General features: G+C 71.9%; 103 protein-coding genes and 1 pseudogene (1 of these 104 only partly in view). 58 read left to right on the top strand and 46 right to left on the bottom strand.

Annotated elements, in window-relative coordinates; genetic code table 11:
* Positions 1-380, top strand: the end of a protein-coding gene (locus ASG96_RS21595; RefSeq protein WP_056751800.1) for an MFS transporter. The gene continues 862 nt to the left of window position 1, outside the view; only the last 380 of its 1,242 coding nucleotides appear in the window; its start codon lies beyond the left edge, outside the window; it ends in the stop codon at positions 378-380.
* 12 nt (positions 381-392) lie between these two features.
* Here the strand turns inward: ASG96_RS21595 and ASG96_RS21590 are convergent, their stop codons facing one another.
* From ASG96_RS21590 to ASG96_RS21575, 4 genes are read right to left on the bottom strand one after another with little or no spacing between them, the layout of a single operon-like run.
* Positions 393-1,625, bottom strand: a complete 1,233-nt coding sequence (locus tag ASG96_RS21590) for an ABC transporter permease (protein ID WP_082588459.1) — start codon at positions 1,623-1,625, stop codon at positions 393-395.
* Positions 1,622-2,548, bottom strand: a complete 927-nt coding sequence (locus tag ASG96_RS21585) for an ABC transporter ATP-binding protein (protein WP_057589365.1) — start codon at positions 2,546-2,548, stop codon at positions 1,622-1,624. Before ASG96_RS21585 ends, ASG96_RS21590 begins: the two co-directional genes overlap by 4 nt.
* A 36-nt stretch (positions 2,549-2,584) precedes the next feature.
* Positions 2,585-3,292 (bottom strand): response regulator transcription factor, encoded by a 708-nt coding sequence (locus ASG96_RS21580; RefSeq protein ID WP_057589364.1) that lies wholly within the window; start codon positions 3,290-3,292, stop codon positions 2,585-2,587.
* On the bottom strand, positions 3,289-4,653 hold the full coding sequence (locus tag ASG96_RS21575) for a sensor histidine kinase (protein WP_057589363.1): 1,365 nt from the start codon (positions 4,651-4,653) through the stop codon (positions 3,289-3,291). Before ASG96_RS21575 ends, ASG96_RS21580 begins: the two co-directional genes overlap by 4 nt.
* A 76-nt stretch (positions 4,654-4,729) precedes the next feature.
* Between ASG96_RS21575 and ASG96_RS21570 the strand changes: the two genes are divergently transcribed.
* On the top strand, positions 4,730-5,857 hold the full coding sequence (locus ASG96_RS21570) for a Xaa-Pro peptidase family protein (protein ID WP_057589362.1): 1,128 nt from the start codon (positions 4,730-4,732) through the stop codon (positions 5,855-5,857).
* A 21-nt stretch (positions 5,858-5,878) separates the two neighbouring features.
* Here the strand turns inward: ASG96_RS21570 and ASG96_RS21565 are convergent, their stop codons facing one another.
* Positions 5,879-7,291, bottom strand: a complete 1,413-nt coding sequence (locus tag ASG96_RS21565) for an FAD-binding oxidoreductase (RefSeq protein WP_057589361.1) — start codon at positions 7,289-7,291, stop codon at positions 5,879-5,881.
* A gap of 29 nt (positions 7,292-7,320) precedes the next feature.
* Here ASG96_RS21565 and ASG96_RS21560 point away from each other — a divergent pair, with 29 nt between their 5' ends.
* The 6 genes from ASG96_RS21560 to lysS all read left to right on the top strand — a co-directional run bounded on the left by ASG96_RS21560 (position 7,321) and on the right by lysS (position 13,773).
* Positions 7,321-8,163, top strand: coding sequence for a GNAT family N-acetyltransferase (locus ASG96_RS21560; protein ID WP_200962739.1), 843 nt, complete (start codon positions 7,321-7,323; stop codon positions 8,161-8,163).
* Positions 8,164-8,265: 102 nt separating this feature from the next.
* Complete coding sequence (gene fbaA / locus ASG96_RS21555) at positions 8,266-9,294, top strand: class II fructose-bisphosphate aldolase (protein WP_056751820.1); 1,029 nt, start codon at positions 8,266-8,268, stop codon at positions 9,292-9,294.
* On the top strand, positions 9,291-9,698 hold the full coding sequence (locus ASG96_RS21550) for a DUF3151 domain-containing protein (RefSeq protein WP_056751827.1): 408 nt from the start codon (positions 9,291-9,293) through the stop codon (positions 9,696-9,698). Before fbaA ends, ASG96_RS21550 begins: the two co-directional genes overlap by 4 nt.
* A 25-nt stretch (positions 9,699-9,723) precedes the next feature.
* Positions 9,724-10,527 carry a Cof-type HAD-IIB family hydrolase gene (locus tag ASG96_RS21545; protein WP_057589359.1) on the top strand — a complete coding sequence of 268 codons (804 nt, stop codon included), beginning with the start codon at positions 9,724-9,726 and terminating at the stop codon, positions 10,525-10,527.
* 88 nt (positions 10,528-10,615) lie between these two features.
* On the top strand, positions 10,616-11,926 hold the full coding sequence (locus ASG96_RS21540; RefSeq protein WP_057589358.1) for an adenylosuccinate synthase: 1,311 nt from the start codon (positions 10,616-10,618) through the stop codon (positions 11,924-11,926).
* A gap of 59 nt (positions 11,927-11,985) precedes the next feature.
* Positions 11,986-13,773, top strand: a complete 1,788-nt coding sequence (gene lysS, locus ASG96_RS21535) for a lysine--tRNA ligase (RefSeq protein WP_056751834.1) — start codon at positions 11,986-11,988, stop codon at positions 13,771-13,773.
* 101 nt (positions 13,774-13,874) lie between these two features.
* Here the strand turns inward: lysS and ASG96_RS21530 are convergent, their stop codons facing one another.
* Both ASG96_RS21530 and ASG96_RS21525 read right to left on the bottom strand, forming a co-directional pair.
* The gene (locus tag ASG96_RS21530; RefSeq protein WP_057589357.1) at positions 13,875-15,449 is read right to left on the bottom strand and encodes a M4 family metallopeptidase; all 1,575 of its coding nucleotides are present in this window, start codon (positions 15,447-15,449) and stop codon (positions 13,875-13,877) included.
* Positions 15,450-16,069: 620 nt separating this feature from the next.
* Positions 16,070-18,391 (bottom strand): ATP-binding domain-containing protein, encoded by a 2,322-nt coding sequence (locus tag ASG96_RS21525; protein WP_235509267.1) that lies wholly within the window; start codon positions 18,389-18,391, stop codon positions 16,070-16,072.
* A 59-nt stretch (positions 18,392-18,450) separates the two neighbouring features.
* Between ASG96_RS21525 and ASG96_RS21520 the strand changes: the two genes are divergently transcribed.
* Positions 18,451-19,074 (top strand): GNAT family N-acetyltransferase, encoded by a 624-nt coding sequence (locus tag ASG96_RS21520; RefSeq protein ID WP_057589355.1) that lies wholly within the window; start codon positions 18,451-18,453, stop codon positions 19,072-19,074.
* Between the two features lie 12 nt (positions 19,075-19,086).
* On the opposite strand, the gene ASG96_RS21515 is transcribed toward ASG96_RS21520, so the two are convergent.
* A complete protein-coding gene (locus tag ASG96_RS21515; RefSeq protein ID WP_057589354.1) occupies positions 19,087-19,305 on the bottom strand; it encodes a DUF664 domain-containing protein in 219 nt (72 codons plus the stop codon).
* Between the two features lie 125 nt (positions 19,306-19,430).
* Between ASG96_RS21515 and purD the strand changes: the two genes are divergently transcribed.
* The 4 genes from purD (at position 19,431) to ASG96_RS23900 (ending at position 22,842) form a co-directional block, all read left to right on the top strand.
* The gene (gene purD / locus ASG96_RS21510; protein WP_057589462.1) at positions 19,431-20,708 is read left to right on the top strand and encodes a phosphoribosylamine--glycine ligase; all 1,278 of its coding nucleotides are present in this window, start codon (positions 19,431-19,433) and stop codon (positions 20,706-20,708) included.
* A 36-nt stretch (positions 20,709-20,744) separates the two neighbouring features.
* Entirely contained in the window at positions 20,745-21,380 is a 636-nt protein-coding gene (locus tag ASG96_RS21505; protein WP_235509266.1) for an RNA polymerase sigma factor, read from the top strand.
* Positions 21,381-21,436: 56 nt separating this feature from the next.
* On the top strand, positions 21,437-22,342 hold the full coding sequence (locus tag ASG96_RS21500; RefSeq protein ID WP_057589461.1) for a phosphoribosylaminoimidazolesuccinocarboxamide synthase: 906 nt from the start codon (positions 21,437-21,439) through the stop codon (positions 22,340-22,342).
* 86 nt (positions 22,343-22,428) lie between these two features.
* Positions 22,429-22,842 (top strand): GNAT family N-acetyltransferase, encoded by a 414-nt coding sequence (locus ASG96_RS23900; protein ID WP_369813645.1) that lies wholly within the window; start codon positions 22,429-22,431, stop codon positions 22,840-22,842.
* Here the strand turns inward: ASG96_RS23900 and ASG96_RS21490 are convergent.
* The gene (locus ASG96_RS21490) at positions 22,832-24,478 is read right to left on the bottom strand and encodes an HNH endonuclease signature motif containing protein (RefSeq protein ID WP_057589352.1); all 1,647 of its coding nucleotides are present in this window, start codon (positions 24,476-24,478) and stop codon (positions 22,832-22,834) included. The two genes, ASG96_RS23900 and ASG96_RS21490, sit on opposite strands and share 11 nt — an antisense overlap.
* A gap of 119 nt (positions 24,479-24,597) precedes the next feature.
* Here ASG96_RS21490 and ASG96_RS21485 point away from each other — a divergent pair, with 119 nt between their 5' ends.
* A complete protein-coding gene (locus ASG96_RS21485) occupies positions 24,598-25,167 on the top strand; it encodes a GNAT family N-acetyltransferase (RefSeq protein ID WP_057589351.1) in 570 nt (189 codons plus the stop codon).
* 9 nt (positions 25,168-25,176) lie between these two features.
* Here the strand turns inward: ASG96_RS21485 and ASG96_RS23505 are convergent, their stop codons facing one another.
* Positions 25,177-26,451 carry a GNAT family N-acetyltransferase gene (locus ASG96_RS23505; RefSeq protein ID WP_200962737.1) on the bottom strand — a complete coding sequence of 425 codons (1,275 nt, stop codon included), beginning with the start codon at positions 26,449-26,451 and terminating at the stop codon, positions 25,177-25,179.
* A gap of 130 nt (positions 26,452-26,581) precedes the next feature.
* Between ASG96_RS23505 and ASG96_RS21470 the strand changes: the two genes are divergently transcribed.
* The 4 genes and pseudogenes from ASG96_RS21470 to purL all read left to right on the top strand — a co-directional run bounded on the left by ASG96_RS21470 (position 26,582) and on the right by purL (position 30,648).
* Positions 26,582-27,211 (top strand): hypothetical protein, encoded by a 630-nt coding sequence (locus ASG96_RS21470; protein ID WP_057589350.1) that lies wholly within the window; start codon positions 26,582-26,584, stop codon positions 27,209-27,211.
* Positions 27,212-27,305: 94 nt separating this feature from the next.
* Positions 27,306-27,554: pseudogene (gene purS / locus ASG96_RS21465) on the top strand (phosphoribosylformylglycinamidine synthase subunit PurS); the annotation flags it as partial.
* Positions 27,555-27,655: 101 nt separating this feature from the next.
* Complete coding sequence (purQ, locus tag ASG96_RS21460; protein ID WP_056751862.1) at positions 27,656-28,351, top strand: phosphoribosylformylglycinamidine synthase subunit PurQ; 696 nt, start codon at positions 27,656-27,658, stop codon at positions 28,349-28,351.
* Positions 28,348-30,648, top strand: coding sequence for a phosphoribosylformylglycinamidine synthase subunit PurL (gene purL, locus ASG96_RS21455; RefSeq protein WP_057589349.1), 2,301 nt, complete (start codon positions 28,348-28,350; stop codon positions 30,646-30,648). The genes purQ and purL overlap by 4 nt, the downstream gene beginning before the upstream one ends.
* A gap of 18 nt (positions 30,649-30,666) precedes the next feature.
* Here the strand turns inward: purL and ASG96_RS21450 are convergent, their stop codons facing one another.
* A complete protein-coding gene (locus ASG96_RS21450) occupies positions 30,667-31,413 on the bottom strand; it encodes a spermidine synthase (protein ID WP_057589458.1) in 747 nt (248 codons plus the stop codon).
* A 68-nt stretch (positions 31,414-31,481) separates the two neighbouring features.
* Positions 31,482-32,273 (bottom strand): GNAT family N-acetyltransferase, encoded by a 792-nt coding sequence (locus ASG96_RS21445; RefSeq protein ID WP_057589348.1) that lies wholly within the window; start codon positions 32,271-32,273, stop codon positions 31,482-31,484.
* Between the two features lie 22 nt (positions 32,274-32,295).
* Between ASG96_RS21445 and ASG96_RS21440 the strand changes: the two genes are divergently transcribed.
* The 6 genes from ASG96_RS21440 to purF are packed head-to-tail and all read left to right on the top strand — an operon-like array spanning position 32,296 to position 37,206.
* Positions 32,296-33,177, top strand: a complete 882-nt coding sequence (locus tag ASG96_RS21440) for an LLM class flavin-dependent oxidoreductase (protein WP_057589347.1) — start codon at positions 32,296-32,298, stop codon at positions 33,175-33,177.
* Positions 33,178-33,237: 60 nt separating this feature from the next.
* Complete coding sequence (locus tag ASG96_RS21435; RefSeq protein ID WP_057589346.1) at positions 33,238-33,618, top strand: sterol carrier family protein; 381 nt, start codon at positions 33,238-33,240, stop codon at positions 33,616-33,618.
* Positions 33,615-33,863, top strand: a complete 249-nt coding sequence (locus ASG96_RS21430) for a hypothetical protein (RefSeq protein WP_056751874.1) — start codon at positions 33,615-33,617, stop codon at positions 33,861-33,863. Before ASG96_RS21435 ends, ASG96_RS21430 begins: the two co-directional genes overlap by 4 nt.
* Complete coding sequence (locus ASG96_RS21425; protein ID WP_056751876.1) at positions 33,860-35,044, top strand: CaiB/BaiF CoA-transferase family protein; 1,185 nt, start codon at positions 33,860-33,862, stop codon at positions 35,042-35,044. The genes ASG96_RS21430 and ASG96_RS21425 overlap by 4 nt, the downstream gene beginning before the upstream one ends.
* Positions 35,041-35,601, top strand: coding sequence for an RNA 2',3'-cyclic phosphodiesterase (gene thpR / locus ASG96_RS21420; protein ID WP_057589345.1), 561 nt, complete (start codon positions 35,041-35,043; stop codon positions 35,599-35,601). The genes ASG96_RS21425 and thpR overlap by 4 nt, the downstream gene beginning before the upstream one ends.
* A gap of 42 nt (positions 35,602-35,643) precedes the next feature.
* Positions 35,644-37,206: an amidophosphoribosyltransferase gene (purF, locus tag ASG96_RS21415; RefSeq protein WP_056751882.1), complete on the top strand. Its 1,563-nt coding sequence runs from the start codon at positions 35,644-35,646 to the stop codon at positions 37,204-37,206.
* A gap of 24 nt (positions 37,207-37,230) precedes the next feature.
* Here the strand turns inward: purF and ASG96_RS21410 are convergent, their stop codons facing one another.
* Entirely contained in the window at positions 37,231-38,169 is a 939-nt protein-coding gene (locus tag ASG96_RS21410) for a hypothetical protein (RefSeq protein ID WP_057589344.1), read from the bottom strand.
* Between the two features lie 201 nt (positions 38,170-38,370).
* On the opposite strand from ASG96_RS21410, the gene purM reads away from it, so the two are divergent.
* Positions 38,371-39,501 carry a phosphoribosylformylglycinamidine cyclo-ligase gene (gene purM / locus ASG96_RS21405; protein WP_057589343.1) on the top strand — a complete coding sequence of 377 codons (1,131 nt, stop codon included), beginning with the start codon at positions 38,371-38,373 and terminating at the stop codon, positions 39,499-39,501.
* A 314-nt stretch (positions 39,502-39,815) separates the two neighbouring features.
* Here the strand turns inward: purM and ASG96_RS21400 are convergent, their stop codons facing one another.
* Positions 39,816-40,010: a DUF3073 domain-containing protein gene (locus ASG96_RS21400; protein ID WP_020142456.1), complete on the bottom strand. Its 195-nt coding sequence runs from the start codon at positions 40,008-40,010 to the stop codon at positions 39,816-39,818.
* Positions 40,011-40,395: 385 nt separating this feature from the next.
* Here ASG96_RS21400 and ASG96_RS22975 point away from each other — a divergent pair, with 385 nt between their 5' ends.
* On the top strand, positions 40,396-40,587 hold the full coding sequence (locus ASG96_RS22975; protein WP_045191048.1) for a BldC family transcriptional regulator: 192 nt from the start codon (positions 40,396-40,398) through the stop codon (positions 40,585-40,587).
* 101 nt (positions 40,588-40,688) lie between these two features.
* Here ASG96_RS22975 and ASG96_RS21395 read toward each other — a convergent pair whose 3' ends face one another.
* Positions 40,689-41,156 carry a hypothetical protein gene (locus ASG96_RS21395; protein ID WP_057589342.1) on the bottom strand — a complete coding sequence of 156 codons (468 nt, stop codon included), beginning with the start codon at positions 41,154-41,156 and terminating at the stop codon, positions 40,689-40,691.
* Between the two features lie 137 nt (positions 41,157-41,293).
* Between ASG96_RS21395 and ASG96_RS21390 the strand changes: the two genes are divergently transcribed.
* Complete coding sequence (locus ASG96_RS21390) at positions 41,294-41,737, top strand: VOC family protein (RefSeq protein ID WP_056751892.1); 444 nt, start codon at positions 41,294-41,296, stop codon at positions 41,735-41,737.
* On the opposite strand, the gene ASG96_RS21385 is transcribed toward ASG96_RS21390, so the two are convergent.
* Positions 41,734-42,402 (bottom strand): hypothetical protein, encoded by a 669-nt coding sequence (locus tag ASG96_RS21385; protein ID WP_057589341.1) that lies wholly within the window; start codon positions 42,400-42,402, stop codon positions 41,734-41,736. The genes ASG96_RS21390 and ASG96_RS21385 overlap by 4 nt on opposite strands.
* Positions 42,403-42,430: 28 nt before the next feature.
* Positions 42,431-44,065 carry a CdaR family transcriptional regulator gene (locus ASG96_RS21380; RefSeq protein ID WP_235509265.1) on the bottom strand — a complete coding sequence of 545 codons (1,635 nt, stop codon included), beginning with the start codon at positions 44,063-44,065 and terminating at the stop codon, positions 42,431-42,433.
* A gap of 143 nt (positions 44,066-44,208) precedes the next feature.
* Between ASG96_RS21380 and ASG96_RS21375 the strand changes: the two genes are divergently transcribed.
* Positions 44,209-45,477: an FAD-binding oxidoreductase gene (locus ASG96_RS21375; RefSeq protein ID WP_056751897.1), complete on the top strand. Its 1,269-nt coding sequence runs from the start codon at positions 44,209-44,211 to the stop codon at positions 45,475-45,477.
* A gap of 70 nt (positions 45,478-45,547) precedes the next feature.
* Here ASG96_RS21375 and ASG96_RS21370 read toward each other — a convergent pair whose 3' ends face one another.
* The 13 genes from ASG96_RS21370 to ASG96_RS21310 form a co-directional block, all read right to left on the bottom strand.
* The gene (locus ASG96_RS21370; protein WP_057589340.1) at positions 45,548-46,120 is read right to left on the bottom strand and encodes a DM13 domain-containing protein; all 573 of its coding nucleotides are present in this window, start codon (positions 46,118-46,120) and stop codon (positions 45,548-45,550) included.
* A 68-nt stretch (positions 46,121-46,188) separates the two neighbouring features.
* Complete coding sequence (locus ASG96_RS21365; protein ID WP_057589339.1) at positions 46,189-47,958, bottom strand: alpha-amylase family glycosyl hydrolase; 1,770 nt, start codon at positions 47,956-47,958, stop codon at positions 46,189-46,191.
* 97 nt (positions 47,959-48,055) lie between these two features.
* Positions 48,056-49,006 (bottom strand): N-acetylglucosamine kinase, encoded by a 951-nt coding sequence (locus ASG96_RS21360; RefSeq protein WP_057589338.1) that lies wholly within the window; start codon positions 49,004-49,006, stop codon positions 48,056-48,058.
* 13 nt (positions 49,007-49,019) lie between these two features.
* The gene (locus ASG96_RS21355; RefSeq protein ID WP_057589337.1) at positions 49,020-49,928 is read right to left on the bottom strand and encodes a carbohydrate ABC transporter permease; all 909 of its coding nucleotides are present in this window, start codon (positions 49,926-49,928) and stop codon (positions 49,020-49,022) included.
* Entirely contained in the window at positions 49,925-50,824 is a 900-nt protein-coding gene (locus ASG96_RS21350; RefSeq protein WP_056751909.1) for a carbohydrate ABC transporter permease, read from the bottom strand. The genes ASG96_RS21355 and ASG96_RS21350 overlap by 4 nt, the downstream gene beginning before the upstream one ends.
* A gap of 10 nt (positions 50,825-50,834) precedes the next feature.
* On the bottom strand, positions 50,835-52,154 hold the full coding sequence (locus tag ASG96_RS21345) for an extracellular solute-binding protein (protein ID WP_056751912.1): 1,320 nt from the start codon (positions 52,152-52,154) through the stop codon (positions 50,835-50,837).
* 68 nt (positions 52,155-52,222) lie between these two features.
* Complete coding sequence (locus tag ASG96_RS21340) at positions 52,223-53,182, bottom strand: N-acetylmuramic acid 6-phosphate etherase (protein WP_056751914.1); 960 nt, start codon at positions 53,180-53,182, stop codon at positions 52,223-52,225.
* 115 nt (positions 53,183-53,297) lie between these two features.
* Complete coding sequence (locus tag ASG96_RS21335) at positions 53,298-54,197, bottom strand: MurR/RpiR family transcriptional regulator (protein WP_057589336.1); 900 nt, start codon at positions 54,195-54,197, stop codon at positions 53,298-53,300.
* Positions 54,198-54,201: 4 nt separating this feature from the next.
* Entirely contained in the window at positions 54,202-55,944 is a 1,743-nt protein-coding gene (locus ASG96_RS21330; RefSeq protein WP_057589335.1) for a serine hydrolase, read from the bottom strand.
* 55 nt (positions 55,945-55,999) lie between these two features.
* Positions 56,000-57,322 (bottom strand): exo-beta-N-acetylmuramidase NamZ domain-containing protein, encoded by a 1,323-nt coding sequence (locus tag ASG96_RS21325; protein ID WP_057589334.1) that lies wholly within the window; start codon positions 57,320-57,322, stop codon positions 56,000-56,002.
* Positions 57,319-58,236, bottom strand: coding sequence for an endonuclease/exonuclease/phosphatase family protein (locus ASG96_RS21320; protein WP_056751926.1), 918 nt, complete (start codon positions 58,234-58,236; stop codon positions 57,319-57,321). Before ASG96_RS21320 ends, ASG96_RS21325 begins: the two co-directional genes overlap by 4 nt.
* A 1-nt stretch (position 58,237) precedes the next feature.
* A complete protein-coding gene (locus tag ASG96_RS21315; RefSeq protein ID WP_235509264.1) occupies positions 58,238-60,049 on the bottom strand; it encodes a glycoside hydrolase family 3 protein in 1,812 nt (603 codons plus the stop codon).
* 128 nt (positions 60,050-60,177) lie between these two features.
* A complete protein-coding gene (locus tag ASG96_RS21310) occupies positions 60,178-61,755 on the bottom strand; it encodes an ATP-dependent DNA ligase (RefSeq protein WP_057589333.1) in 1,578 nt (525 codons plus the stop codon).
* 84 nt (positions 61,756-61,839) lie between these two features.
* On the opposite strand from ASG96_RS21310, the gene ASG96_RS21305 reads away from it, so the two are divergent.
* From ASG96_RS21305 to ASG96_RS21265, 10 genes are all read left to right on the top strand, one after another.
* A complete protein-coding gene (locus ASG96_RS21305; RefSeq protein WP_082591951.1) occupies positions 61,840-62,850 on the top strand; it encodes an alpha/beta hydrolase in 1,011 nt (336 codons plus the stop codon).
* 97 nt (positions 62,851-62,947) lie between these two features.
* Positions 62,948-63,733, top strand: a complete 786-nt coding sequence (locus ASG96_RS21300) for an SDR family oxidoreductase (protein ID WP_056751932.1) — start codon at positions 62,948-62,950, stop codon at positions 63,731-63,733.
* Entirely contained in the window at positions 63,730-64,500 is a 771-nt protein-coding gene (gene fabG / locus ASG96_RS21295) for a 3-oxoacyl-ACP reductase FabG (RefSeq protein WP_056751936.1), read from the top strand. The genes ASG96_RS21300 and fabG overlap by 4 nt, the downstream gene beginning before the upstream one ends.
* 1 nt (position 64,501) lies before the next feature.
* A complete protein-coding gene (locus ASG96_RS21290; RefSeq protein ID WP_057589332.1) occupies positions 64,502-65,548 on the top strand; it encodes a phosphotransferase family protein in 1,047 nt (348 codons plus the stop codon).
* Positions 65,549-65,550: 2 nt separating this feature from the next.
* Entirely contained in the window at positions 65,551-66,771 is a 1,221-nt protein-coding gene (locus ASG96_RS21285; RefSeq protein WP_057589331.1) for an acyl-CoA dehydrogenase family protein, read from the top strand.
* A gap of 96 nt (positions 66,772-66,867) precedes the next feature.
* Positions 66,868-68,037, top strand: a complete 1,170-nt coding sequence (locus ASG96_RS21280) for an acyl-CoA dehydrogenase family protein (protein ID WP_057589330.1) — start codon at positions 66,868-66,870, stop codon at positions 68,035-68,037.
* 92 nt (positions 68,038-68,129) lie between these two features.
* On the top strand, positions 68,130-68,543 hold the full coding sequence (locus tag ASG96_RS21275) for a hypothetical protein (protein WP_057589329.1): 414 nt from the start codon (positions 68,130-68,132) through the stop codon (positions 68,541-68,543).
* A gap of 95 nt (positions 68,544-68,638) precedes the next feature.
* The gene (locus ASG96_RS21270) at positions 68,639-68,998 is read left to right on the top strand and encodes a HAMP domain-containing sensor histidine kinase (protein WP_057589328.1); all 360 of its coding nucleotides are present in this window, start codon (positions 68,639-68,641) and stop codon (positions 68,996-68,998) included.
* A complete protein-coding gene (locus ASG96_RS22970) occupies positions 68,995-69,087 on the top strand; it encodes a hypothetical protein (protein WP_235509263.1) in 93 nt (30 codons plus the stop codon). The genes ASG96_RS21270 and ASG96_RS22970 overlap by 4 nt, the downstream gene beginning before the upstream one ends.
* A 12-nt stretch (positions 69,088-69,099) precedes the next feature.
* Positions 69,100-71,502, top strand: coding sequence for a beta-glucosidase (locus ASG96_RS21265; RefSeq protein ID WP_057589327.1), 2,403 nt, complete (start codon positions 69,100-69,102; stop codon positions 71,500-71,502).
* Between the two features lie 27 nt (positions 71,503-71,529).
* Here the strand turns inward: ASG96_RS21265 and ASG96_RS21260 are convergent, their stop codons facing one another.
* The 4 genes from ASG96_RS21260 to ASG96_RS23500 all read right to left on the bottom strand — a co-directional run bounded on the left by ASG96_RS21260 (position 71,530) and on the right by ASG96_RS23500 (position 75,785).
* Positions 71,530-72,717: a hypothetical protein gene (locus tag ASG96_RS21260; RefSeq protein ID WP_057589326.1), complete on the bottom strand. Its 1,188-nt coding sequence runs from the start codon at positions 72,715-72,717 to the stop codon at positions 71,530-71,532.
* A 96-nt stretch (positions 72,718-72,813) separates the two neighbouring features.
* The gene (locus ASG96_RS21255; RefSeq protein WP_056751963.1) at positions 72,814-73,203 is read right to left on the bottom strand and encodes a hypothetical protein; all 390 of its coding nucleotides are present in this window, start codon (positions 73,201-73,203) and stop codon (positions 72,814-72,816) included.
* Between the two features lie 96 nt (positions 73,204-73,299).
* The gene (locus tag ASG96_RS22965; RefSeq protein WP_235509262.1) at positions 73,300-75,006 is read right to left on the bottom strand and encodes a CDP-alcohol phosphatidyltransferase; all 1,707 of its coding nucleotides are present in this window, start codon (positions 75,004-75,006) and stop codon (positions 73,300-73,302) included.
* The gene (locus ASG96_RS23500) at positions 75,003-75,785 is read right to left on the bottom strand and encodes a CDP-alcohol phosphatidyltransferase family protein (RefSeq protein ID WP_235506377.1); all 783 of its coding nucleotides are present in this window, start codon (positions 75,783-75,785) and stop codon (positions 75,003-75,005) included. The genes ASG96_RS22965 and ASG96_RS23500 overlap by 4 nt, the downstream gene beginning before the upstream one ends.
* Before the next feature lie 92 nt (positions 75,786-75,877).
* Between ASG96_RS23500 and ASG96_RS21240 the strand changes: the two genes are divergently transcribed.
* The 10 genes from ASG96_RS21240 to guaD all read left to right on the top strand — a co-directional run bounded on the left by ASG96_RS21240 (position 75,878) and on the right by guaD (position 86,943).
* Positions 75,878-76,870 (top strand): zinc-binding alcohol dehydrogenase, encoded by a 993-nt coding sequence (locus ASG96_RS21240; protein ID WP_057589325.1) that lies wholly within the window; start codon positions 75,878-75,880, stop codon positions 76,868-76,870.
* A 12-nt stretch (positions 76,871-76,882) separates the two neighbouring features.
* Positions 76,883-77,281 (top strand): 6-carboxytetrahydropterin synthase, encoded by a 399-nt coding sequence (locus tag ASG96_RS21235; RefSeq protein ID WP_057589324.1) that lies wholly within the window; start codon positions 76,883-76,885, stop codon positions 77,279-77,281.
* A 110-nt stretch (positions 77,282-77,391) separates the two neighbouring features.
* Entirely contained in the window at positions 77,392-78,330 is a 939-nt protein-coding gene (locus ASG96_RS21230; protein ID WP_235509261.1) for a glycosyltransferase family 4 protein, read from the top strand.
* A gap of 82 nt (positions 78,331-78,412) precedes the next feature.
* Complete coding sequence (locus ASG96_RS21225; RefSeq protein WP_057589323.1) at positions 78,413-79,423, top strand: lysylphosphatidylglycerol synthase transmembrane domain-containing protein; 1,011 nt, start codon at positions 78,413-78,415, stop codon at positions 79,421-79,423.
* Positions 79,416-80,111 carry a dihydrofolate reductase family protein gene (locus ASG96_RS21220; RefSeq protein WP_082588463.1) on the top strand — a complete coding sequence of 232 codons (696 nt, stop codon included), beginning with the start codon at positions 79,416-79,418 and terminating at the stop codon, positions 80,109-80,111. The genes ASG96_RS21225 and ASG96_RS21220 overlap by 8 nt, the downstream gene beginning before the upstream one ends.
* Entirely contained in the window at positions 80,108-80,800 is a 693-nt protein-coding gene (ribA, locus tag ASG96_RS21215; protein ID WP_057589322.1) for a GTP cyclohydrolase II, read from the top strand. Before ASG96_RS21220 ends, ribA begins: the two co-directional genes overlap by 4 nt.
* A gap of 54 nt (positions 80,801-80,854) precedes the next feature.
* Positions 80,855-82,321, top strand: a complete 1,467-nt coding sequence (locus tag ASG96_RS21210) for a xanthine dehydrogenase small subunit (protein WP_057589321.1) — start codon at positions 80,855-80,857, stop codon at positions 82,319-82,321.
* Positions 82,318-84,801, top strand: a complete 2,484-nt coding sequence (xdhB, locus tag ASG96_RS21205) for a xanthine dehydrogenase molybdopterin binding subunit (RefSeq protein WP_057589320.1) — start codon at positions 82,318-82,320, stop codon at positions 84,799-84,801. The genes ASG96_RS21210 and xdhB overlap by 4 nt, the downstream gene beginning before the upstream one ends.
* Position 84,802: 1 nt before the next feature.
* Positions 84,803-85,636: a xanthine dehydrogenase accessory protein XdhC gene (xdhC, locus tag ASG96_RS21200; protein WP_057589319.1), complete on the top strand. Its 834-nt coding sequence runs from the start codon at positions 84,803-84,805 to the stop codon at positions 85,634-85,636.
* Positions 85,633-86,943 carry a guanine deaminase gene (gene guaD / locus ASG96_RS21195; RefSeq protein ID WP_057589318.1) on the top strand — a complete coding sequence of 437 codons (1,311 nt, stop codon included), beginning with the start codon at positions 85,633-85,635 and terminating at the stop codon, positions 86,941-86,943. The genes xdhC and guaD overlap by 4 nt, the downstream gene beginning before the upstream one ends.
* A gap of 72 nt (positions 86,944-87,015) precedes the next feature.
* Here the strand turns inward: guaD and ASG96_RS21190 are convergent, their stop codons facing one another.
* The 3 genes from ASG96_RS21190 to ASG96_RS21180 form a co-directional block, all read right to left on the bottom strand.
* Entirely contained in the window at positions 87,016-88,356 is a 1,341-nt protein-coding gene (locus ASG96_RS21190) for a glycosyltransferase (RefSeq protein ID WP_057589317.1), read from the bottom strand.
* The gene (locus tag ASG96_RS21185) at positions 88,353-90,548 is read right to left on the bottom strand and encodes a glycosyltransferase (RefSeq protein WP_057589316.1); all 2,196 of its coding nucleotides are present in this window, start codon (positions 90,546-90,548) and stop codon (positions 88,353-88,355) included. Before ASG96_RS21185 ends, ASG96_RS21190 begins: the two co-directional genes overlap by 4 nt.
* Positions 90,549-90,629: 81 nt before the next feature.
* Positions 90,630-91,616, bottom strand: a complete 987-nt coding sequence (locus ASG96_RS21180) for a helix-turn-helix domain-containing protein (protein WP_056751997.1) — start codon at positions 91,614-91,616, stop codon at positions 90,630-90,632.
* 234 nt (positions 91,617-91,850) lie between these two features.
* Between ASG96_RS21180 and ASG96_RS21175 the strand changes: the two genes are divergently transcribed.
* Both ASG96_RS21175 and ASG96_RS21170 read left to right on the top strand, forming a co-directional pair.
* Positions 91,851-95,597: a S8 family serine peptidase gene (locus ASG96_RS21175; RefSeq protein ID WP_082591948.1), complete on the top strand. Its 3,747-nt coding sequence runs from the start codon at positions 91,851-91,853 to the stop codon at positions 95,595-95,597.
* A 234-nt stretch (positions 95,598-95,831) separates the two neighbouring features.
* Positions 95,832-96,467, top strand: coding sequence for a DUF1269 domain-containing protein (locus ASG96_RS21170; RefSeq protein ID WP_056752002.1), 636 nt, complete (start codon positions 95,832-95,834; stop codon positions 96,465-96,467).
* A 223-nt stretch (positions 96,468-96,690) separates the two neighbouring features.
* On the opposite strand, the gene ASG96_RS21165 is transcribed toward ASG96_RS21170, so the two are convergent.
* The 7 genes from ASG96_RS21165 to ASG96_RS21135 all read right to left on the bottom strand — a co-directional run bounded on the left by ASG96_RS21165 (position 96,691) and on the right by ASG96_RS21135 (position 103,253).
* Positions 96,691-97,626: a diacylglycerol kinase family protein gene (locus tag ASG96_RS21165; protein WP_082588466.1), complete on the bottom strand. Its 936-nt coding sequence runs from the start codon at positions 97,624-97,626 to the stop codon at positions 96,691-96,693.
* A 102-nt stretch (positions 97,627-97,728) separates the two neighbouring features.
* Positions 97,729-98,157, bottom strand: coding sequence for a DUF1003 domain-containing protein (locus ASG96_RS21160; protein ID WP_057589314.1), 429 nt, complete (start codon positions 98,155-98,157; stop codon positions 97,729-97,731).
* A 35-nt stretch (positions 98,158-98,192) separates the two neighbouring features.
* On the bottom strand, positions 98,193-98,789 hold the full coding sequence (locus ASG96_RS21155) for an HdeD family acid-resistance protein (RefSeq protein ID WP_057589313.1): 597 nt from the start codon (positions 98,787-98,789) through the stop codon (positions 98,193-98,195).
* A gap of 111 nt (positions 98,790-98,900) precedes the next feature.
* The gene (locus ASG96_RS21150) at positions 98,901-99,344 is read right to left on the bottom strand and encodes a hypothetical protein (RefSeq protein ID WP_057589312.1); all 444 of its coding nucleotides are present in this window, start codon (positions 99,342-99,344) and stop codon (positions 98,901-98,903) included.
* Positions 99,345-99,770: 426 nt separating this feature from the next.
* Positions 99,771-100,601 carry a poly(3-hydroxyalkanoate) depolymerase gene (phaZ, locus tag ASG96_RS21145; RefSeq protein WP_057589311.1) on the bottom strand — a complete coding sequence of 277 codons (831 nt, stop codon included), beginning with the start codon at positions 100,599-100,601 and terminating at the stop codon, positions 99,771-99,773.
* Positions 100,598-102,286 carry an alpha/beta hydrolase gene (locus ASG96_RS21140; RefSeq protein WP_057589310.1) on the bottom strand — a complete coding sequence of 563 codons (1,689 nt, stop codon included), beginning with the start codon at positions 102,284-102,286 and terminating at the stop codon, positions 100,598-100,600. The genes phaZ and ASG96_RS21140 overlap by 4 nt, the downstream gene beginning before the upstream one ends.
* A 301-nt stretch (positions 102,287-102,587) precedes the next feature.
* The gene (locus tag ASG96_RS21135) at positions 102,588-103,253 is read right to left on the bottom strand and encodes a TetR/AcrR family transcriptional regulator (RefSeq protein ID WP_235509260.1); all 666 of its coding nucleotides are present in this window, start codon (positions 103,251-103,253) and stop codon (positions 102,588-102,590) included.
* Between the two features lie 138 nt (positions 103,254-103,391).
* On the opposite strand from ASG96_RS21135, the gene ASG96_RS21130 reads away from it, so the two are divergent.
* The 6 genes from ASG96_RS21130 to ASG96_RS21105 all read left to right on the top strand — a co-directional run bounded on the left by ASG96_RS21130 (position 103,392) and on the right by ASG96_RS21105 (position 111,339).
* Entirely contained in the window at positions 103,392-104,525 is a 1,134-nt protein-coding gene (locus tag ASG96_RS21130) for a VOC family protein (RefSeq protein WP_057589308.1), read from the top strand.
* Entirely contained in the window at positions 104,522-105,460 is a 939-nt protein-coding gene (locus ASG96_RS21125) for a fumarylacetoacetate hydrolase family protein (protein ID WP_057589307.1), read from the top strand. Before ASG96_RS21130 ends, ASG96_RS21125 begins: the two co-directional genes overlap by 4 nt.
* Entirely contained in the window at positions 105,460-107,343 is a 1,884-nt protein-coding gene (locus ASG96_RS21120; protein ID WP_235509259.1) for an acyl-CoA synthetase, read from the top strand. Before ASG96_RS21125 ends, ASG96_RS21120 begins: the two co-directional genes overlap by 1 nt.
* Positions 107,340-107,693, top strand: a complete 354-nt coding sequence (locus ASG96_RS21115) for a DoxX family protein (RefSeq protein ID WP_057589305.1) — start codon at positions 107,340-107,342, stop codon at positions 107,691-107,693. Before ASG96_RS21120 ends, ASG96_RS21115 begins: the two co-directional genes overlap by 4 nt.
* Positions 107,690-109,273, top strand: coding sequence for a bifunctional 3-(3-hydroxy-phenyl)propionate/3-hydroxycinnamic acid hydroxylase (locus tag ASG96_RS21110; protein ID WP_057589304.1), 1,584 nt, complete (start codon positions 107,690-107,692; stop codon positions 109,271-109,273). The genes ASG96_RS21115 and ASG96_RS21110 overlap by 4 nt, the downstream gene beginning before the upstream one ends.
* A gap of 479 nt (positions 109,274-109,752) precedes the next feature.
* On the top strand, positions 109,753-111,339 hold the full coding sequence (locus ASG96_RS21105; RefSeq protein WP_056752029.1) for a ribonuclease J: 1,587 nt from the start codon (positions 109,753-109,755) through the stop codon (positions 111,337-111,339).
* A 315-nt stretch (positions 111,340-111,654) separates the two neighbouring features.
* Here the strand turns inward: ASG96_RS21105 and ASG96_RS21100 are convergent, their stop codons facing one another.
* Positions 111,655-112,767: a site-specific integrase gene (locus tag ASG96_RS21100; protein WP_057589303.1), complete on the bottom strand. Its 1,113-nt coding sequence runs from the start codon at positions 112,765-112,767 to the stop codon at positions 111,655-111,657.
* Positions 112,767-112,967, bottom strand: coding sequence for an excisionase family DNA-binding protein (locus ASG96_RS21095; RefSeq protein WP_057589302.1), 201 nt, complete (start codon positions 112,965-112,967; stop codon positions 112,767-112,769). The genes ASG96_RS21100 and ASG96_RS21095 overlap by 1 nt, the downstream gene beginning before the upstream one ends.
* Before the next feature lie 243 nt (positions 112,968-113,210).
* On the opposite strand from ASG96_RS21095, the gene ASG96_RS21090 reads away from it, so the two are divergent.
* Positions 113,211-113,537, top strand: a complete 327-nt coding sequence (locus tag ASG96_RS21090; RefSeq protein ID WP_057589301.1) for an Lsr2 family protein — start codon at positions 113,211-113,213, stop codon at positions 113,535-113,537.
* A gap of 461 nt (positions 113,538-113,998) precedes the next feature.
* A partial coding sequence (locus ASG96_RS23495) for a transposase (protein ID WP_157611117.1) occupies positions 113,999-114,538 on the top strand: 540 nt, incomplete at its 3' end.

The following is a 114,538-nucleotide window of genomic DNA, read 5'->3' as shown; positions in this document are numbered from 1 at the left end:
CGACCGAGTGGCTGAGCCCGGCGGCATACGCTCTCCTGCTCCTCGCCCGACCCGGGCCGTATGCCGTCGTGTGGCCCCTCCTCGCGAACGCGCTCTTCGGCCTGGCGATGGGGCTGCGGGACCCGCTCGACATGAGCTACCGCAACCTCGTGACGCCCGACCGGCTGCGGGGCCGGATGAACGGGACGATCCGGTCGCTCAACTGGGGCTCGATCGCCGTGGCCGCACCGATCAGCGGACTCGTCGCCGCGACGTGGGGCAACCGCGTCGCCATCGCGCTCGGAGTGGTGGGGCTCGCGGTGGCTGCCCTGATCCTGTGGTGCTCGCCCTACCGGCACGTGACGACCCCCGGGGAGCGAGCCGACCAGGGCCGCGACTGAGGGCAGGCCGGGTCAGTCCGCCGCGCGGAGAGCCTGCCTCCACGACACCCGACCGCCGGTCTGCATGAGCGAACGGCGGTAGATCTTCTCGCCGACGAGGACGGTCCCGGCGGAGAAGGCCGCCATGAGCAGCAGGGCCACGACCGGCTCCCACCAGGCGGCGTCGCCCGCGATGATGCGGCCGGGCATCGCCACGACCGACACGATCGGCACGAAGGACGCGACCTTGAGCGCCGTCCCGCTCAGGGCGAAGCTCGCGAAGTAGACGAGCATGAGCACGGTCGTCATCGGCGAGGTCGTCGACTGGAGGTCCTCGGTGCGCGAGGCGAGCGCTCCCGCCACGGCGAAGAGGCAGGCGAGCGCGAAGAAGCCGACGGCGAAGAAGAGGACGAACCACAGCACGGCCGTCGAGAGCGCCGGCAGCAGCGACGACCAGTCGGTGAACGAGACCGCGACGAGTCCGACCCCGGCGAAGAGCACGACCTGCGCCAGGGCGATGGTGGCGTTGCCGACCACCTTGCCGGCCAGCAGGGCGCGCAGGGGGATCGCCGTGGCGATGATCTCCACGAGTCGCGACTGCTTCTCCTCGACGACGCTCGCGGCGATCTGCTGCCCGAACATCAGCGCGCTCATGAGGAAGAGCAGCGCGAAGGCGAAGGTCGCGGCCTGGACGAAGCCCCGGTTCGTCGTCTGCCCGTCGAAGCGGTCCGCCGACAGGGTCGCACCGCGCTCGAGCGCCTCGACCGTCGTCCCGGCCGCGGCCGCGTTGCGGTCGAGAGCGGCGTCGCGGACGGCACCCTCGAGGGGGACCTGCAGCGACATCGACACGTCGTCGCCGGAGGTCAGGGTCCAGCCGCTCGGCGTCTCGTGCAGCCACGCGTCGACGTCGCCGCGGTCGACCGCGGCTCGGGCCGGCTCCTGCCCCGAGACGCTGGCCGCTGTGATGAGGACGGTGTCGCTGCTCGTCCTCGCGGCGGCGCCCGCCTGCTCGACGAGGCGCGTTCCCTCGGCCGACGAGACCGCCACGGTGTAGGTCGTGGTCTTGCCCGCCTGCCACGCCGAGAAGGCCGCGAAGCCGGCGATGATCACGAGCGTGAAGAGCGTCGAGTAGAGGAACGTGCGGTTCGTGACCCGCACGACGATCTCGCGCACGGCCACGATGACCCAGGGCCGCCCGACCTCGTCGTGGGTAGGGTCGGCGTCGGTCGTGATCGGCTCGACGGGGCGCTCGTGGGTGGTGGTCATGCGGTCACCTCGCGGTAGATCTGGGCCAGGCTGGGCCGCTGGGGGGAGAACTCGTGGACCTCGCCGCGTCGCAGGGCCTCTTCGAGGAGCGTCCGCTCGGCGCCGTGCTCGACGATCTCGAGCAGCGCCCTGCTCCCCTCGACGTCGACGGCGTGCACGCCCGCGATGCCGCGCACCCATCCCGCGTCACCGGACAGCACGAGCCGGTGGCGCGCGACCGACGTGGCCCGCAGGTCGTCCGGGGTGCCAGAGGCGACCACCCGGCCGCGGGCGAGCACGACGAGGCGCTCGCAGAGCCGCTCGACGAGGTCGAGCTGGTGGGAGGAGAAGAGGACGGGCACGCCCCGGGAGGTGTGCTCGCGCAGCAGGTCGGCCATGTTGTCGACGGCGGCCGGGTCGAGCCCGCTGAACGGCTCGTCGAGCACGAGCGCCCGGGGCCGACCCATGAGGGCCGCGATGATCTGCACCCGTTGCTGGTTGCCGAGCGACAGCTTCTCGACGTGGTCCCTGGCGCGGTCGGCGAGACCGAGGCGTTCGAGGTACGTCGTCACCGAGGCCTTCGCCGCCGCGGCGCCGAGTCCCCGCAGCCGACCGAGGTAGACGAGCTGGTCGAGGACGGCCTGCTTGGGGTAGAGACCGCGCTCCTCGGGCATGTAGCCGAAAGCCCGCCGGTCGAGCGACGTGATCGGTCGCTGGTCCCAGAGCACCTCCCCGCTGGTGGGGGAGAGGACGCCCATGAGCATCCGCATCGTCGTCGTCTTGCCGGCGCCGTTGCCGCCGACGAAGCCGGTCAGCTGGCCGGCGGCGACGGTGAAGCTGACGTCGTCGACGGCTCGGATCTCCCCGAACGTGCGGGTCAGGTGGCGCAGCTCGATGGCGGCTGTCGCGCGCGGTCTCGTGAGTCGGTCCCCGGGTTCGATCATGGCGTCCACGCTAGGGCGGTGTGGGCCGCCGGGGGATCAGCCGCCCGGCTGACCCTCGGGGTCCCCCGGGAGGATGAGGCCCGCCTCGTAGGCGAGCACCACGGCCTGGACCCGGTCGCGCAGGTGGAGCTTGGCGAAGACGTTGGACAGGTGGGTCTTGACCGTCGCCTCGCCGACGAAGAGCCGCGCGGCGACCTCGGCGTTCGACAGGCCGCGGCCGACGAGTCCGAGCACCTCGAGCTCTCGCGGCGTCAGCTCGTCCAGGCGCGGGTCGCGGGTCGGCGGCGCCGCCGTGCCGACGAGTGCCGTGCGGCCGGGTGCCTCGGTCATCTGCGCGATGACGCGGCGGGTCACCTCGGGGGCCAGCAGGGCGTGGCCGCCCGCGACGGCCCGCACCGCCTCGACGAGGTGCTCGGCGTCGGAGTTCTTGAGCAGGAAGCCGCTGGCGCCGGCGCCGAGCCCGGCGAACACGTAGTCGTCGCGGTCGAAGGTCGTGAGGATGACGACCTTGGACAGGTCGTCGGCCACGATCCGCCGGGTCGCCTCGATGCCGTCCATGACCGGCATCTGCACGTCCATGAGCACGACGTCAGGGCGCAGTTCCCGGGTGAGCCGCACCGCCTCGTCGCCGTCGCTCGCCTCGCCGACGACCTCGAGGTCGTCCTCCACCGACAGGATGAGCGAGAAGCCGGAGCGCACGAGCCGGTGGTCGTCGACGAGCAGGACGCGGGTGCGCGCGGTCACGACGCCTCCTCGGGCAGCGGCATGCGGACCCGGACGCGGTAGCCGCCGGTCACCCGGGGCCCGATCTCGCTGACCCCACCGTGGGCCGCCAGGCGCTCGCGGACGCCGAGCAGGCCGAGGCCGGTACCGGACGTGCCGGATCGCGGGCGCCCGTCGTCGAGCACCTCCACCTCGGCGTAGCCGTGGGCGAAGCCCGGCTCCGGCCGGCGGTCGACCCGGACGAAGACCGTTGCGGCAGAGGCGGTCGAGTGCCGACGGATGTTCGAGAGCGCCTCCTGCACGGTCCGGTAGAGCGAGAGTCCCACCGGGTCCGGCACGGCGACGACCGCGCCGGGGGAGTCCTCGACGAGGCGGCAGTCGACCCGCATGCCGGCGGTCGACACCTCCTCGACGAGCGCGGGCACGTCGGCGAGGCGCGGTTCGGGGGATCGCGTGCCGTCGGGCCGCTCGTCCTCACCCGACCGGAGGGTGCCGAGCAGCTCGCGCATCTGGGTGACGGCCTCGCGCGATGACGTCTCGACCGACCTCAAGGCGGTCTCGGCGGCGTCGGCGTCACGTCGCAGCACCCGACGGGCCGCGGCGGCCTGGATGCCGATGACCGAGACATGGTGGGCGACGACGTCGTGGAGCTCACGCGCGATCCGCAGCCGCTCCTCGACGACGGCCTGCCGCTGCAGGCTCGTGGCCTGGGCGTCGATGGTGCGGGCCTGCTCGGCGAGGCGGTCGCGCTGCAGGGCGGCGCGCCAGGCGGCCTGGCCCAGGGCGATCGCGCCCCCGAAGTAGAAGACGTTGATGAGGAGGCTGTAGGTGACGTAGGCCGATGCGGGACTGAACAGGCCCTGGCGCTCGGGGAGCCGGCCGTCGTGGCTCAGGGCCTCCTCGATGCCGGAGCCCACCGCGAACTGCCACGTGAGCCAGCCGAACATGAGCAGGACGATCGCGACGACGACCCCGATCATGAGGCGCCGGTCCCGCGCCCAGGCGACGCCGGTGAAGATGGCCACGAAGTAGACGACCTGCATCGGGACCGACGCGACGACGCCGGGCATCGTGAGGCCCACGACGAAGAAGTGCAGCGACAGGCCGGCTGCGACGGCCAGCGGCCAGCGTCGTCGCCAGACGAGGGGCAGCGTGCCGGCGAGCACCGCGACGTGCGGCCACACCCACGAGTCCTGGAACGGGCCGAGCGCGTCGATGCTCCGGAGCAGCTCGACGCCGAGCGAGCCGGCGACGAGGAAGGCCAGCGCGACCCAGGTGTCGACGCGCCTCGTGCGGGCAGGGTCGTCCGGCCGGCGCACCCAGTCGGTGTCGACCCCGGCCCACGTCTCGACGCGTGCGATCACCGTGCGGCCCCCGGACATGGGCACCAGCCTAGGCAGCGGGGTGGTCTCCCGGCTCCCCCGCGAGGAGGAGGCGCGGCGGCGGTACGGTCGGCGCATGGGTGTCAGCTCCTCCGTCCTCGACGTCACGACCATGCGCTCCCGGCTCGACCGGCTGCGCCGACACGCGGCCGATGCGGGGGTCGCGGCGACCGTCGTGTCGCCCGGCTCCGACCTGCGCTACCTCACCGGCATCGCGGGCTCGTCCTTCGAACGGCTGACGGCGCTCGTCGTGCCGACCGGCGCCGCGGTCGCACCCGTCTTCGTCTCGCCCGCGCTCGAGTACGCCGGGCTCGGTCACGTGCCCCTGGGCGAGCTCGGCATCGAGGTGCGCACGTGGGTCGACGGCGAGGACCCCTACGCCCTGGCGCTCGGGGGCGTACCGGGGGGCCGGGTCGCGGTGTCCGACATGACGCCCGCCCTGCACCTGCTGCGGCTGCGTGACGCCGGGGCCCCCGACCAGCAGCTCGCCGGGCCGGTGCTGCGCGAGCTGCGGATGCGCAAGGACGCGTCCGAGCTCGCCGAGCTGCGCGCCGCGGGTGCCGCCATCGACCGGGTGCACGCCCGGGTCGGCGAGTGGCTCCGAGCGGGCCGCACCGAGGCCGCCGTCGCCGCCGACATCGCGGCCGCGATCGTCGAGGAGGGCCACGCCAGAGCCGATTTCGTGATCGTCGGCGCCGGTCCCGACGGCGCCAGCCCGCACCACTCCGTCAGCGAACGCGTCATCGAGGACGGTGACGTCGTCGTCGTCGACATCGGTGGCCCGCTGCCCTCCGGCTATGGCTCCGACAGCACGAGGACGTATGCCATCGGCTCGCCGCGAGAGCCCGACGTGGCCTCGGCCTACGCCGCGTTGCAGGCGGCGCAGCAGGCATCCGTCGAGTCGGTGCGCCCGGGAGCCACGTGCGAGGCCATCGACCGGGCCGCCCGCGACGTCCTCGCCGAGGCCGGGCTCGCCGAGCACTTCATCCACCGCACCGGCCACGGCATCGGGCTCGACGGGCACGAGGAGCCCTACATCGTCGCCGACAACGACCTGCCCGTGGAGGCCGGCATGACCTTCAGCATCGAGCCCGGCGTCTACCTCGCGGGACGCTGGGGGGCGCGCATCGAGGACATCGTCGCGGTGACCGAGGACGGCGTCGAGCGCTTCAACACCCGTCCGACCGACCTCGTCGTCCTCTGAGACACCCGCTCGGCGCCGGGTTCAGGAGTCGAAGCCGACACCCATCCGGTCGAGCGCGTGCAGCCACAGGTTGCGACGTCCGGTGCGGTCCTCGGCCGCGAGCGACGACCGCGTGGCCCGCACGACGGCATACCGGATCGGCTCGGGAGGGAAGGGGATCGGCTTGCGCCGCACCATCCCGAGCCGAGTGAGCTCGGTGTCCCTGCCGTCGACGAGGTCGAGGGCGACCGCCGCGCCGAAGCGGGTCGAGGCGACGCCCAGCCCGGTGTAGCCGACGGCGTACGCCATGCGTCCGCCGAGCGCCGTGCCGAAGACCGGCGTGAAGCGCGACGTCGTGTCGATGACCCCGGCCCAGCGGTGCGTGAACCGGATGCCCTCGAGCTGGGGGAAGAGGTCGAGGAAGTGGTCGGCGAGGAGGCCGTGCGAGGCGTCGGACTGCTCCAGCGCGGGGTCGATGCGGCCGGGGAAGTGGTAGTTCGCGTCGTAGCCGCCGAAGAGCACACGGTCGTCGAGCGTCCTTCTGTAGTAGTGGAACTGGTTGCCTGCGTCGGTGAGTCCCTCGCGACCCTTCCAGCCGATGGCGTCGAGCTGGGTCGGCGTCAGGGGCTCGGTCATGAGGACGTGGTCGTAGACGGGCAGCACCCACGCGCTGAGGCGCCTGAGCACGCCCTGCGACGCGTTCGTGCCGATGACGACGCGTCTCGCGTGGATCGAGCCGCCGTCGAGCGTCACCCGCACGCCGTCGCCCTCGGTGTCGAATGCCGTGGCGCGCGTGTGCTCGTGGAGCCGGACGCCGAGCGACTCGGCGGCGCGGGCCAGCCCCCAGACGAGGCGGGCCGGGTCGACGAGCGCGACCTCGGGGTCGTACATCCCGGCGAGGTAGCGCGGCGAGTCGACGCGCGCACGGGCCTGCGTCGCGTCGAGCAGCTCCACCGGCACGCCGTGCGCCCGGTGCAGCTCGTACGACTCGCGCACGGACGGCACCTGGTGCTCGGTCAGAGCGAGGGTCAGCTCGCCGGGCACGTGGTGGTCGGCGTCGATGCCGTACGCCGTCAGCGACCTCTCGATGCCCGCGACGTTCTCGGCCGCGAGCCGGTCGAGGGTCTCCATCTCGTCGGGCCAGCAGCCGACGCCCTGGGCGAGCCCGTGCGTGAGCGACGGCGCCATGAAACCGCCGTTGCGACCCGACGCCCCGTCGGCCAGGCGGCCCGCCTCGACGACGACGACATCGCGCGCGGGGTCGGCCTCCTTGGCCTGGATCGCGGCCCACAGACCGGTGAACCCGCCTCCGACGACGAGCAGGTCGGTGCGCGGGGCGGCACCGGTGAGTGCCGCACGCGGGTCGGGGCGCTCGGGACGGTCGGTCCAGAACGGGACGGGGCGGGCGTCGGCGAGGGCAGCGGCGGCGCGGGGCGAGAGCGGGGAAACAGGCATGACGAGACGGATCAGACCATGCTTGGCTGGTGCCTGTGAACCCCCGTTCGTTCCAGAGCGATACCGACCCGGCACCCGCGCCCCTCCCCGAGCAGCTGCTCCGGGTCTTCCACGACCAGAGCCGCGCCCCCGTCCCGCTCGGGACGGCCGAGCGGCCCCTCGAGCTCGACGGACCCGTGCGCAAGCACTACGACCTCGACCCGGCCGGCCACTTCGCGATGGTCGAGAGCCCCGACGGCCTCGGTGACGACCCCGTGGGCCTCATCGCCCGCGTGCGCGACTTCTTCGCCGAGCGCGGCCAGAAGGTCGAGTGGAAGACGTACGACTACGACGAGCCGAGCGACCTCGGCGAGCGGCTCGAGGCCGCCGGCTTCGTCCGCGAGGACGAGGAGGCGCTCATCCTCGGCGAGGCCGGTCCGCTGGCTGCGCAGGACCTGGCCCTGCCCGACGGCGTGGTCGTCCGGGCCGCCGACTCCGTCGAGGACTTCGTGCGGATGCGCACGATGTCCGAGGCGGTCTGGGGCGACGACCACGCCTGGGTGACGGAGTCCCTCTACCCCGAGTGGGTGGCCCGGCCCGACTCGATGGACGTCGTCGTCGTCGAGGAGTCCCGTGAGGGGCCGGTCCTCTGCGCGGCCCGCGGCGAGTACGACACGAGCGGGTTCACCGGACTGTGGGGCGGGTCGACGCTCGCCGAGTGGCGCGGCCGTGGCCTCTACCGCGCCACCCTGCTCCACCGGGCCAGGCTCGGTCTCGAGCGGGGCAAGGAGTACGTCCGCGTCGACGCCTCGCCCGACTCCGAGCCGATCCTCCGCCGCCTCGGGCTGCACCGGGTCGCGACGACGACCCCGTACGTCTTCGACCCCCGCTGAGCGGGCGCTCACCGGTGGGTGGGCACTCGTGGGCACGCGACGGCATACGTGGCAGGATTCACGGCGGATCGTGAACCCGCTCACCAGACAGCAGGAGTAGCAATGCCCATCGCCACCCCCGAGGTGTATGCCGACATGCTCGACCGCGCGAAGGCCGGCTCCTTCGCGTACCCCGCCATCAACGTCTCGAGCTCTCAGACGCTGAACGCCGCGCTCAAGGGCTTCGCCGACGCCGGCTCCGACGGCATCATCCAGGTCTCGACGGGTGGGGCCGACTACCTCTCCGGCCCGAGCATCAAGAACATGGTGAGCGGCTCGCTCGCCTTCGCGGCCTACGCGCACGAGGTGGCGAAGAACTACCCCGTCAACATCGCGCTGCACACCGACCACTGCCCCAAGGACAAGCTCGACGCCTTCGTGCGCCCGCTCCTCGCGGCCAGCACCGAGCGCGTCCAGGCCGGCGGCACGCCCTGGTTCCAGTCGCACATGTGGGACGGCTCGGCCGTGCCGCTCGACGAGAACCTGTCGATCGCCCAGGAGCTGCTCGCCCTCGCCAAGGCCGCGAACGTCATCCTCGAGATCGAGGTCGGGGTCGTCGGCGGCGAGGAGGACGGCGTCGAGGGTGCCATCGACGACAAGCTCTACTCGACGCCCGAGGACGCCATCGCGACCATCAAGGCCCTCGGCTCCGGCGAGAACGGTCGCTACCTCACGGCCCTCACCTTCGGCAACGTCCACGGCGTCTACAAGCCCGGCAACGTCAAGCTGCGCCCCGAGATCCTCCTGCAGGCGCAGCACGCCGCTGCCCAGGAGCTCGGACTCTCCGACGACGCGCGCCCCTTCGACCTCGTCTTCCACGGCGGCTCGGGCTCGCTGCCCGAGGAGATCTCGGCCGCCGTCGACAACGGCGTCATCAAGATGAACGTCGACACCGACACGCAGTACGCCTTCACGCGCGACATCGCCGGCTGGATGATCGGGAACTACGCCGGCGTGCTCAAGATCGACGGCGAGGTGGGCAACAAGAAGCAGTACGACCCCCGCGCCTGGGGCAAGTCGGCCGAGGAGGCCATGGCCAAGCGCGTCGTCGAGGCCTGCGACGCCCTCCGCTCGGCGGGCACGCACCAGTGAGCGACAACCTGCTCGGCATCCCCGAGACCCGGCTCGCGGTCGACCCGGCCGCCGAGAAGCTCGACGCCGGGGTCGACCCGGTGCAGGTGGCCGCGACGTACCCCGCGAGCTCGCTCGCGTGGGCCGTCCTCGCCGAGGACGCGCTCGCCGACGGTGACCGCGACGTCGAGGCGTACGCCTACGCCCGCACCGGCTACCACCGCGCGCTCGACTCGCTGCGCAAGTCCGGCTGGCGGGGCCAGGGTCCCGTGCCGTGGTCGCACGAGCCGAACCGCGGCTTCCTGCGGGCGCTCGCGGCGCTCGCCCGCGCGGCGCGCGCCATCGGCGAGAGCGACGAGGAGGCCCGCTGCACGCAGTTCCTGCGCGACAGCTCGGCCGAGGCGGCGCGCGAGCTCGGTCTCTGACCGAGCCGCTCGACCGCACGCACTCATGACCCTCTTCTGCTCCGACGTCGACGGCACGCTCCTCGACCACCGGCGCACGCTGTCCACCCGCACCGTCGCCGCCATCCGGGCGGTGCGGGAGGCCGGCCACATCTTCGTGCTCTGCAGCTCACGCATGCCGGCGTCCCTCGAGGGTCTCGAGCGGCTCTGCGGCGTCGAGCCGACGCCGCTCATCGCGTACAACGGTGGGCTCGTGCTGAGGGCCGACCGCTCGGTCGTCACCGACGTGCCGATCGCCGCCGAGGACGCACGGGCCGTGTACGCCGTGTGCGAGGGACTCGCCCTGCACGCGAGCTTCTTCGCCGGGGACGACTGGTACGCCTGGGGTCCCGATGAGTGGACCGAGCGCGAGGCGACCATCACGGCCGTCGACCCGAGCCCCGAGTCGGCGGACCACTACGTCTCGCAGGGCCACGTCGACACGCAGCTGCCGCACAAGGTCATGGCCATGGGCGACCCGGCGTCGGTCGACACCCTCGAGGCCGCGCTCGCGGGGCGGCCGGGTCTCGTGACCTACCGGTCCAAGGACACCTACCTCGAGATCGCCAACGCCGCCTGCTCCAAGGGTGACGGCCTGCGCGCCCTCGCCGGCGAGCTCGGCATCGACGTCGCTGACACCGTCTTCTTCGGCGACAACCACAACGACGTCTCGGCCTTCGCCGTCGCGGGCACCGCCGTCGCGGTCGCCAACGCCGTCGACCCGGCGCTCGACGCGGCCACCGTCGTCACCGCGCACCACCGCGAGGACGGCGTCGCTGCCTACCTCGAGGACTGGCTGACCCGCCACTGAGACGTCGTCGGGCGGGACGGCGTCGGGGGCATCGGTCTCGAACCGATAACCTTGCGGTTGGCTTCAACCGCAACCGGAAGGCAGACCGATGCCGGCAATCGTGCTCGTCGGAGCGCAGTGGGGTGACGAGGGCAAGGGCAAGGCGACCGACCTGCTGGGCAGCAGCGTCGACTACGTCGTCAAGTTCAACGGCGGCAACAACGCCGGCCACACCGTCGTCATCGAGAAGGACGGCAAGCGCGAGAAGTACGCGCTGCACCTGCTGCCCTCGGGCATCCTCAGCCCCAACTGCGTGCCGGTCATCGGCAACGGCGTCGTCATCGACCTGTCCGTGCTCTTCGAGGAGCTCGACGGCCTCGACGCGCGCGGTGTCGACACGAGCAAGCTGCTCGTCAGCGCCAACGCCCATGTCATCCCGAGCTACAACCGCACCATCGACAAGGTGACCGAGCGCTTCCTCGGCAAGCGCCGCATCGGCACGACCGGTCGCGGTATCGGCCCCACCTACGCCGACAAGATGAACCGCGTCGGCATCCGCATCCAGGACCTCTACGACGAGGGCATCCTGCGCCAGAAGGTCGAGGCGGCCCTCGAGCTGAAGAACCAGGTGCTCGCGAAGATCTACAACACCCGCGCCGCCGCCGTCGACGACGTCGTCGAGGAGCTGCTGTCGTATGCCGTCCGCCTGGCTCCCATGGTCGCCGACACGAGCCTCGTGCTGACCCAGGCGCTCGACCGCGGCGACACGGTGCTCTTCGAGGCGGGGCAGGCGACCCTGCTCGACGTCGACCACGGCACCTACCCCTACGTGACGTCGAGCAACGCCGTTTCCGCCGGCGCCTGCACGGGCTCGGGCGTGCCCCCGACGCGCATCGACTCGGTCATCGCGATCCTCAAGGCCTACACGACCCGCGTCGGCGAGGGCCCGTTCCCGACCGAGCTGCACGACGACAACGGCGAGTTCCTGCGCAAGACGGGTGCCGAGTACGGCACGACCACGGGCCGCCCGCGTCGGTGCGGCTGGATGGACACCGTCGTCGGCCGCTACGCGACCCGAATCAACGGCGTCACCGACTTCGTCATCACCAAGCTCGACGTCCTCACGGGCCTCGACACGGTCCCCGTCTGCGTCGCCTACGACGTGGGTGGCGTGCGCCACGACGAGATGCCGGTCAACCAGACCGACTTCCACCACGCGACGCCGATCTACGAGGAGCTGCCGGGCTGGTGGGAGGACATCACCGCCTGCCGCTCCTTCGAGGACCTGCCGGCCAACGCCCAGGCCTACGTGCTGCGCGTCGAGGAGCTCATCGGCGCCCGCGTCTCGGCCATCGGCGTCGGACCGGGCCGCGACGAGATCATCGAGCGCTACCCGCTCAAGCCGGCCGTCGCCGGCTGACGCGTTCCAGCGTCACGAAGCACACGGCATACGAAAGCCTTTGGAACTGAAGGAAACCCATGACTGAAGAGGTCACCCCGCTCGACTGGGTCACGCGTCTGGCCGACGAGGTCGTCGCGGAGGCGCAGGAGCGCAACCCCGGCGAGACGATCGTCTGCGCGTCCGGCATCAGCCCGTCGGGCCCGATCCACCTCGGCAACTTCCGCGAGCTCATCACGCCGCACCTCGTCGCCGACGAGATCAAGCGACGCGGCATCGACTGTGAGCACATCCTCAGCTGGGACGACTTCGACCGCTTCCGCCGCGTGCCGAAGAACCTTGCGGGAGTGGACGACTCGTGGGAGCAGTACATCGGCGTGCCGCTCACCTCGGTGCCGCCGCCCGCCGGCTCGCCGCACGCCAGCTGGGCCGACCACTTCAAGACACCGCTCCTCGAGGCCATGGAGGCCACGGGCATCGAGGTGCGCCAGATCAGCCAGACCGAGCAGTACCGCGCCGGTGTCTATCGCGACCAGGTGCTCCTCGCGATGCGTGAGCGCTTCGCCATCGACAAGGTGCTCGACCAGTACCGCACGCTCGAGGCCGTCGAGGCGGCGCGCCAGAAGTCGAGCGGCAAGGGCAAGGCCGGCCAGCAGGGTGGCGGCGGCAAGGCGGCGAAGCTCACCGAGGAGCAGGCGGCGGCCGCCACCGAGGCCGAGCGCGGTTCGGGAGCGGCCTCCGAGGACGACGGCAGCGAGGGCAAGGCGGGCTACTACCCGTTCAAGCCCTTCTGCAGCTCGTGCGGCACCGACTTCACGACCGTCACGGCCTACGACGACGGCAGCCACGAGCTGACCTACGACTGCACCAAGTGCGGCCACACCGAGACCGTCGACCTCGACACCTTCACCAACGGCAAGCTCGTCTGGAAGGTCGACTGGCCGATGCGCTGGGGGCACGAGCACGTGCTGTTCGAGCCGTCGGGAGTCGACCACCAGAGCCCCGGCAGCAGCTTCGTCGTCGGCAAGGACCTCGCGCCGATCTTCGGCTGGGAGCGTCCCGTCGGCCCGATGTACGCCTTCGTCGGCATCGCCGGCATGGCCAAGATGAGCTCGAGCAAGGGTGGCGTGCCGATCCCGACCGACGCGCTCGAGGTCATGGAGGCCCCGTTGCTGCGCTGGCTCTACGCCCGCCGCCGGCCCAACCAGAGCTTCGACGTCGCCTTCGGGCCTGAGCTCCAGCGGCTCTATGACGAGTGGGATGCCTTGGGCCGCAAGGTCGCCGACGGATCGGCCCAGGCCGGCGACCTTGCTGCCCACCTGCGTGCCACGTCGACGGCGGCGGGCCCGCTGCCCACGACGCCGCGTCCCATGCCGTTCCGTACCATCGCGTCGGTCATCGACGTGACGCAGGGCGACGAGGAGCAGGCGGTCCGCATCCTCAGCGAGCTCGAGCCCGACAACCCGGTCGCCTCGACCGACGACCTGCGGCCCCGGCTCGACTGTGCCGAGCGCTGGATGCTCGGCTACGTCCCTGCCGAGGACCGGACGATCGTGCGCACCGAGCCCGACGCCGAGCTGCTCGGCAGCCTCGACGACCAGCAGCAGGAGTCTCTGCGGCTGCTCGCCGACGGTCTCGACGAGCACTGGTCGCTCGACGGTCTGACGCACCTCGTCTACGGCGTGCCGAAGATCCAGCGCGGCATCGACCCCGAGGCCAAGGTCAAGGACCCCGAGCTGTCGAAGGCCCAGCGCGCCTTCTTCGTCCTCGTCTACCGGCTGCTCGTGTCGAAGGACACCGGTCCCCGGCTGCCGACGCTGCTCCTCGCCGTCGGCGCCGACCGCGTCCGCACCCTCGTCGGCCACTGAGCTCCCGCAGCTGAACCGTCGAAAGGCCACAAACCGGGGTGCGGGGCACCTGTAGGTCCGAGATCGGACCCCGGTTCGTGGCCTTTCGACGTTGGGGTGGGTCAGTTGACGCCGACGGCGGACCAGGCGGTCGCGGTGGCGGTGGACTGGGCGCTGCCGGCGCCGTAGAGGTCGGTCGCGGCCGACAGCATCCCGGCGCGGGCCTGTGCGTACGTCGTCGACGAGGTCCAGTACGTCGTCAGGGCGCGGTACCAGATGGCCGCGGCCGCGTCGCGACCGATGCCGGTCACGGCGCCTCCGTTGCACGTCGGGCTGTTGTAGCTGACGCCGTTGATCGTCTTCGCGCCGCTGCCCTCGGACAGCAGGTAGAAGAGGTGGTTCCCGACGCCCGAGGAGTAGTGGACGTCGAGGGTGCCGACGCTCTTGCTCCAGCAGTTCGCCGACGCGCCGTCCTTGCTCGGCTGGTCCATGTAGCGCAGCGGCTTCGCGGAGCCCAGCGCGAAGCGCTCACCGATGAGGTAGTCGCCCGGGTCGCCGGTCGTGGCGGCCGTGAACTCGACCATGGTGCCCATGACGTCGGACGTCGACTCGTTGAGGCCACCCGACTCGCGGCGGTACGCGAGGGCTGCCGTCGCGGACGTGACGCCGTGGGTCATCTCGTGGCCGGCGACGTCGAGCGAGACGAGCGGGCCGTAGCTGACGCCGTCACCGTCGCCGTAGCGCATGCAGAAGCACGTGTCGCTCCACGAGGCGTTGACCCAGCTGGTGCCCACGTGCACGAGGCTGCGAGCACCCTTGCCGTCGTTCTTGATGCCGTTGCGGCCGAAGGTGTTCTTGTAGAAGTCCCACGTCGCGCCGACACCGAAGTCCGCGTCGACGGCGGCCGTCTGGCGGTTCGAGTTGGAGCCGGTGCCCCACGCGTTGTCGGCGTCGGTGAAGAGGGTGCCGGTCGTGGATGACGTGGATCCGTTGTTGCCGTCCTCGGTGCGGGCGCCACCGCGCGTGGCGTCGATCATCTGGTAGCTGCCGCCGGAGAGCGTGGTCTGCACCGTCACCGTGCCGAGGTAGAGGCTGCTGCCCGTGCCGGCGTCGTTGATCTCGGTCGCCCAGTGGTCGACGACCGCGCCGGAGCGCGCGTCCACGAAGACGACCGTGCCGGCCGGCTCGCCGTGCGAGCCGACGCCGTCGACCTGCGTCTTCCACACGAGGCGGGCGGGGCCGCTCATCGCGTAGACGGCGAGGGTCGGCTTCGAGCTGCTGACGGTGAAGTCGGCCGTTCGGGCCGCCGTGGCAGCGGCTTTCGCGGCGGCGACGGTCGGGGTCGTGGATGCGACGCGGACGGCGCTCGACGCGGCGTTGACGCCCTTCCAGGCGCCGGACTTGTCGGTGTGGACGACGAGGTCGCCGCCGACGACGGGCAGGCCCTTGAACGTGCGGTCGAACCGGACGTGCGTCGTGCCGTCCTTGTCGGTGGCGACACTGCGGGTCGTGAGGCCCTGGTCCTGGTCGAGGCCGAAGGCCGCGCCGTGGGCCTTCGCGGCCGCGACGGCCCGGTCGAGGCCGGATCCGGAGGCGGACTGGGTGGCTGCCTGCGCGCCGCTCGTGGCGACGGTTGCAAGGGCGGCGGCGGCGATCGCTGCGGTGGCGACCGTCGTCGTGATGAAGCTCTTCTTCAAGGCGTTCTCCTGGCTACCGAGGTGCCCCCGAGGGCGGTCGGACGACCGTTCCGCCACATTTGTCGCTGTCTGGTCACGGCGCCAGACGCCGGAGTCATTGTTTGCCGGCGCTTGAACAAGAAATAGCCCGCGGCGAGGAGAGTTCCCAGACTTCTCTCAGGAAAGGTCTCGGGCGTGGCAGTGGCAGCCGCCCTGACCCGATGGCTGGGTGGGCCGGACGTGGCGGAGTGTGCCCGCGCGTGGCCCCGGACATGGAAGCGGGCGAGGGGCGAGATGCAGGGGGGTTGCATCTCGTCCCTCGCCCGGTGCGTCGTCCACATTGGGGGGCGGGACTTCGCCGGACGTCAAGGGTCTCAGGGGGGAGGAGACGGCGGGGAGGGTAGGTTCGCACGCCTTGACGTTGAGGCAATCATCCCCCTGGGTCGGGGCGCAGTCGACGGTTCGAGGATTCCTTGAACAAGTCTTTACCTAGAAGGAAAGGGGCGAGACGGACCATCCTGCGCGCGGCTGCGCACATGGGGCGACATCGCGCGCCACCCCGTCCCGGAAACGGCGAAGTCTGCGCCGAACATGACCGACATCAGGACATGTCATCACGCCGGCTCGGCCCGTGTTGGGGGTCAGGACAGGATCGTCATCCGGTGCGCTGCACGGGTGAGCGCCACGTAGAGCACCCGGATGCCGCCGGGCGACTCCCGGGTGATCTCGTCGGGGTCGACGACGACGGTCGCGTCGTACTCGAGGCCCTTCGTCGACATCGGGTCGATGACCTGGACGCGACCCTCGCCGAGCTCCGCGACCGGGGCGAGCACCTCGGCGTGCGTCGCCGGGGTGATGACGGCGATGGCACCCTCGACCTGCCCGAGGAGCGACTCGACGGCGGTGCGCACCGAGAGGGCGGGATCGGCACCGAGGGCGCCCTCCACCGGGTCGATGCCCGTCTCGCGCACGGCCTGCGGGATGTCCGCGTCGGGCACCTCGCGGCGGACGACCTCGGCGGCGTAGTCGAAGATCTCGCGTGCGTTGCGGTAGTTGGTGTCCATGTGGAACTGCTGGCGCGCCTGCGTCCCGAACGCCTCCTCGCGCGCGGCAGCGGCCTCGCCGGCGTCCGGCCACGAGGCCTGGGCGGCGTCGCCGACGACCGTCCACGACGCGTACCGACCCCGGCGGCCGATCATCCGCCACTGCATGGGCGAGAGGTCCTGGGCCTCGTCGACGAGGACGTGGGCGTACTCGTCGGGCTTGCCGATGCGACCGGCGAGGAGCTTGTCGCGCGGGTCGGTGAGCACGAGGGGAGCGCCGCTGTCGCGTGCCGCGCTGACGACCGGCTGCACCTCGGTGACGCCGTACTGGCTGAGGTCCTCGAGCTCCTCGATCTCGTAGAAGCCGCGCTCCTCCTTGGGGGCCTCCTGCACGGGGCCGACGCGGGCGGAGATGTCGTCGACGAGCGCGACGTCGGCCACCGACCACGTGCCGGTCTCGAGCGCGAGGCGGAACGAGGCCGCCAGCGGCTCGATCTCGTCGTCGCGCAGCGTGCCGCGCGCGTGGCGGTGCACGAGCTCGGGGTCGCCGAGCCACAGCAGCACCTCACGGGGGTCGACCTGCGGCCACCACACCTGCATGAACGCCTCGACGTCGAGGTGGTCCTCCCACTTGTCGAGGAACTCCTCCTTGGCCTCGCGGTCGCCGGTGATGCCGAGGGAGGCCCAGGCGGCATCGCCGAGAGCGGCCTGGGCCGCGGCGGTGCCCGTGTTGCGCTGGTGCTGGCGCAGGACCTGGGAGCGCACGCGGTCGAGCTCGCGCATCTCGAGGCGGACCGGGCGGCCGGCGACCATGGCGCGGAACTCGGTCGGCGTGCCCGGTACGCGGCCACGGGCCGCGGCGCCGAGCAGCGTGCGGATGCGCGTCGAGCCCTTGGTGCGGGCCACGGCCGGGGGGTCGAACCGCTCGGTGTGCACGACGTCGAGGACGTCACCGAGGGCGCGCAGGATGACGCTGTCCTCGCCGAGCGAGGGGAGCACGCGCTCGATGTAGGCGGTGTAGGCCCCCGACGGACCGACGACGAGGATGCCGCCGGACTCGAAGCGGCGCCGGTCGGAGTAGAGCAGGTAGGCCGCGCGGTGGAGGGCGACGACGGTCTTGCCCGTGCCGGGGCCACCCGTGATCTCGGTGATGCCACGTGCGCTGGCGCGGATGGCCTCGTCCTGGTGGGCCTGGATCGTCGCCACGATGTCGCGCATGCGCTCGCCGCGGCTGCGGGTCAGGGCCGCCATGAGCGCGCCGTCCCCGACGACGACGAGGTCGTCAGGGGCCTCGGGGACCATGAGGTCGTCCTCGATGCCGATGACGACCGTGCCGCGGCTGCGCAGGACACGGCGGCGCAGGACGCCCATCGGCTGCGTCGGGGTCGCACGGTAGAAGGCGGACGCGGCCGGCGCGCGCCAGTCGATGACGAGCGGCTCGTAGTCGTCGTCACGGACGCCGAGGCGCCCGATGTAGCGGATCTCGCGGTCGCCACCGGAACTGCCGTCCGACGGGCGGTGGTGGCCGTTGCTGTTGGCGTCGACCGCCGCCGCCCGGAGCATCGCGTGGTCGATGTCGAGGCGCCCGAACACGAGCCCTTCGTACTGCGTGTCGAGGGCCGTGCGCCGCTTGGCGGCATGGAACATCAGGGCGTCCCGCTCGAAGAGGGCAGCGCCCTCGGCGTCGCCGACCTCGACCTGGCGTCCGAAGTGGCTGCGTGCCAGGCCCTCGGCCTGGACGCTGTCGGCGCGCACGCCGGCCTTCTCCAGCTCCTCGTGGACGCGGTCGACGTGGGCCTGCTCGACCGCGATCTCGCGGGCGAGCTCGTCGGGGATGCTCTTGGTCGACACCGGCGAGGCGCCCCGAGATCCGGGCGCGCTGGTCCGCTGGGACGATGCGTTCGAAGTGCTCACTGACATCCAAGGACTCTGAGGGACGCGCCGGGTGGCGCGGGAACCATCAAGTCTACTGTCAGTTCATGCCCACCGAGGTCTGTGTCCCGCCAACCGGCGTGCCGCTCGTCGGCCGCTTCGTCCGCCTCGACGTGACGACCCCCGACGATGCCGCCGGGCTGTTCGCCGTCTACTCCGACCCGCGTTGCTACGAGCAGGGCTTCGCGATGATGCGACCGCACACCTCGGTGGCCGAGACCGAGGCCCTTGTCGCCGCTGCGGTGGCGGCCCGCGGGGCCGGCCGGACGGCATACACGATCAGGCTCGTCGCCGACGGCGACCTCGGTGAGGCGGGCACCGTCGTCGGGTCGAGCTCGCTCGGCGACGTCGACACCGACCGCGAGCACGTGCACCTCGGGTGGACGATGTACGGCTCCCGCTGGTGGGGCACCCAGGTCAACCCGGAGTCGAAGTTCCTCCTCCTCGCGCACGCGTTCGAGACGTGCGGGTTCGGACGGGTCAAGATCCAGACCGACGTCGTCAACGCGCGCTCGCGGGCGGCCATCCTCAAGCTCGGTGCGACGTTCGAGGGGATCACGCGCCGCGACGTCCGTCGGCCCGACGGCTCGTGGCGCGACTCGGCGGTCCACTCGATCCTCGTCGACGAGTGGCCGACCGTGCGGGCAGGTCTGCTGGCCCGCCTCGGCTGATCGCTCGCGTCCTCACCGGTACGCGTCGGCCGCGGCCTGCACCCGGCCGAGGTAGGCGACCCACCGGTCCCCGTCGACCTCGGGGAGGTTGTCGCGGTCGCGGAACCGTCCGGCCGAGCCGTCGATCTGCTCGCGGAGGATGTCGGCGTGACCCGCGTGCCGGGCAGGTTCGTGCCCGTCGGCGTGAGTGAGCGGCGGACGTCGAACTCGGACAGCCCGTCGAGCTTCCACAGCACCGCCTCGCGATGGGACTGCAGGGTCTGTACCAACCACGCGTCGTGGTCAGGTGCCGGGTGCGTGTTGGGCATCGAGACGGCGTGGCAGGGCGGGTGGGGTGAGCCAATAGGGTGGGCACCGTGAAGGTTCTCGTCCTCGGTTCCGGCGCTCGTGAACACGCTCTCGTCAAGGCCCTCGCGGCCGATCCCGAGGTCGACGCGGTCATCGCCGCGCCGGGCAACCCGGGCATCGACGCGACGGCCCTCTGCGTCCCCGTCGACATCCTCGACGGCGACGCGGTGGCCGCCGTGGCCCGCGAGCACGCGGTCGACCTCGTCGTCGTCGGACCCGAGGCGCCGCTCGTCGCAGGCGTCGCCGACGTATGCCGTGCGGCCGGGTTCGCCGTCTTCGGACCCTCCGCGGAGGCCGCCCGTCTCGAGGGCAGCAAGTCCTTCGCGAAGGAGGTCATGGCCGCGGCCGACGTGCCGACCGCGCTGGCCCACGTCTGCACGACGATGGACGAGGTCGAGGCCGCCCTCGACGCGCTCGGCGCCCCGCACGTCGTCAAGGACGACGGCCTCGCCGCCGGCAAGGGGGTCGTCGTCACCGACTCGCGCGAGGCAGCCGTCGAGCACGCCCGCGCCTGCCTCGCCAAGCCCGACGGCCGCCTCGTGGTCGAGGAGTTCCTCGACGGGCCCGAGGTGTCGGTCTTCTGCATCAGCGACGGCGAGACCGTCGTCGCGCTCGCCCCGGCCCAGGACTTCAAGCGGGTCGGTGACGACGACGCCGGCCCCAACACCGGTGGCATGGGCGCCTACTCGCCCCTCGACTGGGCGCCCGACGGGCTCGCCGACGACATCGTGCGACGCGTGGCCCAGCCGACCGTCGACGAGATGCGCCGCCGCGGCACGCCGTTCGTCGGTGTTCTCTACGTCGGCCTCGCCCTGACGTCACGGGGGCCGAGGGTGATCGAGTTCAACGCGCGCTTCGGTGACCCAGACGGGCAGGCCTCGCTCGCACGCCTCGAGACGCCCTTCGCGCAGCTGCTCCTCGCCGCCGCCACGGGCGGGCTCGCCGAGTTCGGCCGGCTGCGCTGGTCGGCGGACCACGCGGTGGTCGTGGTCGTGGCCTCCTCGGGCTACCCCGCGTCGCCCCGCACCGGTGACCCCATCACGGGACTCGACGCCGCGGCCGAGGTGCCCGGCACGGTGGTCCTGCACGCCGGCACAGCCCTCGACCCCTCGGGTGCCCTCGTCTCGGCGGGCGGGCGCGTGCTCGACGTCGTCGCCGTGGGCTCGTCCCTCGCCAAGGCGCGGCAGTCGGCCTACGACGCCGTCGCCGTCATCGAGCTCGACGGCTCGCACCACCGCACCGACATCGCACTCAAGGCGGAGCAGGGACAGATCGCGGTCGGCTGAGGCGAACCGACCCGGCCGATCCGGACTCTCCTTGGCATGAGCACCATGATCGCGAGCCGAGGAGGGGCGATGACCGAGGCCGACCCGGCGGTCGACGACCGCCGGCTGTGGTCCCGGTTGGCCGAGGCGGACGACGCGGCGCTGACGGAGCTGTACCGGCGCCACTGCGATGCCGTCTACAACTTCGCGTTCCGGCGCACGGCGTCCTGGGCGGCCGCGGAGGACGTCGTTCAGGCGACCTTCACCGCCGTCTGGCGACGGGCGCGAGCCGGCACCGTGGACCCACTGCGGGCCGAGACCGCCCGCGCCGTGCTGCTCGTCATGGCGGGGCAGGAGTGCGCCAACGTCGCACGCTCGGCCCGGCGGCAGCGGCTCCTGCACGGTCGCATCGAGGCGGACTCCGGAGGCGCCGTGTCGCCCGACCACGCCGCCTCCACCGCGGTGCGCGTCGACGACGAGCGGCAGATGAGCGAGGTGCGCCGCGCCCTGAAGCTGATCCCGGCGGTGCAGCGCGAGGCGGTCGAGCTCGTCGTCTGGTCGCACTGCTCCATGGCGCAGGCGGCCGACGCGCTCGGCGTCTCGGAGGGGACCGTCAAGTCCCGGCTCCACCGGGCTCGCCAGAGCCTCGTCCACGTGATCGAGATCGATGCCCTCAAGGAGGCCCTGTCGTGAACCTGCCCCTTCCGCCCGAGCGTGCCCTGCCCGATCGTCTGGCCAGGTGGCAGGCTGTGCGCGTGACCGATCTACCGCTCGAGCTGCCCGGCTACCTCCACGTCTACTCCGGCAAGGTGCGCGACCTCTACGCGCCGCTGGCCGACGACGGTCAGGTGGTGGAGGACCAGCTGCTCCTCGTCGCCTCGAACCGACTCTCGGCGTACGACTGGATGATGTCGCCCCAGATCCCCGACAAGGGCGCGGTGCTGACCCGGCTGTCGCTGTGGTGGTTCGACCAGCTCGCGGACCTCGTGCCCAACCACGTCGTGTCCACGGACGTGCCCGACGCCGTGGCGGGGCGTGGTGTGCTCGTGCGCAGGCTCGACATGCTCAAGGTCGAGGCCATCGCTCGCGCGTACCTGACCGGTGGCGGGCTGGAGGAGTACCGCGAGAAGGGCTCCGTGTCCGGCGTGGTGCTGCCCGATGGACTCGTCGACGGGTCCAGGCTGCCGGAGCCGGTCTTCACGCCGACGACCAAGGCACCGGTCGGCGAGCACGACCTGCCGATGTCACCCGACGAGGTCGAGGCCGAGCTCGGCGCGGAGGTCGCAGCAGAGGTGTCCCGGCTGACCCGCGCCATCCTGGCCCGGGGCAACGAGATCGCCGCCGAGCGCGGCATCCTCATCGCCGACACGAAGGTCGAGTTCGGCCTCTCGCCCGACGGCACCGGTGGGCTCGTGCTCGCCGACGAGGTGCTGACCCCGGACTCGTCGCGCTTCTGGCCGGCCGAGCTGTGGGAGCCAGGACACTCGCAGCCGTCCTACGACAAGCAGTTCGTGCGTGACTGGCTGACCTCGTCCGAGTCGGGTTGGGACCGCAAGGCCGGTGGCCCGCCGCCGGAGCTGCCCGAGCACGTCGTCGAGCAGACCCGGGCGAAGTACGTCGAGGCCTACGAGCGCCTCACGGGGCAGACCTTCTGAACGGCGACCGCACGGACACGTCGGCGGGGCGGCTCCGGGCCGCCACGGCGTCCGATCTCCCGCGACTGCTCTCCCTCTGGGCGCTCGTGTACGACGGGGGTGATGGCGATGGCGGTCACGGTGCCGCCTGGCGACGGCACGCGCACGACTGGTTCGTACGCGTCGTCGATGACGGTGCGGTCGCTCGCTTCCCGGTGGTCGAGGTTGACGGCGTCGTCATCGCGGCGGCGATCGGCACGCTCGAGCTCGGCGTACCCAACCCGCACTGCCCGCGCGGCCGCGCCGTGCGGCTCGCCAATGTCATCACCGTGCCGGAGCATCGCGGGCGCGGGTTCGGGACCCTTCTCGTCGGCGACGTGGTCGAGTGGGCGCGCTCGATCGACGCTGATCGCGTGGACCTGTCCGCCACTCCCGACGGGCGTCGCGTCTACGAACGTGCCGGCTTCACGCTGACGAGCGCGCCGAGGCTGAAGCTCGTGCTCCACCACGTCAGCCGATGAGCTCGACCTCGACGTCGGTGCGCCGGTAGAGCTCGAGCTGGATGACCTCGGCGGACACAGCGGACACGGCGGACACGGCCGGCGCTCGTCGACCGGCTCGCGGTGGTGAGCCGGGTGGACGCGTCGGGAGCAGCGGGGGAGCGCTCGACGCATACCGGTGCCCGGTCGGCGTCGTGGTCCGCACCGTGTGGGGGTGAGCGCTGGTGAGGCCGAGGCCGTCGTGGAGCACCTCGGAGGTCCAGCCAGGCTCCTCCTTGACGAGGTTGCAGCGCACGCACAGGCCCTGGCCGTTGGCCGCGCTCGTCGGACCGCCTTCGGCGTGAGGTTGGACGTGGTCGGCGTGCGCGACCGCTGCGTCGCACCAGGGCGTGCGGCAGGTGCCGTCACGCGCGACGACGAAGCGGCGCAGTGCTGTCGGGAAGAGCCGTCTGGTGCTGTCCATCGCCACGAGCGAGCCGGTGGTCGGATGAGTGAAGAGCCGCCGCACCCACACGTTCGCCCTCACGTCGCCAGGACGGTCTTCAGACGGGCCGGGGGCGAGGAGCTCGCGAGCCCAGCGGGCCGGGACGGGGCCGTAGCCGGGCACGTGGGCCGGCATGTCGTCTCCCGCGAGCAGACCCCGGTCGGTGATGACGACCTGGACCTCGACCGGGACGTCATCGGCCACGGCCTGCCCGGTCACGAGCTCGACGAGCGTGTCGGCCATCAGCTGGCCCTTGCCGCGGTCGTCTCCGGCTGCCTTGCCGGACAGGGCGGCCCGAGTGAGCGCAGTGTGGACCGCGACGGCTTGCGCGACGGGGAGCAGCGCCGACACGACGGCCATCGCGTCGGGCACCGGACGGATCGTGACCCGGCGCTCTCTCTCGGCGACCCGGCACCGCTCGACCGCGGCCGCGGCGTCGAGGCGGTCGGCGCACGCGCGGACGCGGCGCTCGAGCTCCCGGTCTCCCCAGGAACCGACGCCGCCCGGTGCGGTGGGGTCGGTGAGGTCGAGGTGCGCCCCGACCACCTCGCTGTCGACCTGCGTCCTGAGCTCGGGGTCGAGGTGGCTCGTGCAGCGCACGACGATCTCGGCGCGACGCTCGTTGAGGACGCCGGCGGCCAGCGCATCGAGGGTGTGGTGCAGGTGCTGCACGAGGGCGAGCGACGCGTTCGCGAGTCGAGCACCCCGGGACGGTGACTCCCGTCGCGCGAGGCCGACCTGCGCCGACACCCCGGCGCGCGACAGCGTCATCCGACGGTCGGACCGCGACGGGCGACGGTGCCTGCCCGGTGTCTCGGCCGCCACCGGCTCGAGCTCGAGGTCGCGCGCCCCGTCGCGGGCCGCCACCCAGCCGTCGAAGTCGCCGGCGTCGGAGCACGCCTGAGCCTCCGCCCGGAGGCGCGTCGCGGCCCGCGCCTGGGACTCGACGAAGTGTGCCGTCAGCCTGGCCTGGGCCGCGGCGCACGCAGCCTTGGCGCGTTCGAGCCGGTCGATGGCCGAGATGAGGTCGGCGTCGTCGAGGTCGTTGCCGTCGATGCCGGCGATGCCCGACACCTCGCGCAGCAGGGTGGACGCGGCGACGGCGGACGCGTGAACGGACTCGCCGAGGAGGTCGGCTCTCCTCACGTCTGCCGTGGTCGCGTGTTCGAACATGTGTTCCATCCTAGATGGTCGTCGCGCCTCCGACAATGCTTGTCCACATCGAATTCACATGTCTGCCAAGGGTTCTCCCGCACCGGCCCCATGTCGGTGGCGCCTGCGAGGATGGCCCCATGTCGTCGCTTCCCGTGGCCGTCAGGGCCGGTGCCGTCAGTGGTCAGCCCCAGCCCGTCATCGATGCAGGCGGAGGGCTTCACCTGCGGCCGTTCGTCGAGGCCGATGCCGACGTCCTCGTCCGGGCGTACGCCGACCCCGCCATCGAGCGGTGGCACCGTCGCACCCTGACGGGTGATGAGGCCCTCGAGTGGGTCCGCGGGCGGGCGTGGCACCGCTGGCAGGCCGAGACCGGCGCTGAGTGGGCGGTGGTCGACGGCGGCGTCGTCGTCGGGCGCGTGGGCCTGCCCGTCCTGCACCTCGGTGAGGGTGTCGCCGAGGTGGGCTACTGGGTGCTGCCCGAGGGGCGTGGCCGCGGCGTAGCCGGTCGCGCCCTCGCCGCCTTGACCGACTGGCTCTTCGTGCTGGGGCTCCACCGCATCGAGCTCATGCACTCGGTGCTCAACCAGCCCTCGTGCCGGGTCGCGGCCAAGAACGGCTTCGGGCTCGAGGGCACCCGCCGGTCGGCGCTGCTCCATCCCGACGGTTGGCACGACATGCACCTGCACGCCCGGCTGGCGCCCGACTGACCCCCCGGCTCAGGCTTCGACGCCCGCCGTGCTGTCGAGGACGGCGCGGCTGGTGCGCACGACGAAGGCACGGACCTCCTCGAACCGACCCTTCTCGTCGTCCGAGCCCCCGGCGTACCACCAGTCGCCCGCCCACCGGACGAGGTCGGCCTCCTCCGGCCGCGCCGAGGCGAACTCGTCCGCGGCCGCCCGCTTCGACAGCTGCTCGCCTCGGACCAGCGCGCACCACGCTCGGCACAGCGAGAGCACCGAGTACGACTGGGCGCCAACGGTCGTCATCCCCTCGACCCACGTCGGCCAGTCGCGCACGTGCTCGATCAGAGCGTCGCGCGCGGTCTGTGCCGACACGGTCGGGAGCGCTTCGGCGGCCGTCGGCCCCACCAACGCCCGACCCGACCCACGAACCGTCGCCCAGGTGACGACGCGGTGCGACGTCGCCGGCAGGAGGTGCAGCGCCTCGCCGGGGCTGATCCGCATGATCGAGTCGGTCCGTGAGCCCTCCGGTCCGTCTGGCGGGCCGGACGCGTACGCCTCGACCGTCGAGCGTGCGACGGTCTCGACCTCGATGCGTCCTCGCCATGCCGGATGCCGCTCCTCGAGCGCTGCGTGGACCGGTGCGACCGCCGCGAGCATCGCGTCGTCGGGTGGCCGCGCGACGACGGCGAGCAGGTCGAGGTCGCTGCGCGCGGGCGAGAAGTCGCCGGCCACGAGCGAGCCGTGGGCGTAGAGGCCCAGCAGGTCATCGCCGAGCGCGGAGCCCAGTCCGGTCGCGAGGTCCTCGAGCACCGCGAGCGGCCCGACCCCGCGGCGCATGACGACGTGTCGTCCCAGGGCGTCCAGCCCGAGCCGCCGCTCCGCGTCCCGCAGTGCGCGGAGCTGCGGACCGAGGTCGGTGAGCTCGACGAAGCCGTTCCGGGCGTAGAAGGGGGCATTGAACGGCACGTCGGCGAACGTGCACAGCGTCACGGACTCGCACCCCTGGTGCGCCGCCCACGTCGCGGCGGCCTCGACGAGCGCCGTGCCGACCCCTCGACGTCCTGCCGCCGGGTGCACGGCCAGCTGCTCCAGGTGGGCCTGCCCGTCGACGCGTTCCATCCGCGCGAAGCCGATGGCGGGGTCCCCGACGACGAGGACCGCCGCTGCCCGAGCGAGCTCGTCCGCGGTCGTCGTGACCGGCGGCAACGGTCCGATCCCGTGCGCGGCGAAGAGGCCGTCGGCGGCCGCCTCGAGGACGGGCAGCCCGTCGAGGTCGCGGGGGAGCGCGGGGCGGACGACATGGGGCACCCGGCCACCCTGCCAGCCCGTCCCGGGCGTTGTCGTATGCGTGTGCGCGCCACAGCGAGCACGCGCGCCGGGTGCCGGGCCGGGCGGCATACGCCATCGGCCGGGACGGCCCCTGTGGCACGCTGGGCGCATGACCGAGCCCGTCGCCGACGCCCTCTCCGACGTCCCCGTCGAGCGCTACCTGCTGCGCCAGAAGCTGACCATGATGGTCAACCGCTACGAGATCGTCCGACAGGACGAGTCCGGCAAGGAGCTCGGCCTGCTCTGCTTCGCCGAGCAGAAGCGGATGGCGGCCAAGGAGCAGGTCACCTTCTACACGGACTCGGCAAAGACGCACCCGCTGTTCGGGTTCAAGGCCCGCAAGCGCATCGACCTCAGGTCGACCTACGACGTCACGGACAGCCAGGGTCAGCCGATCGGCTGGTTCAGGAAGCAGTTCACCGCCTCGCTCGTGAACTCCACGTGGCTGCTCGGGCTGCCGGACGGACGCGAGCTCGTCGGCCGCGAGCGCAACGCGAAGGTCGCCGTGGCGCGCCGGCTGTGGGACGTGGTCCCGGTCCTCGGCGACCTCCCCGGGCCGTTCCTCTTCCACTTCGACTTCGTGACACCGGACGGTGCCCTCGGGCTCAGCTCGACGAAGAGGGCCGGAGTCAAGGACGTCTACCACGTGGCCCTCCCGGCGCTGGCCGACGGCAAGCCGATCGACTGGCGCGTCGGCATGGCGATGGCGGTCGCGCTCGACGCCCTGCAGTCCCGCTGAGACATTGTCAAGGTGCCCTCGTGGCGCCCGATAGACTCGGGCCGTCCCGCGGGGACGCCTCCACCCCCCACCAGCGCAGGGAGAAGCACCACTGATGGGAAGCATCGTCGTCGACGTCATGCTCAAGCCCGAGATCCTCGACCCCCAGGGACAGGCCGTCGGTGGCGCCCTGCCGCGGCTCGGGTTCAACGGTTTCACCGACGTCCGCCAGGGCAAGCGCTTCGTGCTCACCGTCGACGGTGACGTCACGGACGAGCACCTCTCCGCCGCCCGCGAGGCCGCCGAGACCCTCCTGTCCAACCCCGTCATCGAGGACGTCGTCTCGGTGCACGTGGTCGACGAGAGCGAGCAGGACGAGAGCGAGTCCGGCGAGAGCGAGTCCGGCGAGACGGGCCAGGCCGACGAGACCGACGGCGAGTCGCGCGAGGCGGAGGACGACGAGCAGTGAGGGTCGGCGTCGTCACGTTCCCCGGCTCGCTCGACGACCGTGACGCGGCGCGCGCCGTGCGGGAGTGCGGCGGCGAGGCCGTTGCGCTCTGGCACGGTGACGCGGACCTCAAGGGCGTCGACGCGGTCATCCTGCCCGGAGGCTTCTCCTACGGCGACTACCTCCGGTGCGGCGCCATCGCGCGCTTCGCGCCGGTCATGGACGCCCTCGTGCCGGCTGCCCGGGGCGGCCTGCCCGTCCTCGGCATCTGCAACGGCTTCCAGGTGCTCACCGAGAGCCACCTGCTGCCCGGCGCGCTGATCCGCAACGACCACCGCAAGTTCAACTGTGTCGACCAGCGGCTCGTCGTCGAGAACGCCTCCACCGCATGGACGTCCGACTTCGAGGCCGGCCAGGAGATCACCATCGTCCTCAAGAACGGCGAGGGCGGTTTCGTCGCCGACGAGAAGACGCTCGACACGCTGGAGGGTGAGGGGCGGGTCGTCTTCCGCTACGTCCCCGACGCCGAGGGGCGCAACCCCAACGGCTCCTACCGCCACATCGCCGGCATCACCAACGAGCGCGGCAACGTCGTCGGCCTGATGCCGCACCCGGAGCACGCGGTCGAGGAGGGCTACGGCCCGAGCCTCGACGGTCGCGGCTTCTTCACCTCGATCATCAAGCAGACCCTCGAGAGCGCAGCCACCGCATGAGCGACATCCAGACCGCGCCCCTGCTCGACACCGTCGAGCACGCCGCGTCGACGCCCGACGTCGACCAGCCGTGGGCCGAGCTCGGCCTCAAGGTCGACGAGTACGCCAACATCCGCGAGATCATCGGGCGCCGTCCGACCATCGCCGAGCTCGCGATGTACTCCGTCATGTGGAGCGAGCACTGCTCCTACAAGTCGAGCAAGATCCACTTCTCCCTGTGGGGCGAGAACACCACCGACGAGATGCGAGAGAAGCTCCTCGTCGGCATCGGTGAGAACGCCGGCGTCGTCGACATCGGTGACGGCTGGGCGGTGACGTTCAAGGTCGAGTCGCACAACCACCCGTCCTACGTCGAGCCCTACCAGGGCGCCGCGACCGGGGTCGGCGGCATCATCCGCGACATCATGTCGATGGGTGCCCGCCCGATCGCCGTCATGGACCCGCTCCGCTTCGGCAACCTCCACCACCCGGACACCCAGCGCGTCCTGCCGGGCGTCGTCGCGGGCGTCGGTGGCTACGGCAACTGCATCGGTCTGCCCAACATCGGCGGCGAGGTCGTCTTCGACGACTGCTACCAGGGCAACCCGCTCGTCAACGCCCTCTGCGTCGGCGCCATGCGGGTCGAGGACATCCACCTGGCCAGGGCGTCCGGTGTCGGCAACAAGGTCATCCTCTTCGGCGCCAAGACCGGCGGCGACGGCATCGGTGGCGTCTCCGTGCTCGCGTCAGAGACGTTCGACGAGGGTGGCCCGACCAAGCGCCCCGCCGTCCAGGTCGGCGACCCGTTCGCCGAGAAGGTGCTCATCGAGTGCTGCCTCGACCTCTACGCGGCCGGCGTCGTCGACGGCATCCAGGACCTCGGCGGTGCCGGGCTCTCCTGTGCCACCAGCGAGCTCGCCTCCAACGGCGACGGCGGCATGCAGGTCGAGCTCTCGCTCGTCCCGCTGCGCGACGCGAGCCTGCAGCCGCAGGAGATCCTCATGTCGGAATCGCAGGAGCGCATGATGGCCGTCGTCGAGCCGAAGCACCTCGACGAGTTCATGGCCATCACCGAGAAGTGGGACGTCGAGGCCACCGTGATCGGTGAGGTCACCGACGGCGACCACCTCGTCATCACCTGGCACGGCGAGGTCATCGTCGACGTGCCGCCGCGCTCGGTCGCCCACGAGGGCCCGACGTACAACCGCCCACTGGCCCGGCCGGCATACCTCGACGGTCTCAACGCGGCGGGCACCGCCGAGCTGGCCAAGCCCGAGTCGGGCGACGAGATCCGCGCCCAGCTGCTGACGCTCCTCGGCTCGCCCAACCTCTGCGACAAGTCGTGGATCACCGACCAGTACGACCGCTACGTCCTCGGCAACACCGCGCTCGCCCAGCCCGACGACTCGGGTGTCGTGCGCGTCGACGAGGAGACGGGGCGCGGCGTGGCGGTGTCGACCGACTGCAACGGCCGCTTCGCCAAGCTCGACCCGTATGCCGGTGCCCAGCTCGCGCTCGCCGAGGCCTACCGCAACGTCGCCACGGCCGGGGCCGCCCCGCTCGCCGTCACCGACTGCCTCAACTTCGGCTCGCCCGAGGACCCGGGCGTCATGTGGCAGTTCCGCGAGGCCATTCGCGGCATCGCCGAGGGGTGCCGGTTCCTCGGGATCCCCGTCACCGGCGGCAACGTGTCGTTCTACAACCAGACCGGCGACGTCGCGATCCACCCGACCCCCGTCATCGGCGTGCTCGGGGTCATGGAGGACGTCTCCAAGCGGTCCGGCTCGGGCTTCCGCAGCGACGACGCGCACGTCTACCTCCTCGGCACGACGCGCGACGAGCTCGACGGGTCCGAGTGGGCGCACGTCATCCACAAGCACCTCGGTGGACTCCCGCCGATGGTCGACCTCGCGGCTGAGCAGTCCCTCGGCCGGGTGCTCGTCGAGGCGGCCCGCACCGGTGTCGTCGAGGCGGCGCACGACCTGTCCGAGGGTGGGCTCGCCATCGCGCTCGCCGAGGCGTGCATGCGCCACGGCGTCGGCGTGACGGTCGACGGGCTCGACCAGGTCGGTGCCGACGCGGAGGACAACCCGCTCGACGCGTTCACGGCGCTCTTCTCCGAGTCGAGCGCCCGGGCCCTCGTCGCGGTGCCCGCCGGTCACGCCGCCGAGTTCGAGGCGATGCTCGGAGACGTGCCGCACGCTCGCATCGGTGTCACGGGTGGACGCGACCTCGAGGTCGTCGGCCACTTCTCCGTGTCCGTGGCGGAGCTGAAGTCGGCGCACGAGTTCACGCTCCCGGCGGTCTTCGGCGCCTGAGCGGCCGACCTCACGGTCTCAGCGAGCCCGCCACCTCCCCGCCTCGGGAGGTGGCGGGCTCTGCATTCCCGTGTCGTCGAAGGGCCTCGCGCCGGCGAGCAGCCGTGTCAGGGCGGCCCCCTCACGCAGGCCGGTCGGGAGGTTGGCGCGAGCGACGTCGCGGCGCAGTGCCTCCAGCGGCAGCGGGGACGCGCTGGCGAGGAGCACCGAGTTGCCGAACCGACGACTCTTGAACACCTCGTGCGTCGCGACGAGCGCGACGTGGGGCAGGCTCGTGGCCACGGTCGCGACGACCCTTGCGACCCAACGCATCCCGGGCTCGTCGGCGAGGTTCCAGAGGGCGAGGCCCGTCGGCTTGAGCACCCGTGCGACGTCGCGGGCGTATGCCGTCCCGACGAGATCCGCGGGCACGCGGCCTCCGGCGTAGGCGTCGGTCACGACGACGTCGGCGGAGGCGTCCTTGAGCGCTCGGACGCCCGTCAGCCCGTCGACGGGGCGGACGCGGATCCGGTGCCGGCGGGGGAGCGGGACCTCGCGACGGACGAGCTCGGTGAGGGCCTCGTCCGGCTCGCACACGATCTGCGGCGACCCCGGGCGGGTGGCCTCGACCCACCGAGGCAGCGTCAGCCCCGCCCCGCCGACGTGCGTGACGCCGAGCGGACCCGGGGGCATCGAGTCGATGGCGATCGCGAGGTGCTGGACGTACTCGAAGACGAGGAGGGTCGGGTCGTCGGGCTGGACGTGCGACTGAGGGGACCCGTCCATGTGCACCGTGACGCCGCCGCGCTCGTCCCACTCGAGCGAGACGCGCTGCGCCGCAGGCGATCCCGCGCTCACGCGAGGTCCAGGACGAGCGTGCGCTCCTCGCCGTAGCGAGTGAAGCCGATCCGCCGCAGGATCGGCGACGACGTGTCGACGACCCCGTGGGTGAGGGCCAGCGTCGCCCCGGCGGCGCGAGCGGTGTCGAGGCGGGCGGCGAGGACGGCGCGGTAGGCCCCACGGCCACGCAAGGTGCCGTGGGTCCCACCGCCCCAGAGACGGCATACGTCGTCGGCGAGCGTGTAGCCGCCCGTGCCCGCGGGACGTCCGTCGACGTAGGCCACCCAGCGACCGCCGGAGTCGTCGTCGAGACCGCGCTCGACCTCGGCCAGCGACGAGGCGACCTGTTCGTCCGTCGGCTCCTCGCCGCCGAAGGCGTCGTTGCCGACGACGATCGCGTCGCGCACCGTCTGCGCGTCCGTCACCCGGCGGACCTCGACGTCGTCGGGCACCGCGAGGTCGGGCACGCCTCCTCCGAGCGGCAGGGCGAGGACGTCCATCCGGTCCACGACCGTCGCGCCGCGCCGGACGAGCTCGGGCTCGAGCCCCTCGGGGCGCGTGAGCTCCGAGAGCCGCCACCAGAGGCGGTCGCGGCCGAACCCCTGTGCGATCTCGGCGATCTCGTCGGCGAGCTCGGAGACGTCGCGCTCGGATCCGAAGACGCGCGCCGACGTCGGCGTCAGGAAGTGGTCGGGATAGGCGACGACGAGGTACTCGTCGTTCCGCACGTGAGGTGCGCCCTCCGGCACCCACGACCACTCGTTCGAGGCGGCGAGCACGGCCTCTGCGTCCCAGTTCGTCGTCACCCCGACAGGCTACGGTCGTGGCATGCGATTCGGTCTGGCGATCCTGCCCGAGCACCCGTGGTCCGATGCCGAGCCCATGTGGCGCGAGGCCGAGCAGATGGGCTTCGACCATGCCTGGACCTTCGACCACGTGACGTGGGGCGGGCTTCCCGAGTCACCGTGGTTCGCTGCGGTGCCGACCCTCGCCGCGGCCGCCGCCGTCACCGAACGCATCGGGCTCGGCACCTTCGTCTCCTCGCCCAACAACCACCACCCCGTGCAGTTCATGCGCGAGGTGCTCGCCCTCGACGACATCTCCGGCGGGCGCTTCCTCCTCGGCATCGGAACGGGCGGCGACCTCGACTCCCGCATCACGGGCGAGGACCTCCCGCTGCGCGACCGCGTCGCCCGCTTCCACGAGTTCACCGGCCTGCTCGACCGCCTCCTCCGTGACGACCACGTCACCGTCGACGGCCGCTTCTACGCCGCCCGCGACGTGCGCACCCTCCCGGGACCGGTCCGTGGCGGCGACACCGGCAGCCGGGTGCCGCTCGTCATTGCGGCCAACGGACCCAGGTCGATCGCCCTCGCCGTCGAGCGTGGCGACGGGTGGATGACCTATGGCGGCAACGCCGACACCGACGACGAGTGGTGGGCGCTGGTGGCCGGCCACAGCCGCCGGGTCGACGAGGCGCTCGACGCGGCCGGTCGTGACTCCGACGGCTTCACCCGCTACCTCAACCTCGACTCCGCCCCGACCTTCTCGCTGTCGAGCGCCGCGACGTTCGAGCAGGCCGTGGGTCGCGCGGCCGACCTGGGCTTCACCGACGTCATCACCCACTGGCCACGCCCGACCGAGCCGTTCTTCGGCACGCGTGACGTCCTCGACGAGGTCGTCGCCGACGTCATCCCGCGCCTGCGCTGACGGCTCGGCATGGTCCCGGGCCCCTGCTCGTCGTCGGCGGCCGCGGATAGCCTGCGAGGTATGCCGCCACGCCGCCGTACTCCTGTCGCCGAGGGCCATGCCGCCCTCGTCGCCTGCCGCGTGGCCGGCTGGGCCGCCGACCGCCGCACCACGGCGACGGCGGTGCGCTACACCCTCGAGGAGCTGGCGACCATCGCGCCCGGTCGCACCGTCGAGGTGCGGGTGCCCCCGCACGGGGCCGTGCAGTGCATCGAGGGGCCGGTCCACACGCGCGGCACCCCGCCCAACGTCATCGAGACCGATGCTGCGACGTGGCTGCGCCTCGCCGTCGGCGACCTGGCGTGGGAGTCGGCGCTCGACGGTGCGCTCGTGCGGGCGAGCGGCCAGCGGGCCCACCTCGACGGCCTCCTGCCGCTCACCTCGCTTAGGCTGGACTCGTGACCCAGCCCTCGCCGACCACCCGCCCCGAGCGTCCCCGTATCCCGAACTTCAAGCGCTTCCTCATCACCGGCGCCGTCCTGGGCTTCATCGTGGGCGCGGCCGTCTCGATCCTGGGCGACGAGGTGCAGGGCTACACGACGACCACCGGTGCTCTCTACATCGGCGCCCTGGGTGCCTTCCTCGGCACCGGCCTCGCCGGCGTGCTCGGCATCCTCCTCGACCGGTCCGGTCGCGACCAGTCGTGACCCCGCCGGCCGGCGACGGTGAGGGCGCCACGGGCGCACGCCCGGGACCGCTCGCCGGCGTCCGCGTCGTCGAGCTGGCCGGCATCGGTCCCGCGCCGTTCGCGGCGATGCTCCTCGCCGACCTGGGCGCCGACGTCATCCGCGTCGACCGCCCCGGCGAGCCCTCGCTCCCGGTGCCGCTGCCGCCGGAGTCCGACCTGCTGCGCCGGGGCCGCCCCTCCGTCGCCCTCGACCTCAAGCACCCCGACGGGCTCGCGACGACGCTCGACCTCGTCGAGCAGGCCGACGTCCTCCTCGAGGGCTACCGCCCCGGCGTGGCGGAGCGCCTCGGTCTCGGTCCCGACGACTGTCTCGCCCGCAACCCCCGTCTCGTCTACGGCCGGATGACCGGCTGGGGCCAGGACGGCCCGCTCGCGCACTCGGCCGGGCACGACATCGGCTACGTCGCCGTCACCGGTGCCCTGCACGCCATCGGCCGGGCGGGTGGACCTCCGCAGGTCCCGGTCAACCTCGTCGGCGACTTCGGTGGCGGGGCGCTCTACCTCGTCGTCGGTGTCCTCGCCGCCCTCCTCGAGGCCCGCACGAGCGGCCGCGGCCAGGTCGTCGACGCCGCGATCGTCGACGGCACGGCCCACCTGTCGTCGCTCGTCGTCGGGCTCGCCTCGGCCGGCCTGTGGTCCGACCGGCGCGGCACCAACCTCCTCGACACCGGCGCCCCCTTCTACGACGTCTACGAGACGAGCGACGGCGGCTGGCTGGCGGTCGGCCCCCTCGAGCCGGCCTTCTACGCCGAGCTCCTGCACCTGCTCGACCTCACCGACGCCGCGCCCGACCGCCTCGACCCCGCCCAGTGGCCCGCCCTGCGGACCCTCCTCGCCGACGCGTTCCGGACCCGGACCCGCGACGCGTGGACCGCCGTCTTCGAGGGCACCGACGCGTGCGTCGAGCCGGTGCTCAGCTATGCCGAGGCGCCCGCGCACCCGCACCTCGCGGCCCGCGGCACCTACGTCGAGCACCACGGCATCGTCCAGCCCGCCCCGGCGCCGCGCTTCTCGCGCACGCCCGCGGTCCTCGGCGCCCCTCCGTCCACGCCCGGTGCCGACACCCGCGCCGCCCTCGCCGCCTGGGGCGTCGACGACGTCGATGCGCTCATCGCCTCGGGCGCCGCGTTCGCGCCATGAGGCTCTTCGTCGCCGTCGTCCCACCCGACGACGTCCTCGACGACCTCGAGGAGCACGTCGGCCCGCGCCGCGAGGCCGGGCCCGAGATCCGCTGGACCGACCGCCACCAGTGGCACGTCACCCTCGCCTTCCTCGGCGCCGTCCCCGAGGCACGCCTCGACGCCCTGACCGAGGCGCTCGCCCGGTCCGCCGTACGCCGTGACCCGCTCGTCCTGCGGCTCGCCGGAGCCGGCGCCTTCCCGAACCCGTATGCCGCCCGGGTCCTCTGGGCAGGCATCGAACAGGTGCGCGGTGACCTCGGGAAGGTGGCGGGCGGCATACGCCATGCGTCGACGTCGGCAGGGGCGACGCCCGACGGCACGCGCTTCCACCCGCACCTGACGCTCGGTCGCTTCCACCGCGCCACCGAGGCCACCCGCTGGATCCGTGCGCTCGACGCGTGGGAGGGGCCCGCTTGGCGCGTCGACCACCTCGCGCTCGTCGAGTCGCACCTCGGCGAGGGACGGGGACGTCGACCGCGCTACGAGGTGCTCGCGGAGCTGCCGCTGCGGTCCTGAGCCGCGGACGGACCGCCCATCGGCGTGTGCGACACTGGCGCTGTGGCACGTGGCGACGGTCGTTTGAACCATGACCTCATCCCCGGCGAGAAAGGCCCGCAGGACGCCTGCGGGGTCTTCGGCGTCTGGGCTCCCGGAGAGGACGTCGCGAAGCTGACGTACTTCGGGCTCTATGCGTTGCAGCACCGCGGGCAGGAGTCGGCCGGCATCGCGACCGGTGACGGCGAGAAGATCCTCGTCTACAAGGACATGGGCCTCGTGTCGCAGGTCTTCGACGAGACCGCGCTCAGCTCGCTCCGCGGCCACATCGCCATCGGCCACACGCGCTACTCGACGACCGGCGGGTCCACCTGGGAGAACGCCCAGCCCACCCTCGGCGGCACGGGGCACAGCACGCTGGCGCTCGCCCACAACGGCAACCTCATCAACACGGTCGAGCTCAAGGCCCTCGTCGACGAGCACTTCGGCGGCACCCGCATCACCGGCGAGCTGGCCCGCGGCAACACGTCCGACACCGCCCTCGTCACGACACTGCTCGCGGCCGACGAGGACCGCACGCCCGAGCAGGCCGCCCTCGAGCTGCTGCCCAAGCTCAAGGGCGCGTTCTCCTTCGTCTTCATGGACGAGACGACGTTGTATGCCGCCCGCGACCCGTGGGGCGTGCGTCCCCTCGCGCTCGGCCGCCTCGAGCGGGGCTGGGTCGTCGCGTCCGAGACCGCGGCCCTGCAGACGATCGGCGCTGCCGTCATCCGCGAGGTCGAGCCGGGCGAGCTCATCGTCATCGACGAGGACGGCCTGCGCTCGCACAAGTTCGCCGAGCCGCAGCCCAAGGGCTGTGTGTTCGAGTACGTCTACCTCGCCCGCCCCGACGCCGTGATCCGCGGCCGGGTCGTGCACGAGGCCCGCGTCGAGATGGGCCGGGTCCTCGCGCGCGAGCACCCCGTCGACGCCGACCTCGTCATCGGTGTCCCTGAGTCGGGTGTGCCTGCGGCCGTTGGCTACTCGCAGGAGTCGGGCATCCCGTTCGGCCAGGGCTTCGTCAAGAACGCCTACGTCGGCCGCACCTTCATCCAGCCGTCGCAGACGCTGCGCCAGCTGGGCATCCGGCTCAAGCTCAACCCGCTCGAGCACACGATCCGCGGCAAGCGCCTCGTCGTCGTCGACGACTCGATCGTGCGCGGCAACACCCAGCGCGCGCAGATCCGCATGCTCCGCGAGGCCGGGGCCGCCGAGGTGCACGTGCGCATCAGCTCGCCGCCGGTGCAGTGGCCCTGCTTCTACGGCATCGACTTCGCGACGCGTGCCGAGCTCATCGCCACCGGCCTCGGTGTCGAGGAGATCCGCGCCTCGATCGGCGCCGACTCGCTCGGCTACATCTCCGAGGAGGGGATGATCGGCGCGACCAACCAGCCCGCCGACGAGCTGTGCTCGGCCTGCTTCACCGGGAAGTACCCCATCGAGCTGCCCGAGGACGGCCGGATCGGCAAGCACGTCCTCGAGACGCTGCCGCTCACGGTGCGCACCGGCCACGACCGCTCCGTCGACGTCGAGGGCGTCAGCCTCGGGGTCGGCCTCGGCGGCGAGAGCGCCCTCCAGCACCCCTGACCCGCGGTTCGATGTATTCCACGATCACCGGTGACCGTGAGATACATCGAACCGGCAGCGTGAGGGATGGTGACCCGCCGCGACCTGCTGCAGGAACAGCTCGGCTTCGAGCCGCAGTCCGACGACGTTGATGCGGAGCACCCGATCACCCGCCAGGACGAGGGCGTTCTGGCGAAGGTTGTCGAGCATGACGTTGAGTCCGGCTCTGTGCTGCGCGCCGTCGATCTCCACCACGAGGTCGCAGCAGCTCCACCGGACATCGAGGTAGATGCGTCCTCGAGGGCCGCGCCGGACCACCTGGCGGTCGGGCTCCGGCAGGCCCTTGAGGCGGCACAGCCGGGCGAAGTCGAGCTCACCCAAGGACTCGACGCCGAAGGCGATGTCCCGCACGACTCCGCGGACGAACGCGCGACGGGTCCTGCCACGGACCTCACGTTGTGCCTGGGCCAGGAGACGGGGCGTCGTGAGGTCCTGCTGGACAGCCATGAGCAGCACGAGCGCCGCCTGACGGTCGGACACGGCCCAGTGTGCGGCTCGGATGGCCGCGACGGCAGGGCGCACCCGAGGCAGGCCCACGCCCACGACCTCGTCGGGAACGCGGCGGATCACCTTGTGCACCGTCACGCCATCGACGACCGAGGTGTTGTGGTGGTGCCTGGCGGAGACGTGGATGCGGTCGTCCTCGTAGCCCTTGAGGCCTGCAGCCTGCAGAGCGGTCGCGCCGTCGATGGCCGCGATCGCCTCCCCGACCTCCCACACGCCGCGCCAGCGACGAGCGACGACGTCGAGCGGTGCAGTGTGGACCGCCACGGTCTGCCTGCCGTGCATCTGCCAGCGGCCCGACTCGACGGCTCGGCGCACGTGGGTCTCGGTCATGCCCGCGGCATACAGCTGTCGGCGGGATGCCACGCCGCCCTGCGCCTCGGCGATGCGGCGAGCGAGGAGAAGTCGTTCGCGGTCCATGGCCCGAGGCTCGCCGCCGTCCGCCGCGCCGTCACCAGAGCGGCACGCTTCTGTGGATGAGCGCCACGACCGGCCGGGACCTGTGGACGGTCCCCTGGTTCGATGTATGGCGCGGTCACGGGCGACCGTGGAATACATCGATCCGGGGAGGGGTCGTGGGGGTGGGGGAGCGGTGCTCGTGGCGCCGGTAGGCTGGGGCGTGTGAGCGATGCCCCCATCACCTATGCCTCGGCCGGAGTCGACGTCGAGGCCGGTGACAAGGCCGTCGAGCTGATGAAGGCATCGGTGCGGCGCGCCACCAGGCCCGAGGTCGTCGGCGGACTCGGCGGCTTCGCCGGCATGTTCGACGCGAGCGCGATCGCCCGGATGACCCGGCCGATCCTCGCCACGAGCACCGACGGCGTCGGCACCAAGGTCGCCATCGCCCAGGCCCTCGGCGTGCACGACACCATCGGCTTCGACCTCGTCGGCATGGTCGTCGACGACATCGTGGTGTGCGGGGCCGAGCCGCTCTTCATGACCGACTACATCGCCACCGGCAAGGTCGTGCCCGAGCGCATCGCCGCGATCGTCGGCGGAATCGCCCGCGCGTGCGAGGAGGCCGGCGTCGCCCTCGTCGGCGGCGAGACCGCGGAGCACCCCGGGCTGCTCGAGCCCGACGAGTACGACGTCGCCGGCGCCGCCACCGGCGTCGTGGAGTATGCCGCCGTGCTGGGTCCGCAGCGCGTCGCCGACGGTGACATCGTGGTGGCGCTCGCCAGCAGCGGCCTGCACAGCAACGGCTACAGCCTCGTGCGGCGCGTCGTCGCCAGCGCCGGCTGGCAGCTCGACCGCCACGTCGACGACTTCGGCCGCACGCTCGGCGAGGAGCTGCTCGAGCCGACCCGCATCTACACCAGGCCGCTGCTCGAGCTGATCGCCGCCGACGGCGTCGACGTGCACGCCCTGAGCCACGTCACCGGTGGCGGGCTCGCCGCGAACCTCGCACGGGTGCTCCCGACCGGCACCTTCGCCCGCGTCGACCGCTCGACGTGGACGCCTCCGGCCGTCTTCCGCACGGTCCAGGACCTCGGGCGCGTGCCGCAGGCCGACATCGAGCGCACCCTCAACCAGGGCATCGGCTTCGTCGCCGTGCTGCCCGAGGCCCAGGCCGAGCGCGCCATCGAGCTGAGCGAGGCGCGCGGCATCCGTGCGTGGCGTCTCGGCGACGTCGCCACCGAGGAGCGGGCGCACGCCGACGGGCTCGTCGCGGGCGACGTCGAGATCGTGCGGGGGGCCAAGGGCGTCGACGGGGGCGCCGTGCAGGTCGTCGGGCAGCACCCGACCGCCTGAGGCCCGCCACCGCGGCACCTTCAGCGGTCTCCGTTCACTGGTCACGGTCCACGCCCCTCGCGTGCGGGACCGGGCGACCCGGCGCACCCGGAACACTCCAGACCCGGCGACACGGCATACCCCGCGTGACACGGCAGACCCCGGGTACGACGAAGCCCGCAGCGCCCCGGGGGGTGTGCGGGCGTCGATGCGTCCCCCGACGGGACCCCGGACACGCATGCCCGGGACGTCGGCTGCCTCGAGGGCAGCACCGATCGCACGCCGGGTGTGAACACCCGACGCACGAGGTGCAGACGGAAGAGGGAAGGGAGAGCTCAGCGCCCGCCCGAGGCCCACTTCCCGTATTCGTCGTACTCGTCGTCGTCGACGGATCGTGGCTGGTTGGACACGTCGCGTTGCGACGGCCCGTGCAGCTCACGCTCCAGCGCGCTCAAGTCCGTGTCAGGTGTGTAGTACTTGAGCTGCCGTGCGACCTTGGTCTGCTTGGCTTTGGCTCGGCCGCGCCCCATGGCGTGACCCCCTCGTGCGTCGTGCCGGGACGGCATCGCTCCTCGGAGAACCGGGTGGCTCTTCGATGTCCGCGTAGCGGCCCCGGGAATGTGTGTGTTCTCGTGGTGCTAACGCTACATGAGTGAGGCAAATCCCGCGCCTGCCGCACCCCCTCGACCGGCGGCGCGTCGCGACTCGGCCGGCCAGGGTGCACCCTGCTGGCACCGCGCGGCCCGGTGGATCCCCTCGTCGTATACACCCGGTGTCTCGGAAGCGGGACGATTTGACTCTTTTCAGTGTTTAACCGCCATTCGAACGGCCGAGACTTTACCCTTGCTTTACTGAGCCCCGATTGGGGCGCATGCGTGTCGCTGCACCTAGCGACAGGGTGGTGGGGATATGACAATGACGACTCAGGATCGACATGAGACCGAGAAGCTGCTGACTCCTGCCGAGGTTGCGGCCCTCTTCCGGGTGGACCCGAAGACGGTCACTCGCTGGGCCAAGGCAGGAAAGCTGACTTCGATCCGGACCCTTGGTGGGCACCGGAGGTATCGCGAGTCAGAGGTGCGCGACCTTCTGGGTGGCGGACACTGACTTCGGGGACATTTGGGGGGTAAACCGGTCAGATCGTCGGGGGAGGAACACCACACGGTGTCCCTCCCCCGACTGCTACCCCCGGTTGCGCTGGGAGCCGCTCAGCCCTGACCGTGGGGGACAGGGTTGACCGTGCACACGAAGTACTTCACGACGCCGCCGTCGACCAGGGCTCCGGCGTCGATGGCGGCCTGCACCTCGTCGGCGGCGTCGAGCACGCCGTCACCGTCGTGGTCGCCGGCGGCCAGCGCTGCGGCATACGTGCCGGTGAGCGACACGGCGTGCACCTGCCAGCGTCCCCCGTTGAAGCCGGGGTCACCCGGCGCCGCGGTCGCGACGCTGCGCTGCACGGCGCCGAAGCTGTAGATCGTGTCCCACGACTGCGCGGGTGCGCCCGTGCCGCTGAGGTCGGTCGGCGTCGCGACCGTCCGGTAGAGCTGGTGGTCGACGTAGAACGCGGGACCCGAGACGCCTCCTGCGTGGGCGGAGGTGCCCGCGACGAGGGCTGGGAGGGCGACCGCGGCGACGCCCAGCGAGCGAAGGATCCCGCGAGTCAGCTTGTGAGACATGGCTTTCCACCTTTCGTCCGGTCACCCTGACCGGCTCACCCCCGAGTCAAGACCCGCGAGGGCCCGCACTCCATGACGTAGGGGTTATCCGGTCCTTACGGCTCGGCGACGTCGGTGGGGCGTCCTATCGTGGCGGGATGACGACCCCACCCGAGATCACCGCCATCACCCTCGGCGTCCGTGACGTCGAGCGCTCACGGGCCTTCTACGTCGACGGGCTCGGCTTCCGCTCCGTGCTCCATCTCCCCGACATCACCTTCGTCCAGGGCGCCCCCGGGCAGCTGCTCGCGCTCTGGGATGTCACGCAGATGCCGAGCGAGTACGGCGACGTCGCGCACGGCTCGTCCGCGCCGCCCGTGTCGCTGGGCCACAACGTCACCGAGGTCGGGCAGGTCGAGGCGTTGTATGCCGCCGCGCTGGCTGCCGGTGCGACCTCCGTCTCGGCCCCGACCGAGCGCGAGTGGGGCGGGGTCAGTGCGTGCGTGGCCGACCCGGACGGCTTCCGGTGGGACCTCGTGCACAACCCGAACTTCCGGGTCGACGAAGACGGCACGGTCCACCTGGGCGAGGCGCCTGCCTAGGCGCCCCCCCGTACCCCGTCCAGGCGAGCCCGCCACGGATGGTCGGCTGGCTGGGCGTCGACGACCCGCCGGAGCACCGCGACCTGGGCGGCACCGAGCAGGGGGAGCGCGGCCTCGAGGTCCGCGTCGTCCTTGGGTCGGGGTGAGGCTGCCTTGTGGGCGAGGACGAGCTCGGGGCGCAGGTAGCGCACACCGTCGCGCTCCCAGGTGGCGTCGTCCAGTGACACCACGAGCGAGGGGTCGCGCTTGAACTGCCACCGTCCGTCGACGTCCGCGTTGAGCAGGATCTCCCCGCGCCACGGGGCGAGCGCGTGCTCGCGGACCCAGATCTGGCCGGAGTCCTCTGGCACGTCCCGTCCCGGCCGCAGGTGCAGCAGGCCCGAGTCGCCGGCGGACCACAGGTGCCAGTGCCGCTCGAGGTGGGCCCGGATCGCGCCGACGTCGCAACGGAGCACCGAGACGTCGATGTCCTCGTGGTCGCGGGCGACCCCGGTGAACGCCTCGACGGCCCACCCGCCGGCCACCCACCACGGCACCCCGAGGCCACGGAGCAGCTCGCGGACCTCGACCGGGGTCCAGGAGCGTTGCGGGCCGTAGATGCGCTCGAACTCGGCCGGTGCGAGCCACTGCTGCCCGTCGGTCGTCACCGCGTCCTGCTCGTCCACGACCCCACGCTAGCGGCGGCGGCCCGCCTCAGTGGCCGAGCGCGCGCAGCTGCAGGCGCAGGGCCAGCCGGGTCTCGGGGTCGTGCAGGTCGATGTCGACGACGTCCGACAGGCGCTGCATCCGGTAGCGGAGCGTGTTGGGGTGCACGTGGACGCGCGCCGCGGCCGCCCGTGGGTCTCCCGGATGGTCGAGCCACGCGGCGACCGTCTCGAGGTATGCCGTGTGGTGGGCCTCGTCGTGCTCGCGCAGGGCGGCGACCGGACCGAGCAGCTCCTCGGTCCAGATGCCGCCGAGGGCGCGGGCGTTGGTGACGGCGGCCCAGGCGTCCTCGACCGTGGTCGTCGTGCCCGTGACCCGACCGACGTCGCGCAGGCGCTGCACCTCGGTGGCCTCGCGTCGCGACCGGTCGAGGTCGACCGTCCGGGAGACCCGGCCCCCGGCGCTCGCCGTGGCCGTCGGGGTGACCCCCGCGACCTCCTCGACGACGCCGAGCAGCCACTCCCACGTGCCCGGGGAGGCGTCGCCGGGCACGTCGCGCACGAGGGTCAGGGCGACGCCGTCGAAGATCGCGAGGAGCGGCTGGCGCCAGGACCGGCGGCGCGCGGCCGACTCCCACACGTCGAGCTCGCGTTCGGTGTCGCGCGGTGCGGCCTCACGGGTGGGGTCGGTGCGGGCGCGGTGGGCGCCGGCGAGCACGACGACCCGCCACGGTGCCGCCGGCAGCCAGCCCTCGGCCTCGAGCGTGTCGCCGCTGAGGACGGCTCGCAGCCGGTCGGCCGAGACCCGTCGGGCGAGGTCTGCCTGCGAGCGCAGACGCAGCAGGTGCAGGGCCACGACCGAGGCGGTCTGGGCGAGCGAGCCCATGACCTGCTCCGGTGGCTCCTCGTCGACGACGGCCCAGATCGAGCCGAGCCACTCGGTGCCGGCCCGCACCGGGACGACGACGCGGGCTCGCAGGCCGCGACCGGCAGGGACGAAGAAGGGCTCGTCCGAGCGGGCCAGCCGACGGAACACCCCTCGTCCGCGGAGGTTGGCCATGACCTCGTCGGGCACGCGGCGTCCGACGATCGTCGAGACGCGCGCGGGGTCGGCGACATCCTGGGTCGAGGAGTAGGCGAGCACCCGCGACTGGGTGTCCTCGATGGTGATCGGGGCCGCGACGAGGGCCGCGCACGCGTCGGCGAGCGCGAAGAGCTCGTCGAGCACTGGACCCTCGGCGCGCAGGGCCGGCCCGCTCGCGGCGCGGTCGAGCACGCCCCGCAGCAGCCACACGACGTGCGCCCACGAGGCGTGGTCGGCGAGCTCGACGAGGCTGACGCCGAAGCGGGCCGCCGCGGCGCGGACCTGCGGGTCGCGCGCGGCGGCGCGTCTCAGCACGACGGCGCCGGTGTCCACCGCGGCGGCGCCCTCGAGCAGCGCTGCCGCCTCGGCCGGACGCTCCACCCCGACGCCGAGGAGCAGGTCGCCGGCCTGGCCGAAGACGCCGGAGCCGGGCTCGGCGAGCGTCACGTCGTCGACGGCCGGACCGCCGACGTCGACGACGACCGTGAGCAGGCCGCCCCCGAGGGTGCCGACGAGCTGCGCGATCGGCAGGCCGACCGGTGTGGTCGACGAGGTACGGGTCGCAGAGCGCCGCTTCGAGCGCGACGGGGCGGACGGCATACGACCATTGTGACGGCCTTTAGTGCTCTCAGCACAACAGACGGAGGAAACGTTGGCTGTCCAGCACCACGGGGGCGGCGGTCGGCGCCGCCACCATGGAGACAAGGCACCACCTCGAACAGACAGACCCAGGAGTCGATCGCATGTCCGCTGTGACCCCCGCCGGTACCCCCGCCCCCGAGCGCGTCGCCGTCGTCGGCGCCGGCATGGTCGGTCTCGCCACCGCCTGGTTCCTCCAGGAGCGCGGCGTGGAGGTCACCGTCATCGACCGCGACGGTGTCGCCGCCGGTGCGTCCTGGGGCAACGCCGGCTGGCTGACGCCCGGCATCGCGACGCCGCTGCCCGAGCCCGCCGTGCTGAAGTACGGCCTGCGCGCCGTGCTCAGCCCCAGCTCGCCGGTCTACGTGCCGCCGAGCGCCCGACCGGACTTCCTCCGCTTCGTCACCGGCTTCACGCGCCACAGCACCATGACGGCGTGGAAGAAGGCCATGGGCGCCCTCGTGCCCGTCAACGACCTGTCGCTGCAGAGCTTCGACCTCCTCAAGGCCGGCGGGGTCGACGCCGACACCTACGAGGCGAAGTCGTTCACGGCCGCCTACCGCACGGCCGAGGAGCGCCAGACCCTGCTCGAGGAGATCGAGCACATCCACGCCTCGGGCGGCGACATCACCTTCGACGTTCTCACCGGCGACGAGGCCCGCGCCATCGAGCCGGCCCTCTCCGGCGAGATCGGCGCCGCGATCGTGCTCCACGGCCAGCGCTTCATCAACCCCGGCGCCTACGTCGCCGCGCTCGCCGACTCGGTCACGGCTCGTGGCGGCAAGATCGTCACCGGCAGCGCCGTCCAGCGCATCACCGACACCCCGACCGGCGTGCTCGTCACGAACGACTTCGGCCAGGCCGAGCACTACGACTCCGTCGTCGTCGCGACCGGCGCATGGCTCGGCAAGCTGGCTCGCGAGTTCGGCGTCAAGCGCGTCGTCCAGGCCGGCCGCGGCTACTCCTTCAGCGTCGCCGTCGACGACCTGCCCAACGGTCCCGTCTACTTCCCGGCCGAGCGCGTCGCCTGCACGCCCGTCGGCGACCGCCTCCGCGTCGCCGGCATGATGGAGTTCCGCCGGCCCGAGGCCGCCCTCGACCCGCGCCGGATCCAGGCCATCGTCGAGTCGGCCCGCCCGCTGCTCCAGGGCGCCGACCTCGACCACCGCCAGGACGAGTGGGTCGGCTCGCGTCCCTGCACCGTCGACGGCCTGCCGCTCATCGGCGCCTCGCGCAACCCCAAGGTCTTCGTCGCCGGCGGTCACGGCATGTGGGGGATCACTCTGGGCCCCGTGACCGGTCGCCTGCTCGCCGAGCAGATCGTGACCGGCCGTGCGCCCGAGCAGCTGGCCCCCTTCAACCCGCTGCGCTGAGTCGCTGCCGGAGGCGGCTGCCGCCGGACCCCTCAGTGCGGCGGCAGCCGTCACCCGTGCTTCGGAGGCGTCACGCCGATCGGATGGGAGCCGATCCGAAGGCGACGTCGAAGCGGTCGCACCAGATGACGACGGAGGTGAGCTCCGTCAGGTCGGTGCCGGCCGGGACGGCGTAGTTCTGGTTGCCGTCCGTGGCCTTGAGCGCGCCGAGGGGGACGGACTGCCCGTCGTCGTAGCGGTGCCAGTCGTCGTCCCCGGCCGGCTGGTCGGTGAGCCAGACCACGACGTCCGGACCGTCGCTCGTCGAGAACCCCTCGAGGCGCACGACGCGTGAGCCGTCGGCCAGCTCGAGCACGCGGGCGGTGCCGGACGTGGCGTGCTCCCCGTCGACGAAGCGGCCCTCGCCGAGCACGCGCGGAGCCGCTGCCGCGGCCGAGGGCGTATGCCGTCCGGTCGCGGCCGCACTCCCCGTGGCCGTGCCGCTCGGGCCGGGGCTCTCGGCGGAGACCGCGGTGGCGGTCGGCAGCGCCTCGTCGACGGTGCTGCGGGTGAGCAGCCGCCATGGCTGGAAGAGGGCGAGCGCGACGACGAGCCCGACGACGGCGGTGACGACGGCGGCGGCGATCCAGAGGCGTCGGTTCATGCGTCCAGTGGACCGGTCGCGCGCCGCCGGCACCATGACGCGACCCTTACGAAACGGTGACGCGCGCGTCAGGCAGGCGTGAGGACGACGAGGGTGTAGGCGCCGACCGAGACCGTGCCGCTCGCGGGCTGGTCGTCGAGCGGCTTCGGCGCCGCGTCCACGTCGTGGCTGTCGTGCCCCGCGAAGAGGGCGCTGTAGGTGGACGCGTCCGAGTTGAAGCGCACCGCCCACGGCCCGGCGGACGGCATACCCGTCGTGATGGCGCGGGCCTCGGCGCTCGCGTTGACGACGACCACGGCGACGTCGTCGCCTGAGCTCCGCGCCCACGCGAGGGCCTTCGCCTCGTCGTCGAGGTGGAGCACCTCGAAGCCCTCGCCGCGCAGCCCCCGCGAGACGCCGTCGACGTCGCGGCGCAGGTGGATGAGGTCGCGGCCGAGGCGCACGATGTCGCGGAACTGCTCGGCCCGCTCCCAGTCGAGCGGCACGTCGTCGCGGAACCACTCGTCCTCGAGGAACTCCTGGCCCTGGAAGAGCATCGGGATGCCCGGCGTCGTCAGGGCGATGGCGAAGCCGAGGGTCGCGCGCTTCTGCGCCGCCCAGCCGCTGGGGTCGCCGCCGTCGATCTCGTGGGGGACCCGCAGCTTGCCGTTGGCCACCTCGTCGTGGCTCTCGGTGTAGACGATGCGCCGGAACGGCTCGTCGACGCCACGCAGCGCCTCGGCGAGCGCGGTCATCGAGCGGTCGGCGTCGTCGACGGCCGTCAGCAGGCGCCGCACCGGGTGGACGAAGCTCGTGTCCCACTGCGCGTGGAAGCCGGCGCCGCCCTTGTCGTCGGAGGTGATCGCCGGGTCGGCCTGGAGGTCCTCGGCGATGAGGATCTTGTCGGGGTGCCGCTCGCGGATGGTCGCCGTGATCGACTGCATGAGGTCCCAGCCGTCGGGCAGGTCGCCCGTGCCGAGGCCGTCGATGGTGCGCACGTAGAGCGTCGCGTCGAACCGCAGGCCGTCGAGGTGGAACTCCTCGAGCCACATGAGGGCGTTGTCGTGGAGGTAGGCGCGCACCTCCTCGCGGCCGTAGTCGGGGCGGGTGTCGCCCCACGGGGTCGCGGAGCGCTCGTCGTTGTAGAAGTAGATGCCGCCCTTGCCGTCCTCGCTCCAGCCGTCGAACTGCCACAGGGACAGGTCGCTCGGGCCGTAGTGGTTGATGACGACGTCGAGGATGACGGCGATGCCGTGTCGGTGGGCCTCCTTGACGAAGCCCTTCAGCGCGTCGGCGCCGCCGTAGCCGCTCTCGACCGCGAAGGGGTTCGACGGGTTGTAGCCCCACGAGTAGTCGCCGGCGAACTCGGCGACGGGCATGAGCTCGACGGCGTTGATGCCGAGCTCGGCGAGGTAGCCGAGCTTGCCGGCCAGGCCGCCGAGGTCGCCGGCGTCACCCTCGGTCGCGACGAACGAGCCGATGTGGGTCTCGTAGATGACGAGCTCGTCGTGGGGCGGGCAGCCGAACGTGTCGCCGGCCCAGTCGAAGGCGTCGCGGTCGTAGACGACGGCGTTGCCCGACGAGTTCGTGACGACGCGGGCGCGCGGGTCGATGCGCATGAGCCGCTGCTCGCCGTGGGTGATGACGAACTGGTACTCGTCGCCGGGGTGCGCGCCGTCGACGTCGGCGTACCAGTGGCCGTTGTCCTCGGAGACCATCGCGTGGCCGTCGCCGGACCACCCAGTGAAGCTGCCGGTGACCGCGACGGCGTCGGCGTTCGGGGCCCACACGCGGAAGGCCGTGCCGCCGTCGTGGGGCATCGACCCGAGTCCGGGGCGGTGGGCGTCGTGCTCGGACATGCAGGCTCCAGTCGGCTCGTGAGGGGGGCAGCCCCGAGCGTAGACCGGGCTGCCGGGGCCGACCGGAGACGTACCCGATCGGCCACCTGGGCCCGCGTCAGCCGACGAGGAGGTATGCCGGGTGCTCGGGGAGCGCTCCGGTGTCCCGCAGGTGCCGGGCCAGCAGGAGGGCGCCGTCGAGCGCCCCGCCGCGGGCGGGAGTGCGCCGGGCGCCGGCGTCGGCGAGCCGGGCGTCGAGGGCGTCGGCCACGGGGGCGGCGCTGAGCAGCCCACCGGTCGCGGCGAGGACCGGGTCGGTCAGGCCCTCCGCCGCGCGGAGCAGGGAGTCGGCGAGGTCGGTGCCCGAGCGGACGCACAGGGCGTGGGCGACGGGGTCGCCGGCCGCAGCGGCCGTGACGAGCGGCGCCACCGAGGCCAGACGCTCGGGCGCGTCTCGGCTCGTCATGACGAGCCGCGGCCAGCCCTCGGGCGGTCCGAGCAGGTCGGTGGCCGCCGACAGGAGGGCCGGCGAACCGTCGGGGAGGCCGTCGTGGGCGCGCAGGGCCGCCCGGAGGCCGGCCATGCCGAGCGTCGCCGCCGACCCGGCGTCGCCGAGCACGTGCCCCCAGCCGTCGACGCGGCGCCACTGCCGGTCGAAGTCGGTGCCGAAGGCGACCGCGCCGGTGCCCGCCGCGACGACCGCGCCCGGACCGATCCGACCCGTCGCGCCCACGAGGTTGGCGACGGCGTCGCTGACGACGACGGTGCGCTCGGCGCCCAGGCCCTCGGCCACCGTGCGGAGCACGTCGGTCCGGTCGGCGAGGAAGAGCAGGCCGCGCATCGACCACACGACCACCTCGGGAGGCACTGCGCCGGAAGCGGACTCGGCCGCGGCGCTCGCCGACAGCGACCGCGCATCGGCGACGAGAGCAGCCACGTCGATCCCGCCCGACCCGACCCGCACCCCCGGTGCGGTGAGCACGGGACCTGGGCTGCCGGCATACGTGGTCAGCCGAAGGCCCGAACCGCCGACGTCGACGGCGACGACAGCCCCGGCGCGCTCGCTCACGCGAGCGAGCCGATCACTTCGCCATGCCGGCGGTCAAGCCCGCGACGATCTGCTTCGTGGCGACGAGGAAGAGCACGATGAGCGGGATCGTCGTGATGACGAGCCCGGCGAAGACGGCCGAGTAGTTCGTCGCGTTCTCCCCGAAGAAGCTCGTGAGGCCGACCGGGAGGGTGTACTTGTCCTCGCTGCGCAGCAGCACGAGGGGGAAGAGGAAGTCGTTCCAGATCGGCACGAAGCGGAAGACCGCGACCGTCGCCAGGGCCGGGCGCACGAGCGGCACCATGATCCGCCAGAACGTCTGCCAGTGGCTCGCCCCGTCGAGCGCGGCGGCCTCCTCGAGCTCCTCCGGCAGCTGCCGGAAGAACGTCGTGAGGACGAAGATCGAGAACGGGACGCCCGACGCGGCGTACATGAGCATGAGGCCGAGACGCGAGTCGATGAGCCCGAGCCCGTCGAAGAGGTAGAAGATCGGCAGGATCGCGAGGTGGATCGGCAGCATGAGGCCCGAGAGGAAGAGCGCCTCGAGCCAGCGGAAGATCCGAGACCGGCCGCGGGCCAGCGCGTAGGCGGCCATCGTCGCGACCGCCGTCGAGATCGCGACCGCGCCGACCGTGACGGCGAGCGAGTTGGCGAAGTACGTCGCGAAGTTGCCGGTGGTCCACGCCTCGACGTAGCTCGCCGTCGTCGGGGGAGTGGGCAGGCCGAGCGGGTCGGTGATGAGGTCGGAGTTGGTGCGGAAGCTGTTGCTCACCATGAGCAGCAGCGGCACGAGCGCCAGGGCGGCATACCCCCAGAGCAGCACGCTGGCACCGGCGCCGCCCACGGGACGGTTGACCCGCGGCGGGCGCCGACGACCGCTCGGGACGGGACGGGCCGCGGCCTGCTCCTGCGGCGACTCGGTGGTGACGACGGCCGTGGTCATGCGGTGATCCTCCGCTCGTGACGGCGCAGCACGGCCGTGGCGGCGTAGGCGCCGCCGAAGATGATGACGAAGAGCAGGGTGGCGAGCGCCGACGAGCTGCCGATGGCATCGGTCGCGCCCGAGTCGAAGGCCGTGCGGTAGAAGAGCAACGACACGAAGTCCGTTGCGCCTGCAGGGTTCCCGGTCGATCCGCCGAACGCGTAGGGCAGGGCGAAGGCCTCCATCGCGAAGATGAACGTCAGGACCGACACCGTGCCGATGGCCGGGACGAGCAGCGGGAGGGTGATCTTGAAGAACGCCTGCCGGTTGCTCGCGCCGTCGACGCGGGCGGCCTCGGTCAGCTCCTCCGGGACACCGCCGAGGGCGGCGCCGTAGAGCAGGACCGGGAAGCCGATCCACTGCCAGACGCTGACGAGGATGACGACCCAGATCGCCGTCTTCGGGTCGCCGAGCCACGGCAGCGCCCACGACTCGAGACCGATCTTCGTCAGCAGCGTGTTGACCGGGCCGAACGTCGGCGAGAGCAGCAGCGTCCAGAGGTAGCCGATGACGATCGGGCTCACGAGGTAGGGCATCGCGTAGAGCGTCTGCAGCATCCGGCGGCTGCGCGGACGCGTGTAGAGCAGGTACGCGATCGTGAGACCGAACGTGTTCTGGATGAGCATCGTGCCGACGAAGAAGAGCACGTTGTGCATCAACGCTCGTGGCAGGTCGGTCGTGAACGGCGCCCTCGTGAAGAGCGTCGCGAAGTTCTCGAGCCCGGCGAACGCCCCGCGGGTCGTGCCCTGCCACTGGAAGAAGGCGTAGGAGAACGCCGTCACCATCGGGTAGAGCACGAACACCGCGAAGAGGGCGAGCGCCGGGGCGACGAAGACAAGGCCGGTGCGGCGCCTCATGCAGGAACCGTCACGCGCTCGGCTTGAACCAGGTCTTGACGCCGGTCTCGAGGTCCTGGCTCACCGCGGTGGCGTCCTTGGAGCCGAGCAGCAGCTCCTGCAGGCCCTTGCCGAGCAGGTCGGTGCCCGTCGGTGAGCCGTAGCGGAAGTCGGTGAGCAGCAGGTACGGCGACCCGGAGTCCGTGTAGTTCTGGCTCATCTGCTTGAGCAGGGGGTCGGTGGGCTCGACCCCGGGCACGGCCGAGATCTGCCTGATGTCGTCGGTGACCATCTGGCCGAACTCCTTCGTGGTCATCCACTTCACGAGCTCCGTGGCCTCGGTGGGGTGCTTCGACCTGGCGGAGACGCCGAAGTTGCCATCGGCCCATCCTGCCGTCGTCGCGGCCGAACCGCTCGGCGACCCGGGGGCCGGCGGCACCTGGAAGATGCCGATCTTCATGGCCGGGTTGGCCTTCTGGAAGACGGAGAGGTCGAAGCTGCCGCCGGGGATCATCGCGGCCTTCTCGGCCGAGAAGAGCGTCTGGGCGTCGGTCTGCGCCACGCCGGTGGAGTTCTTGGGCAGGTACTTCTCGAGGTCGCTCACCACCTGCACCGATCCGACCCAGTCGGGGTCGGTGAAGGACTTCTGGCCCGAGAGCACCTCGCTCTGGAAGGCCTTGCCGCCGAAGCGCGGGGCAGCGAGCACCTCGTGGACGATCGGGAGCGTCCAGTCGTCCTTGGCGCCGATGGCGATGGGCGTGACGCCGGCCGCCATGAGCTTGTCGTTGGCGGCGATGAACTCGGCCCACGTGGTGGGGGCCTTGATGCCGCTCTTGTCGAAGAGGCCCTGGTTGTAGAACATCTGGACGGTCTGGCGCGCGAGCGGCACGGAGTACGTCTTGCCGTCCTCCTTGCCCTTGGCGCTCGCGACGACGTTCTCGTCCCAGCCGGCGAGGTCGACCTTGCCGTCGAGCGGCAGCAGGGACTTGCTGGCGACGGTGCCCTGGAGCTGGCCGTAGGAGCGGACCTGCGGCACGTCCGGGCCGCTCGAGCCGGCGAGGCCGGTCGCGAGGATCTTGTTGTACTCCGTCGCCTTGAACGCCTTGAAGTCGATGCTGACGCCGGGGTGGGCCTTCTCGTACGCGTCGAAGATCTTGGTGTATGCCGCCTCGTCCTCGACGCGCCACGACCACACCGTCAGGGTGACCTTGCCGTCGTCACCGGTGCTCGAGGAGCCCGAGGAGGAGGGCGAGCAGGCGGTCACGACGAGCGCTCCGGAGAGCGCGGCGATCGTGAGGACCGTGCGGCGTGCGCGCCGCGACGAGCCGGGGAGGCGTGAGGCGAACGTCATGGTGGTGCTCCTGTCGGGTTCTGCTCGGTGCCTGGGGGTCGGCACGTGGGGGTGGGAGGGTGGTGGGTTCAGCGTTCGGGGGTGGGGGCGGCCGGGGCAGCGCGGGCGGCCGGGGCGGCCACCTGGCCGCCGAGGGACGCGAGCGCGTGGGCCACGGAGCCGTCGTGGGCGGCGATCGCGTCGCGCGCCGTGCCGGCGTCGACGCCCGCGAGCATCGAGAGCAGGGCAGGCTTGAGCTCGCCGTCGGCGTCGTCGAGGGCCCGGCGGGCCTGCTCGGCGTCGGCGCCCGTCGCCTCCTGCAGGATGCGCACGACGCGGCCGCGGAGCTTGGCGTTCGTCGCGACGACGTCGACCATGAGGTTGCTCCACGTGCGCCCGAGCCGGATCATCACGGCGGTCGAGAACGAGTTGAGGACGAGCTTCTGGGCGGTGCCGGCCTTGAGCCGGGTCGAGCCGGTCAGGGCCTCGGGGCCGGTGCGCACGGCGAGGAGGAGGTCGGCGTGGACGGCGACCTCGGCGTGCGGGTTGGCCGTGACGAGGGCCGTGACGGCCCCCAGCTCGCGAGCCCGCGCGAGAGCGCCGGCCACGAACGGCGTACGCCCTGAGGCCGTGAGGCCGATGGCGATGTCCCCGGGACGCAGCACGTCGGCTTCTGCGCGACCGAGGTCGACGTCGTCCTCGACGTTCTCGACGGCCTCGAGCAGGGCGGCGGGGCCGCCGGCGTGGTGGGCCACGACGAGCCCGGCCGGGGCGTTGAAGGTGGGGCGCAGCTCGGCGGCGTCGAGCACGGCGAGTCGGCCCGACGTGCCGGCGCCGAAGTAGTGCACGGCTCCGCCCGCGCGGAGCGACTCGACGGCGCGGTCGACGAGACGAGCCAGGTCGGGGAGGATCACGCTCACGGCGCCGGCCACGGTCGCGTCCTCGGCGTTGAGCGCCCTGAGGATGTCGAGGGAGGTGTGGGTGTCGATGGACGTCGTCCCCGGATGGCGCTCCTCGGTGGGGGCGTCCACGGTCACCTCGCTGCTCACCCGTGCGAGGTTAGTTTCCTACGCCGTCAGCGTCAATGCCGTAAATGAGTAACATTCCCGTCACGGTCCCCCGACCACCCCCGTCCCTCGAGTGGGGGAGGGGGCGCTTGACGGGTCAGTCGGTGACGTGGTGGCCGGCGACGGCCTCGCGCGTCTCGGCAACCGCCTTGCGCACCCGGCGCAGGTTGCGCTGGGCGACCGCGATGTAGAGGCAGTCGACGACCGTGAGGGCCGCGATGCGGCTCGCCGTCGCGCCCGAGCGCAGGCTCGTCTCGCGCGCGGCGGTCGTGAGCAGGTAGTCGACGCCCGAGGCCAGCCGCGACAGCGGGAAGTTCGTGATGGCCAGGGTCTTGGCCCCGGTCGAGCGCGCGGCCGCGAGCGCCTCGATGGTCTCCGTGGTCGTGCCGGAGTGCGAGATGCCGATGGCGATGTCACCCGGGCCGAGCAGCGTGGCGCTCGTCAGGGCGAGGTGCGCGTCGTTCCAGACGAAGGCGACGATGCCCATGCGGTGCAGCTTCTGCTGGAGGTCGGCGCCGACGACGGCGCTCGCGGCGACACCGTAGATGTCGACGCGTCCGGCCTTGGCGATGAAGGCGGCTGCCTCGGACAGCGCCTCGCGGTCGAGCTGCTGGGCGGTCTCCTCGACCGCGCTCGCATCGGTGAAGGCGACCTTGGCGATGATGTCGTCGATCGTGTCCTTGGCGCTGATGTCGGTGCCGCTGCGGCTCATCGTGCGCGGCTGGGCCGACTCCTCGGCGAGCGCGAGGCGCAGCTGCGGGTAGCCCGGCAGCCCGAGCCGCCGGCAGAAGCGCAGCACCGTCGTCTCGGACGTGCGCGCCGCCGTGGCCAGCTCGCTGATGGTCAGGCCGGCGGCACGGCGCGCGTCGGCGAGGACGATGTCGGCGACACGGTCCTCGGCGGGCGACAGCGAGGGCTTGATCCCCCGCAGGCGGATGAGCAGCGATGCGCTCGCGGCACCTGCGGGGGACGAGGTCCCGTCCTCGGTCCTGGGCATGGGCCTACGCTACGGCGTCGCGGCCCGCGAGCCGCCACCCGTCCGCCGTGAAGGCGTCAGGGGTCTTCTCACCGTCGAGCAGGACGCCGCCCGGGCCCTGGACGATGACGTCGTCCACGGCGACGCCCCGACCGAGGTAGCCGCCGTCGGTCGTGTGCCGCCAGCGCAGCTGCTGCGCCCCGGCCGGCAGGTCGGCCCGCACCTGCACCCAGCGCCTCGTGCCGGAGCCGGAGATGACGCCGTCGGCCGTCTCGGTCTGGCCCCGGTCGACGACGGCGAACGGCAGGGCCGTCCACGTCGCGCCGCCGTCCGTGGAGCGCTCGAGGTGGAGCAGGTCCGTCTCCTCGGTGTCGAGGAAGAGGTCGAAGCCGAGGCGCCCACCCCCGACGCCCACCGGGAGCGGCGTCGTTGTCAGGGTGGTGGTCGTCGCGTTGTCCGAGCCGGTGAACCAGGCCGTGTCACCGTGACGCGGCCGGATGCCCATCGACGCCGCGAGGCCGTGGGCCCACTCGCGGCGGGCGATGTTGATCGAGCCCCAGCTGCGCGACGGGTGCACCCGGTTGGTGAGCAGGACGGCGAAGGACCGCGACGTGAAGTCGATGACGATCGACGTCCCGGTGTAGCCGGTGTGGCCTGCGGTGCGGGGTCCGGACAGGGCGTCCATGTACCAGCGCTGGTCGAGCTCGAAGCCGAGACCGTGCGAGTCGCCGGGGAAGTCGCCGTTGAAGTTGGTGATGAGGGCCTCGACGCTCTTGCGGCTGAGGATGCGCTCTCCGCGGTAGGTGCCGCCGTTGAGCAGGGCCTGCGACAGGACCGCGAGGTCGTCGACGGTGGAGAAGACGCCCGCGTGCCCGGCGACCCCGCCCAGCGACCAGGCGTTCTCGTCGTGGACCTCGCCGCGCACCATGCCGCGCGGGGGCGCCGTCTGGTACTCGGTCGCCGCGGTGCGGGCCTTGTCGGCCGGGTTGTAGCCGGTGTCGGTCATGCCGAGCGGCGCCGTGATGCGGTCGTGGACGACGGCGTCGAGCGGCTCGCCCCGCAGCTTCTCGACCATGACGCCGAGGGTGATGAGGTTGAGGTCGCTGTAGAGGTAGGTGGTGCCGGGCGCGTTGGTGAGCGGCTGGTCCATGACCGCCTTGATGCGTGACACCTTGTCGGGCCACTTGCTCCACAGCGGCAGCCACGAGGTGAAGCCCGACGTGTGCGTCAGCAGCTGGCGCACCGTCACGGACTCCTTGCCGTTGGCGGCGAACTCGGGGAGGTAGGTCGCGACGGGGCTCTCGAGCGCGACGCGCCCCTCCTCGATGAGCTGGACGACGGCGATCGAGGTGAAGAGCTTCGAGACCGAGGCGAGGTCGAAGATCGTGTCGGTCCGCATCGGCTCCCACTGGTCGCGCGGCAGCTCGGTCGTGGCGTCGGCGTAGCGCAGCGCCCAGCCGCTCGCGTCGCGCTCGACGATGCGGCCCTCGTGGCCCATGATCCCGACGGCGCCCGCGAAGAGGGGGTGGCCGCTCGCGTCGACCTGCTCGTGGGCGTGGATCTGCGCCACCGACTCCGCGATCGGCGCCGGATCGAGCCCCACCGACGTCGGGCTCGCGTCGGACAGGACGGTGTTGGCCGGGGCGAAACCGCGGTCGGGCTTGCTGAAGTCGTCGGCCGTCGCGGAGCCGACGGGCCCGGCGGTCACGAGACTCCCCGCGAGGGCGAGGCTGCCGAGGGCAGCAGGGACGAGGGTGCGCAGGCGCATGTCACTCCTAGATCGTGCAACAGGTCGAGCAGCGGGTGGCGAGCCGGTGGACAGGTCAGTTCGAGGGGCCGCGGTAGATGAGGTACTGCTGGCGCCGGGCGTCGAAGGCCGCGAGCTCGTCGCGCCATGCGCCGACGACCTCAGCGGCGGGCGCACCGGCCGAGATCTGGGTGCGCAGCCGCTGGGAGCCGGTCAGCTTGTCGATCCAGTAGGGCCGCGCCGGGTCGTAGGAGTCGTAGCGCCAGGCGAAGTCGCTGTAGAGCGCCTTGGCCGCCACGAGCATCTCGACGGTCGAGCGGATCGGGTCGAAGGTGGACGGGTCGGTGACGTGCAGCTGGACGCCGCCGCAGACGAGGCCGGTGTGCTTGCTGAACGTGGGGGAGAAGTAGGCCTCGCGGAAGCCGACGCCCGGAAGGTCCAGCGCCGCAAGGCGTTCGGCCCACCTGTAGTCCACGTAGGGCGCGCCGATGAGCTCGAACGGCCGCGTCGTGCCGCGGCCCTCGGACAGGTTGGTCCCCTCGAACATCCCCGTGCCGGGGTAGACGAGCGCCGTGTCGGGAGTCGGCATGTTGGGACTCGGCATGACCCACGGGAGCCCGGTGACGGCATACGGCACGTCGCGGCGCCAGCCCTTGACCTCGACGACGCTGAGGTCGGTGAGCCGGCCACCTGCGTCGGCGGTGAGGAACTCGCCGTCGAAATAGCGGGCGAGCTCGCCCACGGTCATGCCGTGCGCCTGGACGATCTCCTTGGCGCCGACGCCAGAGGTCCACGGCGTCGTCATCATCGGCCCGATCGCCTTGCCGCCGATGGGGTTCGGGCGGTCGAGGACGACGAAACGGGCTCCGACGGCGACGGCCGCACGCATCGCCGTGTACATCGTCCAGATGTAGGTGTAGAAGCGCGACCCGACGTCCTGGATGTCGAAGACGACCGTCTCGACGCCGGCCGTCCGGAAGAGCGTCGTCATCTTCGCCGCGTTGGCGCCGTAGGCGTCGTAGACCATGAGGCCCGTGCGCGGGTCGGTGTGGTTGCCCTCGGAGTCACCGGCCTGGGCCGTGCCGCGGAAGCCGTGCTCGGGCCCGAAGACGCCGACTATGTCGACGGCGCCGGACTCGTGCATCTCATCGACGATGGTGCGCAGGTTGGTGAGGATGCCGGTCGGGTTCGTGATGACGCCGACCTTCTGCCCCGACAGGACGGACCAGTCGGCCGCGGCCGCGCTCTGGGCGCCGGTCGTCACGGGGTTGTTCGGGTAGCTGCTTGCGTATGCCGTCGGGCCGGCCTGCGCTGCAACGGAACCCGCCGCGGTGGCGGGGATGGCGACGGCGCCGAGGGCGCCGGCGGTGAGCAGCTGCCTGCGGTTGAGGTTGGTCATCTGGAGGTCTCCGATCCTTGGTCGAGCAGGACGGTCGCGGCGACGGCACGGTGGTCGCTCGCGCCGACGAGGGCGGGGTCATGGGCGGTGCTGGCGTGCACGACGTCGATGCCGGGGGAGACGGCGACGAGGTCGATGCGCTTGGTCGGGTCGATCGCGGGGTAGCTGAGTCCGGGCTCGCCGTCGCGGGTCGGGGCCACGGCCCAGGCGTCGCGCAGGCGGGTCCAGAGGCCGGCCAGCTCGGGTGCGCCGGCGTCGGCGTTGAGGTCGCCGAGGAGCACCTGGTCGGCGCCGGGCGGGTCCTGGTCGAGGATCGCCACGGTGTCGGCGACCTGGAGGCGGCGGACGGTCGGGTCGCCGCGGTAGTCGAGGTGGGTGACGTAGACGTGGGCGCGGGCCCCGCCGATCTGGACCGTGGCCTCGAGGAAGCCGGGAGCCGGTGCCGGGACGGGGTTCGGGTCCTGGGTCGAGAGCCGGGTCAGGTCGTGGTTCTCGACGGCGACGATGGGGTGACGTGAGAGCAGGGCGAGGCCGAACTCGCGCCGAGGCGCACCGGCTGTCAGTGGGTCGAGGCTGTAGATCGGGGCGAAGGCGGTGCGCATCCCGAGCCGGCGTCCGAGCTCGGCGACGGTGTCGTCGAAGCGGCTGCGCTCGCCCCAGTGGACGTCGGCCTCCTCGAGCCCGACGACGTCGGCGTCGAGGGCCCGGATCGCGGCGGCGGTGCGGTCGAGGTCGTACACGTTGTCGCTGCCCGCGCCCGCGTGGATGTTGTACGTCGCGACGACGGCGCGCACGGGTGGCACGGGTGGGACGGCCGGCACGGCGGCTTCGGCGCCCGCCGGGGCGACCGCGGTGGCAGTGGCCGCGGCGGCGACGAGAGCCGCCGCCGCGACCATCCGGTGCAGGGCGCCCATCTCAGTAGGTCAGCCCGTGACCGAACGGGTAGAGCACCGTGGCCGGGTCGCCGGCGACGGGGATGTCGACCGGCAGCGACGCCGTCGGCGCCACGTCCCCGACGATGACCCGTGCGGCCGCCTCGATGGCGACCGGGCTGTAGGAGTAGGTCGCGACGTACGTCGGCGCCGCCGTGAAGTACGCGATGTCGTAGGGGTCGCGCACGGCGACCACGACGACGGTCTTCCCGGTCGCGAGCAGCTGCTTGACGAGCTTCTGCTGGCCGCCGCGGGTGTCGGTGACGCTCGTGTCCCACGCCTTCATCGTCGTGACGACCACGACGTCCTTGTCGGCGGCTGCCGCGACGGCGGATGCCACCGCGGTGTCGGTGGGCGACGCGCCGGTCTGGACGGTCTGCACCGTCGCGCCCTTGGCGGTCAGGGCGGCCGCGAGGGTGGCGGTCGTCGAGACGCCGTAGCCCGTGACGAGGATCTTCGTGCCGCTCGGGGCGATCGGCAGGGCCTTGGCGTCGTTCTTGACGAGCGTCGTCGTGCGGTCGGTGACCGTGGCGGCCGACGCGAGGTGGGCCGGGGTCCCGACGACCGAGGCGACGGCGGTCGGGTCGGCGTACGGTCGGGCCACGATCCCGCGGCGGTACTTGAGGCCCAGCACGCGGCGTACCTTGGCGTCGAGCTCGCTCGGGTGGATCCGGTGGCTGCGCACGGCGGCGATGACGGCGGCGTACGCGTCGTCCATGGCGGGCGTCATGAGCAGCTGGTCGACGCCGGCGAGGAGCGCGCGCACGGCCACCTCGGCGTCGCCGTAGAGGTCGCGGACGCCCTGCATGGCGAGCGAGTCGGTGACGATGACGCCCTCGTAGCCGAGCTCCTCGCGCAGCACGCCGGTCATGATCGGCTTGCTCAGGGTGGCCGGGTTGCCCGAGTCGTCGAGGGCCGGGAACGACAGGTGCGCCGTCATGATCATGTCGATCTGCTCGTTGATCGCGGCCTTGAAGGGCGGGGCGTCGATGGTCTCCCACTGCTCCCGCGTGTGGGTGATGATCGGGAAGGCGACGTGGCTGTCGGTCGCGGTGTCGCCGTGGCCCGGGAAGTGCTTGGCCGACGAGGCGACGCCACCGTCGCGCTGGTAGCCGGCGACCTGGGCGGCCGCCAGCTCGGCGGCGAGCGCGGCGCGCGAGGAGAAGGACCGCGTGCCGATGACGGGGTTGAGCGGGTTGACGTTGACGTCGCAGTCGGGCGCGAAGTTCGTGTTGACGCCCATGGCGAGCAGCTCACGGCCCGTGATCGCGGCGGCCGTGCGCGCGTCGGGGGCGCTGCGGCCGGCACCGAGGGCCATGGACCCCGGGAACTGCGTGGCAGGCGGCCCGATGCGCGTCACGACCCCCTGCTCCTGGTCGGTCGCGATCTGGAGCGGGATGCGGACCTTGCTCTGCTGCGTCAGGGCAGCCTTCTGCAGGCCGTTGGAGAGGCCGACGATCTGGTCGGGGTTCTGCACGCTGTCGGTCCAGGCGAAGTAGATGACACCGCCGAGGTGGTACTTCTGCACGACCTCCGCGGGGCTCGCGACGCCGTAGAGCGGGAGGTTGCGGCTGTCGGGGGTCGTCGCGTCCTTGCCGTAGACGTTCTGGATGAAGAGCTGACCGACCTTCTCCTCCAACGACATCCGGTTGATCGTTGCGGTGATCCAGCCATCCTCGCCGGTCACGGCTGCCGTGGATGCGCTCGAGGCGGCGCGGGCGCTCCCGGCCGTGGCACCCGCTGCTGCGGCGGCGATGCCACCTGCGATCACCGAGCGGCGGGAGAGTTCGGACATGGACATGGTGCCTCCAGGAGTGTGAAGAATTCACGCGATCTGCCTTCGGGCCGGAACTTACCTACGTACTGTGGCGTAGGCAACAGGTAGCGGCGTGCCGTCTCACGACGCGCCGACGCCGCTCGGGCTCACCAGCCGGCGAGCGACCGCACGGTCTGCACGGTGTCGATCTCGGCGACCGGCTTGTCGTCGCGGTAGCGCAGCACGCGGGCGAACCGCAGCGCCATGCCGCCGGGGTAGCGCGACGACCTCTGCACGCCGTCGAAGGCGATCTCGACGACCTGCTGGGGGCGCAGCGGGACGACGCCCCACTGTTGGCCCGACCGGCCTGCCCCGACATCCGCCGGGTCGAGCGCCAGCTCGCTGAACCGCTCGGTCTGCCAGGCGAGCATCTCGTCGGTCATCCCCTTGAACGTCTTGCCGAGCATGACGAGGTCACCGGTGTCGGCGTCGCGCGCGCCGAGGTGGATGTTGGAGAGCCACCCCTGGCGGCGTCCGCTGCCCCACTCGACGGCGAGGACGACGAGGTCGAGGGTGTGCCGCGGCTTGACCTTGACCCACCCCGGGCCCCGGCGGCCGGCGGCATACGGCAGGGCGGGATCCTTGACGACGACGCCCTCGTGCCCGGCCGCGACGAGGTCTGCGAAGAACCGCTGGGCCTGCTCGGGGTCGTCGGTGAGCTCGCTCGGCACCATCCACGCGGGCGGCACGGTGCGGGCGAGTCGCTCCCATCGCACGCGGGCCGGCTCGTCGAGGAGGTCGTCGCCGTCGAGGTGGAGCAGGTCGAAGAAGAACGGTGTCAGGGGCACCTCCGCGCGCAGCCGGTCGACGTCGGCGCTGCTGGCCGTGCGGGCTCCCGTCACCTGGAACGGCTGGGGCCGGCCACCCTCGCCGAGCGCGATGACCTCGCCGTCGAGCACGAGGGTCTCGACGTCGAGGGTCGCCAGCGCCTCGGTGATCTCGGGCATCCGGTCGGTGACCTCGTCGAGCGTCCGGGTGAAGAGACGCACGCTGCCCGGGCTAGTCCGGTTGTCGACGTGTGCCTGCAGGCGTATGCCGTCCAGCTTGGTCTCGACGACGACCTCGCCTCCCAGCGTGGCCAGTGCCGCGGCGACGTCGGGGGCCGAGCCGGCGAGCATGGGCCGCAGCGGGCGTCCCACCTCGAGCGTCAGGGCGTCGAGCGCCTCGGCGCCACCGGTGAGGGCGGCTCGCGCGACCGGGCCCGCGAAGCCGGCGAGCATGACGGCCCGGCGCACCGCGGCGTCGGGCACGTCGGCGGCCCTGGCGACGGCCTGGAGCATGACGCCGTCGCCCGCGCCCTGACGGGTCTCGCCCGTGATGAGGCCACGCAGCCACGCCTGCTCGTCGGCGGTGGCGCGCGAGAAGAGCTCGCGGACGGCGGCGGTGCGGGCGGCGGCCGAGCCGGAGCCGCCGATCGCGGCGATCGTGGTGGCCGCGGCGTCGACCTCCTCGACGGTCAGGGTCGAGGTCTCCGCCGGGTCGGGCAGTCCCTGGAGGCCGCGCCAGCTGACCCCGAGGCGCCGCTGGGGGAGCGTGCCCGAGAGGTGGGCCGTGACGACCTCGACCACGTCGGGACCGTCCTCGTCCGCACGACGCAGGCACGCCGCCAGCGCCTCGACCTTCGCGGTGCGCGACGACGTGGCGGCGACGGTGTGCGAGGTGGCGACGACGTCGGAGAGCTGCATGACCCGATCCTGCCCCGCCCCGCCGACACCCACCAGCCACCGTCGAGAGGCCACGTGTGGCCGTCTCCCGACTAGATTCGCCGCATGGGTGGCATCGTCGACCGGACTCGCGGTCTCGCGCGGACGGCCGCGCTCGGCGTGGCGACGGCCGCCGGGGCGCTCCTCGTCGCCGCGCGGACGACGCCCTGGCCCTCGGCCCTGCTCGTCCGCGCCGTCTTCGGCCGGGGCGCCGCACGCGCGAGCGGCGCCCTCGAGAAGCATGTCCCGGGCGATCTCGTCGAGGTCGTCGACGAGGCGTACGACGTCTCGTCCCCGGACGGGAGGCTCGACGTCTTCAGGCCGGCGCGCGAAGCGGCGTTGCCGACGGTCGTCTGGGTCCACGGCGGTGCGTTCGTGTCCGGGTCGAAGGGTGACGTCGCCAACTACCTTCGGGTCCTGGCCGGGCACGGTCTCACGACGGTCGGCGTCGACTACTCGATCGCCCCGGGTGCGCGCTACCCGACGCCCGTCAAGCAGGTGGTGGCCGCGCTCGCGCACCTCGTCGACCACGCCGACCGGCTCGGCATCGACCCCGGGCGGGTCGTCCTGGCCGGCGACTCGGCCGGCGCCCAGATCGCGGCGCAGGTGGCGCTGCTCGTCACCGACGAGGACTACGCCCGCGAGGTGGGGATCGACGTCGAGCTGCCGCCCTCCTCGCTGAGCGGTCTCGTGCTCTTCTGCGGTGCCTACGACTTCACGCTCGCGCAGGGGTCGACCCGGCTGGGCAGCTGGCTGGTCGACACGGCGATCTGGTCGTACCTCGGGTCGAGCCGGCGCCACGACGAACGCATCACCCGGCAGGGCTCGGTGCCGGTCCACGTCACGCCGTCGTTCCCGCCCTCGTTCGTCTCGGCCGGCAACGGCGACCCGTTGCTCCCGCACACGCTCGCGCTCGTCGACGCCCTGGAGCGGCACGACGTCGACCACGACGTCCTGCTCTTCGACGACGACCACGAGCCGCGGCTCGACCACGAGTACCAGTTCGACCTCGACACCCCGGACGGGCGCGAGGCCCTCGATCGGGCTGTCGCCTTCATCGAGCGCGTCACCGGCTGAGGGGCCGGACGTGGCCTCTCGACGGGTGGGGTCACTTGACGTGGGGGGCACCTTGTCGTCAAGGTAAGCAAGCGCTTAGTCCATCGCGAGGAGCAGCATGCCCGACACCGCCGTCGTCACCGGAGCAGCCCGGGGGATCGGCCGCGCCATCGCCACCCGTCTGGCCCGCGAGGGCCGGCAGGTCGTCGTGGCAGACCTCGACGCCGCCGAGCTCTCGGCGACGGCCGAGGCGATCGGCGCCCTCGCCGTCCCCGGCGACACGTCGACCGACGCCGGCGTGCGCCACCTCGTCGACACGGCATACGAGACCTTCGGGAGCGTCGACGTCTTCTTCGCCAACGCGGGGATCGGGACGCTGGCCGGGCTCGACGCCTCCGACGAGGAGTGGGCCCGCACCCTCGAGACCAACGTCCTCGCGCACGTGCGCGCCGCCCGGCACCTCGTGCCCCGCTGGCTCGACGCCGGCGGAGGCCGGCTCGTCGTCACCGCGTCGGCGGCCGGGCTGCTGACGATGCTCGGCGACGCGCCCTACTCCGTGAGCAAGCACGGCGCCGTCGCCTTCGCCGAGTGGTTGAGCGCGACCTACCGCCACCGCGGGATCGTCGTCCAGGCGATCTGCCCGCAGGGCGTGCAGACCCGCATGCTCGACGGTTCCGGCCCGCTCAAGGACCTGCTCACCCTCGACGCGACGCTGACCGCCGACGAGGTCGCCGAGGCCGCGTGGCGGGCGCTCGCGACCGACGACTTCTACGTGCTCCCGCACCCCGAGGTGCGCGACTACTACGCGCTGCGCGCCGCCCACCCCGACGCCTGGCTCGCCGGCATGAACCGGCTCCAGCAGAAGCTCGACCACCAGACCGCCGACCAGCAGGAGAACGCATGACCGACCAGCCGAACACCTCCCAGCGCACCGCCATCGTCACCGGGGCCGCGCGCGGCATCGGCGCCGCGGTGGCCAAGCGGCTCGCCTCCGACGGGTTTGCCGTCGCCGTCCTCGACCTCGACGAGTCCGCCTGTGCCGCAGTCGTCTCCGAGATCGAGGCTGCGGGTGGCAAGGGCCTCGCGGTCGCCGTCGACGTGTCGGACGAGGCGGCCGTGCAGGCGGCCGTCGACCGCGTCGCCTCCGAGCTCGGCGCCCCGACGGTGCTCGTCAACAACGCCGGCATCATCCGCGACAACATGCTCTTCAAGATGAGCGCCGACGACTGGGACGCTGTCATGAACGTCCACCTCCGCGGCTCGTTCCTCATGACGCGGGCGACCCAGAAGCACATGATCGACGCGACGTTCGGCCGCATCGTCAACCTCAGCTCGACCTCGGCCCTCGGCAACCGCGGCCAGGCCAACTACTCCGCCGCCAAGGCGGGCCTCCAGGGCTTCACGAAGACCCTCGCCATCGAGCTCGGCAAGTTCGGCGTCACGGCCAACGCCATCGCCCCCGGCTTCATCGCCACCGACATGACGCGCCAGACGGCCGAGCGCATGGGCATCACCTTCGAGCAGTTCCTCGAGGGTGCGGCCAAGGAGATCCCGGTCGCCCGCGTCGGCCAGCCCGAGGACATCGCCGCCACGACCTCCTTCCTCGTGCGCGACGAGGCCGGCTTCGTCTCCGGCCAGGTCATCTACGTCGCCGGCGGGCCGAAGGACTGACGTGACCGACGCCCGCGACACCGCCCCCGACGGGGACCCGCCCGGCCTTCCGCTCGACCGGCTCCGGGACTTCCTCGCCGACGCGGCCCCCGACCTGCTCGAGGGACCGCTCACGGGGCGGGTCGTCGCGGGCGGCAAGTCCAACCTCACCTACGAGGTGGGCGACGGCACGAGCACCGTCATCGTGCGGCGGCCGCCGCTCGGTCACGTGCTCGCCACCGCCCACGACATGGGGCGTGAGCACCGCGTCATCACGGCCCTGCGCGACACCGCCGTCCCCGTCCCGACGACGTATGCCGTGTGCGAGGACCCCGACGTCATCGGGGCGCCGTTCTACGTCATGGAGCGCGTCGCGGGCACCCCCTACCGCTTCGAGGCACAGCTCCAGCCCCTCGGCGCGGAGCGGGTGCGCGCCATCAGCGAGCGCATGGTCGACACCCTCGTCGCCCTGCACGCCGTCGAACCCGCGTCGGTCGGTCTCGGTGACTTCGGACGTCCCGACGGCTTCCTCGAGCGCCAGGTGCGCCGGTGGAAGCAGCAGCTCGACGCATCCCGCAGCCGCGACCTCCCGGGCATCGACGAGCTGCACGAGCGGCTCGCGGGATCCGTTCCCGCGCAAGGCGATCCGACGATAGTTCATGGTGACTTCCGACTCGACAACCTGCTCGTCACGAGCGACGACGAGGTGTCGGCCGTGCTCGACTGGGAGATGGCCACGCTCGGGGACCCGCTCACCGACGTCGCCCTGCTCGAGGCGTACCAGACGCTCCCGCTCATGATGGACAGCGTCGCCGTCTCCGACGTCTCGCGGACGCCGGGCTTCATCAGCGGGCCCGAGCTGCGCCAGCGGTACGCCGCCGCGAGCGGGCGCGACCTCGGCCACCTCTCGTTCCACCTCGGGCTCGCCTACTTCAAGCTCGCGGTCATCCTCGAGGGCATCCACTACCGCTACACCCAGGGCCAGACGGTCGGCAGCGGCTTCGCCAGCATCGGCGAGGCCACCGTCCCGCTCGTCACGGCCGGTCTCGCCGCCGTCAAGGAGAGCTGAACATGGACTTCCTATTCGACGCCCGCACCGAGGAGCTGCGCCAGGAGCTGCTCGGCTTCATGGACGAGCGCATCGTGCCGTCGCTGCCCGTCTTCGACGCGCAGGTCTCGGCGCTGCCCGACCCGTGGGCGTGGAGCACCGCCCCCGTCCTGCAGGACCTCCGGCAGGAGGCCCGCGACCTCGGCCTGTGGAACGTCTTCCTCCCCGGCGAGCACGGCGCCGGTCTGACGAACCTCCAGTACGCGCCGCTCGCCGAGATCACCGGCCGCTCCATCCGCCTCGCGCCGGCGGTCCTCAACTGCGCTGCCCCCGACACCGGCAACATGGAGGTGCTCGCCCAGTTCGGCAACGCCGAGCAGCAGGAGCGCTGGCTGAAACCCTTGCTGCGCGGCGAGATCCGCTCGGCGTTCGCGATGACCGAGCCCGACGTCGCGAGCAGCGACGCCACCAACATCGGCACGAGCATCCGCCGCGACGGCGACGACTACGTCATCAACGGGCGCAAGTGGTGGATCACCGGGGCGATGAACCCCGAGTGCGAGGTCCTCATCGTCATGGGCAAGACCGACCCCGCGGCCGACCGGCACCGCCAGCAGTCGATGGTCCTCGTCCCGCGCGACGCGCCCGGCGTCGAGGTCGTCCGCGGCATGGAGGTCTTCGGCTACGACGACCACGACCACGGCGGGCACGCCGAGCTGCGCTTCACGGCCGTGCGCGTGCCCGCCAGCAACCTCATCGGCGAGGAGGGCACCGGCTTCGCCATCGCGCAGGCCCGGCTCGGGCCGGGCCGCATCCACCACTGCATGCGCTCGATCGGTCTCGCCGAGGTCGCCATCGAGGCCATGTGCCGCCGGGCGTCCGAGCGCGTCGCCTTCGGCCGGCCCATCGCCGAGCAGGGCGTCGTGCGCGACTGGATCGCCGAGTCCCGGGTGCGCATCGAGCAGCTGCGCCTGCTCGTCCTCAAGACCGCCTGGCTCATGGACACCGTCGGCAACAAGGGCGCGCACACCGAGATCCAGGCGATCAAGATCGCGACGCCCAAGACCGTCGAGTGGATCCTCGACAAGGCCATCCAGACCCACGGCGCCGCCGGCCTCAGCCAGGACACCGAGCTGGCCGCCGCCTTCGCCGGCATCCGCACGCTGCGCTTCGCCGACGGACCCGACGAGGTGCACAAGAACGCCCTCGCCAAGGCCGAGCTGCGGAGGTATGCCGCCCGCTGACCGCGCGAGACGGCATACGCCCCCGCACTCGTCACGGCAGGCCACCCCGCACGTCACCCGCACGACCCACCCGACCGCACGACGAAGGGACCGACGATGGACTTCGACCTCAGCGCCGAGGAGCGCGAGATCCGCGACTGGGTGCGCACCTTCGTGCGCAAGGAGATCGTGCCGCTCGAGCCGCAGGTGCTCGAGCGCGAGCGACGGAACCAGCGTGGCCTCACCGCCGAGGAGCTGAAGGGCCTTCAGGACAAGGCCCGCTCGTCCGGCTTCTTCGGCATCCAGACGCCCGAGAGCCACGGCGGCATGGGGCAGGGCGCCGTCGTCGCGGCGCTCATCGAGATCGAGCTCGGCCGGTCGTTCGTGCCGTTCCGCTTCGCCGGCGAGGCCGACAACATCCTCTTCTCGGCCACCGAGGAGCAGCAGGACACCTACCTCCGCCCGACGATCGAGGGCACCCGGAGGTCGTGCTTCGCGATCACCGAGCCCGGCGCCGGCTCCGACGCACGCGCCATCCGCACGAGCGCCCGACGCGAGGGCGACGAGTGGGTCATCAACGGGGAGAAGACCTTCATCACCGGCGGCAACGAGGCCGACTTCGTCATGGTGTTCGCCGTGACGGACAAGGAGAAGGGCGCCGACGGTGGCGTCACGTGCTTCCTCGTCGACCGCGACCGCGGCTGGACGAGCACCCCGATCGACACGATGGGCGAGTGGGGACCTGCCGCGCTCGTCTTCGAGGACGTCCGGGTGCCGCACTCGGCGATCCTCGGCGAGGAGGGCACGGGCTTCGACCTCGCGATGCGGTGGATCGGCAAGGGCCGCTACATGCTGCCGGCCCACGCCCTCGGGTCGTGCGAGCGGCTCGTCGAGATGGGCATGGAGTGGGCCCGCAACCGCGTCACCTTCGGCCAGCCGATCGCCGAGCGCCAGGCCATCCAGTGGATGGTCGCCGACTCCGCCGTCGAGATCGAGGCCCTGCGCTGGCTCGTGCTGACCGCCGCCTGGCAGGTCGACCGCGGCCTCGACTCGCGCCAGTCGCAGTCGATGGCCAAGCTCTACGGCGGCGTCAAGGCCAACGAGATCGTCGACCGCGTGCTCCAGATGCACGGCGGGATGGGCTACACCCGCGAGCTGCCCGTCGAGCGGTGGTACCGCGAGCTGCGGCTGCTGCGCATCTACGAGGGCACCGACGAGATCCAGCGCCGCACCATCGCGCGCAACCTGCTCAAGGGGCACGTGTCGGTCCGCGGGCACCTGGGCTGACGTGCGGCGGACCCGGCCCGGCGGCATACGTCCTCGGCATACGTCCTCGGCAAAGGGCCCATGGCGGGGCTCGCGAGGAGCATGCTGAGGGCATGGCAGGCCCACCCGCATCCGCGAAGCAGTTCAACAAGGTCGCCGTCCGGCTCGCCGGGCACCGCTTCTTCCCGCTCTGGGCGGTGCTGCGCCACCAGGGCCGCTCGAGCGGCAAGGACTACTCCACGCCGATCGCCGTCATCCCCACGCCGACGACCTTCGTCATCGGCCTGCCGTGGGGGCGCGGCACCGACTGGGTCCGCAACGTGCGTGCGGCGGACGGCTGCACCATCCGGTGGAAGGGGCGCGAGTTCACGTGCACCGACCCCACGTTCGTCGACAAGACCGTCGCCCTGGCCGCGGCGAAGGGGCTGACGCGGCGCGCCATCGAGCGGCGCGACATGCCCGGGGGCTTCCTCCAGCTGACCCGCACCCCCGCCCCCGAACACTCGGCCATGCAGTCCGGCTGGTGACCCGGCGCCACACCGCGGGACGCGTGGTGTGAAAAGTCCCTTTTGCCGGATTGGCGCCCGCTCTGCGACATCATGAGTCACTGAGGTCCGCGGAGATGGCTGCAGCCCGTGCTGCGCGTCGGCTGGAGCACGTCGAGCTGCTCCGGCAGGAGCCCGACGGCAACGGCGACCGGTCACTCGGGGTCATCGAGCGCAACACCGAGCGGCTGCAGAGCCTCGTCGACGACCTGTTGACCCTCTCCCGGGTCAGCGACCCCGACCGGGCCATGCCCGAGGCCGACGTCGACCTCGAGGAGCGGCTGCCGCTCGTCCGTGGCAGCGCCGGAGACCTGGAGCGGGTCGTGCAGAACCTCGTCAGCAACGCCGTGAAGCGGAGCTCTTCCGCGGGACCAACCCGCAGGCCTTCCAGGTTCCGGGCACCGGTCTCGGCCTCAGCATCGCGCAGCGTGTCGTGACGAGGCACGGTGGGCGGATCGACGTCGAGTCCGAGCTCGGCCGGGGGACGAGCATCAGGCTCCTGCTACCGGCTCACGGACGCGCCTGAGAGGCTGGTCCCATGACCGACGACACCGACCTGGACGCCCGCATCGCCGCGCTCGACCTCGAGGGCAAGGTGCGCCTGCTGACCGGCGCCACGATGTTCACGCTGCAGGGCGACGACTCCATCGGCCTCGGCACGATGGCCTTCTCCGACGGGCCGACCGGAGTTCGTGGTCTCGAGTTCGTCGGTGGTGACGAGGTGGCGCTGATGCCCAACGCCACCCTCATCGCCTCCGCGTGGGACGAGGACCTCGCCCACGAGGTCGGCCAGGTGCTGGCCGAGGAGGCGGAGCGACAGCACATCCACGTCGTGCTCGGCCCGACCATCAACCTGCACCGCTCGCCCCTCGGGGGCCGTCTCTTCGAGGCGTACTCGGAGGACCCGCTGCTCACTGGACGGCTCGCTGCGGCATACGTGAAAGGCTTGCAGGGCAACGGTATCGGCGCGTGTCTCAAGCATCTCGTGGCCAACGAGTCCGAGACGGAACGACACACGGTCAACAGCGTCGTGGACGAGTCGACGCTCCGCGAGCTCTACCTGCTGCCTTTCGAGATCGCCGTCGAGGACTCCCACCCCTGGTCGATCATGGCCGCCTACAACGACGTCAACGGCGTGCCCGCGACCGAGCAGGACGCCGTCAACAACGGCATCGTCAAGGGGGAGTGGGGTTGGGACGGCCTCCTCATGTCCGACTGGTTCGCCACGAAGTCGGCCGCCGCGGCCGCCAACGGTGGCCTCGACCTCGTCATGCCCGGGCCCGACGGGCCTTGGGGCGCAGCGCTCGTCGCCGCCGTCGAGAGCGGCGACGTGGACGAGTCCACCGTCGACGACCACCTTCGCCGGCTGCTCCGACTCGCAGGTCGGGTCGGAGCCCTCGACGGTGGCCGCGCGTGGTCGGCGGACTGCCCGACGCCGACCGACCCCGTGCGCCGGCAGCAGCTCGAGAGGATCGCTGCGCGAGGGATGACGGTCGTGCGCAACGACGGCAGCCTGCCCCTGGACAGGGCGACACGGGTCGCGCTCATCGGGCGACACGCGACCCGGACCATCGACATGGGTGGCGGCTCCGCCCAGGTGAGGCCGCCGCATCAGATCAGCGTGGCCGAGGCGCTGGCGGCCCGCCTCGCCGACGTCGACGTCGTCGACGGCGTCGAGGTGCGATCGCGTCCTGTGCCGGCCGACCTCGACGTCGTGACCGACCCCCAGGGCGGCGCGGCGGGCATCCACTTCACCGCGACGACCGCCGACGGCGTGGTCGTCGTCGACCGCCACGTCGATGACGCGACGGTCTCGTTCGGCTTCGACGACGGGTTGCCCGAGGTCCCGGCCGTGATCCGGCTCGAGGCGGTCGTCGCGGGCAACGGGCCCCGCGAGGTCGGCGTCGTGGGCGTCGGCGCGTGGACGGTGCGCGTCGACGGCGTCGCGCATGACGTCACGCTCGGTCTGTCGAGCGGCGACGTCGGCGAGGCGCTCCTGACCCCGCCCGGCTGGACGACGGTCGTCGACTCCGCCGGCCCGGTCGAGCTGGTGGCCGAACGACGGTCGACCGGCGCGCCGTTCGGCCGGCTCTCTGTCGTGGCCCGCCAGGCGCCGCGCCCTGCCAGCGACGTCATTGCCGACGCGGCGACCGCTGCGGCGGCGGCCGAGGTCGCGGTGGTCGTCGTGGGACTGACCGAGGAGCAGGAGACCGAGGCCGTCGACAAGACCACGCTTGCCCTCCCGGGACGTCAGGACGACCTCGTCGCCGCCGTCGCGGCGGTGGCGAGTCGGACCGTCGTGGTCGTCAACGCAGCCACCCCCGTGCTGATGCCGTGGTTCGGCGAGGTGGACGCCGTCCTCGTCGCCGGCATCCCGGGTCAGGAGGGCGGTCATGCCGTGGCTTCGGCCCTGGTCGGTGACATCGAGCCCTCGGGGCGGCTCGTCACGTCCTACCCCGCGGCCGACGGCGCCTCTCCGGCATGGGGCGTCACCCCGGTCGACGGGGCGGTGGAGTACGCCGAGGGCCCCTTCGTCGGGTACCGCGGACACCACGCGGGCCGGGCTCCCGCACCGACCCTCTGGTTCGGCCACGGCCTGGGATACGGGGCGTGGGACTACTCCGACGTCGCCGTGTCCTCCACCGAGGACGCCGCTGTCGTGGTCTCGGCGACCGTCACCAACACCTCGGACCGCACCTCCCGCGAGGTCGTGCAGGTCTACCTCGAGCCCGGCGACCCCACCCAGCCGGTGCGACTCGTCGGCTGGTCCGCCGTCGAGGTCGACTCCGGTGCCAGCGCGACCGTGGACGTGCGGTGCGACGAACGGATGTGGCGTCGCTGGGACGCCACCTCGGGATCCTGGGCTCGCCTCGAGGGCGGGGGGACCGTGCTCGTCGCGCGCGGTCTCGGGGACGTCAGAGCCCGCCTGCCATGGCGCTGAGCCTGGTCGAGGAAGGGTCCTCCGGCGTCATGGTCCCCCGGCCGAGCCGCTGACCTGGGCCGCGCCCCGACCGGCGAGGGCCGCGACGATCAGCGCCAGGCCGGCGACGACGGCGAGCAGGATCGTCCAGCCGGTGCCGAGATCGCCGGCGAAGACCACGACGAGGACGCAGAGGACGGCGACCCCGATGGCGACCGGGATCGCGAGGGGCGTGCCGGCGGCGCGGTCCATCCCGCCCCGCGCACCGTCCCAGCCGGCGACGGCCAGTGACCGCACCCGGCGGGCCCCGCGCGACGGGCCCACGACGAGCGCGACGAGCACCATCACGAGGAAGAAGGCGACGACGACGCGCACCATCTGGCGCAGCCCTTCGGTGAGGGTGTCGATGATGGAGACCGCGGCTGCGGAGGCCCCGGGCGGCAGGCTGCTCGCCACGTGCGAGCGGGCGAACGACAGCCCCAGCACGAGCACGACGCAGGCGACGGCGGCACCGAGCCCCACGCGTACCAGTGCTCGTCGGCGGTCGCGTGCCATCGCGACCCCGCCCGCGATGAACGCGATGGCCAGCAGCGGCAGCGCGACTCCGCCGACGCGCAGGGCGTTGTAGGCGGTACGCGCGGTGTCGAGGTCGCTGCTGGGCAGCAGGGGGACCGAGACGGTGATCGGCGGCAGCTTGTCGACGAGCGGGACCCCTGCGGCGACGAGACGCTGCTCGATGGGCTCGACGATGTTGCCGATGTCGATGCTGACGTCGGTCCCGTTGTCGACGATGGCGCCGTCGGGTGACCGCGAGAGCACGGCGACGAGCTGGGCGTGCGAGACCTGGTTGGCGGCGACCCAGACCGTGGCGAACTGGTCGCTCCCGACGACGGCGGTGACGACACGGCGCACGACCTGCTCGACCTGGGCCGCGAGGGGAGCTTTGAGCAGCCCGAGTGCTCGTGCTGCGGCCGGTCGGCCTCCGGCCTCGAGCGCCTCCAGGGCTCGGTCGACCAGGTGCTGGTCGCTGATGGCGACCAGGACGCGTGCCGTCGCACGGTCCTCGACGAACGCGGTCACGGCCGGGTCGGTGGCGAGCGGTGTCACGGTCTCGACCCAGTTGTCGGTGTCGGTCACCGTCGTGCGCAGCCACGTCGCCGTCACCCCGACGGGCACGAGCACGACGCCGATGACGATGAGCACGGCTGCCAGCACCGAGCGCAGGCGTGCAGGCATGTCGACCTCCGGGACTCTCGCGATGCAGGCGTCAGGCCTGTCCGTCGAGCGTCCCGTGGCGCCGACCCCGCACGCATCCCCCGATGCGGGTGAGCCTCAGGCCGGGTGGCGCTTGGCCGGGCGGGCCAGCTGCGGGGTCACCGATCGACCGCGCAGCAGCAGGAGGCCGCCCACGACGATGCAGACGACCTCGGCCACGGCCGCCGTCCAGACCGATCCGCCCGCCCAGACGGTGTGCACGCCGAGCAGCCCGACGGTGGAGGCGATGATGAAGGCCCCGAGCGTCGCGGCCCCGAAACCGGCGGTGAGGAAGGCGGGCACCCAGTGCTCCCAGCGGAGCAGCAGGATCGCGATGACCACACCGGCGACGACGTTGATGAGGAACATCGGCCCCACGGTCTGGTTGCGCACCCCGTCGAACCACAGGTAGAGGTGCACTCCGGCGGAGACGAGCAACGCCACCGCTCCCACGCCTCGGAGTCTCATGATGCGCTCCTGTCGTCCGGGTCGCGCCGCGGCGTCCCGTTGGCGTCGCGGTGTTGGACTCCCTTCCCCTGAAGACGTCTCGACGGGGGGAGAGGTTCAGCCTCCGGCGCCGGGCCCGTAGGCGGTGAGGAAACGGTCGCGGAAGCGGTCCATGGGCCAGACCGGCGCGGTGGGGCCGGGCCGCAGCCCGTCCTGCCAGCCCCACCTGGAGATGCGGTCGAGCACGGCCGGGTCCCGGGAGACGATGCTGACGGGCACGTCGTGCCCGGCGTGGTCACCGGAGACGATGCTGACCGGCTGGTGGTCGCCCAGCACGACGACGACGAGGTCGTCGTCGTGGGTCCCGCGCAGGAACGACACGACGCTGTCGAGGGAGTAGGCGACGGTCTGGCCGTATGCCGTCCGCACCCCGGCGGTGCTGCTCCACACGGCGTCGCGTGGCCGGGCCTGTCCGGCCTGGGCGAGGAAGGTGGAGCCGTCGCCGACGGCGGCCCAGTCGACGAGCCGGGGCAGCGGGGCCCACGGGACGTGGCTCGTCACGAGGTCGATCTCGGCCATGACGGGAGGGCGGCCGCCCGGTGGGCGACTCTCGAGCTCCAGCCGGTCGAAGGCCGACAGGGTGTACTGGTCGGGCATGGGTGCGTAGCCGAAGCCCGGCCCGGCATAGCCCAGGGTGCGCGCGTCGTAGACGGCGTCGTAGCCGTAGAAGGCCTTGCCCTCGGGCCAGTCGTGGCGGTTGGCCGGGATGACGTCGACGGTGCGCCAACCGGCGCGTGAGAAGGCCTCGGCCAGGGTGAGGCGTCGGGAGGCCGACGTGGCGGTGTCGAGCAGCTGGTCGTAGCGCTGCTGGCTGCTCACCCAGAGGCCCGACTGGAGGGTCGAGTGGGCGAGCCAGCTGATCCCGCCGAACGTCGGGGACGTGAGCCAGGCGCTGCGCGTCGTGTAGCCGGAGGCCTCGAGCCCGCTCGTCCCGGCTGCGAGCGCCCTTGCCACGTCAGGGCTCTCGTCGACGGCGACCTTGCCGTAGCTCTCGACGAAGACGACGACGACGTCCTTGCCGCGCAGCGCGGTCAGCAGGTCGCCCGGAGGGGTGTCGTGGAACGGGTCGACGGCGATCTGGGCGGCGAAGACGTCCTGGTCGTGCAGGCCGTCGCGCACGGACGTGATCTCGCGGGCGGCGAGGGCCACGGTGCTCGACGAGGCCACGGGCAGGTCGGTGGTGGCACCGAGTCCCAAAGAGGCGCAGACGAGCCAGGCGACGGTCGCGGCCCCGAGGGCTCGCAGCGCGCCCGTGCGGTGCCGGTCGACGAGCAGCCCGACCCGTCGCACGGCCAGCGGGGTCAGGGCGACCAGCGCGAGCAGGACCAGCCCGGCCGCGACGGCGGCCAGCACCGCGGTCACGGGACCGGTCGACTCGCCGAGGAGGTCGGTGGCGGAGCCGGCGTAGCGCCAGTCGGTCAGCGGGTTGAACGCCCGGTAGAGCGTGGCGAGGAAGGCCGCGTCGAGGACCCGCACGACGAGGAGTACTCCGAGGACGAGCCCGACGACGATCGCGAACCACCGCGCGGCGGTTCCGCGCAGGGCGAGGAGTGCGGCGACGAGGAGCAGGGCCTCGACGGGGACACGCAGGAGCGCGAGGGGCGTCGGCGTCCAGCCCACCGCCGGGTTCGGTGCCACGAGCGTCACCCACACGAGCAGGACCGCGAGCACGGTCAGGGCGTGGCCGGCCGCTCGTCGCGTCGTCGCGCCCGTGATGCGCGGGGTGGGCGCCGTGTGCGTCGTGCGCGTCGTCGGCGCGGTCACGGCAGCACGCGCGCGTCGACGGCGCTCGGCCCGACGCCCGGCCAGGCAGCGAGGGTCTCGACCTCCGTCGGCCGGGGCAGCGACAGCCGCCGCAGCGTCACGATCTCGGTTCCGAACGAGACGGCGAGCAGTCCCAGCCCGGTGCCGACGGCGAGCGAGGCGACGGCCGCCGGGAGGATGCCGGCAGCGGCCACCGTGAGCACGATGCCCTGGTAGGCCGCGACGACCTTGCGCCAGAGCAGCGCCGGGACCTGCCCACGCAGCCACGGCGCCCAGCGCGCGGCGAGGGCGACGAGCAGCAGGAGGTAACGGGCCGCCCCGACGCCCATCACCCACCACCCGAGGTCCCGCGCGACGTATGCGCTGAGGACGAGGATGAGGAAGGCGTCGGTCTCCATGTCGAAGCGGGCTCCGAGGGGGTGCACGGTGCCGGTGCGGCGCGCGACGCGGCCGTCCACGGCGTCGAGGACGAGGGCGACCGCGGCCAGGGCCACCAGGACGCCGGTGGTCTCGTGGGTGCCGGCGGGTTGAGCGACGGTGTCCGCGACCAGAGCCGCGACGCCGCACACGAGGACCGCCCGAGACAGGGTGACCCGGTCGGCGGGCAGGAGGCGAGGACGCGAGGCGCGGACGAGCCCGGCACCGAGCAGGACGCACAGCGCCACGCCGCACGCCAGGCCGACGGCCCAGCCGACGGCACCCAAATCGCCGCCCCGGTCCAGGACGGCGAGCAGGGTCAGCACGCCGACGAGCCCGAGGAACGGGCCGTGAGGGGTCACGTGACGCACTGCGCCTCCACCGTGCTTGAGAGGTTTCATCCAAGGACGCCGTCGTCACCGTCGGAGTTCACGGACAGCCCTAGTCTGGTCGCGTGTCCACCGATGCGCGGGCGTTCTGGGTGGTCGAGCCCGGCAGGGGCGAGATCCGGCCGGTCACCGTGCCCGCACCCGGTTCCGGCGAGGTGCTCGTGCGGGCGCTGCACTCGGGGGTGAGCCGTGGCACCGAGACCATCGTCTTCCGTGGCGCCGTGCCCGAGGACCAGTACGCCGTCATGCGCGCCCCGCACCAGGAGGGCGACTTCCCCGGTCCGGTGAAGTACGGCTACCTCGGTGTCGGCGTCGTCGACGAGGGGCCTTCGGCGCTCCTCGGGCGGACGGTCTTCTGCCTGCACCCGCACCAGACGGCATACGTCGTGCCGGTCGAGTCGGTGGTCGTCGTGCCCGACGACGTGCCGGCACGGCGGGCCGTGCTCGCGGGCACGGTCGAGACGGCCGTCAACGCGCTCTGGGACGCCGCCCCCCGAATCGGTGACCGGGTGGCCGTCGTCGGGGCGGGGATGGTCGGATGCTGCGTCGCGCGCCTGCTCGCCGCGATCCCCGGCTGCCGGGCGACCCTCGTCGACGTGGACCCGGCCCGCGAGCCGGTGGCCGCGCGTCTCGGTGTCGCCTTCGCGCGACCCGACGACCTCGCGGACGCGCACGGAGACCACGACCTCGTCGTCCACACCAGCGCGACGGGCGCGGGGCTCCAGCTCTCGCTCGACCTCCTCGCGCCGGAGGCGACCGTGCTCGACCTCAGCTGGTACGGCGACACGCGGGTCGAGCTGTCGCTCGGTGGGTCGTTCCACTCGTCACGGCTCCGCATCCGTGCCAGTCAGGTCGGTTCCGTTGCGGCAGCGCGGCGCTCGCGCTACTCGTATGCCGAGCGCCTGACGCTCGCCGTCGGCCTCCTGCGCGATCCCGCCTTCGATGCCCTGCTGACCGGTGACTCGCCGTTCGAGGAGCTGCCCGCCCTCATGCCTCGTCTCGCGGACGGCACCCTGCCGGCCATCTGCCACACCATCTCCTACCGACCCACCGACTGAAGCGGGGAGCCGATGTTCAGCGTGACCGTCCGGGACCACATGATGATCGCGCACAGCTTCCGCGGGGAGGTGTTCGGCCCGGCCCAGCGGCTGCACGGGGCGACGTTCGTCGTCGACGTGACCTTCCGTGGACCCGAGCTCGACCGCGACGACATCCTCGTCGACATCGGCCTGGCGACCCGGCACGTCCGCGAGGTCGTCGGTGCCCTCGGCTACCGCAACCTCGACGACGATCCGGACTTCGCGGGCGTCAACACCTCGACCGAGGTGCTGGCCCGCACGGTCGCCGAGCGGGTCGCGGACCGGGTGCGCGCCGGCGACCTCGGCGGCGCCACCGACCAGGTGACCGGGCTCGTCGTGACGCTCCACGAGTCGCACGTCGCGTGGGCGAGCTACGAGTGCGACCTCTGAGCGAGGTCCACGCGGTCGTCCCGGACGGGATCGACGACCCCACCCGGCCGAGCGGGGGAAACACCTACGACCGCAGGGTGATCGACGGGTTGAGGACCGCGGGCCGGGTGGTGACCGAGCATGCGGTGCCCGGAGCCTGGCCGCGACCGGACGCGGCGGCTCTGGCGCGTCTGGCCGAGGTCGTCGATGCGGTCCCCGCGGACGCCGTGCTGCTCGTCGACGGTCTCGTCGCGTGCGCCGCCGACGAGGTCCTCGTGCCGGCGGCGGACCGCGTCCGTCTTGTCGTGCTCGTGCACCTGCCGCTCGGGTCGGCCGACGCCGCAGCGGCCGCGGGGGAGCAGCAGGTGCTTTCGGTGGCGACGGCCGTCGTCACGACGAGTGCCTGGACGCGAGACGTGCTGCTCGACGCGTACGCCCTCCCTCCCGGGCTCGTGCACGTCGCCCGACCCGGGGTCGACCGTGCGCCCCTGGCCGCGGGCTCGCGCGACGGCGGGCGCCTGTTGTGCGTCGGTGCCGTGACCGCGCTCAAGGGGCAGGCCGAGCTCGTGGTGGCGCTCGCCCTCGTGCGCGACCTGACGTGGTCGTGCGTCCTGGCCGGCGCACTCACGCGTGAGCCGGCGCTCGTCGACGGACTGCGTCGACGGCTCGCGGCGTCGGGGCTCACCGATCGCGTGCGCCTCGTGGGCCCCCTCGGTGGCGCGGACCTCGAGGAGGCGTATGCCGCCGCCGACCTCCTCGTGCTGCCCTCCCTCGTCGAGACGTACGGGATGGTCGTGACCGAGGCCCTCGCTCGTGGTGTCCCGGTGCTGGCCTCTCACGTCGGCGGGGTGTCCGAGGCGCTCGGGGAGGCCGGCGACGGCCCGCCGGGCCTGCTCGTGCCGGCCGGTCGTCCCGGCGCGCTGGCGGCCGCCCTCCGGTCCTGGCTGAACGACGGCGACCTGCGTGAGCGGTTGCGACGACGGGCGGTCGCGCGATGCGAGACCCTTGTGCCGTGGTCGGACACGGTGGACCACGTCTCGGCCGTGCTCGACGGGGTACGGGCCGGCTGAACCCGATCGTCGACACGGACGTCGTCACCATCAGGGGTCCCGGGCAGACCCCCGGCAGACCCGGGCAGAAAGGGCGGAGGAGATGCGACCCGACCGATCCTGGCTGCGCCCCGTCGCGGGGCTCGCGATCCTCGGTGTCCTCGTCTGGCGCATCGGTGGCGAGGCCTTCGTCGACGGACTGCGCCATGTCGACGCGTGGTCGGTCACCGCCGCGGCTGCGATCGCGGTCGTGACGACCGTGTGCGGGGCCTGGCGGTGGGTCCTCGTTTCGCGGGGGCTCGGGACCGAGCTGTCCCTGCGCTCGGCCGTCGCAGCGTGCTACCGGTCGCAGTTCCTCAACGTGACCCTCCCCGGCGGGGTGCTCGGCGACGTGCACCGCGGTGTGCGCCACGGCCGCCGGGGCGGCGACCTGGGCCGCGGGCTGCGGTCCGTCGTGTGGGAGCGGGCGGCGGGTCAGGTCGTCCTCGTCGTGCTGACCGTCGGTGCCGTGCTGCTCCTGCCGTCGCCCGGGTCGTCGCTGCCGCAGGGCGAATCGCCTGTTCCGACAGTGCTTCTCGTCGCTGCCGCACTAGCGGTCGTCGCCGCCCTGGCCGTCGTCGTGGCGCGAGGGCGCCGTGTGTCGGGAAAGCGCCCGACGGTTCGAGTCGCTCGCGACGCGCGGGTCCCGCGGGTCTCGCGGGCCGGGCAGGTCGCGGTGGCCGACCTGAGAGCGGGACTGCTGGGACGGCATACGTGGCCGGGAGTCGTCGCGGTCTCCACGGTCGTCGTCGTCGGACACGTGGCGACCTTCGTGCTCGCAGCCAGGAGCGCCGGGGTCACCGCGTCGGTGGGTGACCTGGTGCCGCTTGCGCTCGTCGTGCTCGTCGCGATGGCCGTGCCCCTCAACGTCGCCGGGTGGGGACCCCGTGAAGGGGTCGCGGCGTGGGCGTTCGGGGTCGCCGGCCTCGGGGTCGCGGGGGGAGTGGGGACCGCCGTCGTCTACGGCGTCATGTCGTTCGTCGCCGCCCTCCCCGGCGCGGCGCTGCTCGTCACCTCGCGGCGCGAGACCCACCGCGCCACGGGCGTCGCTGCGGAAGGAGCTGTCAGTGGCTGACCGTCCGTACACCCTGCTCAGCTGCGGCATGTCGATCGACGGCTACCTCAGTGCCGGCACGTCGACCCGCCTCATGCTGTCCAACGACGCCGACTTCGACCGCGTCGACGGCGAGCGGGCCGCGAGCGACGCGATCCTCGTGGGCGCGAGCACGATACGCCACGACAACCCGCGCCTGCTCGTCCGCTCGGCCGAGCGCCGCGCCGCGCGCGTGGCCCGCGGGCTCACCCCGTCGCCCACGAAGGTGACGGTTACGAGGCGTGCCGAGCTCGACTGTGCCGCAAGCTTCTTCGCGGCCGACGGTGCCGACAAGCTCGTCTACTGCCCGACCGACGTGGTGCCCGAGGCCCGCGAGCGGCTCGGCGCCGCAGCGGCCGTCGTCGACGCCGGCCGTCCGGCGACGATGCGCCGGGTCTGCGAGGACCTCGGCGACCGCGGCGTGCAGCGGCTCATGGTCGAGGGCGGTGGGACCGTGCACACCCAGCTGCTCACCGACGACCTCGCCGACGAGCTCCAGCTCGTCGTGGCGCCCTTCTTCGTCGGGGACTCGGCCGCGTGCCGGTTCGTCGGGGACGGGCGCTATCCGTGGAACGCCGGCCGTCGCGCGACCCTCGCCGAGGTGCGCCAGATCGGCGACGTGGTCCTGCTGAGGTATGCGTTGTCGCCGCGTTTCCGGGAGGGCGCATGACCTCCGCGGCGCCGGGCCCCACGCCCCCACCAGCACCCCCGGCGGCACCTCCCCCGGCCCGGATCCGCACCCACGTGCTCGTGCCGGTCGGGTTCGCCGACGGCTTCGAGACGACGGCGCGCGTCTTCACCTTCGACGGCCTCGCCGACGGGCGCGAGCACCTCGCGCTGGGTCTCGGCGACCGCGCCGCGTCCCCGGGCCCCGGCGCCTGTGACCGCGACCCGACGCCCACGCGGCTGCACAGCGAGTGCCTGACCGGCGACGTCTTCGGCAGCCGGCGGTGTGACTGCGGCGCCCAGCTGCGCGAGTCCGTCGAGCGCCTCGACGCGAGCGGTGGGTTCCTGCTCTACCTGCGGCAGGAGGGGCGCGGCATCGGCCTCTATCCCAAGCTCGACGCGTACGTGCTCCAGGACGCGGGACTCGACACCTACGAGGCGAACGTCGCGCTCGGCTACGGCGAGGACGAGCGGGACTACACCGTGGCCGCCCAGATGCTCGGCGCGCTCGGGGTCAGCCGGGTCGCCCTGCTCAGCAACAACCCCGACAAGGCCGAGCAGCTGCGGGCCCTCGGGGTCACGGTGGTCCGCCGCGTGCCGACGGGGGTCCACCTCTCCGACGCGAACGCCCACTACCTCGCGACGAAGGTCGTGCGCGGCGCGCACACCCTCGACCTGCGCGTCCAGCCCTGATTGACCGCGGCGCCCGGCGGTGCATCATGGGTCAGTGGACGACGGGACTTTCGGATGACGCCGGAGCAGCCTCTCTCGGTGACGGTCAACGGCGCCGAGCTCGACCTGGCGGGCACCGACCCTGCGACCAATGCCCTCGACTGGCTGCGGGGGCAGGGGCTCACCGGGGCCAAGGAGGGGTGCGCCGAGGGAGAGTGCGGCGCCTGCGCGGTCCTCGTGGCCCGCCCCGACGGTGGGTCGGGCACCGAGTGGACGGCCGTCAATGCCTGTCTCCTGCCGGCCGCCTCGTTGGACGGCCAGGAGGTCGTCACGGCCGAGGGACTGGGGACGCCGGGGCACCTGCACCCGGTGCAGCACGAGATGGCGGTGCGAGGCGGGTCGCAGTGCGGCTACTGCACGCCCGGTTTCGTCTGCTCCATGGCTGCCGAGTACTACCGCGCCGACCGGCAGGACGACGGTGCCCGTGTGGGCGGGGACGCGGACAGGCACGAGTCGGGGCCCAACGGGTTCCGTCTCGGAGCGCTCTCAGGCAACCTGTGCCGGTGCACCGGCTACCGGCCCATCCGGGACGCGGCCTTCGCGCTCGAGTCCCCGGCAGCCGACGACAGGCTCGCCGCGCGGCGCTCGGACGCGCCGCCACCTCCGGTCGGGACGCGGCTCTCGGGGGCGACCGGCACGTATGCCCGTGCGGCCGACCTCGACGAGGCGCTCGACCTGCTCGCGGGCAATCCGGGCGCGGCGGTCGTCGCCGGCTCGACCGACTGGGGCGTCGACGTGAACCTCCGTGGCACCCGAGCGCCGTTCGTCATCGGCATCGACCGTCTGCCCGAGCTGCGCCGCCTCGAGATCGGTGACGAGGCCGTCGAGATCGGCGCCGCGTTGACCCTCACCGAGGTGCAGCGCGAGCTGGCGGGGCGGATCCCCCTGCTCGACCAGGTGTTCTCCCAGTTCGGCTCCCGACTCATCCGCAACGGTGCGACCGTCGGCGGCAACCTCGGCACGGGCTCCCCGATCGGTGACCTGCCGCCCGCGCTGCTCGCGCTCGAGGCCGTCGTCGTGCTCGCGAGCCCCGACGGCGACCGCCAGGTGCCGCTCGCCGACTACTACACCGGCTACCGGCGGAGCGTGCGCCGGCCCGACGAGCTCATCCGTGCGGTGCGGATCCCCTTGCCGCTCAGCCCGACCACGGCCTTCCACAAGATCGCCAAGCGCCGCTACGACGACATCTCCAGCGTCGCCGTCGCCGTGGCCCTCGACGTCGTCGACGGCTCCGTCCGGAGGGCGCGCATCGGTCTCGGCGGCGTGGCAGCCACCCCCGTCAGGGCGCTCGCCACCGAAGCAGCCCTGGAGGGCCGGGCCTGGACCGCGGCGACGGTGCAGGCCGCCGCAGAGGTGATGCGGGGGGAGGGCACCCCGCTCGACGACCACCGGGCGAGCGCGGCCTACCGCAGCGCTGTGCTGGGCACCTCGCTCCTTCGCCTCCATGCGGACGAGCAGCCCGAGGACGGGGTGGGTGCATGACGTCCCTGTCCCGCCGGCCTGCCGATCCCGTTGTCGGACAGTCGATCCCGCATGAGTCCGCCGCCCTTCACGTCACGGGCACGGCGCTCTACACCGACGACCTCACGACGCGCACGCACGGTCTGCTCCACGCCCACCCCGTCCAGGCACCGCACGCCCACGCCCGCGTGACGCGGCTGGACCCCGTCCCCGCGCTCGCCGTCCCGGGCGTCGTGCGCGTCCTCACCGCCGCCGACGTGCCCGGCGTCAACGATGCCGGCGTCAAGCACGACGAGCCCCTCTTCCCGTCCGAGGTGATGTTCTTCGGGCACGCCGTGTGCTGGGTACTGGCCGACACCCTCGAGGCGGCCCGGCTCGGGGCGCTGGCCGTCGAGGTGGACTACGAGCCGCTGCCCTCGGTCGTCACCGTCCGCGAGGCGATCGAGGCAGGCAGCTTCCAGGGCGGCCAGCCCAGGCTCGAGCGCGGTGATGTCGACGAGGCCTTCGGCGCGGCCGAGCACGTGTTCAGCGGCGAGCTCGATCTCGCCGGCCAGGAGCACTTCTACCTCGAGACGCACTGCTCGCTCGCGCACGTCGACGAGAGCGGACAGGTCTTCGTCCAGAGCAGCACCCAGCACCCGACGGAGACCCAGCAGATCGTGGCGCACGTGCTGGGTCTGGCGAGCCACGGCGTCACGGTCCAGTGTCTGCGGATGGGAGGAGGCTTCGGTGGCAAGGAGATGCAGCCGCACGGCTACGCGGCCGTGGCCGCGCTGGGAGCCGTCCTGACCGGGCGGCCGGTGCGTCTGCGCCTCACCCGGACCCAGGACCTGACGATGACGGGCAAGCGACACGGCTTCCACGCACAGTGGCGCGCCGCCTTCGACGGCGATGGCCGCATCCGCGCGCTCGACGCCACCCTGACCTCCGACGGCGGCTGGAGCCTCGACCTCTCCGAGCCCGTGCTGGCGCGGGCGCTCTGTCACGTCGACAACGCATACTGGATCCCCCACCTGCGGGTCGACGGACGGATCGCCCGGACCCACAAGACGTCCCAGACGGCGTTCCGCGGGTTCGGCGGACCCCAGGGGATGCTCGTCATCGAGGACGTCCTCGGCCGCTGCGCACCGCTGCTCGGGATCGACCCCGTGGAGCTGCGGCGGCTCAACTTCTACGCAGAGGGTCAGGACACGCCATACGGTCAGGTCGTCCGTCACCCCGAGCGGGCCGTCGCGTGCTGGGAGCAGGTGCTGACCACCGGCGAGATCGCGGAGCGCTCCGCGGCGATCGCCGCGTACAACACGTCCCACGAGCACACGAAGCGGGCCCTGGCCGTCACGCCGGTGAAGTTCGGGATCTCCTTCAACTTCACCGCCTTCAACCAGGCCGGGGCGCTCGTGCACGTCTACAAGGACGGCTCGGTCCTCGTCACGCACGGTGGGACCGAGATGGGCCAGGGCCTGCACACGAAGATGCTGCAGGTGGCTGCCACGTCGCTAGCCGTCCCCCTGTCGCTCGTCCGGCTGGCACCGACGCGCACCGACAAGGTGCCCAACACGTCCGCGACCGCAGCGAGCTCGGGAGCCGACCTCAACGGTGCAGCGGTCAAGGACGCCTGCGAGCAGATCCTGGGCCGGCTCCGCGCCGTGGCCGCTGCCCGGCTGGGCATCCCCGGCGAGGACGTGCGGTTCGAGGACGGGTGCGCGCGAGCGGCGCAGGGAGCGGCGTCGGAAGCGGGGTCGGGCGCAGCGGAGGTGGCTTGGGCCGATCTCGTGGGCGAGGCCTACTACCGACGGGTCCAGCTCTGGGCGGCCGGTTTCTACCGCACCGAGGGACTCCACTGGGACTCGACGAGAATGCACGGCTCGCCGTTCAAGTACTTCTCCTACGGCGCTGCGGCGGCCGAGGTCGAGGTCGACGGCTTCACCGGTGCCTACCGGCTGCGCCGGGTCGACATCGTGCACGACGTGGGTGACTCGCTCTCCCCACTCGTCGACCTCGGCCAGATCGAGGGCGGCTTCGTGCAGGGTGCGGGCTGGCTCACCCTCGAGGACCTCCGGTGGGACGAGTCCTCCGGCCCGGCACGCGGCCGGCTCGCCACGGCGTCGGCGAGCACCTACAAGCTGCCGAGCTTCTCCGAGATGCCCGACGTCTTTAACGTCGCACTGCTCGAGCGCGCCACCGAGGACGGTGTCGTCTACGGGTCCAAGGCCGTCGGGGAGCCCCCGCTCATGCTCGCCATCTCCGTCCGCGAGGCCCTGCGCCAGGCGGCCGCTGCGTTCGGGGCCGCGGGCACGCAGGTCGACCTCGCCTCGCCGGCGACACCCGAGGCGGTCTTCTGGGCCGTCCAGCAGGCGCGAGGAGCCGGCCAGCCACCGCACACGGTGGCGGTCGTACGGGGCGAGCTCCGGGGCGTGGGCGTCGCGCCCGAGCGTGCAGACCCCGCCGGGCACCCGCTGCGCCCGCACTCGGAGCAGGTCGCCGCCGGGAGGGGTGACTGACGTGCACTGGCTCTCGGCAGCCCAGCGGCTGCGTGCGGACCGGGTCCCCGGCGTGCTCGTGACGGTCGCGGCCGTCCGAGGCCACGCCCCGCGCGAGCCCGGCGCCAAGATGGTCGTCTCGCCCGACGACACGTGGGGCAGCATCGGCGGTGGCAACCTCGAGGCGACGGCCGTCGAGCGCGCCCGCGCGATGCTCGGGCGGGGGGAGTTCGCCCCCGAGCAGCTCGACCTGGCGCTCAACGAGCGAGCACCCGTCGAGCACGGCCAGCAGTGCTGCGGCGGCGAGGTGTCGGTGCTGCTCGAGCCACTGCCCGTCGTGCCCTCCGTGGCGATCTTCGGGATGGGTCACGTCGGCACCGAGCTCGCTCGCATCCTGAGCCGTCACGACCTCGAGCTGCACCTCGTCGACGGACGCGCCGACCGCGTGGCCCCAGGACGACTCGCGGGGCTCGCCGACGCCGTGGCCGGCGTGCACCTCCACCACGCGCCCGTTCCGGAGCTCGTCCTCGGGCAGGTCCCGCGCGGCACTCACGTGCTCGTCATGACCCACGACCATGCCGAGGACATCGCCCTGTGCGATGCCGCCCTGAGGTGCTCGCACCTGGGCTCGATCGGCCTCATCGGGTCGTCGGCCAAGTGGCGCCGGTTCGAGCAACGCCTTGCATCAGAGGGCCATTCGGCGCAGGAGCTGAGCAGGATCACGACGCCGATCGGGGCGCCCGGGCTCACCGGCAAGAGCCCGGCCACCATCGCCGTGGCGGTCGCGACCGACCTGTTGGCGCTCTTCGAGCGGGAGCGGCAGCTCGAGCGCCCGACGCCGGGCACCCGTCCGTGACGATCTTCCGGGCACGCGTGCTCGACACGCCGACGAGCCCCTTCGCGGGCGGAACGCTCCGGTCGCACGACGACTGCGGGGTGCTCGTCGAGGACGGCGTCATCACCGCGCGCGGCCCGTTCGACGTGGTGCGCGCGCAGCATCCCGACGCAACGGTCCTCGACCTGCGCGAGGGTCTGCTCCTCCCGGGGCTCGTCGACACGCACGTGCACTTCCCCCAGGTGCGCGTCATCGGTGGGCTCGGCCTGCCGCTGCTCGACTGGCTCGACCGCTACGCCCTGCCGGAGGAGATGCGGCTCGCCGATGTCGACCACGCCCGTGGCGTGGCCCGTGACTTCGTGGCGGGGCTCGTCGACGCCGGGACGACGACCGCGCTCGTCTTCGGCGCCCATCAGGCCCCGGCCGTCGACGCGATGTTCGAGGCGGCCGACCACTGGGGCCTGCGGGTCACGACCGGCCTCGTGACCTCGGACCGGCTGCTGCCCGAGCCGCTGCTCACGACCGCCGAGCGCGCCCACGCCGAGTCGCGCGACCTCGCGGCCCGCTGGCACGGCAAGGGCCGGCTGCGCTACGCGGTCACACCGCGCTTCTCCCTCTCGGCGAGCGAGGCGATCCTCGAGGCCTGTGCCGCCACCTTCGCCGAGGTGCCCGGGTCGCTCTTCACGTCGCACCTCAACGAGAACCATCACGAGATCAGCGAGGTCGCCGCGCTCTTCGACGGGGCCTCGTACGTCGACACCTACGACCGCTTCGGCCTCGTCACGCCGAGGTCCGTGCTGGCGCACGACGTCCACCCGACCGATGCCGAGCTGAGGACGCTCGCCCAGCGCGGCGCCGCCGTGGCGCACTGCCCCACGAGCAACGCGGCGCTGGGCAGCGGGCTCTTCCCGCTCCGTCGGCACGTCGAGGCGGGGGTGCGCGTCGCCCTCGGCTCGGACGTCGGCGCCGGCACCGGCTTCTCGCTGTTCAAGGAGGGACTGCAGGCGTACTTCGTCCAGCAGCTCCTCGGCCCGGACGGGATGCTGCTGACCTCGGCGCACCTGCTCTGGCTGAGCACCGGGGCGGGCGCCGACGCGCTCGGGCTCGGTCACGACGTGGGTGACCTGTCGGTCGGCAAGCAGTTCGACGCCGTCTGGGTGCTGCCCGAGCCCGGCGACCCGCTCGCCGTGGGACTCGACAACGCGTCGTCCCCCGACGACGCGCTGTCCAAGGTCTTCGCGCTGGGGACGACGTCCGACGTCGGCGGCGTGTGGGTCGGGGGCGAGCAGATCGCCGCCGGCCGGTGGCGGAGCCCACACCCCCGTTGACGTGCTCCCGCCCGACCGAGGGCGTATGCCGCCGCTCACCTTCCGGGTCGACGTCCCCACCCGCGGGGAGGCTCAGACCGTCGCGGGGCCGCTCCCGTCGGCGGGCGCCGTCTGCTGCATCAGCGCGTCGCGGGCCCGTCGGGGTCCCGGATGCTCGCGCAGCGACACACCCATCCGGTGCAGCCCCGTGCGGTCCACGACGTCCGCGGAGCCCATGAGGCGTTCGGCGGCCGAGCGGATCGCAACGGCGTCGGCGCGGTTGGGGTCGAGCACCTCGCCCAGCCGCTGCTCCTCGACGGCGGCGGCGCCGGCGAACTGGTCGGTGGAGAGGGGGAGCAGCAGCAGGGGGACACCGGCCGTGAGTGACTCGGTGACGCTGTTGTTTCCGCCGTGCGAGACGGCCACGCAAGCGTGACCGAGCAGGGTCACCTGCGGGAGCATCTCGCGTACGAGCCACGACTCGGGGAGTGCACCCAGCAGGGCACGCGGCGTCGACCCGTGGGCCAGGGCGACGCGGACGTCGAGCGGGCGCAGCGCCTCGACGATCGTCGCGATCAGGTCCGACCGGGCGGAGAGGAAGCTGCCGAGGCTGACGTAGACGACCGGCTCGTCGCTGCGGCCGAGCCACTCCTCGACCTGCTCGTCCGGGGCCTCGGCCCGCACCGCGGAGCCGAGGAAGGTGTGGCGCGGGAGCAGCGAGGTGCGGTGGGGGTCGTGCAGCTCCGCGGGGTAGTTGAGCATCAGGACGTCGCCGGTCTCGGCGAAGGCGTCCACGCTCGGCGGGGCCCCGTGCGACAGCTGCGCCAGTGCGGTGTTCCACTGCGCCGTGAAGTCGTCGCGCACCCGCTCCGAGAGCCGCCGAAGCTCGGCGAGGGCGTCCGATCCGGGCGTGAAGGCACGGGGCCAGGCGGGTGGGTAGCCGTACACCTCGTCGCCGACGGTGAGGGCGGACGGGTGTCCCAGCACGACGTCGGCGTGGCTGGTGCCCCCGCTGGCGAGACCGAGTCGGGCACCGAAGGCGAGGTGGTCGACGATGACCGTGTCGGGGCGCACCCGGTCGACGACGTCGTGCACGGCCCGGGCCACGCCTACGGCGTTCCAGAGCAGGTCGTTTCCGCGCGCCCGCGCCTGGTAGGCGAGCGTCTCGACGGCGCCGAGCCTCGTCGCCTCGAAGAACCCGCGGAGCGAGTCGTCCTCGCCGGCCGGCTGCTCCTCGGCCCGGATGACGCCCGGGTTCGAGCCGCGCCCCAGCTGCAGGTGCTCGCGCTCGTAGCCGAAGGCGGTGACGAGGGCGTCGGTGGCCGTGCCTGTGGCGACGACGACGCGCTCACCCGCGTCACGCCAGGCCGTGGCGAGGGTGGCGAGCGGGTAGAGGTGGGAGGCGTAGTCGGGGCTGATGACGAGGAGCGTCACGAGGCTCCCTCCACGGCGTCGGACAGGCGCGGCCCATCCGCTCGCTGTGGCGCCACCTGACGGTAGACCGCGGCGAGCGACGCGGCCATCGTGTCGATGCCGAACCTCGTGCGCACCATGTCCCGGGCCTGCGCCATCCGGGCGTCGGCGTCCGGTGCCGCGGCGAGGTCGAGTGCGGCGTGGGTCGCGTTTGCGAGGGCGGCGGCGGTGGACGTGTCGGCGAGGATGCCCGTCTCCCCGTGGGCGACGTAGGTCGCCGGGCCCCCGCCGTCGGGCGCGACGACGACGAGCCCGACGGCCATCGCCTCGAGGATCGCGATGCCGAACTCCTCCTTGAGGCTCGCGCTGACGTAGACCCCGGGCGGCGCCGTTTCGCCCGGCCGTCCGCGCAGTCGCGCGAGCCACGCGATGGTCGTCGCGTTGGGGCGGTGGCCGGCCAGGAGCAGCCCCTGGTCGGCCGCCTCGCCGGGCGGCACGACGGCGTCGATGCGGGCCAGCTCGGCGCCCTCCTCGGCGCTCGGGTGGTCGAGGTCGCCGCCCACGACGAGCAGGTTGCAACGCTCGCGCAGCAGGGCGTCGTCGCGCCAGGCCTGCACGAGGGTCGCCATCCCCTTGACGGGGTTGAGCCGACCGACCGACACGACGGTCGGCAGGGCCCGGCGGTCGTCGGGGAGGGTGCGGAGGAGGGCGTCGAGCTCGTCGAGTGCGGTGGCGACGCCGGACCCGCGGCGTCGTCCGGACCTGTCCAGGGCCTCGCCGACGATGCGGTCGACACCCGCCACGTCGATGCCCTCGCCGACGACGCCGAGGCGCTCTCGCTGCACCTCGATGTCGATCCCGAGGTAGCGCCGCAGGTCGTCGCCGACCTGTGGGCGCGGGAAGAGCACGAGGTGGGAGGCGCGCGCAGCGAGGTCGCGGAGCAGCTGGTCGCGGAACCACAGGTGCTCCGCGAGATCAGCCTCGCCGAACCCGGCACGGGTCAGCGTCCCGGTGCGGTCCCGCGCGTCGATGAGGGCCTGGGGGTCGGGCGCGACGGTCAGCACGACGGGGATGCCGAGCTCGTCCGCCACCTCGGCGGCGGCCATGGACCCGACGTCGGCCATCCGCAGGTGGATCGCGTCGACGCGGCCCGCAGCCCGGAGGACCCGGCGGATTCCGCGGCGCGCCGCGACCCGCGCCGGCCACGCCCGGCCCACTCCCACAGGACCTGACAGCGGCACCCTGGCGTAGTGGTGGCCCGGAGCGAGCAGCGAGGAGCCGACGTGGCCTGCGGGCGCGGCGGACGGACGCCCGGAGGGGAACTGGGCCGGGTCGGGGCTGCCGCCCGACACGGTGATGACCCGAGCCACGGCGGGATCGCCCCGCAGCAGGGCGTCCCCGAGGTGCACGAGCAGCGTGGCGATGCCACCGGTGTCGCCCCGGCCGGAGTGGTGCAGCCGCCCGTCGATGTCGGAGTGGAGGAAGAGCTGCACGACGGTCAGCCCGTCAGGGACGCACGGCACCGGCACCGGCGCCGGACGGAGGTCGAAGAGGGCGAGCCGGGCGGTCTGGGCCAGGGGGCCGACAGTGCGGGCCAACGACACGAGGAGCGCCTCGGCGCTGTGGCCGGCCGCAGGTCCGTCGCCGAGGGCGGCCGTCGCTGCCGCGCGCACCGGGAGCACCTCGGTGTCGTCTGCCGCGAGAGTGATGAGCGCAGTCGTGGTCGCCGCTCCGGGCACCAGCCCCAGCGTCTCGGCCAGTCGCGCGCGGCCGTCGTGGTCGGCTGCTGCCAGACCGGTCAGCAGGGCCCCGCGCACCCGGTCCGGCTGCTGGGCCGCCCAGCTCTCGAGGGTGCGCTGGGCCAGCATTCCGGTGAAGCCGCCGTCGCGGCTCGCGCCGACGAGGTGGGGCAGCGCGTCGTCGACGGGAGTCGTGTGCCGCAGCGCGTCGAGCGCGTGCTCCGCCACATGGCGCCGCTCGTCACGCACCAGCTGTGCGAGAAGCGATGCCGCGGCGGGGTCGTCGCATACGCCGAGCGCGTGGACGGCGGCAAGGGCGGTCAGGGGATCGTCGGAGAGCGTCGCCGAGGTCAGGTCACCGACGACGTCACCGACCGACTGGCTGGTGACGTCGGCGAGCGCCGAGGCGGCCCGCATGGCTTTGAGGAGGGTGGGAGCGGTACGGACCGCCTCGAGTGCGGAGCGGGGGTCCATGGTGCCGACCTTAGGCGTCCGATCGCGAAGATGTACAACCCTTGTCTAACGTTAGGCGGCACGGTGACGGCCACTGTTGAGCTACGGTCGCCGGAGCCAGCCCTTTTCGTGTGCCGCCCAACCCAGCTGGATGCGGCTGTTGGCGCCGGTGGCATCCATGAGCGAACGGACGCGGCGCTGGACCGTGCGCAGCCCGACGTCGAGCTGTCTCGCGACCAGGACGTCGGAGGCGCCGGCGATGAGCAACGACAGCACCTGGAGGTCGGTCTCGTCCGGTCCCGGGGCCGTCTCCACGAGCTCGTCGCTCTCCGGAGACGCGAAGTTGAGCGGCCAGGCTTCGCGCCAGACGAAGTCGAAGAGCGACAGGAGGGACTGGACGAGCCCGGTCGAGTGGATGACGAGGGCCGCCGGCTCCGGGGAGTCGGCATCGAGGGGCACCATCGCGGTGCGACGGTCGGCGATGACGAGCTTGGTCGGGACACGGTCGCTGATCCGCACCTCCTCGTCGCGGCGTATCACCGCCACGAGCTCGGTCTGCGACGTCTGCTCCAGCACGTCGCGCTCGAGCACGACCCGGTACCGGACGCCGCGGGCCGCCGCGATGTCCTCGGCCTGGTTCTCCGCCGCGGTGACGGCCGTCGGGGTGTCGGTGACGAGGACGCAGACCTCCTCGACGGCTCCCAGCTGCAGCTGGTGGAACCGCTGTCCGACCGCGCCGGCCCCGACGACCACCTCGACGAGATCGTGAACACTCCCCGCAGCATCGGTGCGGTGCGACTCCGCCAGCCGCGCGGCCACGAGCTCGGCCTGGTCGAGCTCGTGACGGCGGTCGTTGAGGAGGGCACGCAGCGCGATGCCCGGTGGTGCCGCCACCCAGCGGCCGGGAGTGGCGGCCGCCTGTGCCACCAGTCCCTTGCCCTCCAGACCGACGAGGCCGTCCTCGACCTCCGCGCTCGAGAGCTGGCACCGATGGGCCAGGTCGTCGACGCCGGTCCCACCCAGACCGACCAGCGTGCGGTAGAGCGTCGCCTCTCCGCGACCGAGACCCAGCGCTGCGAGCGCTTCCACCCTCGCTCCTTCCGGTCGCCCTGTCACTCTCCCGGGCGGGTGGCGCACCTGCGCCATGACACATAACCGCCGCACACACATTCTTCCCGACAAACCGGCTCCTCGGGCACTGTGGCTCGCGGCGGAGGAGTCCCACCCCTTGCGCCACCCTCACGCAGCGTGACCCGAACAGCGGGCTCGCGCCCCATCCCCCGGAGGACCAGCATGCGCCCCATCTGGCGTCACACCCTAGGGGTGGCAACGGTTGCCATCGTTGCCGCCACCGCGGCCGCCCCCACCTCGGCCTTCGGCCAGGACTCAGGTGCCACACCCCGTCCGATCGTCGGATCGTCCGCTGCCCAGGCGGCGAGCCACGCCCCCAAGACCGTCACCCTGATCACGGGTGACAAGGTCCTCGTCACCGGGGCCGGCACCAACGCGCCGATCGTCACCGTGCTGCCGCGCGAGGACGGCACCGTGCCTTCTGTCGAGACGCGCCGGGTCGGCAAGGACGTCTACGTCTATCCCGCCGATGCCGTGGACGCCCTGGCCTCGGGCAAGGTGGACGAGGAGCTCTTCAACGTGACCGGGCTCGTCGCCATGGGCTACGACGACGCCAGCACCGACAGCGTGCCGGTCATCGCGCGCTACACCACTGACCTCAGCCGGGCCCGCTCGGCACCGGTCACCCCGAAGGGCGCGGCGAAGGGCCAGACGCTGCACTCGATCGACGGCGTCGCGCTCAAGGCCGGCAAGGCGCAGGCCGCGCACTTCTTCGCCGACGCGACGGACCCGTCCACCGCGGCGGGTGCCAAGATCGAGAAGATCTGGCTCGACGCCAAGGCGTATGCCACCCTCGACCAGTCGACCAAGCAGGTCAACGCCGACAAGGCCTGGGCAGAGGGCCTCAAGGGAGCCGGCACCAAGGTCGCCGTCCTCGACACGGGCGCCGACGCCGAGCACCCTGACCTGCAGGGTCGGATCGTGGCGTCCAAGGACTTCACCGGCTCAGCGGGTGGAGCGCTGTCGGACGTGCACGGTCACGGCACGCACACGGCCTCCACCGTCGGCGGGTCCGGGGCGGCGAGCGATGGCGTCGAGAAGGGCGTCGCCCCCGAGACGCAGCTGCTCATCGGCAAGGTGCTCGGTGACAACGGTGGCGGTTCCGACTCGATGATCATCGGCGGCATGGAGTGGGCGGTCTCGCAGGGCGCCGACGTCGTGTCCATGAGCCTGGGGAGCAATGGGGCACCTGCCGCCTGCAACGACCCGATGTCGTCCGCCGCGCAGGAGCTCGCCACCACGAGCTCCACCCTCTTCGTCATCGCGGCGGGCAACACGGGCTCGGCGAACAACACGGTCTCGGCTCCCGGCTGCGCTCCCGCGGTGCTGACGGTGGGCGCGGTGGACCGTCAGGACGTGCCGGCGTGGTTCTCCAGCCGCGGGCCCACAGCGGTCGACCACACCCTCAAGCCGGAGATCTCGGCGCCCGGCGTCGGCATCACCGCGGCGCGCTCAGGCGGGCGGGGCGACAACGCGTACGTCGCGATGTCGGGCACGTCGATGGCGACGCCGCACGTCGCCGGTGCCGCCGCCATCGTCAAGCAGACGCACCCGACCTGGACCGGGCAGCAGCTCAAGGCGGCCCTCGTGTCGTCGGCGAAGTCCGATGTTCCCGGTGACGTCCGCGCGCAGGGCGCGGGTCGACTGGATGTGATCGCCGCGGCGAAGGCCCCGGTGACCACCATGCCCGTGCAGGCCGGGACGTTCGCGTGGCCGCACACGAGCTCCCAGATCACGACCATCGACCTTCCCTACACCAACGTCACCGACCAGCCGGTCACCCTGCAGCTGTCCGTCGCCGGTGTCACCGGTGACGACGGTTCGGCCGTCAAGTCGGCGCCGGTCGTGCTCGGAGCGTCGTCGGTGACCGTCCCCGCGGGTGCGACCGTCAAGGTCCCCGTCAAGGTCGACCCGACCGCGAAGCTCGACGCCGCGCAGTACGGAGACGTCACCGGCCGCATCGTCGCCACCGGCGGCGCCAACGTGTCGACGCCGTTCTCGCTCTTCGTCACTCCCGAGACGGTGCAGCTCACGGTCCGGATGAAGGACCGCCTCGGCAACCCGGCCAACCTGGGTTCGAGCGTCGATGTGGTCAACATCGACTCCATCAAGGCGCAGCGCGCCTTCAACAACGGCGCTGCGGAGCAGAAGTTCCAGGTGCGCCCGGGCACGTACTTCCTGTCGAGCTTCGTCAGGACGGCGGACCCCACCTACCTGACGGCGGGCACGGTCGGCTCCATCGCCTACTTCGGCCGACCGGAGATCAAGGTCACCGGCGACACGACCGTCGACTTCGACGCGACCAAGGCGCACCTGCTGTCGGTCAAGACGGACCGGCCCAGCGAGGCCAAGGCCTCGGTCCTCTCGTTCTCCCGCACGTGGGACGACACGTGGATCCACGCCGGCTCCCTCAGCACTGGCCCGACGACGACCGCCGTGTATGCCGACGTGCAGGGCAACCCCCAGCAGGGCACCTGGGAGTTCGGTGACTGGTCGCGCCGCTACGCGCCTGCCGTCGATTCGATGTCGGTCCTCGGAGGACCAGTGCTGCACCCGATCGCGGCGCCGAACGCGGCGCCCGGCCTCGACGGCGTCAGCACCGCGGGTCTCGTCGACGGCGGCACCGGCTCGATCTTCGACCCCGCCCGCGTGGGTGGCAAGGTCGTGCTCGTCAAGGTGAGCACCAGCGGCATCTCGCCGGCGATGGTCAACCGGGCCCGCGCAGCCGGTGCCAAGGCCCTGCTCGCGTACGCTCCGGCTCCCGGAAAGTGGCTGCCCGTGGCCGGCTTCGCGCCGCTCAGCGTGGCGACCTACTCCCTTCCGATGGCCGAGGGCGACCAGCTCCAGGCGCTCCTTGCCACCGCCCCCGGAGGTGAGCTGACGCTCTCCTGGAAGGCGACGGCCAGCAGCCCGTACGTCTACAACCTCGGCTTCACCCAGTCGACTCCGGTGACCGACGACAAGACGTTCGTCGTGCAGGACAAGAAGCTCGGCCGCACGGAGGCGGACTACAAGGGCATGGGCGTCGACACTCCGCTCCTGGACTTCGTCTACGCCGGCCGTGACAACGGTGTCACCTTCGGTGTCTCCGCCTACGAAGCCGTGCAGGTGGCGACGAAGCGCACGGAGTTCTACACCGACGGCGGCACGAAGTGGCTGCACTACCTCACGTCGAGCTTCCCCTTCGGAGAGGCGATGACCGAGGCCTGGCGCACCTACCCGGCCGGCAGCGTCCGCACCGACAGCTGGTACGGCGGCATCGTCGCCCCGGCTGCGATCAAGAACGACCAGGGCGTCGAGCAGCTGACGGCCGAGCGTCAGGGCGGCCTCATGGGCTTCGCCCCCCAGATGTGGGGCGATGACTTCGGGCACGTGGCCAACCCCGGCAGCTTCGGTGACGAGGGCAACCTCACGCTGCGCCGCAACGGCGAGGAGATCGGCTACAGCTACTACCCCAACGGCGTCTTCGAGGTGCCGGCCGAGGACTCGGCCTACGAGCTCGAGATGAACACCGGCAAGTTCGGGGGCCCGGCGAGGCTGTGGGCCCGTTCCACCGAGGTCAAGACGACGTGGGGCTTCCGTTCCGCGCTCGACCCCGACACGTTCTCGGTCGGTCTCCCGCTGCTCTTCCCGCGGGTCGGCCTGCCCGAGGAAGGCAGCAAGACCCTCGCCGCCTCGGCCGGACAGGTGCTCCCGATCCGGGTCACCGGTCACGGTGGCTACGCCCCCGGTGACATCGTCTCTGCGAAGTTCGCCTTCTCCTACGACGGCGGCACGACGTGGACGGACGCAGCCGTGTCCAGCGACGGCGGTGTCTGGAGTGCGGCCGTCGACCACACGGGTGCCAGCGGCAAGACGGTCACCACGCGGGTCGAGGTGACCGACAGCAAGGGCGCCTCGGTGACGCAGGTCGTCAAGGCCGCCTACGCGGTGCGCTGAGCGGCGTCCGAAAGAGCTGCCAGCGGCGCAGGCCGCCCACCTCACCGGAGGTGGGCGGCCTGCGGTCCGGTGCGGCCCAGGCGTTCCCCCGTGGGACCTGGCGCGGCGCGCCGCAGGCTGCCTCTTGTCGGCAAGCCGCTGCCCGTCCCTTCTCAGGAGTAGTGTCCGAAAGCACACTGGCGCGACCGGTACACGTCAAGCCGGCGGCGCCCACCCTTGAACCAGGAGGCGTCGATGTCCGAAGTCCCGAACACACCCGATGAGACCGATGTGACGATGTCCGGTGGGGCGGTGTACGACGGCGCGTACACCCTGCTGATCGCTGACTTCTCGGACACCGGAACGGCGCAGGACGCCTACGAGGCACTCAAGTCGGTCGAGGATGGCCGGCACGTCCAGATCGAGGGTGTCATCGTCGTCAAGCGGGCGGCAGACGGGCAGCTGGAGATCCAGAAGGCCACCGACCACACCACCCGACGCGGCCTCAAGTGGGGCGTGGTCGGCGGAGCCGTCCTCGGTCTCATCTTCCCGCCGACGATTCTCGCAAGCGCCGCGGTGCTCGGCGCTGCGGGGGCCGCGGCCGGCAAGGTGGGCCAGCTCCATCACCGCAGCGAGCTGTCTGACGAGCTGGAGTCCGCGGTCGAGCCCGGCCACTCTGCCATCGTCGCCCTGGTCTCCGACCCAGCCGTCGTCGAGCTGCGGCGGGCGCTCGCGATGGCCGACGCCATCGTGGAGTCCGCTGTCGATCACGTCGTCGCGCAGGACGTCAAGGCTGCGGCCAAGGAGGCCGAGGAGGCCGAGGAGGCGGCAGCGGGCGCGAGTGCTGACGGGTCCGAGAAGCAGGGCGAGCCGGAGCGGACCGACACGTAGCCGAGTCTGCAGCCCGGCTGGTACGCCGCGCTGGCGCAGTTCGTCGCGATCAACACACTGTTGTTCGATGGCCTGGCCATCGCCCAGCTCCTGCCGGCACGGCAGCAATGAGCCGCCCGCCGAATCGGTCTGGGGAAACGCATCGCCGCAGCTGGGAAGGCACTTGAGGGCGCTCGACTTGTACCAATGCCAGAATCGGCTTTCCCGTCCAGCCATGGGGGTGTCATGGGGGAGGGATTCGGGCTGCGGGCGAGGCGCCCGGATGGCGCGCAGAGATCCTGACCCGCAGCGCAGCCGGACGGACGACGAACTCGAGTGGAGCAACGAGTTCGACGGCCTCGCCATCGATGCCGGCGTGCACGGTCGCCGGGGCCTGGACCTCGAGGTGGGGAGCGCTCCAGGCTCGCCCCGGATGGTGCTGCCTCTCCTCTGGTGTGTCGAGCACCAGGATCCCCAGCTGACCGCTGGCGAGCGTTGGTCGGGTGCCCAGCCCAGGACCGTTCAACGCATACGGGTTGTTGGACACCAGCAGCACAGCGAGCCGGGCATGCTCTCGTCCGGTGTCGTCGACCAGGCGCAGCGCTGGCACCGGCCCACTGGGGCCAAGCACCCGGCGCGCCGTCTCCGCCAGGGTGCGGAGCTTCGAGTCGCGATAGCCGGCCTCCTGAACAGCCTCTCCGTAGATGCCGAGGGAGACGTTGTTCAAGAAGATCCGGCCGTTGACGTGGCCCACATCGATCAGGCGCTCCACCCCGTCAGTGAACGCGTCCATGGCCCCGGGCACGTCGTGCCGGTCCACGCCGAGGTCCAGCGCAAAGTGGTTGCGTGTCCCGACCGGGATGCAGACGAAGGGCAACCCGCGTGCGGCAGCGACTGCCGCCACGGCCGCAAGCGACCCGTCGCCGCCCGCCATTCCGAGCGCATCGGCACCATCGGCCACAACCTCCGAGACGCGGGTCCTCAGATCGTCGTCCGAGCCGAGGACCACCGCTTCGACTCCGCGCTCACGTGCCAGCTCAACCACGCCGTGGCGGGTCGCTGCGCCGTCACCAGACCTGGGGTTGACGAACAGCACCGGCCGTCGAGGAGGCACGACCGGCCGCCAGCCACGAGTGAGCGGCGTCGAGAGCTCGGTCGCGGGCTGCCGTGGCTGGATCATGTCGCTGCCTTTCCCTGGCGGCTGCCAGGTCGTTCTCCGTGTCAACCGCTGAGTGTCAACCGCTGACGGCAGCGGTTGACGACCCGGAGGGCTTGCTGGTCTTCACTGAGCTCTGGGGCGACTCGCCGGAGTGGCTGAAGCGCTCGCCGCGTGGATCTCCTGGGTGAGCTCGAGGATCTCCTGGGACAGGCGCAGCAGCCTCTCGTTCTGGTCGCTCTCGTCCTGGACCGTCCGCCAGGCCTCGTCCGCGATCACGTGGCGCTTCTCGTCGGCGCGGTTCTCGCTGATCATGACAAAGGTCGACAGGAAGATGGCCTCGAGCGACACGATCATCGTCAGGAGTCCGAACGGGTAGTCCTCGACGCCGAGGCCGATCCACAGGCTGAACCAGATGACGTGGATGTAGACGAACTTCATCGAACCAGCGAACCGCGTGATCCGGTCCGCGATCCGGTTCTCCCGGCGCCTGCCGCGCTCGCGGAGGTGCTGCAGCAGAGCGGGGCTGCCGGGTTCCGGGTGAGTGGTTTTCACATCGGCTCCTTCGCTTCGCGCCGCTCGGCCGGATGCTAGGCGGCCAGCTGGTCGGCGTGCTTGCCGACCTGGCGCAGGCTGAAGCCGGCAAAGATCTCCGCCAACCCGCGGCTGATGGACCACACCCCGACCAGCGTCACCAGCGTGACCAGCGAGGACTCCCAGGAGCGCGCGGCCCACACTCCGAGCACCAGCTCGGCGAGGCCGGAAAGCAGCCCGGTCCACCACCACGAGTGCTTGGGGCCGGCCAGCGCGTTGACGATGTGGATGGTGCCGAAGACGATCAGGTACCAGGCCACCATGATCGACACCACGTAGAGGGTGATGCCCGGCCACGCGGAGGTGAGGATGCCGGCGGCCACGCCCAAGATCCCGCCCGCGATGTTCATCCCTCGCATGGTGGGTTCACGGCGGGCCACCACCAGCTGAGCGATGCCGCCGAGCACGAGTGCGACGCCAACCAGTGCCGCCACCGCGACCAGGCTGCTCACCCTGAACGACAACACGAACATGCCGTAGCCGACCCATAGTGCCCCCGTGGCCACGATCCAGCCCCAGGCCGCCGACGCCTCCCGGGCACCGGCCCGGATGGTGTCGCCGAGCGGGTCCGGGGTCTTTAACTTGCTTGTCATTGCACACTTCCTTTGGTGAATGCCGCGCGGGCAGGCGTTGACCTCTCCTGCCCGCGGCGGCGCAACTGCTGTGTAGGGACTGGGGCTTTCTGACCGCCGGCCCCGTGGGGACTACGTGGCGTCAGCGGCCTTGAGCGTGTCGGCGTAGGCGCGGGCGTGGATGGCGTCGAGGATGGAGAGCTGCGCATTCCCGACCGCCCAGTCGGCGAAGTCGAGGGCCTCGGCGGCGTCAGCCTCGGCCCAGTTCGCGTCGGACGCGGCCGCCTTGGCGTCCACGTGGAGGGCCCGCTTGTCCATGTTGGCCTTGACGTCGCTCTTCTTGGCCGCGGCGTCAGCCTTCAGCTGCGCCCACTTGGCCCGAGCGCCGTCAACGGCCTCCGAGACCTCTTGCCGGGCGCCTTGGACGGACTGGTCCAGCTCGGCCTGAGTCGACTCGATCCGCGTCCTGAGCTGCGCCTCGGACTCGGTCGCGGCGGCCTGCACCGCGGACCTGGCCGTTCCGACCCGCTGCTGCAGACCATCCAGTCGCTCAGAGAAGTTCGTGTGCTGTGTCATGAGTACCACCTTCACTAGATTCCGGCCCACCTGGGCCTCTTGTTCAATTCCTACACTACTGACGATATCGTCAGTAGTGCAGATTGGGCAAGTGCGAGGACGCCTATGTGACGCAGGCCTCAGTTCGCTGCCGAGGAGACTTCGTCGGATGGAAGCGAGGGAGCTTGCGGGCCTCACAGGTGTGGCGACCGCCTTGGTGCCCTGAGCCGAGGTGTGGGTTCACGGCATGCGCCGCCCCCTCCGGGCGCGTCGCTAGCGGGCGACTGCAGGGTGTGGTGGCCTGCCGCTCGTCATCCCGAACATCCGGGGCGTACGGCGTGGACGAGCTCAATCCTGCAGGGGTCGTTCACCCGGGCCCGGTGGGCGGCCAGGAGGACATGATCGTGGACCTCGCGCTCGATCTCGGCAGGGCGGGACAGCGATTCGTCAGCTGTTCGACGAGGCGCACTCGCCCGCCCGCGAGGCCAGGAAGCCCGAGACGATCGGGCCTAGCTCGTCGGCGGAGGTGAGCAGGCCGAGGTGGCCGTCGTCGTAGACATGCAGCGTGGCGTTGGGCAGCAACAGGCGCATGATCCGCGCATTGACCAGCGGGATGATGGGGTCGTCGTTCCCGGCGAGGATCAATGTGGGCTGCCGGATGAGCGGCAGGGCGGGAAGGCTGGTCCACCCCAGCCCGGCGAGGAGCTGGAGGAAGTAGCCGGTGCTGGGCCCGAGGCGTTCTTGTTCGTAGACCACGTGCCTGACCTCGCCTGGCCGCTGGCGCATCCGGCCGCCGTACAGCTGGGCGGCGATCGACTTGGCGTAGTCGGGGTCGCGGTACCTGCGTGGGGTGACCATCTTGGCCAGCACCAGCGGGTTGGCCGGGACCATCAGAGATCCGGTGGCCGTGCTCGCGAGCACCAGTCGTCGGCAGCGTCGCGGGTGCTGGAAGGCGAGCTGCTGGGCGAGGCCCCCGCCCCATGAGATGCCGAGGGTGTCGAACCGGTCGTAACCGAGCTCGTCGAGGATCCGCCCTATGAGGCATGCCAGCGTCGGGAAGTTGTAGGGCACCTTCGGCAGCGGGGAACCCCCAACGCCGGGGACGTCGAACCGGACCACCTCGATCCGTGGGTCGACCTCGTCGACGAACGGTTGGAGCAGGTCGAGGCTGGCCCCGATGCCGTTGCAGAGCACCAGCGGCGGGCCGGGTGCGGTGCCCGGCCGGACGGCTACCCGGACGTCCTGGCCGAGCACGCGGACCCGGAGGAACCTGGTCACTTGTCGTAGACGTACGTGCCGGGGGCGTCCGCGAGCACGGTCAGTCGGGGTGACCCGAGCGTCCGCGGTGCTGGACGCGGTGCGCCGCTGCGTTCGTCGAGCCACGGGCCGAGGTCGGTCCACCAGGTGCCCTCGTGGACGTCGGCGTCCTTGAGCCAGACCTTGGCGTCTGCCGTCAGGTCGGCGTTCGTGTGGAACGACGCCTTGGGGTTGCCCGGTGGGTTGACCAGGGCAGCGATGTGGCCACCGGTCGACAGCACGAAGCGTGTCGTGCCGCCGAAGAGCTGGGCGCTTCGGTAGCAGTTCTCCCACGGGGTGATGTGGTCGGCGATGCCGGCCACCACGTAGGAGTCCACGGTGATCTTGGCGAGGTCGATCGGCACGCCGAGGACGGTGAGGGCCGCGGGCTTGGTCAGCGAGTTCTCCATGGCCAGGTCGACGAAGTCGGCGTGCAGCGCGGCGGTCATCCGGGTGGTGTCGGAGTTCCAGAACAGGATGTCGAACGCCGGGGGGCGCTTTCCCAGCAGGTAGTTGTTCACCCAGTAGTTCCACACCAGGTCCCCAGGGCGGAGCCAGGCGAACACCTCGGCCAACGTCCGGCCGTCGAGATATCCCTTGCGTGCCGACGTCGCCTTGGCCACGGCCGCCATCCGCTCGTCGCCCAGGGCAGCCGCTGTCCCGGCGTCCTGGTTGTCGATGACCGTGACCGCCAGGCAGAGCGCGGCCAGCCGGTCCTGCTGGCCGATGCCGGCGAGGTATGCCGCCGTCATGCTCGCCAGGATGCCGCCGGCGCACACGCCACCCAGCACCGTCTGCTCGCTGCCGGTGATCTCCTCCACGGCCTCCAGGGCCTCGAGGACGGCATGGACGTAGGTGTCGAGATCCCACGTGGCATGCCGCGAGTCCGGGTTGCGCCAGGAGATGACGAACATCTGCCTGCCCTGCCGGACGCCGAACTCGACGAGGCTCCGCTGCGGGGCGAGGTCGATTGCGTAGAACTTGTTGATCGTGGGCGGGATCACCAGGGCCGGCACCTCGTAGACCTCGTCGGTCTGGGGCGAGTACTGGATCAGCTCCAGCACCTCGGTGCGGAAGACAACCCCGCCGGGCGTCGCCGCGATGTTGTCGCCCAGCACGAAGCCGCTGCCGTCGACCATCTCCGGAACGCGCGGGGCCGAGGCCATGTCCTTGACCAGCTGCTTGCCCCCGCGGACCAGGCTCAACCCCGCGGTGTCGATCACCGCCTTGGCGGAGGCCGGGTTGACCATCGGGACGTTGCTGGGGGACAGCATTTCGGCGACGTTCTCGAGGAAGAACCGCACGCGCGTGCGGTCGCGCGGGTCGAGGTCGGCGTCGGTCACGAGCTGCTCGGCGGTGTGTCGGCCTGCCAGGTACAGCTGGACCAGCCGCTTCAGCAACGGGCTCTCGGTCCAGGCGACGTCGGTGAACCGGCGGTCCCCGCGGTGCGGCGTCACGGTGGAGGTGCCGGTGAGGATGCGTCCTGCCTCGGCGCCCAGCTCACCCAGTCGCTGAGCGGTGATGTCTGGCTTGCCCGCGAGGGAGAGCGCCCACTTTGCCGTGGACGCGTCGGGGAGGAAGCGCTGCAGCGGGCCGAGGGCGGCATCGACGAGAAGAACATCGAGTGGAGTGGCGCTCTCGACGAGCCTGGGGGTGGCTGTGCTCATCGGAAGGTCTCCTCATGCTCAGGTGGCGACAGTCGGGGTCGTGGCCCATGTGGGGCCAGGATCGCCCTGAAGAATACCTCGGTAATGACGAAATCGTCATCTACTTCGAAACGGGACTGCGCCAGTGAGGGCAGGATCACCATGATCCGGGAGCACCTGGCCGGCCCAGGGCCAGCGCGTCCCCGGCGCCCATGCGCCAGATCGGCACCCACTGCGGCATATCTCGCCCCTGTATGCCGGCATGCCGGGCTGAGTGCGCAGTCCTCGAGAGAGCGGGGTCAGGTCGATGGAGAATTAGCCGTCAGGCCGCCGAGCCGTCGCCGGGTGCCGCGTCGAGGTCCGGCAGCGGCAGCGCGCAGATCCGCCGGGCCCGTTGCCGCGGCACGCCGAACATGCGCAGCAGGTCCTCAGCCACTCGGTCGGTGGTCTCCTCGACGTCACGGGCGGGCTGGGCGTGCAGCAGGTGGCCGAGGCCGAGCAGGGCTCCGGCACTCATCGTGACAGCCACGTCGAGGTCCTCGACGTCGAAGCGCCCGGCATCGACGGCTGCCGCGATGTCCCGGCGGACTCGTGGTGCCAGGCCGTTGTCGGCGCTGAGCAGCCGGAACACGTTGTTGAGAAGCACCTGGCTGAGTTCCGGCTCCCGCCGGTGCAGCCGCCCGGTGAGCCGGAAGCTGCAGGCGAACACCTCTGCGGGGTCCTCTATGTCGGCGGTCAGGTTGTCGAGCAGCTCGCCGTAGGCGTCCATCACTGCTTCGACCGCGGCCTCGAACAGCTGCTCCTTGGTCTCGAAGTGGTTGTAGAAGGAGCCCATCCCTACGTCAGCTGCCTGAGTGATCTCCAGGATCGGCACGTTCGTCCTGCCCTCGGCGATCAGCGTCTGCGCGGCCCGGATGAGAGCCGCTCGCGTCCGGGCCTTGCGACGGTCCAGTCGGTTGCTCTGCTGCTGCGCTGGGACGTTGCTCACGGCCGCTCCTCTTGTCTGGATCTCGTTGCGCATCCACCCTAGCGCGTCCAGTCAGGAATGACGATTACCTCAGAAACCCTTGACTGAGCATACGTTCATGAATGACGATTACGTCAGTAGATCAACTGAGGAGCGGCAATGACCAGTCACCACGGAACCCACACCGACCTGCACAGCGAGCAGGGTGCGCTGCCTGCTGAGCACCCGGGACGCGCAAAGAACCCCGTCATCAAGGTGCTCGACCTGGCCTGGCTCGAGTTCGTCAAGCCCGACCTCGTCGCCTCGGAGCGCTTCGCGCACGCGTTCGGGTTCACCACCGTGAGCCGGACGGCGGACGAGCTTCAGCTGCGAGGAAACGACCCTGGCGCGCCCTGCGTGATCGTGCGACGCGGACCACGTTCGAGGTACCTCGGCGCGGCCTTCCGCGCCGCGGAGACCGTCGACTTGGTGCGGCTGGCCGGGGCCACCGGTACGAACGTCGAGACGCTACCGGAGAGCATCGGCGGGCTCACCGTGGACCTGACCGACCCGAGTGGTGGCATGGTCCGGGTTGTCGCCGACACCCACGAGCTGGCAGTCCTTCCGCCCCAGCCGACACAGCAGTTCAACTTCGGGCACGACGTCCGACGCGCCAACACCACGCAGCGGCCGCCACGCGCACCCGCGAAGATCCAGCGACTGGGCCACGTCGTCGTGCAGACCACGAAGTACATCGAGACGCTGAACTGGTACCTGGAGCACCTCGGCCTCATCGTGAGCGACTTCAAGTACTTTCCGGGGCAGCGCGAGCGCGGTCCCACGATGAGCTTCATTCGCTGTGACCGCGGCATGACTCCTACCGACCACCACACGCTGGCAATGATGCTCGGTCCTAGCAACCGGTACGTGCACTCGGCGTACCAGGTGGGAGACCTCGACGCGCTCGCCGCGGGCGGGGAGTATCTCCGCGAGCTGGGCTTCTACCGCTCGTGGGGGATCGGTCGTCACATCGAGGGCAGCCAGATCTTCGACTACTGGCGCGATCCGGATGGGCTCCTCGTCGAGCACTTCGCGGACGGTGACCTGTTCGACTGCAGCCTGGACCCTGGCTGGTCACCGATGACGGCGTCCGGGCTGGCTCAGTGGGGCCCGCAGGCCACCAAGGACTTCCTGGGTCTCACACCGGGACGCGACGTGCTGCACGAGCTGGTGTCGATGGCACGTTCGCTGCGAGACGACAACGAGTTCGACCTGACCCGCCTCCGCGGCATGCTGAAAGTGACGAGCTCATGAGCACCACGATCCTCCGCACGACAGACTCCTGGTGGGTCCGCACTCCCGGCGGCTCCGCCCGCGTGGACACCGACGCCACCACCACCCGCGAGCTGCTCGCCAAGCCGGAGCATGTCGAGGCGGCCAGGGGGAGCACCTCGATGGTCGACCTGACCACCCTCGAGTTGGTGTCCCCGGTGACGACACCCTGCCGGGTGGTGGCGCAGATGACCAACTTCGCCAGCCATGTGAAGGACGCCGGTCTCAACCCGGAGACGATCCCGCTGACGTTCTTCCGCAAGACGTCGGGCTCGATCTGCGGACCCTTCGCAGACATCATCCGCCCCGACCACGTGCGCTTCCTCGACTACGAGGTCGAGATCGGCCTGGTCATCGGCCAAGAGCTGGCGGTGGGCACGCAGGTCACCTCGGACAACTGGACCACGTTCGTGGCCGGCCTCGTCGTGACCAACGACGTCTCGGCCCGAGACGTGCAGCTGCCGAAGACCCAGTTCTTCGAGTCCAAGTCCTACCCGACCTTCACGCCGGTCGGCCCGGCCCTGGTCCTGCTCGACGGCGACGAGCTCAAGCGTTTCGGCGACCTGCGCCTGCGCCTGTGGGTCAACGGCGACCTGCGCCAGGACACGGTGGTCGGCGACGACATGATCTACTCTCCGCTCGAGGCGCTGCAGGCGCTGAGCCGGTTCCAACGCCTCGACCCGGGTGACCTGCTCCTCACCGGGACCCCGGAGGGGACAGCCCTGAGCGCACCCGCGAAGCCGGTCGAGATCGTCGCCGCGTTTCTGCCGCCCGCCATGAAGTGGAAGGTCTTCTTCAAGCGGCAGGCCCAGAACCCCAAGTACCTCAAGCACGGCGACGTCGTCGAGCTCGCCATCGGCACCGACGACGGGGCCATCGACCTCGGCCGGCAGCGCACCGTCGTGAGGACGGCATGATGGGCGACCTGCTGTGGCCGACGTACGACGGGCCCGGCGACCTCGCTGCCATCGAGTCCATACCGCTGAAGGACCGTGGCCTGCCGGGCACGACATACGAGCTCCTCGTCCGGGCCGCCGGTCTCTGGCCGGACCGCGTCGCCCTGTCCGTGCTCCCGGACGGCGAAGGGGGGGAGCAACCGGCGGAGCGCACCCATGCCCAGCTCCTGATGGACGTGCATCGCTACGCCAACGTGCTCCACACGCTCGGCGTGCGCCGCACCGACGCGGTCGCACTCCTCGCCCCGAACTGCGACGAGCTCGTCACCGCAACGCTCGCTGCCCAGCTCGCCGGCATCGCCGCGCCTGTCAACGGCGGGCTCTCCTCAGAGCACATCGCCGAGCTGCTTCGCAGGTCGGGCGCCCGGGTCCTCGTGGCTGCCGGTCCCGACCTCGCGCCCGATGTCTGGGAGAGTGCCCGCGAGCTCGCCGCCGACGCCGGGATCGAGGCCCTCCTCGCCCTGAGCGCGACGGGCGCGGGCCCGGTTGACGCGAAGCTGGGCGCGATCGACGGCATCCGGGTCGGGCACCTCTCTGCCCTGGCGGCAGGCCAGCCACACCATGCCTTCGTGGGTGAACCGCCCTCGGCCGGCGACGTCGCCGCTCTCTTTCACACGGGCGGCACGACGGGCCTGCCGAAGCTCGCCGCGCACACCCACGCCAACGAGGTCACCGACGCCTGGATGATCGCCGCCAACGGCCTGCTGCACGATGACGCGGTGGTGTTCGCGGCGCTGCCGCTCTTCCACGTCAACGCACTTCTGGTCACCGTGCTGGCCCCGCTGCTCAGGGGCCTCCACGTCATCTGGGCAGGCCCCCTGGGCTACCGCGACCAGGCCCTCTTCTCGCACTTCTGGAAGCTCGTCGAGCGGTATGCCATCACCACGATGAGTGCCGTGCCCACCGTCTACTCGGTGCTCGCCGGCCGTCCTGTGGACGCCGACATCAGCAGCCTCCGCTTCGCTGTCGTCGGTGCTTCGCCCCTGCCGCAGGCGGTCAGGGCCCGCTTCGAATCGGCCACCGGCATCCGTCTGGTCGAGGGCTACGGCCTCACGGAGGCCACGTGTGTCAGCGCGCTGAGCTTCCCCCGCCACCCGCGACCCGGGTCCGTCGGCCAACGACTGCCGTACCAGCAGGTGAAGGTCGTCCGGGTCACTGACGACGGTGCGTGGGTCGACCTACCGCCCGGACAGGTCGGGGTGCTCGCCATCAGCGGGCCGACCGTCTTCCCCGGCTACGTCACCGAGCGGACCCCCGACGGCCGGGTGCTGGACGGCATGGGAAAGCTGCACGACGGCTGGCTGGACACCGGAGACCTGGCCTGGGTCGACCCGGACGGCTTCATCCATCTCGCCGGCCGAGCCAAGGACCTCATCATCCGCGGCGGTCACAACATCGACCCGGCGGTCATCGAGAACGTGCTGCTGGCACACCCGGCGGTCACGGCTGCGCAGGCGGTGGGCCGTCCGGACCTGCACGCCGGCGAGGTGCCGGTCGCGTTCGTCACCGTCGCATCCGAAGCCAACCCGACCCCCGAGGAGCTGCGTGCCTGGGCCGCCGAGCGCGTCTCCGAACAGGCGGCGGCGCCCAAGACCGTCACCGTGCTGGACGCACTCCCCGTCACGCCTGTGGGCAAGCACTTCAAACCCGCCCTGCGCGCCGAGGCCACCCGAGAGGCCGTCGCAGACGCCCTGCGCGACATCGCCTCGGTCACCTCCGTCCGAGGAGCCGTCGAGAGCGGCACGGTCGTCGCCGTCGTCCGACTGGCCCCCGGTGCCGACCAGACCCCGGTCAGGGAAACACTCGACCGCTTTGCCATCACCTGGAGATTGGAACCGTCATGAACCCCACCTCGATCCTTGCTGGGCTCCTCGTCGTAGCCTTCACGGCCGTCGGCTCGGCCAAGCTTGCCGCCGTCCCCGCGATGCGCGCCAAGGCAGAACACGTCGGCTTCAGCGTCACGGCCTACCGACGGATCGGCCTCCTCGAGGTCCTGGGCGTCGTCGGCCTGCTCGTCGGCGCGTTCGTCCCCCTGATCGGCGCACTGGCCGCCGCGGGACTCCTGATGCTCCTCGGAGGGGCAGTCGTGGCCCACGTCCGAGGCGGCGACGGCATACGCGAGATCGCCCCCGCCATCGTCCTGGGCGTGGTGACCCTGAGCTATCTCCTCGTGGTGGTCGGAGACCTGCGATGAACCGCTCCGCGCGGACCAGCACCGAACCCATTCCCGTCGTCATCGTGGGGGCCGGGCCCGTCGGCGTCGCCGCCGCCACCCTCCTGGGGCAGTACGGAGTCGACTGCCTGGTGCTGGACCGCTGGGACGGCGTCTACCCCCAGCCGCGAGCCGTCCACCTCGACGACGAGACCTACCGGATCCTGGGACGGCTCGGGATCGGCGGGCAATTCGCGGCCGTGTCCCGGCCCACGCGCGGGCTTCAGCTGGTCGACCGGAACCATCGGGTGTTGGCGGTGTTCGACCGGACCGGCGACCACGGCCGGCACGGGCACCCCGAGGCCAACATGTTCGACCAGCCCGAGCTCGAGCAGCTGATGCGCACCAACCTCGAGGGCCAGACCACGGTCAACCTGCGCGGAAACGTGGACGTCACGGACATCGCCCAGGACGGCCAGGGCCGGGTCAGGGTGGACTTCACCGACCGGCTCACCGGCGAGCGGGAGTCCGTGCCGGCCACCTTCGTGCTGGGGTGCGACGGAGCCAACAGCGTGGTGCGCGCGGCGATCGGCTCGAGCATGGAGGACCTCAAGTTCGACCAGCGCTGGCTCGTGATCGACGTGGCCAGCAGGGTCGAGCTCGACCAGTGGGAAGGCGTGCACCAGGTCTGCGACCCGGCGCGCGCCGCGACATACATGCGTATCGGGGACACCCGCTACCGCTGGGAGTTCCGGCTGCTGCCGGGCGAGACCGCCGCCGACTTCCAGTCCATCGAAGCACTCCAGCCCCTCATCGGACCGTGGGTCAAGGGCGTCCCGTGTGACCAGCTCGAGCTGGGCCGCGTTGCGGAGTACACCTTCCGGGCCCAGCTGGCGGACCGCTGGCGAGACCGCAACGTGTTCCTCCTCGGCGACGCCGCCCACCTGACACCCCCCTTCGTCGGACAAGGGCTGTGCGCGGGACTCCGCGACTCCATGAACCTCAGCTGGAAGCTCGCCGGTGTCCTCTCCGGAGACCTGCCGGGGTCGGTGCTCGACACCTACGAGGTGGAGCGCAAACCACACGCTCGCGCGCTCATCCAGCTCGCCCGGCTCATCGGTGTCGCCATGACGCAGGGCGGCAGGGCCGGTGACCTGCTCCGTGGGGCCATCGCCCCACGGCTGCACTGGGTCCCCGGTCTGCGCGACCGCCTCCTCGACAGCGAGACCCCGCCGCTGAGCCGGTCCGCACTGGTGGATGGGGCCGGACGTCGCAGGTCCTTGGCAGGGCGGATGTGCCCGAACGCGCCCCTGACGGAGGACCTCCGATATGACGACGTGACACGTGGCGGGTTCGTGGTCGTCAGCGCCGTGCCCCTCTCGCCCGGCCAGCGGGATCTGCTGGCGGGCCGCGGGACCGAGGTGCTCGAGGTGAAACCAGGCTCGGCGTTGTCCACGTGGCTCGCAGACGGCAAGGCTGTGGCCGCACTGGTGCGACCGGACTTCACCGTGCTGCGCGTCGGTCGCGACGTGGCAACGCTCTGCGAGGGAGCACCGACGTTCCTGCAGCGACAGGACCCTCTCGCCCATGCCGTCCCGGGCCACCCTGCTTTCCCCGGGTGACCCCGCCACGTACGGCGGCAACGACGACACTCCTCGCTCGGCATGCTGACGCCGATACAGTGCGACGTGCGAACGCCGATCACCGTGGCCTGAGAATCCGCCCCACCGACTCCACGAGACGCGGAACGGGACACGCTGTGACCTGCCTACCCTGACATCCGTGCGTCTGCAGGTGTGAGCACCTGACACCTCGGTTTCGTCGCCATCCCGCCGTTGCTCAGCACGAGAAGGATCACCATGACACCGCAGCTGTTCACCGCAACCAGCCGTCCGGCGCCCGAGCAGGCCTCCTCCAGCTCGGACCGCCAGGCCGTGAGCTCCCGTCCCGGGAGGGGCCTGTGAGCGCGGGTGGCGGTCGCCGGCCTCAGTCCCGTGGGCGTGGACGCGGCTCCCGACGGTCGTCCCAGGACATCCCCTCGCTGCCGCGCAACGGCCTTCGGATCGTTCCCCTGGGTGGACTGGGCGAGATCGGCCGCAACATGACGGTCTTCGAGCACGCCGGGCGGCTGCTCGTCGTCGACTGCGGCGTCCTCTTCCCCGAGGAGCACCAGCCGGGCGTCGACGTGATCCTGCCGGACTTCTCCTGGATCCGGGACCGTCTCGACAAGGTCGACGCGATCGTGCTCACGCACGGTCATGAGGACCACATCGGCGGCGTGCCCTACCTGCTGCGCGAGCGACCGGACATTCCCGTTGTCGGCTCACGCCTCACGCTCGCGTTCCTCGAGGCGAAGCTCCAGGAGCATCGCATCACCCCGGTCTCCGTGCAGGTGAGCGAGGACGACCGCCGCTCCTTCGGCCCCTTCGACTGCGAGTTCGTGGCCGTCAACCACTCGATCCCCGACGGGCTCGCCGTCGCGATCCGCACCGCAGCGGGCCTCGTCCTGCACACCGGCGACTTCAAGATGGACCAGTTCCCCCTCGACGGTCGGGTAACCGACCTACGCGCCTTCGCCCGCCTCGGCGAAGAGGGCGTCGACCTCTTCCTCGTCGACTCGACGAACGCGGAGGTTCCGGGCTTCACGGTGTCGGAGGGCGAGCTGTCGCCCGCGATCGAAGCGGTGTTCCGGACCACAACGGGACGGGTCATCGTGTCGAGCTTCGCCAGCCACGTGCACCGCATCCAGCAGGTGCTCAACGCGGCCCGCGACCACGGACGGAAGGTGTCCTTCGTCGGCCGGTCGATGGTCCGCAACATGGGCATCGCCGCCGACCTCGGCTACCTGGACATCCCCCAGGGCCTGGTCGTCGACCTCAAGCAGCTCGAGCGCCGGCCCGCGAACGAGATCGCCCTGATCTGCACGGGGTCGCAGGGCGAGCCCCTGGCCGCCCTGTCGAGGATGGCCAGGCGAGACCATCCCATCCGCGTCGCCGAAGGTGACACCGTGCTGCTCGCCAGCTCCCTCATCCCGGGCAACGAGAACGCCATCTACCGCGTCATCAACGAGCTCACCCGCTGGGGTGCCAACGTCGTTCACAAGGGCAACGCCAAGGTGCACGTCTCCGGCCACGCCAGCGCCGGCGAGCTCGCCTACTGCTACAACATCGTCCAGCCCTCCAGCGTGCTGCCCGTCCACGGGGAGTGGCGCCACCTGCGAGCAAACGCCGACATCGCCATCCGCACCGGCGTCGACCCCAAGCGCGCCCTCATCGCCCACGACGGCGCCGTCATCGACCTCGTCGACGGCCAGGCGACGATCACCGGCACAGTCCCCGCCGGCCTCGTCTACGTCGACGCCATGACGGTCGGCGGAGCGACCGAGGAGTCCCTGCACGTGCGCCGCACCCTCGCCGAGGAAGGGGTCATCACCATCGTCTGCATCGTCGATCCCGACACCGGCAAGCTCACCGAGGAGCCCGACTACCTCGCCCACGGGTTCGAGCACGAGCCCGGCGACTTCGCCAAGGCCACACCGGCCATCCAGAAGGCGCTCACGACCGCCACCAAGGAGGGCATCGAGGACATCGAGCAGGTCGAGGAGCTCGTCCGCCAAGCCATGTCCACCTGGGTCCACCGACAGGCGCGCCGCAGCCCCCTCATCATCCCCGTCATCGTCGACGCCTGAGCCTCCCTCAGGCAGGGCGCGGGACCGATCACTCCTGCACGCACCGGAGCCACGCGAAGGAACCACGCCCTCAACCGGGCCGCGACAGGACAGCATGCGCCGGTCCCAAGGGCAGCAACTGCGCCTGGACCATTGCTCTTGCCGCTCCGCGGCCACGACGAAGCCGCAGGTCAGAGGGATCTGAACCTGCGGCTTCGGGGTTGTGGCCAGGGGCGGGGTCGAACCGCCGACCTTCCGATTTTCAGGGAGACGCATACGCGCAGGTCAGACCCTGTCGTCCGCCCGGCGTGCGATCTGGCGTGCGATCTCATGGCATCAGAACGACTTGGGGAGCTTGCTCGCGTCGCCGCTCGCGGCCAATTTCGACAGGGCATCGGCGATCTGCGCGTCTCGGCCCTCGACGGCGTGCATGTAGCGCTGAGCCGCGGCGGTCGAGGAGTGTCCGAGCCGCTTCTTGAGGTCGACGAGGCTCGCGCCCGTCGCGGCCGCGAGTGACTGTCCGGTGTGGCGCAGATCGTGGAAGGCGATGGTCAGACCCACCTGCTCTCGGGCGCGAACGAAGGCCTGGTAGATCGTGTTGCCCCGCACCTGCTGCCCGTGGCGGTCCGCGAGGAAGTAGGTCGGGCCAGAGTGCTCGTGGGCGTGGCGCTCGAGAAGGGGAAGGATGTGCGGAGGGATCTTGACCGTGCGCTTGCCGGCCTCGCTCTTGGGATCCTTCTCAAACTTCCGTGGTGCTTCCAGTAGTTCGACGTAGTTGCGGCGCACAGTGACGCTGCCGTGTTCCAGGTCGACATCGCCTGTCTGCAGCGCGCAGAGCTCACCTCGGCGTAGGCCGCACCATGCGGCGAGGGCTACTGCGGCCCGAAAGCGAGGGGTGGTGGCCTCGATCAGCTGGGCGACCTCAGCAGGGGTGGCGATGGGGCGTTCGGCGGACCGCTGGGCGCCTGCCCCCGGGATCTGGCAAGGGTTTCTGACGATCGCTCCGTCTTGGACTGCCACGTTGAGGACGGCACGGATCAGCCTGTAGGACTGGCTGATCGACGTGCGACCCCCCGAGCCGCGAAGGGCCTTGGCGTGCCAGGCGCGGACCAACGGTGGGTTGATGCTGGCGATTGGTCTGTCGAGCAGCTCGCCGAGATGAAGTCGCATGTTGCGACGGCACGTTTCCGCCCACCGCTCACCGACCCTCGGGTTCTCCTCGAGGTAGGCCTCGCAGCACTCGCGCAGGGTGCGCTGCCCGAGCCGAGCGTCGGGCTGCCAGTGTCCGCGCTCGACCTCATGCTGGATCCGGTCGAGGAAGCGTCGCGCGTCTGCCTCGGTGCGATAGGTCTCGGGCGCGTTGTGGCGACGAGTATCTGGGGTCTGGTAACTGGCGTGAAAGCGCCCAGACGGAAGCTTGCGGATATACCCAAAACGACGACGGGTCATCAGCCCGAACCGGTCGAGTAGAGACGCAGCCGCTCTACTGTCCCTTGAGCGATGAACTCTGTTAGCTCGGCCTCAGGGATCCGGACGTGCCTGCCGACACGCACGAACCTGATGCGCCTCTCGGCGATGAGGCGTCGCGGAAACCTCGCGGTGGTTCCGAGGACTTTGGCGGCGTCCTCTACGGTCAGTAGTCGCTCCATGTCGCGCCCTCCTCGTCTGGTCTGAGAGCGAACCGTGGTCGGGGGTCACTATCAGTGTCCGCTGCGCCTTGTGCCCCTGTCGGCCGTGGCCGTGCAGCTCGGCTCAACACGGTCAGCGGGCAGAGAAGTAGAAGCGCGGTCATCCTCATTCGTTGCTTACCCCGCGCGGAAGTGGCGAGAGGCGCATTGCTTGTGATTCGATGCTGCCGCAGGGATTCATCAAACAGTTGGAGAGCCCACGGCATGGCACAGCGCATTCAGACCATCTTGGACGATGACATCGACGGTGGCCCCGCCGATTCCACGATTCAGTTCAGCTATCAAGGCACTCAGTACGAGATCGACCTCTCAAAGAACAACGAGGAGAAGCTGATCGCGGCGCTCGAGCCGTTCACGAGCAGAGCGCGGAAGATCGGCGGCCGCCGATCGTCGGCCAAGTCGGGGGTCGGGAAGACCGACAAGAACCAGCTACAGGTCATCCGCGAGTGGGCACGCACCAACGGTCACAAGGTCTCGGACCGCGGCCGGGTCAGCCAGGCTGTCCAGGACGCTTACAACGCGTCCCACTGAGGCCCGTTACGAAGGTCGCCCGCCACGCAGGACGGGCGGCCTTCGTGCTCAAGAGCCGGCCCGGGGCGGCTGCTCGCGACCAGGTGATAGGTGCTCGTTGATCAGCGCCTAGGTCTCCTAGTGGATCGGGATACCCGTGTCGAAGTCGTTTGCACACCTACCTACCAACTGGTTGGGCCGGGCGACGTTGGGATGAACTCCGCTTCTAGGGTCGACGTCGCCCTCAAACGCGGCTACTAGACGATTGTCGGTAGGGCCGGTGTCTGGCCAGACTCGGTTCAGGTGATCGGCGGGCAGCTCTCTTTGCGGCTGCCCACCAGCGTCACCGGTGTGGCTCTCTATCGGTCTGCGGCCCGCCGGTCACCGTGGCGAGGCGTGGCTCAAGAAGGGACTGCCCTGCTCGTAGTAGCACTGCCCACCTCGTCGTCCACATCGGCACGAGCACAGGTGGGAGCACGAGCATGGAACGGATCATCATCGGGGTCGATCCCCACAAGCTGTCGGCGACGATCGAGGTCGTGGACGACCACGAGCGCCGGCTCGGTCACGGCCGGTTCACCACCGACAAGGCCGGCTACACCGCGATGCTGACGTACACAAAGTCGTGGCCGGCGCGGACCTGGGCGGTCGAAGGGGCGAACGGGGTCGGTCGTCCGCTGGCGCAGCGGCTGCTCGAGGCTGGCGAAGATGTCGTCGATGTCCCGGCGAAGCTCGCCGCGCGGGTTCGGCTGTTCGACACCGGCCACAACCGCAAGACCGATGCCCATGACGCGCACTCCATCGCGATGGTCGCGGTGCGCACCCAGGGACTGCGGGTGCTGCGGCCCGACGGTGAGCTCGAGGCGCTGCGGATGCTGGTCGACCGGCGTGAGGCACTCAGCAGGCGGCGGGTGCAAACCGTGGACCGGCTCCAGGCGCTGTTGGCGGAACTGCTTCCGGGACAAGCGAAGAAGGATCTCACCACCGGGCAGGCCAAGGCGATGCTCGCCTCGGTCCGCCCA

The sequence above is a fragment of the Terrabacter sp. Soil810 genome (assembly GCF_001429645.1).
Lineage (GTDB): Bacteria > Actinomycetota > Actinomycetes > Actinomycetales > Dermatophilaceae > Terrabacter.
This window is presented reverse-complemented; position numbering and strand designations above follow the sequence as displayed.

Excerpts from the sequence above, each read along its gene's own strand:
- ASG96_RS21590 (WP_082588459.1), bottom strand. The coding sequence starts at position 1,625 with ATGACCACCACCCACGAGCGCCCCGTCGAGCCGATCACGACCGACGCC.
- ASG96_RS21585 (WP_057589365.1), bottom strand. The coding sequence starts at position 2,548 with ATGATCGAACCCGGGGACCGACTCACGAGACCGCGCGCGACAGCCGCC.
- ASG96_RS21575 (WP_057589363.1), bottom strand. The coding sequence starts at position 4,653 with ATGTCCGGGGGCCGCACGGTGATCGCACGCGTCGAGACGTGGGCCGGG.
- ASG96_RS21570 (WP_057589362.1), top strand. The coding sequence starts at position 4,730 with ATGGGTGTCAGCTCCTCCGTCCTCGACGTCACGACCATGCGCTCCCGG.
- ASG96_RS21565 (WP_057589361.1), bottom strand. The coding sequence starts at position 7,291 with ATGCCTGTTTCCCCGCTCTCGCCCCGCGCCGCCGCTGCCCTCGCCGAC.
- fbaA (WP_056751820.1), top strand. The coding sequence starts at position 8,266 with ATGCCCATCGCCACCCCCGAGGTGTATGCCGACATGCTCGACCGCGCG.
- ASG96_RS21545 (WP_057589359.1), top strand. The coding sequence starts at position 9,724 with ATGACCCTCTTCTGCTCCGACGTCGACGGCACGCTCCTCGACCACCGG.
- ASG96_RS21540 (WP_057589358.1), top strand. The coding sequence starts at position 10,616 with ATGCCGGCAATCGTGCTCGTCGGAGCGCAGTGGGGTGACGAGGGCAAG.
- lysS (WP_056751834.1), top strand. The coding sequence starts at position 11,986 with ATGACTGAAGAGGTCACCCCGCTCGACTGGGTCACGCGTCTGGCCGAC.
- ASG96_RS21525 (WP_235509267.1), bottom strand. The coding sequence starts at position 18,391 with ATGTCAGTGAGCACTTCGAACGCATCGTCCCAGCGGACCAGCGCGCCC.
- ASG96_RS21520 (WP_057589355.1), top strand. The coding sequence starts at position 18,451 with ATGCCCACCGAGGTCTGTGTCCCGCCAACCGGCGTGCCGCTCGTCGGC.
- ASG96_RS21505 (WP_235509266.1), top strand. The coding sequence starts at position 20,745 with ATGAGCACCATGATCGCGAGCCGAGGAGGGGCGATGACCGAGGCCGAC.
- ASG96_RS21490 (WP_057589352.1), bottom strand. The coding sequence starts at position 24,478 with ATGTTCGAACACGCGACCACGGCAGACGTGAGGAGAGCCGACCTCCTC.
- ASG96_RS21485 (WP_057589351.1), top strand. The coding sequence starts at position 24,598 with ATGTCGTCGCTTCCCGTGGCCGTCAGGGCCGGTGCCGTCAGTGGTCAG.
- ASG96_RS21470 (WP_057589350.1), top strand. The coding sequence starts at position 26,582 with ATGACCGAGCCCGTCGCCGACGCCCTCTCCGACGTCCCCGTCGAGCGC.
- purL (WP_057589349.1), top strand. The coding sequence starts at position 28,348 with ATGAGCGACATCCAGACCGCGCCCCTGCTCGACACCGTCGAGCACGCC.
- ASG96_RS21450 (WP_057589458.1), bottom strand. The coding sequence starts at position 31,413 with ATGGACGGGTCCCCTCAGTCGCACGTCCAGCCCGACGACCCGACCCTC.
- ASG96_RS21440 (WP_057589347.1), top strand. The coding sequence starts at position 32,296 with ATGCGATTCGGTCTGGCGATCCTGCCCGAGCACCCGTGGTCCGATGCC.
- ASG96_RS21435 (WP_057589346.1), top strand. The coding sequence starts at position 33,238 with ATGCCGCCACGCCGCCGTACTCCTGTCGCCGAGGGCCATGCCGCCCTC.
- thpR (WP_057589345.1), top strand. The coding sequence starts at position 35,041 with ATGAGGCTCTTCGTCGCCGTCGTCCCACCCGACGACGTCCTCGACGAC.
- ASG96_RS21410 (WP_057589344.1), bottom strand. The coding sequence starts at position 38,169 with ATGGACCGCGAACGACTTCTCCTCGCTCGCCGCATCGCCGAGGCGCAG.
- ASG96_RS21400 (WP_020142456.1), bottom strand. The coding sequence starts at position 40,010 with ATGGGGCGCGGCCGAGCCAAAGCCAAGCAGACCAAGGTCGCACGGCAG.
- ASG96_RS22975 (WP_045191048.1), top strand. The coding sequence starts at position 40,396 with ATGACGACTCAGGATCGACATGAGACCGAGAAGCTGCTGACTCCTGCC.
- ASG96_RS21395 (WP_057589342.1), bottom strand. The coding sequence starts at position 41,156 with ATGTCTCACAAGCTGACTCGCGGGATCCTTCGCTCGCTGGGCGTCGCC.
- ASG96_RS21390 (WP_056751892.1), top strand. The coding sequence starts at position 41,294 with ATGACGACCCCACCCGAGATCACCGCCATCACCCTCGGCGTCCGTGAC.
- ASG96_RS21380 (WP_235509265.1), bottom strand. The coding sequence starts at position 44,065 with ATGCCGTCCGCCCCGTCGCGCTCGAAGCGGCGCTCTGCGACCCGTACC.
- ASG96_RS21375 (WP_056751897.1), top strand. The coding sequence starts at position 44,209 with ATGTCCGCTGTGACCCCCGCCGGTACCCCCGCCCCCGAGCGCGTCGCC.
- ASG96_RS21370 (WP_057589340.1), bottom strand. The coding sequence starts at position 46,120 with ATGAACCGACGCCTCTGGATCGCCGCCGCCGTCGTCACCGCCGTCGTC.
- ASG96_RS21365 (WP_057589339.1), bottom strand. The coding sequence starts at position 47,958 with ATGTCCGAGCACGACGCCCACCGCCCCGGACTCGGGTCGATGCCCCAC.
- ASG96_RS21355 (WP_057589337.1), bottom strand. The coding sequence starts at position 49,928 with ATGACCACGGCCGTCGTCACCACCGAGTCGCCGCAGGAGCAGGCCGCG.
- ASG96_RS21350 (WP_056751909.1), bottom strand. The coding sequence starts at position 50,824 with ATGAGGCGCCGCACCGGCCTTGTCTTCGTCGCCCCGGCGCTCGCCCTC.
- ASG96_RS21345 (WP_056751912.1), bottom strand. The coding sequence starts at position 52,154 with ATGACGTTCGCCTCACGCCTCCCCGGCTCGTCGCGGCGCGCACGCCGC.
- ASG96_RS21335 (WP_057589336.1), bottom strand. The coding sequence starts at position 54,197 with ATGCCCAGGACCGAGGACGGGACCTCGTCCCCCGCAGGTGCCGCGAGC.
- ASG96_RS21330 (WP_057589335.1), bottom strand. The coding sequence starts at position 55,944 with ATGCGCCTGCGCACCCTCGTCCCTGCTGCCCTCGGCAGCCTCGCCCTC.
- ASG96_RS21325 (WP_057589334.1), bottom strand. The coding sequence starts at position 57,322 with ATGACCAACCTCAACCGCAGGCAGCTGCTCACCGCCGGCGCCCTCGGC.
- ASG96_RS21320 (WP_056751926.1), bottom strand. The coding sequence starts at position 58,236 with ATGGGCGCCCTGCACCGGATGGTCGCGGCGGCGGCTCTCGTCGCCGCC.
- ASG96_RS21315 (WP_235509264.1), bottom strand. The coding sequence starts at position 60,049 with ATGTCCGAACTCTCCCGCCGCTCGGTGATCGCAGGTGGCATCGCCGCC.
- ASG96_RS21310 (WP_057589333.1), bottom strand. The coding sequence starts at position 61,755 with ATGCAGCTCTCCGACGTCGTCGCCACCTCGCACACCGTCGCCGCCACG.
- ASG96_RS21305 (WP_082591951.1), top strand. The coding sequence starts at position 61,840 with ATGGGTGGCATCGTCGACCGGACTCGCGGTCTCGCGCGGACGGCCGCG.
- ASG96_RS21300 (WP_056751932.1), top strand. The coding sequence starts at position 62,948 with ATGCCCGACACCGCCGTCGTCACCGGAGCAGCCCGGGGGATCGGCCGC.
- fabG (WP_056751936.1), top strand. The coding sequence starts at position 63,730 with ATGACCGACCAGCCGAACACCTCCCAGCGCACCGCCATCGTCACCGGG.
- ASG96_RS21285 (WP_057589331.1), top strand. The coding sequence starts at position 65,551 with ATGGACTTCCTATTCGACGCCCGCACCGAGGAGCTGCGCCAGGAGCTG.
- ASG96_RS21280 (WP_057589330.1), top strand. The coding sequence starts at position 66,868 with ATGGACTTCGACCTCAGCGCCGAGGAGCGCGAGATCCGCGACTGGGTG.
- ASG96_RS21275 (WP_057589329.1), top strand. The coding sequence starts at position 68,130 with ATGGCAGGCCCACCCGCATCCGCGAAGCAGTTCAACAAGGTCGCCGTC.
- ASG96_RS21270 (WP_057589328.1), top strand. The coding sequence starts at position 68,639 with ATGGCTGCAGCCCGTGCTGCGCGTCGGCTGGAGCACGTCGAGCTGCTC.
- ASG96_RS21265 (WP_057589327.1), top strand. The coding sequence starts at position 69,100 with ATGACCGACGACACCGACCTGGACGCCCGCATCGCCGCGCTCGACCTC.
- ASG96_RS21260 (WP_057589326.1), bottom strand. The coding sequence starts at position 72,717 with ATGCCTGCACGCCTGCGCTCGGTGCTGGCAGCCGTGCTCATCGTCATC.
- ASG96_RS21255 (WP_056751963.1), bottom strand. The coding sequence starts at position 73,203 with ATGAGACTCCGAGGCGTGGGAGCGGTGGCGTTGCTCGTCTCCGCCGGA.
- ASG96_RS21235 (WP_057589324.1), top strand. The coding sequence starts at position 76,883 with ATGTTCAGCGTGACCGTCCGGGACCACATGATGATCGCGCACAGCTTC.
- ASG96_RS21225 (WP_057589323.1), top strand. The coding sequence starts at position 78,413 with ATGCGACCCGACCGATCCTGGCTGCGCCCCGTCGCGGGGCTCGCGATC.
- ribA (WP_057589322.1), top strand. The coding sequence starts at position 80,108 with ATGACCTCCGCGGCGCCGGGCCCCACGCCCCCACCAGCACCCCCGGCG.
- ASG96_RS21210 (WP_057589321.1), top strand. The coding sequence starts at position 80,855 with ATGACGCCGGAGCAGCCTCTCTCGGTGACGGTCAACGGCGCCGAGCTC.
- xdhB (WP_057589320.1), top strand. The coding sequence starts at position 82,318 with ATGACGTCCCTGTCCCGCCGGCCTGCCGATCCCGTTGTCGGACAGTCG.
- ASG96_RS21185 (WP_057589316.1), bottom strand. The coding sequence starts at position 90,548 with ATGGACCCCCGCTCCGCACTCGAGGCGGTCCGTACCGCTCCCACCCTC.
- ASG96_RS21170 (WP_056752002.1), top strand. The coding sequence starts at position 95,832 with ATGTCCGAAGTCCCGAACACACCCGATGAGACCGATGTGACGATGTCC.
- ASG96_RS21165 (WP_082588466.1), bottom strand. The coding sequence starts at position 97,626 with ATGATCCAGCCACGGCAGCCCGCGACCGAGCTCTCGACGCCGCTCACT.
- ASG96_RS21155 (WP_057589313.1), bottom strand. The coding sequence starts at position 98,789 with ATGACAAGCAAGTTAAAGACCCCGGACCCGCTCGGCGACACCATCCGG.
- ASG96_RS21150 (WP_057589312.1), bottom strand. The coding sequence starts at position 99,344 with ATGACACAGCACACGAACTTCTCTGAGCGACTGGATGGTCTGCAGCAG.
- ASG96_RS21140 (WP_057589310.1), bottom strand. The coding sequence starts at position 102,286 with ATGAGCACAGCCACCCCCAGGCTCGTCGAGAGCGCCACTCCACTCGAT.
- ASG96_RS21130 (WP_057589308.1), top strand. The coding sequence starts at position 103,392 with ATGACCAGTCACCACGGAACCCACACCGACCTGCACAGCGAGCAGGGT.
- ASG96_RS21125 (WP_057589307.1), top strand. The coding sequence starts at position 104,522 with ATGAGCACCACGATCCTCCGCACGACAGACTCCTGGTGGGTCCGCACT.
- ASG96_RS21120 (WP_235509259.1), top strand. The coding sequence starts at position 105,460 with ATGGGCGACCTGCTGTGGCCGACGTACGACGGGCCCGGCGACCTCGCT.
- ASG96_RS21115 (WP_057589305.1), top strand. The coding sequence starts at position 107,340 with ATGAACCCCACCTCGATCCTTGCTGGGCTCCTCGTCGTAGCCTTCACG.
- ASG96_RS21110 (WP_057589304.1), top strand. The coding sequence starts at position 107,690 with ATGAACCGCTCCGCGCGGACCAGCACCGAACCCATTCCCGTCGTCATC.
- ASG96_RS21105 (WP_056752029.1), top strand. The coding sequence starts at position 109,753 with ATGACGGTCTTCGAGCACGCCGGGCGGCTGCTCGTCGTCGACTGCGGC.
- ASG96_RS21100 (WP_057589303.1), bottom strand. The coding sequence starts at position 112,767 with ATGACCCGTCGTCGTTTTGGGTATATCCGCAAGCTTCCGTCTGGGCGC.
- ASG96_RS21095 (WP_057589302.1), bottom strand. The coding sequence starts at position 112,967 with ATGGAGCGACTACTGACCGTAGAGGACGCCGCCAAAGTCCTCGGAACC.
- ASG96_RS21090 (WP_057589301.1), top strand. The coding sequence starts at position 113,211 with ATGGCACAGCGCATTCAGACCATCTTGGACGATGACATCGACGGTGGC.